Origin of the sequence: Dactylosporangium sp. CA-139066 (assembly GCF_050936175.1) — a bacterium.
In the GTDB taxonomy this organism is placed as follows: domain Bacteria; phylum Actinomycetota; class Actinomycetes; order Mycobacteriales; family Micromonosporaceae; genus Dactylosporangium.
This window is the reverse complement of record NZ_JBNJNH010000001.1, coordinates 1072526-1185129: the sequence shown is the minus strand read 5'-3', so window position 1 is coordinate 1185129 and position 112604 is coordinate 1072526. Positions and strand designations below refer to the sequence as shown.

The following is a 112604-nucleotide window of genomic DNA, read 5'->3' as shown; positions in this document are numbered from 1 at the left end:
TCGCCCGGGCGGACGAGCCCCGCCCCGCTCCCACCCTGGAGGTTGCGGACATGGACGTCCCGTTCCAGCACGTGCTGCGCGGCTACGACGCCGTCGCGGTCCAGGCGCTCTTCGCGCAGGTCGAGTCCGCGCTGGCCGGTGGCGACCCGGCCGACCGCGCGGCGGCGCTGGCGGCGGTCGGCGCGACCCGCTTCACCGTCGTCCTGCGCGGCTACGACCGCAACCAGGTCGACCACTACCTCCGGCAGGCGACCCGCGAGCTCGGCGGCTAGCCCGGGCGCGGTCCGGCCTCGAGGGTGCCGCCGAACAGCGCGGCCCGTTCGCGCATGCCGATGAGGCCCTGGCCGGCCCCGTCGATCGGCGCGGGGGTCCGGCCGCCCTCGTCGACGACGCTGAGGTGCAGGCCGTCGGCGCCGTGGCGCACGCCGACGGTGACCGCGGTCGGCCCGGCGTGCTTGAGGACGTTCGTCAGGGCCTCCTGCACGATCCGGTACGCCGACAGGTCCGCCGCCGTCGGCAGCGGCGCCCCCTCGCCCTCGCGCCGCAGGGTCACCGCCAGCCCGGCCTCGCGCATCTGGGCCAGCAGCTCCTCGAGCCGCTCCAGCCCGGCCGGCGGGTCCGCGGCGCCCTCGCCGCGCAGCAGCCCGAGCGTGCGGCGCAGCTCCCCGACGGCGTCGCGCCCGGACGACTCGATGCTGCGCAGCAGGTCCCCGTCGACCGGCAGCCCGGCGTCCAGCCGGCGGCGCACCACGCCGGCCTGGATGACCATGACGGTGACGCTGTGCGCGACCATGTCGTGCAGCTCGCGGGCGATGCGCACGCGCTCCTCCATCACCGCCTCGCGGGCGCGCTGCTCGCGGATCGCCGCCCGGGCGCCGGCGGCGTCGGCGTTGCGCCGCTGCTGTACCGCGACCGCCACCCCCAGCCCCCAGGGCGCCAGCGGGAAGAAAAACGCCCCCATCGGGTCGGCCGGGTCGACGCCCCAGTACGTCAGCCCGATCCCCAGCACGAGCGCGAGCCCGGTCCGGCGCCACTGCAGGTACCGCCGCCCGATCGTGTAGAGACGATGGGAGAACCCGATGCGGTTCCTGCTGATATTGGCGTCGCTGGCCCTGCTGGCGGCGACGGCTGTGGACCCGGCCCTGGGCGACGCGCAGGGCTACGGCGTGTACCGCGCCCACCCCGAGGCCCTGCAGTGGCACGCGGTGCTGCTGCACTCGGCGTGGGCCCTGTTCGTGCCCGGCCTGCTGGCGCTGCTGTCCCCGATCCGCGCCCGCGGCGCCGTGCTGGCCCGCGTCGCGTGGTTCGCGGTCGTGATCGGCCTGACGACGTTCTCCGCGCTGATGGCCGCGGACCTGTGGGTCCTGGCCCTGGAGCAGCAGCTGCCGGACGACGCGGTCCGCCGCGCGGACGAGGCGTTCCAGTCGCTGGCATGGGCGCAGTGGGGCTGGCAGGTCCCCGGCCTGGCCGGCTGGGCGCTGGCGCTGGTCCTGACCCCGATCGCCGCGGCCCGCGCGCGGGTCATCGACTGGTGGACGGCGGGCGCGGCGCTGCTCGGCACGGCGCTGTACTTCCTGTTCGCGATCTCCGCGCTGCCGCTGTCCCTGCTCGGCCCGGCGGTGATGCTGGCCGCCTACACGGCGGCCGCATTCCGGATGTCCCGCCCCGGCGACGGCCCGGACGTCTTCGGCCGTTTCGTGGACCGCTGCGGCCGCGCGGGCCTGGTCGCCGCCCCGCTGCTGTTCGCCGCGGGCCTGGCCACGGTCCCCGGCTTCTCCCCCGGCCTGGACGGCTCGCTGTCGCACCCGGCCCAGGCCCAGGCGAGCGCCCTGCTGCTGCACCTTTCCTGGATCGCCTTCATTCCGGCGGTACTGCACCTGACCCGCACGCCTTCGCGGTGGCCCCGCATCATCGGCGCGGTGACGGCACTGGCCCTGATCAACTTCTCGGCCCTGATGGTCGGCGGCTACACGACGATCGCGGCGGCCACGGCCCTGGACCGCCCGACGGCCGAGCGGGTGGACGCCGCCCTGGGCGACTACGCCCCGTTCACGCTGGGCTGGGTTCTGCCGGGCATGGCCCTGACGTTCCTGGGCCTGATCGCAACGGCGGTCGCCGCGGCCGTGACCCGCCGGGCCCGCTGGTGGACCCAGGTGCTCACGGCGGCCGCGGTGGCCGCCTTTCTGATCCTCGGCGTGGGCCCGCTGAGCCTGCTGAGCCCGGCGCTGTTCCTGGCGGCTCTGGCCCCCCTGGCCCGCACCGCGCGCCCGGCACCGCCGCCGGACGCCGTCCCGAGCAAGCCCGCGGTGGCGGCCGAGCAGCACTGAACGAAACCGGCGCCCCCGCCGGAAGCGGGGGCGCCACGGTGCGAGAACGCGAAGATCAGGCCTCTACCAGGGCCATGACCTCGTCGGAGACGTCGAAGTTGGCGTACACGTTCTGGACGTCGTCGCAGTCCTCCAGGGCGTCGATCACCTTGAAGACCTTGCGGGCGCCCTCCTCGTCCAGGGGGACCGTCACGCTCGGGACGAAGGAGGACTCGGCCGACTCGTAGTCGATGCCGGCGTCCTGCAGGGCGGTGCGGACCGGGATCAGGTCGGAGGCCTCGCAGATGATCTCGAAGGCCTCGCCCAGGTCGTTGACCTCCTCGGCGCCGGCGTCCAGGACGGCCAGCAGGAGGTCGTCCTCGGTCAGCTCGCCGGCCTTCGGGACGATGATGACGCCCTTGCGGGTGAACATGTACGACACGCTGCCGGCGTCGGCCAGGCTGCCGCCGTTGCGCGTGAGGGCCACGCGGACCTCGGTCGAGGCGCGGTTGCGGTTGTCCGTCAGGCACTCGATGAGGATGGCGACGCCGTTGGGGCCGTAGCCCTCGTACATCGCCGTCTGCCAGTCGGCGCCGCCGCCGATGAGGCCCGAGCCGCGCTTGACCGCGTTGTTGATGTTGTCGTTCGGAACCGAGTTCTTCTTGGCCTTCTGGATGGCGTCGAAGAGCGTGGGGTTGCCGGCCGGGTCGCCGCCGCCCGTGCGGGCGGCCACCTCGACGTTCTTGATCAGGCGGGCAAAGAGCTTCCCACGCTTGGCGTCGATGACCGCCTTCTTGTGCTTGGTGGTCGCCCATTTTGAGTGCCCCGACATGCCTAACCCTCCGTCGTCTTACCCGCCTCGCGCGCCATCTCCACGAAGTACCGATGGACGCGCAGGTCGCCGGTGAGCTCGGGGTGGAAGGATGTCGCAAGCAGGTGCTGCTGCCGAACCGCGACAATCCTACCGGCGGCGGGACCGTCTTTCACACGGCCCAGTACCTCGACCGTGTCCTCGACGCTCTCGACCCAGGGCGCCCGGATGAAGACGGCCTGGAACGAACCCCCGTCAATGCCCGAAATGTCCACCGAGCCCTCGAACGAGTCGACCTGCCGGCCGAACGCGTTGCGGCGGACGGTCATGTCGATCCCGCCGAAGGGGACCTGGTCGGCCCGGCCGTCGAGGATCGAGGAGGCCAGCATGATCATGCCGGCGCACGAGCCGTAGACCGGCATCCCGGCGGCGATCCGCTTGCGAACGGGCTCCAGCAGGCCGAACTCCACCGCGAGCTTGCTCATCGTGGTGGACTCCCCGCCGGGGATGATCAGCGCGTCGACCGAGTCGAGCTCGTCGGCCCGGCGCACGGGGCGGCCGACCGCGTCGAGCTCGGCCACCGCGTGCAGGTGTTCGCGGGTATCGCCCTGCAGGGCGAGCACGCCGATGATCACAACCGGGTCCACTGGTGAATGGCTCCTCCGCTGCGCTCCGGACCATTCACGATGGTCACCAGCCCCGCTCGGCGAGACGGTGCGGCTGCGGGATCTCGTCGACGTTGATGCCGACCATGGCCTCGCCCAGGCCGCGGGAGACCTTGGCGATCACGTCCGGGTCGTCGTAGAAGGTGGTGGCCTTGACGATCGCCGCGGCGCGCTGCTGCGGGTTGCCGGACTTGAAGATGCCCGAGCCGACGAAGACGCCCTCGGCGCCGAGCTGCATCATCATGGCCGCGTCGGCCGGGGTGGCGATGCCGCCGGCGGTGAACAGCACGACGGGCAGCCGGCCGGCCTCGGCGACCTCCTTGACCAGCTCGTACGGCGCCTGCAGCTCCTTGGCCGCGACGAACAGCTCGTCCTCGGGCAGCGAGGTGAGCCGGCGGATCTCGGCGCGGATCTTGCGCATGTGGGTGGTCGCGTTGGAGACGTCGCCGGTGCCGGCCTCGCCCTTGGAGCGGATCATGGCCGCGCCCTCGTTGATGCGCCGCAGCGCCTCGCCGAGGTTGGTCGCGCCGCACACGAACGGCACCGTGAACGCCCACTTGTCGATGTGGTTGGCGAAGTCGGCCGGGGTCAGCACCTCGGACTCGTCGACGTAGTCGACGCCGAGGGCCTGCAGCACCTGGGCCTCGACGAAGTGCCCGATGCGGGCCTTCGCCATGACCGGGATGGACACGGCGCCGATGATGCCGTCGATCATGTCCGGGTCGCTCATGCGGGACACGCCGCCCTGGGCGCGGATGTCGGCGGGGACCCGCTCGAGCGCCATGACGGCGACGGCGCCGGCGTCCTCCGCGATCTTGGCCTGCTCGGGGGTGACGACGTCCATGATGACGCCGCCCTTGAGCATCTCGGCCATGCCGCGCTTGACGCGGGCCGTGCCGGTGACCGGCGAACTGGGTGCGGACACGACGGTGCACTCCTAACGGGGAAAAGCTGGATTCACCCTGAAGTTTACGCCCGCGCCCTCACCCGGCCCGACGGCCAATGGCAACCCCGCGGCCCACGAATCAGGACAGCGACGGATCGTCCACGTCGAAATAGGCAGGAACCGGGTGTTTCCGGGCGAGACGGAAGAGCCGGATGAGCGGCCGGCGGCGAACGGCCAGGGCGTCGCGTACCACGTCGTTGTGCACCTGCCGGGCCAGCGCCACCCGGCGGCTCGTCTGGATGAGCGCCTCCGTGACGTCGGACGGGGGGTTGCCCAGGTCCGAGCGCAGGTGCCGGGTGAGGTCGTTCTCGGCCACCTCGCGGTCGTCGGGCTGGGCGTCCAGGGCGATCTTGGCCGCGTACATGAGCGTGGGCAACTGGGCGGCCTCGGCGAGCGCCACCGCGGCCGCGGCCCGGCGCACCAGGTGGGCGTCGAGCGTGGCGTAGGCCGCCGCCGCCCGCGCGTGCAGCCGGTCGACCCGGGCCGCCAGCCACGTCAGGTAGGTGGCCACCGCGACCACCAGGGCCACCACGGCGATCACCCACCACATGCGGCGCAGCCTACGGGACGGACTCCTGCACGGTGGCTCCGGCAACCTCGATCGCGGTGGAGTACACCTCCAGGACCCGCTCGGCGACGACCGGCCAGTCGTAGGCGGCCACCACCTCGGCGCCCCGGGCGGCGAGGGCCGCGCGGCGGGCCGGGTCGTCCAGCAGCGCGGCCGCGGTGCGGGCCAGGGCGTCGGCGTCGCCGACGGGGAACAGCGCGCCGGCCTCGCCGCCGTCCAGGACGCGCCGGAACGCGTCGAGCTCGCTGGCCACCACCGGCGTGCCGGCCGCCATCGCCTCGGTGAGGATCATGCCGAACGACTCGCCGCCCGTGTTGGGCGCGACGTAGAGGTCGACGCTGCGCAGCATCCGCGCCTTGTCCTCCTCGGAGACCTTGCCGAGGAAGACGGCCCGCTCGCGCACAACATCCGACATTTCGGAAATGTCAGAAATGTCACCTGGGCCGGCCACCAGCAGGCGCAGGCCCGGGCGGTCGGCGGCCAGCGTCTCGAAGGCCGACAGGAGGTACCGGAAACCCTTCCTCGGCTCCGTGAAGCGGCCGATGAAGCCGAGCGCCCCGCCCGGACCGGGCCAGCCGGGCAGGGGCACGGCGTCGCGGTACTTCGACGCCTGCACCCCGTTGGGAATCTCCCACGCGCTGCCGCCCAGGTGCTCGACCTGGACCTTGCGCGCCAGCTCGCTGACCGCGATCCGCCCGGTGATCTTCTCCAGCACCAGCTGCAGGACGCCCTGGGCGGCGGCGAGCGCGCGCGAGCGGGTCATGGCGGTGTGGAAGGTGGCCACGACCGGGCCGCGGGCGGAGAGCACGGCGAGCATCGACAGGCTCGGGATGAGCGGCTCGTGCACGTGCAGCACGTCGAAGCGGCCGGCGGCCAGCCAGCGCCGCACCCGGGTGGCCGAGATGAGCCCGAACGACACGCGGGCGACGGAGCCGTTGTAGGGCACCGGCACGGTGCGGCCGGCCGGCACGACGTACGGCAGCGTCATGCCCTCCTCGTCGCCGGGCGCGAGGACGCTGACGTGGTGACCGAGCGCGATGAGGGTCTCGGCGAGGTCGCGGACGTGGTTCTGCACCCCGCCGGGCACGTCGAAGGAGTACGGGCAGACGATCCCGATGCGCAACGCGACCCTCCCCTAGGCCACTGTGCTGACGGCCGGCTCGTCGAGCCAGAACCGCTGGAGCATGTGCCAATCCTCCGGATGCCGCGCAATTCCCTCGGCAAACACATCAGCAACGCGTTGGGTGACGATCCGGACACGGGCGTCGAGAGCGCCCTCGTCCGGGCCCGGCATCTCGACCGGGCCGTAGAGGTGCCCGGCCGCCGCGTCCGCATCGAACCACATGTCGACCACGTACAGCGGGGCGCCGGTGCGCAGCGCGAGCAGCGCCGGGCCGGCCGGCATGCGGGTGCGGCCGCCGAAGAACTCGACGTCGACCCCGCGCGGGGTGAGGTCGCGGTCGGCCAGCAGCGGGACCACCGCCCCCGCCCGCACGCGCTCCTCGAGCACGTCGAACGTGGGGCGCTCGCCGCCGGACAGCGGGAGGATCTCCATGCCGAGGGAGCGGCGGAAGGCCAGGAACTTGAGGTACACACTCTCGGGCTTGAGCCGCTCGGCGACGGTGGTGATCGGCCAGCCGTTGGCGGCGACCCACGCCCCGGCGGCGTCCCAGTTGCCGGCGTGGGGCAGCGCGACGACCGAGCCGATGCCGGCGGCGTGGTTCTGCCCGAGCAGTTCGCCGCGCTCGAGCCGGAAGCTGGCCAGGATCTGTTCCCTGGAGCGGCCCGGCAGCCGGAACGCCTCGAGGTAGTAGCGGGCGTAGGAGCGCAGGGCCCGGCCCACCAGCGCCTCGAACTGCGCCTCCGGCATCTCCTCGCCGACGACCCGGCGCAGGTTGCGGGCCAGGGTGGCGGTGCCCTTCCCCGCTTTTCCGCGGCGGTACGCCCGGTGCCCGCTCGCCGCCGCGGCGGCGAACAGGGGCCAGGTGACGCCCCGGGGCAGCTTCGGCAGCAGACTGAACGCCGCGCTGTAGCCGATCTCGACCGGGTTCACCGGGCGTCGACCCGCTCGGGCGCGTTGGCCTGGCGGTAGACGGTGGCGATGCGCTGGCCGATCGTCACGATCGACAGGGCGGCCAGCAGCCACATCACGACTTCCAGGCCGTAGGGGACGCCGAACTTCCACAGCAGCCCGCCGATGCCGATGCCGATGAGCCGCTCGGCGCGCTCGATGATGCCGACGTTGCAGGTGAAGCCCAGCCCCTCGGCGCGCGCCTTGACGTAGGACACCACCTGCCCCGTGAGCAGGCACAGCAGCGCGGCCGCGACGACCCGGGGCTGGTGCTGCGTGGCGTAGTAGAAGGCGACCGAGCCGAAGATGGCGCCGTCGGCGATGCGGTCCATGGAGGAGTCCAGCAGCGCGCCGAACTTGTTGGTGATGCCGCGCCGCCGGGCCATCGCGCCGTCGATCATGTCCGTGAAGCAGCTCAGGGTGATGATGACGAGCGCGGCGAACAGGTAGCCCCGCGTGGCGAAGCCGAGGGCGCCGACGAGCACGCCGACGGTGCCGGCGACCGTGACCGCGTTGGGCGTGACCCCGGCGCGCAGCAGCGCCGCGGCCACAGGGTCCAGCACGCGGGCCAGTCCGGCCTTGCTGACTACGCTAAGGATCTTCGCCATGGCGCTCTCACGATAACGGCGGCGGACCTTGCCGGATACCGGCACGTGGGACTGCTCACGGTGCTTGAGTAAACCTGAGTTCGGTGGGAGCGTCCGCGGGCTTGTGTCGGTGATGTTTCGGGTGTGGGATCGGTGAACAGGTCGTGACTGTGAGACTGCTCACAGGTAGCGCAAGACTTTCGGGAGGCGCGTGATGGCGCAGAAGGTCCAGGAGAAGGGTGTCACCGGCACCGCGCCGGTGGTTGATGACCCCGGCAGGGTACGCAACGTGGTCGTCGTCGGCCACTCCGGCTCGGGCAAGACGACGCTGGTCGAGGCGCTGTTGGCGGCGACCGGCACGATCTCGCGGGCCGGGTCGGTGACCGAGGGCACCACGGTGACCGACCACGACCCGGCGGCGCAGAAACAGCAGCGGTCGGTGACGCTGTCGTGCGCCCCGCTGCTGCACGACAACGTCAAGGTCAACCTGCTCGACACGCCCGGCTACGCCGACTTCGTCGGCGAGCTGCGGGCCGGCCTGCGGGCCGCCGACGCGGCGCTGTTCGTCGTGTCCGCCGTGGACGGCATGGACGCGGCCACCGGCGCGCTGTGGGAGGAGTGCGCGCACGTCGGGATGCCGCGGGCGGTCGCGATCACCCGCCTGGACCACCAGCGCGCCGACTTCGACGAGACCCTCCAGACCTGCCAGGAGGTCTTCGGCGACAACGTCCTGCCGCTGTACCTGCCGATGCTGGGCGACGACGGCGCCAGCGTCGAGGGGCTCATCGGCCTGATCACCCAGCGGATCTTCGACTACTCCGCCGGCTCCCCGCCCGCGGTGCGCGACCCCGACCCGGAGCACCTGCCGGCGATCGAGGAGGCGCGCAACACCCTGATCGAGGGGATCATCGCCGAGAGCGAGGACGAGACGCTCATGGAGCGCTACCTCGGCGGCGAGGCGATCGAGACCCAGGTGATCATCGACGACCTCGAGAAGGCCGTCGCCCGGGCCACGTTCTACCCGGTGGTGCCGGTCTGCGCCGAGACCCGCGTCGGGCTCGACGCGCTGCTCGAGGTGCTCGTCAGCGGCTTCCCGTCGCCGCTGGAGCACGTGGTGCCGCCGGTGACCGACGTCGAGGGCGAGCCGCACGCGCCGCTGGCCTGCGACCCCCAGGGCCCGCTGGTCGCCGAGGTCGTCAAGACCACGATCGACCCGTACGTCGGGCGCGTCTCCCTGGTCCGCGTCTTCTCTGGGACGCTGCGCCCGGAGCAGCCGGTGCACATCTCGGGGCACGGCATGGCCGAGCGCGGCCACCCCGACCACGACGCCGACGAGCGCTTCGCCCACCTGTTCTCCCCGCTGGGCAACAACCTGCGCGAGGTGCCGCACGCCGTGGCCGGCGACCTCGTCGCGGTGACGAAGTCGGGCACCGCCGAGACCGGGGACACGATCTCCGGCAAGGAGGAGCCGCTGCTCATGGCGCCCTGGGAGATGCCCGAGCCGCTGCTGCCGATCGCCATCGTGGCCCGCACCCGCTCCGACGAGGACGCCCTGGCCAAGAACCTGGGCCGGCTCGTCGCCGGCGACCCGACGCTGCGGCTGGAGCGCAACGCCGAGACGCACCAGCTGGTGCTGTGGTGCATGGGCGAGGCGCACGCCGACGTCGTGCTGGACCGGTTGCGGGCCGGCGGCGTGGAGATCGACACCGAGCCGGTGAAGGTCGCGCTGCGCGAGACGTTCGCCTCGGCGAGCCAGGGCCACGGCCGGCACGTGAAGCAGTCGGGCGGCCACGGGCAGTACGCCGTGTGCGACATCCGGGTCGAGCCGCTGCCCCGCGGCACCGGGTTCGAGTTCGTCGACAAGATCGTCGGCGGCGTGGTGCCGCACAACTACATCCCCTCGGTCGAGAAGGGCGTGCGCACCCAGATGGAGCGCGGCATCGTCGCCGGCTACCCGGTCGTCGACGTGCGGGTGACGCTCTTCGACGGCAAGGCGCACTCGGTCGACTCCTCCGACGCGGCGTTCCAGACCGCCGGCGCCCTCGCCCTGCGCGAGGCGGCCGAGCAGGGCCAGACGACGCTGCTGGAGCCGATCGACGAGGTGACCATCCGGGTGCCCGACGAGTTCGTCGGCGCGGTCATGAGCGACCTGTCCGGCCGCCGCGGCCGGGTGCTGGGCAACGAGCCCGATCCCGAGGGCCGCGAGCGCACGCTGGTGCGCGCCGAGGTGCCGGCGACCGAGCTCGTGCGCTACGCCGTCGAGCTGCGCGCGATGACCTCGGGCGCCGGCACGTTCAGCCGGGCCTTCGTCCGGCACGACCCGATGCCCTCCCACCTGGCCGAGACGGTCAAGAAAGAGCACGCGGCGGCCCGATAGCCGTTGCACACCGCAAAAGCAATTGCCGCAACGGTGATCCCGGCCCGCCGGGATCACCGCTAGGGTGATCCCGTGATCTTCGGGCGGTCGAAGCGCAACGCCGGGGACGGCAACGCGATCGTGGACTTCTGGGCCTGGTGGCCCACGGTCCGCCCCGCCGTGGAGGCGGCCATCACGTCCGGGGACTGGGGCCGGCTCTCGGACCAGTTCAACCGGCGGGTCTCGGCGATACACCCCGACCTGCAGTGGGAGTTCGCCGCCGGGAGCACCGCCCGGCACTGCCTGGTCGTCTCGCCCGGCGGGATGGCGGAGCTTCGCCCCGTCGCCGCCCGCTGGGGCGCCCTGGCCCCCGAGCCGGACGCCACGTGGGAGTACCACATCTCCCGGCAGGCCGATCCCGGCATGCTGCACAGCACGATCGGGCTCGGCGAGGGCGTGCAGCTGGACCTGCGCCAGCTGCGGGTCGCGTTCAAGCGGGACCCCGAGGCGCCCGAGATCGACGTGTTCGTCTTTCACCCCGCGTTCCACATGTTCGGCGAGAGCGTCCGCCGCCAGGTCACGTACCTGAGCCTGGACTGGCTGCTCGGCGAGGACGGCGTCGAGGAGTGGATCGGCGGCATCGCCTGGGAGACCGAGGAGCCGGCCGGGTCGACCGACCCGGAGGAGCTCATCGCGGCCGTCGACGAGCTGCGCGAGGAGTACCGCACCCCGCAGTGGGTCCTGCTCAGCGCCGACCTGCCCGACGGCCGCCCGGTCATCGCCACCGTCCAGCGGCCGCTGCGCCCGGTGCGCTGGCCGCGCTTCGACACGCACGTCGCGATCACGCTGCCGTACGTGCACGCCAACGCCGTCGGGCTGCCGGAGGCCGAGAGCCTCGGGGCCCTGCGGGAGTTCGAGGACACCGCCCTGGCCACCGCGCTCGGCGACGACGGCGTGCTGGTCGCCCACGAGACCAGCGGCGGCACGCGGACCCTGCACTACTACGTCGACGCCGACTCGCCGGCCGCCGACGACCTCGCCGAGGCCGCCGGCTGGTGGAAGGACGGCCGCGCTCGCGTGGAGCGGCACTTCGACCCGACGTTCGAACGGATCGGCCGCTTCCGGTAGCCAGTGGCTATGGTGGATGCGTGGCCGAGATCGTGCGGGACGACGAGGTACTGCGACTGCTCGACGAGCTGACCACGATGACCGGGCGGCGGGACCCGTATCCGCGCTACGCCCGGCTGCGGGAGATCTCCCCGATCGTGCGGGCCGCCGACGACGCCCTGGTGGTGACCGGCTACGCCGACTGCCAGACCGTGGTGCGCGACGGCCGGCTCGCCCACATGCCGCCGGACATGCTGGCCTTCCTCGGGTTCCCCGACTGGCGCGAGCATCCGGCGCTGCGCCTGATGTACACCAGCATGCTCGTGCTCAACCCGCCCGACCACACCCGCCTGCGCCGCCTGGTCAGCTCCGCGTTCACGGCCCGCCGCGTGCAGGGCCTGCGCCCGGCCGTCGAGCGCATGGTCGACGGCCTGCTCGACGACCTGGCCGCGACCGCGGGCGGGACGGCCGACTTCGTGGCCGCGTTCGCGTTCCCGCTGCCGGTGGCCGTCATCGGCGAGCTGCTCGGCGTCCCCGCCGCGGACCGCGCCCAGTTCCAGACCCTGGTGCGCGACTGGACCCAGATCCTGGAGCGGATCACCCCGGAGGTGCTCGAGCGGGCCGACCCGGCCGCCGCCGCGATCCGCGACTACCTGGCCGGCCTGCTGCAGGAGCGGCGCCAGGACCCGGCCGACGACCTGCTCACCGCGCTGACCCAGGCCCAGGCGGCCGATGACCGGCTCACCGACGAGGAGGTGCTCAGCAACGCCTCGCTGCTGTTCGCCGCCGGGTTCGAGACGACCACCAACCTGCTGGCCAACGGGCTCGCCGCCCTGCTGGCCCACCCCGGGCAGCTCGCGCTCGTGCCGCAGGCGCCGGAGGCGGCGGTCGAGGAGCTGCTGCGCTTCGACAGCCCCGTCCAGCTCAGCGCCCGGGTGGTGACCGAGCCGGTCGAGGTCGGCGGGGTCACCGTCGAGGCCGGGGAGCGGATCGTGGCGTACCTCGGCGCCGGCAACCGCGACCCCGAGCGCTTCGCCGACCCGGACGAGCTGCGCCTGACCCGCGACGACAACGGCCCGCTGTCCTTCGGCGGCGGCATCCACTACTGCCTCGGCGCCCCGCTGGCCCGGCTCGAGGCGCAGGTGGCGCTGGCGGCCCTGGCGCGCCGCTTCCCCGGCATCGAGCTCGCCGGCGAGCCGCAGCGCCGCGACAGCCTCTCGCTCAAGGGCTTCACCGCGATGCCGGTCAGCGTCGGGTGAGCCACGCCTCGAGGGTCTCGTCGTCGAGGCCGTCGCCGTCCACGAGCACGAAGCCCCTGGTGGGCCGGCCGCCCATCTCGAAGGGGCGCACGCCCGGGCGGGCCGTCTCGGCGGCCGGGTCCGCCACCCGGACGAGCAGGTCCGGGCCGTAGACGCCGGCGACGATCGAGCCGTCGCGCAGGAACACCAGGCCGCCGAACATCCGCTTGGTCTCGGTGCCGGACAGGCGCGCGGCGATCCGCCCGGCCAGCCCCTCGTCGTACGCCATGCGCCAAATCTAGATAAGGTCCCTGCCGTGATCAGGCAGCGGCTCGCCAGGTGGCTGACGGAGGCGTTCGCGCCGGCCGTGCTCGTGTCCGTGCTGCTGGTGCTGCTCGGCGTGCACAGCGAGCCCGGCCTGGCCCGGGGCCTGGCGATGGGGGCGCTCGCCGCGCTGTTCGAGAGCGTCCTGCCGTACCTCTACATCCTGCGCGGCGTGCGGACCGGCCGGATCACCGATCACCACATCGGCGACCGGCGGCAGCGGCTCGTCCCGCTGATGGTCGGGCTCGGCTCGGTCGCCGCCGGCATCGTGGTGCTGCTGCTCGCCCACGCCCACCGGGAGCTGATGGCCGCGGTGGTGGCCGGCGGCGTCGGGCTCGTCGTGGCGGCGGCCGTCAACCACTGGTGGAAGATGTCGGTGCACGCCGCCGTCGCCGCGGGATCGGTGATCATTCTTTCCCTGGTGTACGGCCCGGTGCTGCTCGCCGCGCTCCCGGTGGTCGCCGCCGTCGGCTGGTCGCGGGTGGAGCTGAAGGACCACACCTGGCCGCAGGTCGTGGTCGGCACCGTGGTCGGCGCGCTCGTCGCGGGCGGGGTGTTCGCGGCGTTGCGCTGAGTGGGTCGATAGCATCGCAGGTGTCAGCGACCCAGCGAAGCTTGGAGCAGCCCGTGTCCGCAGTGCGCTCGAATACCGAAGCCCCACCGCGCATCGTGGTCACGGCGGGCACGACGGCGGCGGCCGCCGTCGCCGCCGCGGGGCTGCCGGCCAATGGGCCGAAGGCGATCGTGGTGGTCCGCGAGGCTGACGGCCGGCTGCGCGACCTCGACTGGACCCCGGAGGCCGACACCGAGGTCGAGGCCGTCGACCTGTCCAGCCCCGACGGGCTCAACGTGCTGCGCCACTCGACCGCGCACGTGCTCGCCCAGGCCGTCCAGGACCTCTTCCCCGAGGCGAAGCTGGGCATCGGCCCGCCGATCGAGAACGGCTTCTACTACGACTTCGGCGTCGGCAAGCCGTTCCACCCCGACGACCTCGACAAGCTCGAGAAGCGCATGCAGGAGATCATCAAGTCGGGCCAGCGGTTCCGCCGCCGGCGCTTCGACTCGGTGGAGCAGGCCAAGGTGGAGCTGGCCGACGAGCCGTTCAAGCTCGAGCTCGTCGACGTCAAGTCCGACAGTGGCGAGAAATTGGACACCTCGGAGGTCATGGAGGTCGGCGGCGGCGAGCTGACGATCTACGACAACCTCGACGCCCAGACCGACAAGGTCTGCTGGTCCGATCTGTGCCGCGGCCCGCACCTGCCGACCACGCGGCTCATCCAGGCGTTCAAGCTGACCCGGACCGCGGCCGCCTACTGGCGCGGCTCCGAGAAGAACCCCCAGCTGCAGCGGGTCTACGGGACGGCCTGGCCGACGCGGGATGCGCTCAAGGAGTACCAGCGACTGCTTGAGGAGGCCGCGCGCCGCGACCACCGCAAGCTCGGCGTCGACCTGGACCTCTTCAGCTTCCCCGACGAGCTCGGCTCGGGCCTGCCGGTGTTCCACCCGAAGGGCGGCATCATCCGCCGGGAGATGGAGAACTACTCCCGCCGCCGCCACGAGGAGGCCGGCTACGCCTTCGTGAACACCCCGCACATCACGAAGGGCAACCTGTACGAGGTCTCGGGCCACCTGGACTGGTACGCCGACGGCATGTTCCCGCCCATGGAGGTCGAGGGCGCGAACTACTACCTCAAGCCGATGAACTGCCCGATGCACGACCTGATCTTCCGCTCGCGCGGGCGCTCCTACCGCGAGCTGCCGCTGCGGATGTTCGAGTTCGGCACCGTGTACCGCTACGAGAAGTCGGGCGTGATCCACGGCCTCACGCGGGTGCGCGGCATGACGCAGGACGACGCGCACATCTTCTGCACCCCGGAGCAGGTCGAGTCCGAGCTCGCCTCGCTGCTGCAGTTCGTGCTCGACCTGCTCAAGGACTACGGCCTGACCGACTTCTACCTCGAGCTGTCCACGAAGAACCCGGACAAGTACGTCGGCTCCGACGACGTCTGGGACGTCGCCACCGAGACGCTGCGCCGGGTCGCCACCGAGTCCGGCCTCGAGCTCGTGCCCGACCCGGGCGGCGCCGCGTTCTACGGCCCGAAGATCTCGGTGCAGGCGAAGGACGCGATCGGCCGGACCTGGCAGATGTCGACGATCCAGCTGGACTTCAACCTGCCGGAGCGCTTCGAGCTGGAGTACCAGGCGGCCGACGGCTCCCGCCAGCGCCCCGTCATGATCCACCGGGCGCTGTTCGGCTCGATCGAGCGCTTCTTCGGCGTGCTCACCGAGCACTACGCCGGCGCCTTCCCGGCCTGGCTCGCCCCGGTGCAGGTCGTCGGCATCCCGATCCGCGCCGACCACGCCGACTACCTGGACTCCTTCGCCGAGCAGCTGCGCGCCCAGGGCATCCGGGTCGAGGTCGACCACTCCGACGAGCGCATGCAGAAGAAGATCCGCAACGCGCAGCAGCAGAAGATCCCGTTCATGGTCATCGCCGGCGACGACGACGTGACCGCCGGGACGGTCTCCTTCCGCTACCGCGACGGCTCGCAGCGCAACGGCGTCCCGATCGTCGAGGCCCTCGCGCACGTGGTGGCGGTCGTCCAGTCGCGCGTCAACGAGGGCCCGTCGGCCGCCGTTGCCGAGGGGTCGCCCGAGTGACGAGCCCCGGGGAGCCGGACGACCTGGACCGGCTGTGGACGCCGCACCGGATGGCGTACATCAAGGGTGAGAACCGGGCCGAGGACCACGACCAGCCGGCCGGGTGCCCGTTCTGCCGGGCGCCCGGTGTGCCGGCGGAGGAGAGCCTGGTGGTGGCCCGCGGTTCGGTGGTCTACGCGATCCTGAACCTGTACCCGTACAACCCCGGCCACCTCATGGTCGTCCCCTATCGCCACATCGCCGACTACACCGACCTGACCCTGGCGGAGACGGCGGAGGTGGCGTCGTTCACGCAGACGGCGATGCGGGCCGTGCGGAAGGTGAGCGGGGCGCACGGGTTCAACCTCGGGATGAACCAGGGCTCCGTCGCGGGGGCCGGGATCGCGGCGCACCTACATCAGCACATCGTGCCGCGGTGGGGCGGGGACACCAACTTCATGCCGGTGGTGGGGCGGACGAAGGTGTTGCCGCAGCTGCTGGCCGACACTCGTCAGCTCCTGGCCGAGGTCTGGCCGACGGTCTGATCGGGGGCGGGCCGGGCTCGGTTCGGCGCCGCTTCCGCTCGTCTCGTCCATCGCGTGCCCAAGTGGCTGGTCGGCGGCGCGCGCCGTGCCCACGCTGCTCGCGGATCGGGGTCGCTGCGCTCTAACGTCGCACCGGCCGGGCACTCGCGTCGCGCCGGTCGGGTCGCGCTTCGCCCCGTCCGTCCTCGCGCGTGGCGCCCACTTTTCGCCAATTTCGGCATATTTGCGCATCGGCGCGATGCCGGGGCGACGGCGGAACGGGATCGCCGGCACGACCCGGCCGGTCCGCGCCGGCCGGGTCGTGTTGCGCTCAGCGCTTCCAGAAGGCGACGCGGGACGGCTTCGGGCTGGTGGCGGCGGCGCGGTCGAGGGCCTCCAGGACGTACTGCCAGAGTTCGACGAACGGGCGTGCGGACATTGACCGCGGGGTCAGCGCCTCGGTCAGCTCGTGCAGCGCCGGCACGCCCAGGGCGGCCAGGCGCGAACCGAGGTCCTCCAGCAGCTCCCGCCGCTCGTACTCGGGGCGCGACTCGGCCGCGCGCAGCCGGGCCGCCTCCTGGGCCGCGAGCTCCCGCACGTCGACGGCCTCCTTCTCCGGCCGCTCGGCCGCCACGCTCGCCGGCGCCGCGAACGGGCGCGACGAGCCCCGGCCGGCGCGCTTGCGCTGGACGGCGCCGCCGACCGGGAACGGGCGGGCGGCGGGCGCGGGAACCGACATCGGCGGGGGCGCCGGCGGCGCGCCGGGGGCCGGCATCGCCATCGGCGGGGCCGCGGCCGGGGCCGGCGGCGGGAAGACTCCGCCGCCGAGCGTGGTCGGCATGCCGTACGAGGCGGCGACCGGACGCAGGAACGACGGCACCGCCTTCGGCAGCTCCCAGCCGTCGGGCGTCTCGACCGGCTGCGTGACCTTCCGCGGCTCGCCGCCGTCGGTCACCACGCGGGTGTCGACCGCGACGAACGCCGTGAAGCGGCACAGCACGCCGAAGCGCAGCGACGTGCCGGTGATGCGGGTCTCGAGCGGGGTGCTGCCGGCGGCGTACCGGTCCTCGAGGTCGCGCAGCAGCGCCCGCGCCCACACGGCGGTCAGCGCGGTCGAGTCGTGGCGCTGCGCCGGTACGGTAGCCGTCCACGCGCGGCCGTCGCGGGTCGTGCCGGAGACGGTGAGGGCGCCGGCGACCGGGCCGCGGTACCGCCCGGTGACCACGAACGGCACGCCCGGGAACACGTCCGGCAGCCGCGCCGGGGTGCGGGTGTCGTCGAGCAGGTCAAGGCCCTCGGCGGCGATGGTCACGCCGCTGACGACGGGCGCGCCGATGCGCCGGTGGATGTGGTCCATCGCCTCGTCGAGGCGGTCCTCGCTCTCGACGAGCTCGCACCGGCCGCCGCCGGCGATCGCGAGGCGGCCGAGGAAGCCGGCGTTGACGGACCGGTCGATGCCGACAGTGTGCACGCGCACGCCGCGCAGGCCGGTCGACACGGTACGCAGGATCTGGTCCTCGTTGCCGACCTGCCCGTCGGTCACGAGCACCAGCACGCGGTCGCGCCCGGCGTCCTCGCCGAGCACACGCAGCCCGTCGAGCAGCGGCTGCAGCAGCTCGGTGCCGCCGCGCGCGTCCACCCGCGCGAGGTGTTCGACGGCGCGATAGCGGTTCCGGTCGGTACCGCTGGAAAGCCCCGATCCCAGCGACTCCGGCGTCTCGACCCGGTCGTCGAACGACAGCACGGCGAACCGGTCCTGCGCCCCCAGCGTGTCGACGATCCGGGCCGCGGCCCGCCGCGCGGCGACCATCTTCCAGCCGCCCATGCTGCCGGAGCGGTCCAGCAGCAGTACCACATCCTTGGGCCGCGGCGGCGCGTCGGCCTCCGGCGGGAGGACCGTCAGCCGGTACGTGCCCTCGTCGCCCTCCTCGTCGGGCGCGAGCGCCAGGCTCTGGTTGCCCGGCCCGTAGGCGAGCCGCAGGACGAAGTCGCGGTTGGCGCGGTCCCCCGGGTGTACCGAAACATGGTTTGCGGTTTGGGAAACGGCGTGCAGGCTGGACCGCACGTCGCCGAGGGGCAGCCCGGCCGCGTCGATGTCGACGTCGATCGACAGGCGCAGCGGGTTGGGGAAGCCGGGCAGCAGCACCGGCGGGCTGATCCGCGAGGCGTCCGGGACGGCGTCGGTGTCCGGCGCGAACCCGTCGCCGACACTGTCACCAGGGAGGCTGCTTCCCGGGATGTACCGCGGGGCGACGACGAGCGGGAAGCGGTACGTCGCCTCGCCGTCCTCGAAGGCGAGCGGCCCCACCAGTGAAAGCCGCACGCTGACGCGCTCCCCGGGCAGGATGTTGCCGACCCGCATGGTGAACACGTCGGGCCGCTCCTCCTCGGCGATGGAGGCCCGCTGCCCGGCGGCGATCGCGGTGTCGTAGGCCTCGCGGGCCGCGCCGCGCTCCTGCAGCTCCGCCTCCACGACCCGCCCGTCGGCCGTCATCGCCATGCGCACCACGGCCGCGCGGTCGGGCAGCGGGAAGATGTAGGTTGCTTCGAGCGGCTCGCGGTGGACGTTGACGAACTCCTGCGTCAGGTCCGTGCGGGCGACCAGCCCGGTGATCGAGGCCCGCACCTCGAGCCGGTCGAGCGGCAGGTTCCCGCGCTCGGTACGCAACGCCCCGAGCCCGGCGTCGCCATCGGCCACGGCCACCCGCCGCGCCTCGTCCTCGGTCATCGTCGCGAGTCTCATACGGCGCTCCCTCTCCTCTTCGTCCTGCTAGCCCCGGCGTTCGTGGAGTCCTTGATCTCGTCTTGCAACCGCGCCTTGTCTCGCCTCTTCCGCCCGCCCCCGTCGCGTTCTTTCTGCCCTTCGTCTTCGGCCCTGGTCCCTATTCCGACCTGTTCTTTGGGCTCGTTTTCTTTGGGCTCGTTCTCGTCATCGGCCCCGGTCTCGTTCTCGGTCTTGTTGTCGAACCCGGTCTTGTTGTCGGGCCGGCTCACATCGTCCGTTGCCGTGACAAGCCCACGACTGGCGAGCAGCCCCATCAGTTCGCGGGTCGTTTCCCGAATGCGCGCAACATCGTCGCCCGTCGGCGTCGTCGGCAGCAGGAGCACGACTCCCCCACCGAGCGGCACCCCCGTGATCAGCGCATCTCGAGCTTCCTGCCCGGCGCTTTGATCTCCGTGATTGCGCCGATCTCGCACGGCTTCGCCATGCCCCTCGGCCTCGTCCCGCCCTTTGCCCTGATCCCGGCGTTCGTCTTCGTCTTGGCCGCGCTCGTCCCGGCTCGGCTCGTCCCGGCTCCGCTCGTCCTGGCTCCGCTCGTCCTGGCTCCGCTCGTCCTGGCTCGGCTCGTGCGCTACGGCCGGCATGAACTCACTCGGCGGCATGGCCCAGAACCGCCGCGGCGGCGGACTATCGGGATGCATGATCGCCGAGAGCCGCTCGGCAGGCGTAGGGTCCACCCGAAACGCCACACCTGGCGGCAGCTTCGCGATCCGCAACAGCACGTCATCGGGCGCATTGGCCAGCTCGGCCTGGATCTCGGCAATCTTGAACCCCTGCGCCTGCCGCCGCTTGATCGCGACCAACTGCAGGTAGTGCCGAGGCCCGTAGATGCGGGCCCGCCCGCGCGCACGCGGCCGGTCGAGGAGCCCTATGCTTGTGTACCATCGGACGGCTCGCACATCGGGCAGATCCTGCACCCGCCCGTTCGGCGCGCCCTCGTACCCGGTGCCATCGAGCACGGCGGCGACCATGCCGATCAACTCCTCGAGCGTCCATTCGGTAGCGGCCATGACTCCGATCCTGACACTGTCACCATGACACTGTCAACGTTCAGAACCTGACAGTGTCATGATGACAGTGTCACGACGGCGGCGCCCCCGGGCCTCGGCCACCACTCGCTGGCCGCCAAGCCGACACCACCGCGGTTCGCCCGAACGGAAGCACGTCTCATGACGGGCGACATCTGCAGCGCTTGACAGCCCGCGGCAGCGCTTCGTCCGGCCCAGCGCACCTGGCATTGGTCCTAAGCCACAGGCGACATGCCTCCTGAGCTGCGGCGGCATGCGTCCAGGACCGCAAGCAGCATGCATCCAGAGCAGGAGACAGACGGGCGTTCGGAGCACAGGCGTGCGTTCAGAGCGGGAGACGGGCGTGCGTTTCGAGCCGGAGCCGGCATGCGTGCAGATTCGGCATCAACGACTGACCCGTGGCGCCCGCCAATACGCGCCGACGGCCCGAGAGCTGCACCCAGCGCTCTCCGTCGTCGACACTGTCACGTAACACTGATATATGACAGCGTTATATGACACAGTCATGGTGACAGCGTCGAGAACAAGGACGGCGGCGAATCCGACCCACGCGAAGGGCGCTTGGCGGAGATGGTTCGAGAGCGAACGCTGCTGGTGCGGGGGAACCCACGCATGCGCGGCGGCGTTCGTGACACTGTCAGCGTGGCAGTGTTCAGACCCGTGGCAGTGTCAGGGGGCCACGGGCAGGGTGATGGAGGACGGGGCGAGGATCTCCTGGCGTACCGGGCGGAGTTCCAGCTCGTGGCCGAATGGGGCGCCCGTGCCCGGGTTGCGAGAGAACCTCGGGTGGGCGCCGCCGCTGATCTGGACGCGGATTCGGTGGCCGGGCGGGAAGCGGTGGGCCGTAGGCCAGAGTTCCACGCGGACCGGGATCGACGGGTCGTGGTTCTCGTCGGCGCGCGCCAGGCCGTCGCAGACGTTCCAGGAGCGGCCCTGCTCGTCCACCTCGCACAGGCGGACGAAGACGTCGAAGTACGGCGACGGGGTGCCGTTTCGGGACGGGGTTGTCGCGCGGACGTAGATGTCGGCGTGGACCGGGCCGACCACGTCCAGCGGCTCGGTCAGCGGTGCCGAGGTGAACGTCAGGACGTCCGGGCGGGACTCCAGGGGGCGGTTGTCGCGGCGGCCGGCGATCTTGCCGACCAGGCGGGGGCCGCCTACGGCCGGGGTTGGGTCCTTCGGGTTGTAGACGAAGGAGTCCAAAGGCAAAGGTTCGTTCGCCGAGGGCTCTGACTGGGTCAGGTGGTTGGAAGGGTGGAGGTACCACTGCTGGGGGTGGCTCTTGGTCGGCGGCCAGTCGGGGAGCTCCAGCCAGCCGTTGGCGCCGCCGACGTGGACTCGGACCGGGTGGTCGCGGATGGTCTCCGGGCCGCCCGTGTGGGCGCGGAACCAGGCCACGGCCTCGGCGGCCGACTGCTGGAACAGGCCGGCGCTGCCGTGGTTCCAGGGGCCGATCGTCAGGTACGGCTGCTGGCCCGCGGCCCGTAACGCCATGTAGTCGGCCAGTTGCCACGGGAGAAAAATGTCGTACCAGCCGCCTATCATCAGGACCGGAGCGGTGACCTTCGGCAGGCGGTGGGTGTGGCCGCGCTGGGTCCAGTACGGGGACGTGGGGTCGGCCTCGGCTAGCCAGCGCTGGAAGAACTCGATTTCGTTGCCGACCGTGACACGGTCGGCCTCGGCCATCGGGACTCTGGCCAGGCCGCGCTGCAGGCGGGGTTGGCCGCGCAACAACTCCACGGCGTTGTTCAGGCGTGGGCCGCGCTGGGCCTCGAGCAGGGCGGACCACGTCAGGACGCTGTCCAGGGAGAAGGCGCCTCCGGCGTAGGTGGGTGGGCCGAAGTCGGAGGCGGTGACGATGGTGGCCATGGCCTTGAGCTCGTCGCCGGCCTCGGCGGCCAGGGCCCACTGGACGAAGCCGACGTAGCTGGGGCCGTAGGTGAGGAGGCGCCCGTCGTACCAGGGTTGACAGCGAAGCCAGTCGAGGGTGTCGAGGCCGTCCTCGCGTTCCTGGAGGAGGGGCTCGAAGGTGCCGCCGGAGTCGCCGGTGCCGCGGCAGGACTGCATGAGGACGTTGAAACCGCGCTGGGCCACCGCGCGGCAGAGGACGCTTGCGGGGGCGCCCCGGCCGTACGGGGTGCGGACCAGCACGGTGGGGAGGTCGGCGTCCAGAGCGGGGGCGTAGTGGTCGGCGCGGAGGATGGCGCCGTCGCGCATCCGGACCGGAATGGTGCGCGTCACCCTGACCCGGGCGGTGAGCGCGGGGGGCAGCTTGAGCAGGCGGCCGACCGGATCTAGCCTCATGCGTTCCGAGCCTAGCGCCCGGGGTTCGGAGGCGATCGGCGCCGGAGATCACGCGCGCGCAACGACGACCGCGCTGCAGAAGCGGCGGCACCGCACCTCGCGGAGGGCGGGATCGCACCACAACCGCCACCGCACCGCAGGCGACACGGCACGGGTGGCACCGCACCGCAGGCGACACCGCACGGGCGATACGGCCCGGGTGGCACCGCACCGCAGGCGACACGGCACGGGTGGCACCGCACCGCAGGCGACACGGCACGGGCGGCACCACACCGCAGGCGACACGGCACGGGCGGCACCACACCGCAGGCGACACGGCACGGGCGGCACCACACCGCAGGCGACACGGCACGGGCGGCACCACACCGCAGGCGACACGGCACGGGCGGCACCACACCGCAGGCGACACGGCACGGGCGGCACCACACCGCAGGCGACACGGCACGGGCGGCACCACACCGCAGGCGACACGGCACGGGCGGCACCACACCGCAGGCGACACGGCACGGGCGGCACCACACCGCAGACACCACACCGAGGCGGCATGCACGGGAGTGACGCCGACCGCCCTCACGGTGAAGACGGGCGCACGAAAGGCGCGACGCACGAGAAGGGCGGCGCGCGAGGATGAGCTCGTCCGGGAGAGACCGCCGGCGGCGGCTGAAGTCGACGGGCGGCAGTGTCAAGACAGGCCGAGTACGTCCGCCGATAGGAGGGAACGGGCCGCGGCGACCGTCTGGGCCTCCGACTCCAGGTCGCGGCGGGTCTCGGCGGACAGCGGCAGCCAAGGCGTGACCGTGAGTTCCAGGCGCTTGCGGGCCACCCGGGCGCGCCAGGTGCCGGCGATCTCGCCGTCCAGCAGTACCACGCCCGGGTTGCCCAGGATGCGCCAGACCTCTTTCGACTGGGACTTGTCCGGGACGAGGACCGCGCGGTCCCGAGCCTGCAGGAACGGGTCGGACGGTGGCAGCAGGCGCACGCCGCGGATCGGCCGGGCCGACCGTAACGCGTCGAGGTCGTCGGCGGGAAGCCACGCCCGGCGGCCGTCCACCGAGACCTCCGCCAGGTCGGACGGCCAGGCGGGCTTCAGCGAGCCGGCCGTGGTGCCCAGGTACTTGGCCACGTCGCCGATGGTGGCCGGGCCGAGGAGGTGGAGGTAGGTGCGGACGAGTCGTGACGTACCGGACGAGGATGACGGGATCGGCGGTCTCGGGGTGGCGGGGATCAGGACGGTCTTCGCGGCGTCCTCGTCCAGCGCCACGCCGCCGGCCAGGGCCGCCTGCTGGAACAGGCCGCCGGAGATGTGGCGGGCGGCGCAGGGGCGGCAGTCGTACGTCAGCTCGGGCGGGACCCGGTCGCTCACCGCGCGGCTGACCTCGCCCTTCGCCGTCGGGGCCCGCACGACCGACTGCAGGGCGGCGGCAGTGACGCGGAACGCCTCGATGCCGAGGGCGCCGGCGGCCGGCGTGAGCTGGCCGGTGGCGAAGCGGGCGGCGGCGTCGGCGTCGTCGAGCGGCCACAGGGCGGCGGCCAGCGCGGGCAGGTCGGCCGGGCGGTGCAGGTGCGGGGCGCCGCGGGTGGTCCAGGCCAGGGCCAGCGCGCCGCCGAGCGGGTCGGTGCAGCGGGCCGCGAGGGCCTGGCGCGCGGTGCCGGCGGGGACGTTGGGTACGCCGAGGTCGAGGACGGCGAGCGGGTCGGGGGCGCCGTCCAGGCGCTCACGCAGGCCGTTGGCGATGGTTCGGTACGCCAGGACCTGGCCCCGGCCGACCTGCGGCGCGCTGCTCATCCCGACATTCTTGCCGGAGGCGGTGCGGCGGGTGCACTATCCGAGCATGGCCGAGGAGCCCTTCACCGACACGGAGCTCGCGTTCCTGCGTCACGCCCGGTTCGGTGAGCTGCCGGAGCGGGTCCGGCCGGAGGACCGGGTGGAGCTGGCCGAGACCGATCCGCCGCGGGCGCCGGACGACCTCGGGATCGATCCGGATCAGCAGCGGGCGATCAACGCCGGGCACTAGATCGCGTGGCGGGAGCCGTCGGGGTCGGGCATCTGGGTCATGTCGGGCGGGGTTGTCGCGGCCTCCGGCGGGGTCTCGCCGGGGGGTGCCCACTCGGATGCGCGCTCGGCCTCCAGGGCCTCGTCGGTCTCGCCGTCGGTGGCTCGGCCGGCGGCGCCGGAGCCGATGGTGGAGTGCCTGGCGACGTACTCGTCGGATTCGGTTGCCATGCGGATCGGCTACCCGGGGGCGCAGCGGACAAACCCGCACACGCTGTCCGACCGGCGGGGCGCGCGGCCTGGCTGAATCGAACCCTGTGACCGCGGTTGAGCAATTCGCCTATGGCTGGATCACGCCGGCGCTGGCGTTCGCCCTGTCCCTGCTCGGGTGCCTGCTGGGCACGTTCCTGACCAGCCGGTCGCGGGCGTCCACCGGCGGCAGCCGGGCCCGCTGGCTGACAGTGTCCGCGCTGGGCATCGGCGGGGCCGGCACGTGGGTGGCGCACTTCATGGCGATGCTGGGCGTCGACGTGCCGCGGACCGTGGTGCGGTACGACATTCTCACGACCGCCCTCGGGTTCGGCATCGCCGTCGTCGTCTACTGCCTTGGGCTGTACATCGTGGGCTTCGGGCGGCCGAGCACCTGGAAGATCCTCCCGGCGGGGGTGCTGACCGGGATCGGGGTGACCGCGGTGTACGCCACGGGGCCGCTGTCGATGCGGGCGGCGGGCACGATCGCGTACGACTCCCGGACGCTGCTGGCGGCGGCCTGTGCGGCGATCATCGGCTCGGCGGTGACGCTGTGGTGCGCGTGCGTGGTGCGCGGCAACGCGGCGATGCTGTGCGCGTCGGTGATCATGGCGGTCGCGGTGTGCTGTACGCACTACACGGTGATGGCGGCGGTCCGGGTCGAGCCGGCCGCGGGGGTCGCGATCGCCGCGCCGGTGCCGGGGGTGTCGCTGTTCGCGATGCTCACGCCGGTCTGTGTGCTCGCCTGCGTGCTGCTGTCGGTGCTCGCGTACAGCACCGTCGGCTTCTCGGTGCGCCAGGACACCGCGGACGAGGAGGCGCTGCTGCGCCGGGCCCGCGACATGTACTCCGTCGCCACCCTCGCCCGGGCCGCCGAGCACCGCCGGGTGCAGAAGGAGAAGGACAAGGAACGGGACCGTGGCGTGGCCACGGTCCCGTCCAGGTCCTAGCGCGTTACTTGAGTGCGGCGGCCGGGTCCGCGGCCACCTGGGCGAGCTTCTCCGGCGTGACCGAGCCGATGAGCACCCGGCCGTCGTCGGTGAACAGGACGCTCACCAGCTTGCTGTTGAACGTGCGCCCGCCGTTGCCGGCCGGCAGCTGACCGATCGCGTCCTGCGCCTTCTTCGCCTCGTCCGAGTTGGCGCCGGAGCCGGCACCCGAGTTGCGGATGACGAAGACCGACGTCCACCCGGTACCGATGACGGCCGTCTTGGGCTTGTCGGCGGCGTTGCCGTCGTGCTGCTGCGCCTTGCCCTGCTGCTCCTGGGCGAGCTTCGCCGGGTCCCCCTCGGTGACCTTGGTCCCCGCCGGCGGGTTGAACGTGAACTCGGCGTCGTCCGGGCGGGCGAAGCTCACCGAGGTGAAGCCGACCTCGAACGCCGCGTTCGACGTGCCGCGGGGCAGGACCTGCACCCGCAGCGGCACCTTCTCCTGCGCGTCGATCGCCAGGCGGACCTCACCGACCAGCGAGGACGTGTCGCGCGGGCGCAGCACGAGCTCGTAGGCGTTGCGGCCGGCGATCTTCGCCGAGTTGCCCGTCGTGACCTGCGTGGTCGGGTCGATCGCCTTCAGCGCCAGGTCGGCGGCCTCCTGCGGCGACTTCGGCAGGTCGGACGGGGACGGGTTGACGCCGGGGTGCTCAGCACCGGCGTCGCCCTTGAAGTGCTGGGCCTCCTTCGCCTGGCTGTCCCAGAGCCAGGTGTCGGTGCCGTTGTGGATGACGTCGCTCTGGCCCTGCGTGCCGAGCAGCGAGACGCGGGCCTTGTCGGGGCCCGAGTACCACACGCGCAGGGTGTGCTTGCCGGACACCAGCGACGTGAGCTTGGCGCTCTGGTCGCCGGTCAGCAGCGGGATCGCCGGCAGGCCGAGATCGGCGTGCTCGACCACCGTGCCGGACAGCCCGTCGAGACGGGCGGTCTGCAGATCGACCAGCAGCTGTGCGGCGGTGCGCGGCGGCAGGTCGGGTTCGGCGGCGACGGCGAGGGTCTTCGCTGCCACGCCAGCACCGACCACAGCGACCGCAGCTGCCGCGGGCACCGCCCACCGAAGGACGGGTCGTGACGTGAAGTTGGACATTGGGTACACCTCCTGCCGACCATGTTGCTCGGGGCCTGCTGTGACATCGCTGAGACTGCCTGTGCCGCGGCACAGCCCAGCGTGCCACGCTGTACGGCGTGCGGCTGCTGGTGGTTGAGGACGAGATGCGGATGGCGAACGCGCTGCAGCGCGGGTTGCAGGCCGAGGGGTTCGCGGTCGACGTGGCCGGCGACGGCCCGAACGGCCTGGAGATGGCCCGCCACGGCGGCTACGACGCCGTGATCCTGGACATCATGCTGCCCGGATTGTCCGGGTACCGCGTGGTGCAGACGCTGCGCGCCGAGAAGAACTGGGTGCCGGTGCTCATGCTCTCGGCCAAGGACGGCGAGTACGACCAGGCCGACGGGCTCGACTGCGGCGCCGACGACTACCTGACCAAGCCGTTCTCGTACGTCGTGCTGGTCGCCCGGCTGCGCGCCCTGCTGCGCCGCGGCGCGCCGGAGCGGCCCAGCGTGCTCACGGTCGGCGAGCTGACCCTGGACCCGGCCCGCCGGCGGGTCACCAGCGCCGGCGACGAGATCGTGCTGACCGCCCGGGAATATGCGCTGCTGGAGTACCTCATGCGGCGCCCCGGCCAGGTGGTGTCCAAGACCGAGCTGCTCGACCACGTGTGGGACGCCAGCGTCGACACCGCGCCCAACGCCGTCGAGGTCTACGTCGGCTACCTGCGCCGCAAGCTGGGCCGCGACCTGCTCGAGACCGTCCGCGGCGCCGGATACCGGCTGCGCACATGAAGTGGTGGGCGTCACTCTCGCTGCGCGGCCGCCTCGTCCTGCTCGGCACCAGCGGCCTCATCGTCGGCCTCACCATCGCCGGCGTGGCCATGGCGACCGCGATGACGTACAGCTTCCGCGGCGCCCTCGACCGCGCCGCCGACAGCACCGTGACGGAGATCTCGTCGCTGCTCGCCGAGGGCAGCCTGCCCGAGCCGCTGCCGGCGCCCTCCAACCAGATCGTGCAGATCCTGGACGCCAAGCAGCGAAGCGTCATCGCCGGCGACCAGGGTGCCGATCTGCTGGTACCCCTCCTGCGCGGCGACGAGGTCGACCGTGCCCTGCGCGGTGAACGCATCGAGGTCCCCGGCGACCGGGCCCTGCAGCCCGACACCCTGCGGGTCACCGCCCACCAGGTCCCCGACGGCCGGATCATCCTGGTCGGCATGCCGCTCGGCGACTACCACCGCAGCCTGGCGCTGCTCAACAACGCGCTGTGGGTGACGTACCCCGCGCTGGTCCTCGTCCTGGTCGTGATCGCCTGGCGGGTCGTCGGCGCGGCCCTGTCCCCCGTCGACCGCCTGCGCAGCGGCGCCGAGCGCATCACGGGCGCCGCGACCGACGAGCGCCTGCCGGTCCCGCCGTCCAGCGACGAGATCCAGCGCCTCGCGATCACGCTCAACCACATGCTCGACCGCCTGGCCGTCTCCCGCGCCCGCCAGCGCACCTTCATCGCCGACGCCGCCCACGAGCTGCGCAGCCCTCTGGCCTCGATCCGCATCCAGATCGAGGTCGCCCAGAAGCTCGGCGACTGGGCCGCGGTCTCCGACGACGTCATCGCCGACCTGGACCGCCTGACCCGCCTCGTCGACGACCTCCTCCTGCTGGCCCGCGCCGACGCCTCCGACCCGCGCCGCGCGGCCCTGGAGCCCGTGGAGCTGCGCACGCTGCTGTCGTCGGTCGCCAAGCGGTACGACACCGTCACCGTCGCCCCCGGCGAGCCCCTGTGGACGGAGGGCGACCCGGACGCCCTGCTGCGCGTCGTGCTCAACCTCGTCGACAACGGCGTCCGCCACGCCCGCACGAAGGTGGTCGTGGCGGCCGTCCCCGAGGGCCAGTCGGAGGTCCTGCTGACGGTGACCGACGACGGCGAGGGCATCCCCGCCCCGCTGCGCGAGCGCGTCTTCGACCGCTTCGCCCGCCTGGACGACGGCCGCGCCCGCGACGCCGGCGGCAGCGGCCTGGGCCTGGCGATCGTCCGCGAACTGGTACGCCGCCACGGCGGCACCGCCCGCCTGACCGACGCCCGCCCGGGCGTGCGCGCCGAGATCCGCCTCCCCCGCCTCCCCGACAGCACCATGTGACGCCCACACGCGGACCCGGCGGCACCGCCCGCCTGACCGACGCCCGCCCCGGGCATGCGCGCCGAGATCCGCCTCCCTGACAGCACCATGTGACGCCCCCCACGCCTGGACCACCGAATGACGACCCGCGCGGACCCGGCGGCGGCAGACGGTCTGCAAGGCATAACGGTGGGCAGCGGCGGACCTGGACCACGCTTATTCGTTGCAGCGGGCGCGCCAGCGCCCGCCACTATCGGCCGAGCGTCGTTTGTCAGCCCCTCGTCCAAGTGAATCTGCGGTTGTGGCCACGACGGCGCTGGCATCCCGGCGGTGCGCTGCGGTGCTCACCGCAGCGCACCGCCGCCGGGTTGCTTCAGGCCGTTGTGTCAAGACCGCTGGTGCACTCGGACGGGGGGCTGGCAGACGACGCTCGGCCGATGGTTTGCGGGCGCTGGCGCGCCCGCTGTAACGGATAAGCGTGGTCCGGGTTCGGGGTGCTTGCGGTTATGCCTTACAGACCGTCTGCCGCCGGCGGGTCCGCGCGGGTCATCATTCGGTGGTCCAGGGCGTGGGTGCGCTATTTGAAAATGATGCTGGCGTTCGGGGCGGTGAGGGGCGGGAGGGGTTTGGGAGAATGTATGCATGGGGTCGAGTAGCCGGGGGCATTTCAGCCCCCGGCTCTCACAGAACCGTACGTAACGATCTCTCGTTATACGGCTCTTGTTGCCCTGGTCACCAGACCGCGGGAACGGTGTTCACCCAAGCCCAGTGGGCGAAGAACCGGGGCCTTGTGGTGACGGCTCGGGTCCAGGCTTCCTGTGCTCTCTTTCGTTCGCGCAGCCGTTTGTGCTTCTTGCGGAGCCAGCGCATCACGTAGGCGTTGATACGCGTCAGGAGGGGATACAGCGCTGAACGGTAGAAGGCGCCGTAGTACTGCATCCAGCCTCGCACCTTGGGGTTGACCCATGCTGCGAGGTCCGTTTCGGAGATCTGGGTGTGCCGATGCAGCCGCCAGGACCGCACCTGACGACTGATCCTCTTCAAGGCGTCGCTGCTGATCGCCGGGTTGAACCCGGTGAACCGCTTGCCGGTCTTGGGCCGTACTTCCCGACCTCGGAACGTGTACCCGAGGAACGTGAACGCGGTGTGCTCGTAGGAGCCGCGCCGGTTGCTGTCCTTGCAGTACACGATCCTGGTCTTGTCCGGATGCAGTTCCAAGCCGACCTCACGCATCCGTTCCTGCAGCGCCGCCAGCACATGCCGTGCCTGAGCCTGGCTGACGCAGTGCACTACCGCGTCGTCCACATAGCGTTCGAAGGTGACGCCGGGGAACTGCCGGGCCATCCAGATGTCGAACGCATAGTGCAGGACCATATTCGCCAGCACAGGTGAGACCGCGGACCCCTGTGGAGTTCCCCGGTCTCTGGCTTGCAACGACCCGTCGGGTAGTGCCAGCGGTGCATGCAACCACCGTTTGACATACAGCACCACCCACGGCAGGTCGGTGTTCGCCTCGACAGCCTTGACAACCAGGTCCCACGGCACGCTGTCGAAGAACTTGCGGATGTCCAGATCGATCACCCAGTCCGTCTTCCAGCACCGTGTCCGGCAGGTAGCCACGGCGTCGAGTGCGGAGCGCCCTGGCCGATAGCCATAGGAATCCGGGTGGAAGACCCGTTCGACCTTCCGCTCCAACTCCATAGCCACAACCGTCTACGCGACGCGATCCGACACGGCCGGCACGCCAAGGATTCTCGTGCCGCCCCCATGCGCCTTTTCGATCTCCACCGCACGCACCGGTGGTGGGAAGTACGACCCCGAGGACATCCGATTCCAGATCTTGTACAGGTTGTTCTTCAGATCCGCCTCGAACTGCTCGATCGTCTGTCCGTCCACACCGGGCGCGCCCTTGTTCGCCTTGACCTTCTCCCACGCCTCCCAGACTGCCCGCTTCGAAATCTGAAACGGCTTGTCTGCTGCTTTCAGCTCGCCCACGCGACTCCTTCCGGAGAACATCCGGTTGATCGGACAGACCAGCCACGGACAACCCGGCCCCTTCGCTCCAGCCCCATTACAGGGCCCTCACCACTACTACGGGCCGGTCCGCCAGCGCACCCGGCATCGGTACTCGATCCCTTACGGTGTCGCCGCTTGGGACACTCCCTCTCCCCTGCCCGCACGAGCACGGCGTATCCGGGCACGCCTTCTCCTGTTCCACACGGAAGCCGCAGACCAGGCTCACGTCGTCTCCATGCCGGACACCGCCTGGCCAGAAAGCGGCACACCCGCCAGGCTCATCCCGGGATCAGCTGCACACCCCGGTTTCGATGTCGTCTGTAATTGTTTCGACACGTCAGCAACGATTCACTTACGTTCGTCTTCCTGATCCCTACCTGACACCTCTCGGGCGCCTTTTCCTCATCGCTCACCACGACGGTCTTCAGCCAACGCAGCATGAGGTGGTTTGAAGCCTCCCGCCGCCGGGCGACTCCGAAGGGCCAACAACCTTCATCTTCCGTGCAGCACCGCTTCCAAAGCTCGACCTACCGAACCTCCTCCACGTTCAGGACACACGCAGCTGCAGTTGTTTTCGAAGAGCGAAGTGGCTGCCATGCGGGATCGGACCAGGGCGCGGAATTATTCTCCCAGGAATGAGCAGTTCCGCCGGGAGCATGCGCGGCATCGGGATTGGGGGCTTGTGCGGCGGCATGCGGAGAAGCTGCGCCGCCTGAGGGCCCACACGGCGGCGGTGACTGCGCCTGACGGGCAGCGGCCAGGCTCGATGGCGGAGCCGGTGCAGGGCCCGATCCCACCCGCGCCTACCGCGGTTCCCGAGCAGGTGACGCCTCCAGCGCGGGCTGCGACCTCCGAGCAGCTGACGCCTCCCACGCAGGCTGCGACCTCCGAGCAGCTGACGCCTCCCACGCAGGCTGCGACCTCCGAGCAGCTGACGCCTCCCACGCAGGCTGCGACCTCCGAGCAGCTGACGCCTCCCACGCAGGCTGCGACCTCCGAGCAGCTGACGCCTCCCACGCAGGCTGCGACCTCCGAGCAGCTGACGCCTCCCACGCAGGCTGCGACCTCCGAGCAGCTGACGCCTCCCACGCAGGCTGCGACCTCCGAGCAGCTGACGCCTCCCACGCAGGCTGCGACCTCCGAGCAGCTGACGCCTCCCACGCAGGCTGCGACCTCCGAGCAGCTGACGCCTCCCACGCAGGCTGCGACCTCCGAGCAGCTGACGCCTCCCACGCAGGCTGCGACCTCCGAGCAGCTGACGCCTCCCACGCAGGCTGCGACCTCCGAGCAGCTGACGCCTCCCACGCAGGCTGCGACCTCCGAGCAGCTGACGCCTCCCACGCAGGCTGCGACCTCCGAGCAGCTGACGCCTCCCACGCAGGCTGCGACCTCCGAGCAGCTGACGCCTCCCACGCAGGCTGCGACCTCCGAGCAGCTGACGCCTCCCACGCAGGCTGCGACCTCCGAGCAGCTGATGCCTCCCGCGCAGGCTGCGGCTTCTGAGCAGATTGCGGTTGCTGGAGAGTCGGACAGTTTGCGGTCGGCACCGGCTCGTGGGTGCCGTTCACGGTGCCGTTCTGCACGTCGATCACGAGCAGCGCGGTGTTGGGGCGGTCGGGCAGGGTCGTCATGGCGCCTCCTGAGCTGGTCGCCGGATGGATGTCAGGGCTCGTCGGCGGGGCGGCAGGGAACAACTATTGTCCGCCGCTCCGTCGCGACGGGTCAGGTTTCGATCAGGGGGCGGTACTCGGCCTCGGTCAGTCCGAAGGTCCAGGCCACGCCCGCGCGGGCCGACGTGGTGTCCGGCGGGACGCGCAGCCAGTAGACGCGGCTGGTGCCGTCGGGCTCCGGGGTGCTGTTGACGACCTCGACCATGGTCAGCGGCTCGTCGTCGTTGAAGTGCAGGCGCCACAGGATGCCGCACTCGTCCTGCGAGACCTTGCGGGCGCCGGCCTCGCGCAGGTAGCGCTCGTAGCCGAAGTGCTCCAGCATCACGCGGCGCAGCTCCGCGTTGCGCTCGGCGGCGATCTCCTGGTGCGTGAGATGGGCCAGGCGGTGGACGAGGTCGGACGGGATCGGCATGCCGCGCCAGGCGTGCAGCGCATAGCCGTCGCTGAAGTGCAGGGCGGGGGCGTCGGCGGCGTGCAGGCGCCCGATGTTGTCGCGGTGCAGCGCGTCGGGGCGGTCGGTGAGGATCGCGACGTTGGCATAGGGCCACCACCAGGAGGCGGAGCGGGCCACACCGGCCAGGCCGGCGAGGGGCTGCACCGCGTGCAGCACGGCGTCGGCGGCCCCGGCCGCGGTCGCCGCCCAGGCGACGCCGACCGGCCCGGCGGTGAAGTCGGGGCCGGGCGCCGGCTGTGCCGCGGCAGGGGCGGCCGCGGGCTGCGGGAAGGCGGCGTCGAACGCCGCGAGCCAGCCGGCGTCGTGCTGGCCGCCGACGGCGTCGAGCAGCACCGCCCGGGCATGGACGGGCAGCTCGCCGCGCAGGTGGTTGCGCAGGGGCGTGGCGATGCGGTCGTTGACCAGCCGCCACACCTCGGCGCCGCAGGCCGACCACAGGGCGGCCCAGCCGTCGGGGCCGAGCAGGTCGTGCGCCTCGGACCGGGCCGCGGCCCACGGGGCCGTGCGCACGGCGTTGCGCATCGACGGGCCGGCGCTGCCGATCACCGGCGGGCAGCCCTGCGCCCGCAGGTCGGCGGCGACCGCCTCGTCGGCCGGGTCGGGGGCGGCGCCGGGCAGGTCGCGGCGGCCGGTGAGCAGGGCGGCCGCCCGGGCGCCGGCCAGCGGCGAGGCGAACCACACGATGTGGCGCGGCTCGGGCAGGCCGGCCGAGCGGTAGGCCAGGCGGACCGCCTCGCGGGCGGCCGCCCGGTCGGCGGGGGCGGTGGACAGGCCGGCGGCGAGCCACTTCGCGGAGACGGCGCCGAGGGCGGCGGCCCGCGACTCGGCGGCGGCGGGGGTCGCCATCAGTCGGCCACGTAACGGAAGGCGCCGGGCACGTATTCGCGCTGGCGGATGATCCGGTAGGACCCGGCGGGCACGGTGATCGTGCCGTGCTCCTCGTGGACGACCCGCGCCCGTGTGACGATTTTCACGAAGAGGCGGTCGATGTCGTCGCGGTCGGCGAGCAGGACCGCGTCCGGCCCGACGATCACGTGGGCGTGGCCGGTGGCCTCGCCGCGGGCCAGGACCATGCGGCCGGCCCGGTCGCGGGGCGCCGGGACCGCGGTCGCGGGCACCTCCGACGTTGACACGGGCACCAACAGAACGTCTCCTTGCCGATACACGATCGTCACTCCCCTCGACGGCCCGGCATGAGTGAGCGTGGAAAGAACGCCCCGGTCATCCCGGATGAGCAGCACGATAGACGGGGGGTACGACATTTTTTCGGCCCCGCGCGCCTGGACGTGGCGGCCTGGTGGACAATGGTTGACGAGCAACAGGAGGGGAGTATTCCCCAGCGGCGGTCGTCGTCAGCACGGTGCCCACGTTCGGCGTGGGGCTCACACCCGGCGCCGTCGGTCACCCGGCGTCAGTGGGTGACGGAAGAGACCTCCGGTGTCAACTACACAGTCCGCGCGTCCCGGTGGGTCGGCGCGGCCTGTGGTGTGTCTACCGGAGGTTTCTGCACGTGGACGTTGCCGGCTGGATCTGGACAGCGACTCTCGTCGGTCTGGGCGCCATCCTCCTGTTCGATCTCGCCATCGTGGCCCGCCGCCCCCACGAGCCCTCCATCAGGGAGTCGACGATCTGGGTCGCGGTGTACGTCGGCCTCGCCCTCCTGTTCGGCCTGCTCGTGCTGGCCATGTGGGGCGGGAAGTACGCCGGGGAGTTCTACGCGGGCTGGCTGACCGAGTACAGCCTGTCGGTCGACAACCTGTTCGTCTTCGTGATCATCCTGTCGCGGTTCAAGGTGCCCCGGCAGTACCAGCAGAAGATCCTGCTGATCGGCATCGTGCTCGCGCTGATCATGCGCGGCGGGTTCATCGCGCTCGGCTCGGCCGCGCTCAGCCGGTTCTCGTGGGTCTTCTACATCTTCGCGGCGTTCCTGATCTACACCGCGATCAAGCTCGCGATGCAGGGCGAGAGCGACGAAGCCGACTTCAAGGAGAACCCGCTCATCCGCTGGTCGCGGCGCGTGCTGCCGATGACCCCGCAGTACCAGGAGTCGCGGCTCACCGCGCGTGACGAGCGCGGGCGCCTGCACATGACGCCGATGATCGTGGTGCTCATCGCGATCGGCACGACGGACCTCATCTTCGCGCTCGACTCGATCCCGGCGATCTTCGGCCTGACCGCCGAGCCGTACCTCGTGTTCACCGCGAACGTGTTCGCGCTGATGGGGCTGCGCCAGCTGTATTTCCTGATCGGGGGCCTGCTGGACCGGCTGGTGTACCTCTCGATCGGCCTCAGCGTCGTGCTCGGCTTCATCGGCGTGAAGCTGTTCCTGGAGGCTCTGGCGGACAACAGCCTGCCGTTCGTCAACGGCGGCAAGCACGTCTCGTGGGCCCCGCACATCGGCATCGAGCTGTCACTGGCCGTCATCATCGGCACCCTCGCCATCACGACCGTCGCCTCGCTGGTCAAGTCGCGGCACGACGCGCGTGCAGTGAGCGTACAACCGGACAAATCTCACAACGCGTCCTAATGCCTCGTGGGGACTCGCGCTGAGCGTCATTTGGCGCGAACATGAGGTACCCATGGCGGGGCGGTGATGCATCTTGCACGAAATGACACAGCGGGACCGACTGTCGGCCCCGGCCGTGCTGTGCCCGTTCGCGCCGCGGATCTCCCCGCACGCCGACGCGGTCCAGCGCTGGTCGCTGCAGTGGGCGATCCGGCACGGGCTGCTCGACCGCCCGGGCGCGCGCCAGGCGTTCGCCCGGGCCAAGTTCGCCAACCTGATGGCCCGGGCCCACCCGGACGCCGGCGAGACCGAGCTGCGCCTGGCCACGGCCTGGCTGATCAGCATCTTCGTGCTCGACGACCTGCTCGAGCGCTCGCTCGTGCGAGACCCCGAGCCGGCCCGCGCCGCCGTCGCCGAGGTGGTGCGCCTGCTGCGCGACCAGCAGCCGGCGCCGGTCCTGGTCACGGCGCTGGGCCGGCCGCTCGCGGGGGCGCTGGGCGAGGTCTGGCGGCGCACCGAGCCGCGCGTGGGGCCCGCGTGGCGGGAGCGGTTCGTCGGGCACGTCGCGGACTATTTGGCCGGCACGCTGTGGGAGGCCGGCAACCGGGCCGCGGACCGGCCGCCGCTGCTGCAGGAGTACCGCCGGATGCGCCACCAGAGCGCGGCCACCGACATGTTCTTCGACCTCATCGAGCCGATGCACGGCGTCGAGCTGCCGGTCGCGCTGCTGCGGGACCCGGACTTCGCCACCCTGCGGCGCACCGCCGGCACCGTCATCGGGATCTTCAACGACCTGATCTCGTGGCCGAAGGAGGCCGCGGTCGGCGACCACCACAACATCGTCTTCGCGCTGCAGCGCGAGCACCGGCTGTCGCTGGAGGAGGCGGTCGCGGCGGCCGTCGACGAGCACGACACGCACGTGATCGCCTTCCAGGTGGCCCGGGACCGGCTCGAGACGCGCCACTGGGACGACCGGCCGGCGATCATCGGGATCACCGACCTGGTGCACTGGGTCCGCGGAAACCTGGACTGGTCGCTCGAGTCCGGGCGCTACTCGCCCGAGGCCCTGCCGGAGCAACGACGCCGATCCGATTGATGTGGTACTTCCTGTGCTCGGCCAGGCACGGGAAGTACCACATCCGGCTCTGAAACGATCAGGCGTGCGCCCGCTTGCGCGCGACGCGCTCCCGGTCCTTCTGGTCCAGCATGACCTTTCGGATCCGAATGGCCTGCGGCGTGATCTCCACGCACTCGTCCTCCCGGCAGAACTCGAGGGCCTGCTCCAGGGACAGCTTGCGGGGCGGGATCAGCTTCTCCGTCTCGTCCGCGGCCGACGAGCGCATGTTCGTGAGCTTCTTCTCCTTGGTGATGTTGACGTCCATGTCGTCGGCGCGCGAGTTCTCGCCGACGATCATGCCCTCGTACACCTCGGTGGTGGGCTCGACGAACATCGAGCCGCGCTCCTGCAGGTTCATCATCGCGAACGGCGTCGCCACGCCCGAGCGGTCGGCGACGAGGGAGCCGGTCGCGCGGGTGCGCAGCTCCCCGTACCAGGGCTCGTAGGACTCGAAGACGTGGTGCAGGATGCCGGTGCCGCGGGTGTCGGTGAGGAACTCGGTGCGGAAGCCGATCAGGCCGCGGGCCGGGACCAGCCACTCCATGCGGATCCAGCCGGTGCCGTGGTTGACCATCTGCTCCATGCGGCCCTTGCGGGTGGCCAGCAGCTGCGTGATCGCGCCGAGGTACTCCTCCGGGGCGTCGATCGTGAGCCGCTCGGTCGGCTCGTAGATCTTGCCGTTGATCTCGCGGGTCACGACCTGCGGCTTACCGACGGTCAGCTCATAGCCCTCGCGGCGCATCTGCTCGACGAGGATCGCCAGGGCCAGCTCGCCACGGCCCTGCACCTCCCACGCGTCGGGGCGCTCGGTGGGCAGCACCCGCAGCGACACGTTGCCGACCAGCTCGCGCTCGAGGCGGTCCTTGACCAGCCGGGCGGTGACCTTGGCGCCCTTGACCTTGCCGGCCAGCGGCGAGGTGTTGGTGCCGATCGTCATCGAGATCGCCGGCTCGTCGACGGTGATGCGCGGCAGCGCGATCGGGTTGTCGGCGTCGGCGAGCGTGTCGCCGATCATGATCTCGGCGATGCCCGCGACGGCGATGATGTCGCCCGGCCCGGCCTGCTCGGCGGGCTTGCGCTCCAGCGCCTCGGTCATGAGCAGCTCGGAGATGCGGACGCTGGCCTGCGTGCCGTCCTCGCGGCACCACGCGACCGTCTGGCCCTTGCGGATCGTGCCCTGCCGGACCCGGCACAGCGCCAGGCGGCCGAGGAACGGGGAGGCGTCGAGGTTGGTGACGTGCGCCTGCAGGGGGGCGTCCTCGTCGTACGCCGGGGCGGGGATCGTGTCGAGCAGCGTCTGGAACAGCGGCTGGAGGCTGTCGCTGTCCTCCGGCACCGTGCCGTCCTTCGGCTGCGACAGGGAGGCGATGCCGTCGCGGGCGCAGGCGTAGACGATCGGGAAGTCGATCTGCTCCTCGTCGGCGTCGAGGTCGAGGAACAGCTCATACGTCTCGTCGACGACCTCCTTGATCCGCGCGTCGGGCCGGTCCACCTTGTTGATCACCAGGATGATCGGCAGCCGCGCCTTGAGCGCCTTGCGCAGCACGAACCGGGTCTGCGGCAGCGGCCCCTCACTGGCGTCGACCAGCAGCACCACCCCGTCGACCATGGTCAGGCCGCGCTCGACCTCGCCACCGAAGTCGGCGTGCCCGGGCGTGTCGATGATGTTGATCGTCACCGGGTCGCCGCCGTCGCCCGGGACATACCGGACGGCGGTGTTCTTCGCGAGAATGGTGATGCCCTTCTCGCGCTCGAGGTCCATGGAGTCCATGACCCGGTCGGTGAGCTCGGCACGGGCGTGGAACGCGCCGGCCTGCCGCAACATCGCGTCGACGAGGGTGGTCTTGCCGTGGTCGACGTGGGCGATGATGGCCACGTTGCGGAGGTCTGAGCGGGTCTGCATGCACCCATTGTTCCAGGCACCTCCGGACGGCAGCGCCCCGCTACGGGCGATGTGACCTGAGGCGCCGTGTCATCGATTTCCGGGCTTACGGGCGTCTCTTCATACAGCTAGCCTGTCCGGTACGGGGGTATCGATGAACGACGACTTCTATGAGGACGACGACACCGCAGAGCAGGAGCGACCGTCGCACAAGCGGCGCACCGGCACGATCTTCCTGTTCGCCGGCCTGGCCGTGGTCCTCGTCGGCTGCGGCGTGATCGTCAACCTGGCCCGCGGCGTCGACCGCGACGCCGCCGGGGCCGAGGCGACACGCTCCGCCCGGCCGTCCTCGCCGGCGCCGCTCGCGCTCGCCGAGACCACCACCTCGGCGCCGCCGCCCACCTCGGCGCCGCCGCCTCCTCCGATCGTCGAGGAGACCGTCGAGCCGCCGCCGGTCGAGCACACGACCAAGCCCGGCTGCGAGCCGAGCCGGGGCCCGAAGCAGCTCGACCACGCGACCGTGCGGAAGTACCTCGACACGGCCGCCGGCACCGCGTTCTGGGGCACCGCGACCAAGCCGGCGTACGCCGACATCCGGGTGCCGAAGCGCCTGCTGTACGCCATCGCCGAGCAGGAGAGCGGCTGGCAGTCCAGCATCAAGGCGTGCGACGGCGGCATCGGCATCATGCAGATCATGCCGACAACGCAGACGTTCGTGAACGGCCGCTTCGACAAGAAGTACGACTGCAACAAGCCGTCGGACAACGTGATGCTGGGCGGCAACTACCTGGCGTGGCTGATCGCGTACTACGGCGACCAGATCGCGGTGCAGCACAAGAAGACGACGGCGAACTACAGCACGAGCAACAACCTTGAGCTGCTGCGGCCGGTCATCTCCGCCTACAACTGGGGCACGGACGGCGTCACGGCCAACATGGGGACGTTCCCCAACCAGCAGTACGTCGACAACGTGCTCGAGCTCATGAACGGCAGCCACGCCGGCCTGTACTGAGGCTGAGGCTACCTTCCGACAAGTCGGGCGCTGGCGCGCCACGACTTGTCGGATTTATCCGTCGCTGGGCGATAAGTGGTGATTCTCAGTTGGCCTCGGGGAACGTCGACGGCCCCACGTCCGTGTAGCGGCCGGACTCCGGGTCCCACTCGAACTGCCGCCCCTCGGACCCCGCGCTGACGATCTTGCCGAACGCCGGGTACCGCTCCACGAGCCACTCCAGGTCGGGCATGAGCAGCTCCCCCGCGTCGGCGAGCTGCTCATCCGTCTCGTCCCCGACGAGCAGGTTCCACCCGCTGGCCCGGCGCCCGTCGGCCGCGGCCGGCAGCGTGGCGTCCTCGGGGTCGTGGTACACGTATCCGGGGGTCAGCGACTCGTCCTCCACCAGCCGGCGCGAGGCGAACGCGATCAAGTAACCCATGTCGACAAGTATGGCGCCGCCGGATCGGCGGTGGCGCCGAGGAGGCCCGCAATGACCGCCGCCGACGACCACCGCGCCACCGCCGCCCGCTTCGGCGAGCTCGTGGCCGGCACGACCGACTGGGAGGCGCCGGCGCCGTGCGAGGGCTGGACCGCCCGCGACGTGGTCCGTCACCTGGTCGAGTGGCTGCCGTCGTTCCTCAGGTCCGGCGCCGGGATCGAGCTGCCGCCCGGCCCGTCGGTCGACGACGACCCGGCCGGCGCCTGGCGGGCCCACGCCGCCGGCGTCCAGGCCGTCCTCGACGACCCGGCGAGCGCCGCGATCATGTTCTCCAACCCGCACACGGGCGACATGCCGGTGCCCGACGCGATCGCCACCTTCTACACCTCGGACATCTTCCTCCACACGTGGGACCTGGCCCGGGCCACCGGCCAGGACGAGCGCCTCGACCCGCAGCGCTGCGCGGCGATGCTGGCGGGCATGGCCGGCGCCGAGGGCGCGATGCGCAGCAGCGGCCAGTTCGGCCCGGCCGTCGAGGTGCCCGCCGACGCCGACCCGCAGACCCGCCTGCTGGCGTTCATCGGCCGCCGCCCCTGAAGCCGGCCGCCGGGATGCGCTCCAGCACACCGCCGGCGAACACGTCGTACAGCGGCAGCGTCCGCAGGTGCACGTATCCGATGTGACAGTCGCACGCCGCCTTCGGGCAGGGCCGGGGACCGCGCCGGGCCGCCCACGAGCCGTCGTAGAGGTTGCCCATCGGCTCGGCCACGAAGTGGCAGCGGCGCACCGTGCCGTCGCCGGACACCGAGACGACCTCGTCGCCGGTGCGGCAGTCCCGGCCCAGCGACGCGTGCGGGCGCACGCTGTAGCCGAACAGCGGGTCGATCGCCGTCCACTGCGCCTCCTCGGCTTCCGTGTACGTGTGCCCGTCGGCCGCGTTCACCCACAGGTACACGTCCGGGTGAAGCCGCCGCCGCAGCTCGACCGCGGCGCCGAGGTGCTCGGGCAGCCCGACGATCCCGGCCGAGTGCCGCACGCCGTGCCCGCGCAGCGTCTCGCACGCCGCCAGGAAGCGCTCGAGGGTCGTCTGCCCCGGGTGGTACGTGCACCAGAGCGCCAGCCGCGCCGGATCCGCATCGGCGACCCAGCCGAGCCGCGCCGACAGGTTGGTCTGGATCGCCGCCCGCTCGACGTGCGCCAGGTGCGACAGCTCGACCAGCGCCTCGCGATACCAGGACCGGGTCAGCCCCTCTCCCCACGGCGTGAACAGCACCTCGACCGGCTCGGCGGCGCCGCGCACCCAGCCGACGAACCGCTCCAGCGCCGCCCGGTCGGCCCGCAGCAGCTCCGGCGGGTCGTGGCGCTTGGCGAACGGGCAGTACGGGCAGTCGTAGTTGCAGCTGGCCAGCGGCCCGCGATACAGGATCCTCATCGCGTCACGTGCCCCGCCATCGCGGCCCGGACGCCGGCCGAGACGAGCCAGGGCCCGATCGCGTCGGAGTGCGCCAGCCCCTCGGCGGTGAGCCGGTGCCCGTCCACGTATCCGGCGTCCCGCAGCCGGTCCAGGGACGGGAAGTCCTCGTCGACGGCGTCGCCGAACCGCGCCGCGTATCGCCCGGGGTCGAGGCCCTCCGCCCGCAGCAGCGACTTGAGCAGCCAGCGGCGGCGCTGCTCGGCGCCGTCGAGCGCGAACCCGACTTCGGCAGCGTCGAAGTCCTCCTCCGGCCGGGCCAGGTAGTCGGCGAGGATGCCGCGCACCGGGCGCACCCCGACGGCGTAGTCGAACGAGTAGTGCAGGTCCGTGGTGTAGGAGCGGGCGCCGCAGCCGAGCCCGACCATGCCGTCGTCCTGGCAGCAGTACTCCGGCCCGCCCCCGGCCCCCGTCCCCCGCCGGCGGAACTGCCGCATCGACAGCTGCTCGTACCCCTCCCCCGCCAGCCGATCGGCCGCGTGCCGGTAGAGCGCGAGCCGCTGCGCGTCCCACGCCGGGTCGGGCCCGTCGCCGGCCCGCCGCCCGAGCCCGGTCATCGGCCGGACGTAGAGCGGGTAGAGGTACAACTCCTCGGGACACCACGTCAGCGCAGCGGTGAGGGACGCGTCCCAGGTCTCGCGGGTCTGCCCGGGGATGCCGTAGATGAGGTCGATGTTCAGCTCGGCGCCGCCGGCCGAGGCGCGGATCGCGGCGAGCGCCCGGTCGACCTCGGCGCGCCGCTGCGGCCGCCCCGCGGCGTGCGCCTCGTCGTCGAGGAAGCTCTGCACGCCGATGCTGATCCGGCTGGCGCCCCGCTCGGCCAGCACCGCCAGCCGGTCGGGGGTCGCGGTGGCCGGCGAGGTCTCCACCGACATCGGCACCGCCGTGAGCTGGGCCCCGGTGGCGTCCTCGAGCAGGTCGAACAGCTCGGTCAGCTCGCCCGCGCTCAGGTACGTCGGGGTGCCGCCCCCGATCGCCGCCCGCGCGTACCGGGCGCCGGGCAGCGCCGCCGCGACCCGGCGGGCCTGCCGCCGCAGCTGCGCCAGGTAGGCCGCGACCTGCCCGGCGGGCGGGTTGGCTCGGGTGAACAGGTTGCAGAAGCCGCACCGCATCTCGCAGTAGGGGATGTGCGCGTAGAGGAACAGCGCGCCGGTGTCCTCCCCGGCCCACACGTCGGCGAGCGGCGGCCTGGGGTCGAGCGGCCGGTAGGCGGTCTTGTGCGGATACGCGTACAGGTAGCCCTGATACGGCGAGCCGAGGTTCACCATGCGCCAGCCTCCAGCGTGAACTCCGCATACGGCACCGTCCACACGACCTCGTGGGCGAAGCGGTGCCCGATGTGCCCGTCCTCGCCGTAGGCGGTGCCGTGGTCGCTGCACAGGATGACCCGGCACGGCCGCCCGCGCGACGTGACCAGGCGCAGCAGCGTCGGCAGGTGCCGGTCGACGTACTCCAGCGCCGCCCCGTGCGACTCGACCGAGTCCTCGGCCGCACCCGCGAGGTAGTGCCGGTTGGGCTGGTGCATCGCGGCCACGTTGACGAACGTGAACAGCGGCCCGCTCGCCGGCAGGACCGCGGCGAGCCGCTCCAGCTGGGCCTCGAAGCACGCCGGGTTGGTGACCCCGAACTCGCGCACCCAGTGCGCCTCGTCGAACAGCCCCGGCAGGACGCTGCCCTGCGCGGAGGTCATCGCGAAGAAACCGACGCCGCCGAGGCAGACGGTGTGGTAGCCGGCCGCGCGCAGCCCGGTGACGACGTCGGGCGCGTCGAACACCCACGTGTCGGCGCCGACGGTCGTGCTGCCCGGGAACCGCGCCGCGAACGGCCGATCGTGCGGCCCCGGCCCGGCCGGCGTCGGCAGGAAGCCGCCGAAGAACGCGTGGTGCGCGGCGTAGGTGAACGACGCCGGCGTGTGCCGCCGCTCCCACGCCCCGCCGGGCAGCACCCGGGCCAGGTTGGGCGTGCGCCCGGCGGCGAGCCGGCCGGCGGCGACGTCGTAGCGCAGCGTGTCGAGCGTGACGAACAGCAGGTCGTGGCTGCCGAGCAGGGATCTCACAGCGCCGCCACCTCCGCCGCATAGGTGTCGCGCCCGTCGACCAGCAGCCCGGGCAGCAGGTCGCCGAACGCGTTGACCTCGGCCACGGTCGCGCGGTCGTAGCCGGGCGACAGCATGAGGTCGACGCCGGCGTGCAGACTGCCCGGGAAGCAGGCCGCGGCCCGCTCGCAGACCGCCATCGCGGCCGCCCACCGCTGCGGGCCCACGGCGGCGCGGATGGCGGGCAGGTCGCCGCGGGCGTTGCCCAGGTGCAGGTTGGTCAGCGGTGTGCGGCTGGTCCGGGCCACCACGTGGCTGGCCCGCCCGGCGATGACCACGACCCGCAGGTCGAACACCCGCCCGTCGTGGGCCGCCTTCGGCATCCAGCGCTCGACGTGCAGCCCGTCGGCGCCGAGCCGGTCGACGATCGCCGCCACCGACCGCTCGTCGGTGTAGTGGTGCACCCGCAGCTCGTTGAACAGCCGGCCGCCGTCCAGCGCGGCCGACGTGTAGGCGCTGACCCGGTCCTTGTGCAGGGCGAGCGCGACCACGCCGGAGGCGGAGCTGCCGTGGGCCGGCTTGACGAACACCCGCGGCCAGCCGGCCGCGCGGACCTCGGCGTAGTCGCGGGCGGCGAACCCGTCGGGCACCGGCACGCCGCGCTCGCGCAGCAGGGCGTGGCAGCGGCGCTTGTCGAACATGACCGCGAGGTCGTCGACCGGGTTGAGCAGGCGCCCGCTCGTCGCCCGCTCGACCCGCCGCGCGGCCGTGAGCAGCCCCTCGTACCAGGCGGCGAGGCCGACGATCTCGCCGTGCTCGGCGGGCCGCTCGGCGCCGCGCAGCAGCCGGTCGACCTCGGCGTCCTCGCCCGGTGACTCGAGCCGCACGGTCGAGCCCGGCGCGATGTCGAAGTCGCCGGCGCAGACGTCGCGCCAGTCGACGAACGCCGGCTCGCCGAGCCCGCCGGCCACCGCGGCCGCCCGGAACAGCTCCACCCGCCGGTGGCCGCGGATCCCGACCACCGTCACCGATGTCGTCGCGGCCCGACTCGGCGGCGCCGCCGTCGCGGTGCTCATTCGGTCACCGACACGTATCTGAAGCCGTCCTCGTCGATGTCCTGCTCGTCGGAGGTGTCGACGTGGACCCCGGGCAGTTCATCGGCGAAGCGGCCGGCCACCTCGGCGGACATGAAGTGGTGCGACAGGTCGAGCCGGCGCAGGTGGGTCAGCGGCTGGCCCAGCAGCAGCGAGGCGGCGCCGGCGTCGGACAGCGCGCCCATCGACAGATCCAGCTCCTCGAGGCGGGCGACGACCGGCGCGGCGGCGAGCGCCTCGGCGACCTCGTCGGCGATCTCGGCGTTACGCAGGGCGAGGCGGCGCAGCGCCGGCAGGTCGGCGCCGCCGAAAATCGGGGCCAGGTCCTCGATCGTGGCGTCGCCCCCGTACTCCCGGATGCCCAGCCACAGCTCCAGCTCCCGCAGCGCCGGGAACGACGAGTCGCCGAGCCCGCGGACGAACTCGCCGGGCAGGCCCCCGGCCTCGACCGCCAGCTCCTGCAGCCGCCGGTGGCGCACCGGGGACAGCCGCAGCCCCTGCGAGCCGCGGATGCGCAGGATCTCCAGCCGCGGGAACGCGCCCAGCAGCGGCGCGATGTCGCCGTGGTTGATCCAGGAGATCTCGCACTCCTCGTAGGTCATCTCGCCGACGAACAGCGCCCGCAGGCTGGGCAGCCGGTCGCGGGCCGCGACGAGCAGGTGCAGCGGCGGCGCGCTCTCGTAGGCCTCGCCCCACTGGCCGATGACGAGCGCCTCGACCGACGCGCCGCCGACGCTGCCGATGAGGTCGTCGAGCTCGCGGGCGAAGCGGTCCTCGGGCGCGTCGTAGCCGACGGAGATGCGCCAGGCCACGCCGCGGCCGCGCTCGCCGCGCCGGAACTGCCGGACCCGCAGGCCCGCGAACGTGTCGATGTTGGAACCGATCGCCATGGCGCGGACGTTAGCAGTCCCCACCGACAATTCGTCCGGCATCGATGGATGCATCGGCCGGGAGCAGCGGCGACGCCAGATCCCAGCCCCGCGCGAGCAGCTCGTCGCAGGCCCGCACGGCGCGGGCGAGGCGGTCGCGGTACGGCCCGGTCAGCTCGATCCACGGCACCCCGCAGGCGGCGAGCTCGGCCCGGAACCGGCCCGTCATCCACGCCCGCAGGTGCTCGCCGTCGCGCATGCCGTCGTCCTCGAACGGGACGCCTTCGTGGCTCGTCAGCAGGTACAGCGCGGGTCGTCGCGCCGCGTCACGGACCGCCTGCGAGGCGCTGCCGAGATAGCGCTCCTCCCAGATGGCCGTGGCAAAACTGTCGGTGTCGCAGAGCAGAATGGGACCGCCGGAGCGGGCGGCGGCGTCCTCGGCGGCGTTCTGTTCCCGCGCGACGGTCACGAAGTCCGCGCGCGTCCACACGAGGTCCGCCACCCCCTCGCCCGGTGCCAGATCGGCCATCTTCAGGGAGGTCAGCGTGCGTCCGTATTCCTCGACCCAGGTCGTACCGCCGAATGCGCCGCGGCGCAGGCGAAGATGCGCGGCCAGGGCGCGGGCCAGCGTCGTCGTGCCCGTCGACTCCGCGCCGACGACCACGACCCGCCGGGTGAACCAGGCTCGCACCGGCGGGGCCAGATACGCCCAGTTCGCCACCGGGTCGGCGCGCACCGCGGTGCCGGAGACCGGCATGACGCCGCGGTCCGGGTCGACCGGCACGTGGCGGGCGCCGAAGCGGCGGGCCAGCTCCTCGCCGTATGCCTCGGAGGAGAACACCAGGTCGACGTCGCGCTCGCCGGCCGCGGCCCGGAAGAGCGCGCAGTGGCCCTCCCACGCCTCGGCGGAGCCGTAGTCGATCGGCAGATCGTCGTAGACGCCGACGAACCGCACGTGCGGGGACGCGGCGTGGACCTCGCGCAGCCACGCGAGGCGGTCGGCCAGCGGGATCGACTCCACTGTGGACGGCGCGACGACCACGGTCACCTCGTCGCAGGCCCGCGCGGCCGTGTCGATGAGGCGATGGTGCCCGGCGTGCGGCGGGTAGAACTTGCCGACGATCAGGCCGTGGACCACTGCGCCCGCCACGCTCGCAGGCCGGCCCCGCACAGGCCCAGGAAGACCAGGTAGAGCAGCGCGGTCAGCCACAGGTCCTTGTAGCCGTAGAGGGGGACGTAGACGACATCGACGGCGATCCACAGCCACCAGCTCTCCACGAGCCGGCGGGTCTGGCCGTAGGTGGCCAGCAGCGAGACCGCGGTCGTGGCGGCATCGGGCCAGGGGACGGTCGACTCGGTGAAGCGGTCGAGGTACCACCACAGCACCACGGTGAGCAGGACCCCGGCGGCGGCGAGCCACCACCACTCGGCCCGGGTCGTCGCGCGCACCTGCTGCGGCACCGCGCCCGAGCTCCACCGCCACCAGCCGTAGGCGCCCAGCACGACGTAGACGACCTGGAGCCAGGCGTCGCCGTAGAGGCCCGCGTGCCAGAAGGCGACCATGAGCAGCAGGACGTTGGCGATGCCCAGCGGCCAGTTCGCGATGTGCTGGCGCACGACCAGATAGACGGTGACCAGGCCGCTGGCGAAGCCGAGCAGCTCGGCCCAGGTCGTCGGCGCCCCGAAGGCGTGAAAGGCGGGCGAGGTCAGCCAGTCAAGCACGGTCTACCCTTGTCCAATGGTTCTGGAAGTCGCATTGATCGACGTGCTCGAAGGCCGCGAGGACGAGTTCGCCGCCGCCTACCGTAAGGCTCACGAGATCCTCGCTACCACCCCGGGACTGCGCTCGGTGCGCATGACCCGGGGCGTCGAGAGCGCGTCGCGGTTCGTGCTGCTCGTCGAGTGGGACTCGGTCGACGCGCACCTGGACAACTTCCGCGCCACCGACCGGTTCACACAGTGGCGCGCGCTCATCGGGCCGTACTTCGACGGCGCGCCCCGCGTGGAGCACTTCACCGACGTCGAGCCCTAGGTCACTCGCCCGGCTTCTTGTAGACGATGTAGTCCAGGTTCGCGGTGTAGAGCGCGCCGTTGACGACCTCGCCCGCGCGGGTCATGAACCAGGCGTACCGCTGCTCGCTGGTGCGCACGCAGACCTTCGAGCCCGGCACCAGGCCGGCCAGGAGCACCTGGCCGGTCCACTGCTCCGCCGGGATCGCCGAGCAGGCGGCCAGCGACGGCGTGTCGCCGCCGAGCAGCACCGCGAACTTGGCCCCGTTGGCCGCCGAGATGCCCAGTGCACTGGCGGTCGCGTCGGCGCCGGCCGTCTGCTTCATGCCGCTGTCGAAGTCGTACGCGTCGTCGGGCTTCCCGGCCAGCACGGCCAGCTGCGCGGTGCCGGTGCGCAGGATCGTGGTGCTCGGCGGCGCGGCCGGCGCCGTCGCCTCGGCGCTGCCCGAGGCCAGGGCCGAGGCCGAGGCGGAACCGCCGGCCACCGCCGCGCCGGCCGGTGCGCTCGCGCCCGCACCGGCGCCTCCGCTCCCGCCCGCGCTCGGATCACCCACCGCGACGGCCGGTTCCCCGGTCGTCGGCTCCGGTGCCGTCGTCGTGGCCGCCTTCGCGTCCGTGTCGTCCTTGGTCGAACCGGCGTTGGTTCGCGTCGCCAGCACCCCACCGACGGCCGCGATGACCAACACGATCAGACCCACCACGAGGACGGCGACGCGGCCCTTGCGCGAGGCCGGAGGCACCGCCTGCAGGTCCTCGTCGGGCGGCTGGGCCGGCGGTGGTGGCGGTTGCGGGGAACCCGCCGGCGCGTCCTGCGGCCCGGCGGGCTGGCGCGGCACGATCGCATACGCCGACGTGGGCCAGCCCGAGCCGCCGTCGAGCGGCGAGTCGGACATCCAGCCGCGCCGGCTCCTGGGCCGCGGTGGCGACCCGTTGACCTGGTCGTGACTGTGCTCCGTCGGCGGATCCTGCCGTGGGGGGTGTCCCGGCTCCATGCAGCGCGTCCTTCTGGTCCTGGCAGATGTGCACTTGCCCGGCAGAGTATCGCTGAACGCCCGCGACTTGCGCCACGGCGGAAAGGGTCGGTCTGCAGCCAGTCAGCGTGCCAGCATGAGCGCTACGGCCGAGGCGCCGCTGGCCGTGTACCAGCCGCTCACGGCCAGCATGCCCAGCACCGCGAGCGCCACGAGCAGCGCCGTCGCGTCGCCGGCCGGGCCCCCTGCCACGCGCCGGCGGCGGTGCCGCGCACGGCGGCGACCGCCCGCTGCCATACCGCTACCCTGCGGCGTGACGCCTGCCCAATCGCGGCGGGCCAGGCCCGGCCGGCCCAGGCTGTGTCGCCCCACTGTCATGATCGCCCCCCGGGATCTTGCTCTGAGTCGGAAGGTATCTTGACAAACCGCCTGGTCCGTGCCGACCACGCCGGAGCACCCCGGGCGCCGGGCGGGATTCACCTTCCGGTGTGATGTGGTCATGAAGATGGTGGGCCTGACCGGCGGCATCGGCGCAGGCAAGAGCGCGGTCGCCGCGCGGCTGGCGGCCCTCGGCGCCGTGGTCATCGACGCCGACCGGCTGGCGCGCGAGGTCGTCGAGCCCGGCACGGAGGGCCTCGGCCGCATCGTCGAGGCCTTCGGCCCTTCGGTGCTCGCGGCCGACGGGTCGCTGGACCGCTCGGCGCTGGCCCGGATCGTCTTCACCGACGACGACGCGCGCCGGCGCCTGGAGGAGATCACACATCCGCTGGTCCGGGCGCGGACGGCCGAGCTGGTGGCGGCGGCGCCGGCGGACGCGGTCGTGGTCAACGACGTTCCGCTCATCGTCGAGAAGGGCATGGCCGGCCTCTATGAGCTGGTCGTCATCGTCTTCGCCTCCCTCGAGACGCGCCTGTCGCGCCTGACGCAGATCCGCGGCATGTCGCGCGAGGAGGCCCTCGCCCGGATCGGCAAGCAGGCGACGGACGAGCAGCGCCGGGCGGTGGCGGACATCGCGATCGAAAACGACGGAACTCCGGAGGATCTGGACGTCGCTGTGGCGCGAGCCTGGCAACGCATCAAGTCCTCGTGACGGATTTTTCGGCGGCGGTACCGCATGTGTGCCCACACCGGTTCATCGTTTCCCGGCCCGTGCCGGTTCAGGGCGCTCGCGGCGGCCGGTCGCGCGCTCCGCGCGATCCCTCCTCGGTGCGCTCGCCGGCCGTGACGGGCCGGGGCAGCAACCGGGCGCCGGGAGGGCCCGCGTGATGGGCGGGCCGGCTCTCCGGTCGGCCGCCGCGAGCGGCCTACGACGTCTACCGTAGACCGGTGATGTTGCCCACACAATCGTCAGCCTGAATACGAGCGGCCACCCAGGGCTAGGACCGCGAAAGTTGTCATACCCCCCGCGTACGGTTGGTGGCATGGCGCTCGACATCCCACGCTTGGACCGCCGTTTTGAGGTGGTCAGCGAGTACAAGCCGTCCGGCGACCAGCCCACGGCGATCGACGCGCTCGCGAAGCGGGTGCGGGCCGGCGACCGGCACACCGTGCTGCTGGGCGCGACCGGCACCGGCAAGAGTGCGACCACGGCCTGGCTGGTGGAGCGGCTGCAACGCCCGACGCTGGTGCTCGCGCACAACAAGACCCTGGCCGCGCAGCTGGCCAAGGAGTTCCGCGACCTCATGCCGCACAACGCGGTCGAATACTTCGTCAGTTACTACGACTACTACCAGCCCGAGGCCTACATCCCGCAGACCGACACCTACATCGAGAAGGACTCGTCGGTCAACGAGGAGGTCGAGCGGCTGCGGCACTCGGCGACGATGAGCCTGCTGACGCGCCGCGACGTCATCGTGGTCGCGACCGTGTCGGCGATCTACGGCCTGGGCACGCCCGAGGAGTATCTGGACCGCGCGGCGAAGGTCACCGTCGGCGAGGAGGTCGACCGCGACAAGCTGCTGCGACGGCTGGTCGACATTCAGTACACGCGCAACGACCTGGCCTTCAACCGCGGGACGTTCCGGGTGCGCGGCGACACGATGGAGATCATCCCCGCCTACGAGGAACTCGCGATCCGCATCGAGTTCTTCGGCGACGAGATCGAGCGCCTCTCCTACCTGCACCCGCTCACCGGCGACGAGATCCGCCAGACCGATTCGCTGCTGATCTTCCCGGCGACGCACTACGCGGCCGGCCCGGAGCGCATGGAGCGGGCGATCGCCGCCATCGAGGTCGAGCTGGAGGAGCGCCTGGCCGAGCTCGACCGCGAGGGCAAGCTGCTCGAGGCCCAGCGCCTGCGGATGCGCACCACCTACGACATCGAGATGATGCGCCAGGTCGGCTTCTGCAACGGCATCGAGAACTACTCGCGCCACATCGACGGCCGGGAGGCCGGCAGCCCGCCGCACTGCCTGCTCGACTACTTCCCGGACGACTTCCTGACCGTCATCGACGAGTCGCATGCCACCGTCCCGCAGATCGGCGGCATGTATGAGGGCGATGCGTCGCGCAAGCGCACCCTCGTCGAGCACGGCTTCCGGCTGCCGAGCGCCCAGGACAACCGGCCGCTGCGCTTCGACGAGTTCGAGGAGCGCGTCGGCCAGACCGTCTACCTGTCGGCGACCCCCGGCCCGTGGGAGCTGGGCAAGACGCACGGCGAGTTCGTCGAGCAGGTGATCCGCCCGACCGGCCTGATCGACCCCGAGGTCGTGCTCAAGCCGACCAAGGGCCAGATCGACGACCTCATGCACGAGATCCAGCTGCGCACCGAGCGCGACGAGCGGGTCCTGGTCACCACGCTCACGAAGAAGATGGCCGAGGACCTCACCGACTACCTGCTCGAGCACGGCATCCGCGTGCGCTACCTGCACTCGGAGGTCGACACGCTGCGCCGCGTCGAGCTGCTGCGCGAGCTGCGCCGGGGCGAGTTCGACGTCCTCGTCGGCATCAACCTGCTCCGCGAGGGCCTGGACCTGCCCGAGGTGAGCCTGGTGGCGATCCTGGACGCCGACAAGGAGGGCTTCCTGCGCTCCGGCACGAGCCTGATCCAGACGATCGGCCGCGCCGCCCGTAACGTCTCCGGCCAGGTCCACATGTATGCGGACAAGATGACCCCGTCGATGGCCCAGGCGATCGACGAGACCAACCGGCGGCGCGAGAAGCAGAAGGCCTACAACAAGGCCAACGGCATCGACCCCCAGCCGCTGCGCAAGAAGCTCGGCGACATCCTCGACGACATCTACCGCGAGGCCGAGGACACGGCCGGCGCCGTGAGCGGCCACGGCCCCGGCGGCGCCGTGGTGATCGGCGGCGGCCGCCAGATGAGCCGCGGCAAGTCCCCGGAGAACATCCGCGCCCGCCAGAAGGGCGGCGGCACGAAGGGCGCCGCGGCTTCCGCGGGCGGCGCCACCCCGGCCCGCGCGGGCATGGCCCGTGCGGAGCTCGCCACGCTGATCCAGGACCTGAACGAGCAGATGCTGGGCGCCGCCCGGGAGCTGCAGTTCGAGCTGGCCGCCCGCATCCGCGACGAGGTCGCCGAGCTGAAGAAGGAGCTGCGCGCCATGGACGTGGCCGGCGTGAAGTAGCCCCGCGGCGCGTAGGTTCGTCGCCGCGCCGTGGATGATTCGCCGCCGCGCGGTGGTTGGCCGCCGGGCCGCGGGTGGCTCGCCGCCGCGCCGCGGGTGGCTCGCCGCCGCGCCGCGGGTGGCTCGCCGCCGCGCCGCGGGTGGCTCGCCGCCGCGCCGCGGGTGGCTCGCCGCCGCGCCGCGGGTGGCTCGCCGCCGCGCCGCGGGTGGCTCGCCGCCGCGCCGCGGGTGGCTCGCCGCCGCGCCGCGGGTGGCTCGCCGCCGCGCCGCGGGTGGCTCGCCGCCGCGCCGCGGGTGGCTCGCCGCCGCGCCGCGGGTGGCTCGCCGCCGCGCGGTGGTTGGCCGGCGTGAAGTAGCCCCGCGCGGCGCGTAGGTTCGTCGCCGCGCCGTGGATGATTCGCCGCCGCGCGGTGGTTGGCCGCCGCGCCGCGGGTGGCTCGCCGCCGCGCGGTGGTTGGCCGCCGCGCTGCGGGTGGTTAGCCGCCGCCGTGCGGTGGTTGGTCGCCGCGGGCGGGTTCGTGCCGTCGCGGGGTGGTTCGTCGCCGCGCGGTAGTTCGCGGCCGTAGCTGGGTGGTTCGTCGGAGGCGCGAAGAAGCCCCGGTCCCTCTGCGGGGCCGGGGCTTCTTCTTTATGTCGTGCGAGCCGTCAGGCGGTGACGCCTGGGTCAGCTCTTGCCGCCCGCGAGCTTCTCGCGGAGGGCGGCCAGGGCCTCGTCCGTGGCCAGGGTGCCGGCCGGCTCCTCCGGGGCGCGAGCCGCGGTCGGGGTCGACGAGCTGACGGAGCCGCTCGCCGGGGCGGCCGCGGCCGGCTCGGCGGTGGCGTCGGCCTGGCGGGCGGTCTGCACCTGCTTGGTGTGGGCCTCCCAGCGCTGGCGAGCCTCGGCGTACTGCTGCTCCCACGCCTCGCGCTGCTTCTCGAAGCCGGGCATCCACTCGGCGGTCTCCGGGTCGAAGCCCTCCGGGTAGATGTAGTTGCCCTGCTCGTCGTAGGTGGCCGACATGCCGTAGAGGGTCGGGTCGAAGTGCTCCTCGCCCTCGACGAAGCCCTCGTTGGCCTGCTTGAGCGACAGCGAGATCCGGCGGCGCTCGAGGTCGATGTCGATGACCTTGACCATGACATCGGAGCCGACCTGGACGACCTGCTCGGGGATCTCCACGTGACGCTCGGCCAGCTCGGAGATGTGCACCAGGCCCTCGATGCCGTCGTCGACGCGGACGAAGGCGCCGAACGGAACGAGCTTGGTGACCTTACCCGGCACGATCTGCTGGATCGCGTGGGTCCGGGCGAACTGACGCCACGGGTCCTCCTGGGTCGCCTTCAGCGACAGGGAGACGCGCTCACGGTCCAGATCGACGTCGAGGACCTCGACCTCCACCTCCTGGCCGACCTCAACCACCTCGGACGGGTGATCGATGTGCTTCCAGGACAGCTCGGAGACGTGGACCAGGCCGTCGACACCACCGAGGTCGACGAACGCACCGAAGTTGACGATCGAGGACACGACGCCCTTGCGGACCTGGCCCTTCTGGAGCTTGTGCAGGAACTCGGTCCGGACCTCGGACTGGGTCTGCTCCAGGTAGGCGCGGCGGGACAGAACCACGTTGTTGCGGTTCTTGTCGAGCTCGATGATCTTCGCCTCGAGCTCACGGCCCACGTACGGCTGCAGGTCGCGCACGCGGCGCATCTCGACGAGCGACGCCGGCAGGAAGCCCCGCAGGCCGATGTCGAGGATGAGACCACCCTTGACGACCTCGATGACCGAGCCGCGGACGACGCCGTCGTCCTCCTTGATCTTCTCGATCGTGCCCCACGCGCGCTCGTACTGCGCACGCTTCTTCGAGAGGATCAGGCGGCCTTCCTTGTCCTCCTTCTGCAGGACCAGGGCCTCGATGTGGTCACCGACCGACACGACCTCAGCAGGGTCGACATCATGCTTGATCGACAGCTCGCGCGAGGGGATGACGCCCTCGGTCTTGTAGCCGATGTCGAGCAGGACCTCGTCCCGATCGACCTTGACGACGGTGCCTTCGACGATGTCGCCGTCATTGAAGTACTTGATGGTCTCGTCGATCGCGGCGAGGAACGCCTCCTCGGATCCGAGGTCGTCGACGGTGACCTTGTTGCTGCTGGCGCTCGAGGTGGCCTCGATGCTGCTCGTCATGTGGGCTGTTGCTCCGGTCGGTGGATATGCCTGGTGAACCTGCGCGCTCCCGCGGACCCGTCGTCGGGCACAACCCGCCTGTCGCAGTGCAGGATCAGTGCATTGGAAGCTCAGGATGTGTTCGGCGACCGTGAGCCTGCTCCATGCCGAGGCGCACAAACCCACGAGTGCACCGATCAGCCTACCCTGCGCAATACCACATGGTCCAACCCTCCCCCAGACCCGATCTGCCGACTTTGCCAGGGCCTACCGTTGCTCTCCATGGAATCGTCACCTGACGCAGGCGTCACACGACGCGCGGTAAGCCCCACCGAGAGCCGCCGGGCCAGCCGCCGCTGGTGGGACCACGACGCCGACGCCTACCAGGCCGAACACGGTTCCTTCCTGGGCGACGTCGACTTCGTGTGGTGCCCGGAGGGCCTGCGCGAGGCCGATGCGCAGCTGCTCGGCGAGGTCGCGGGCCGGCGCGTACTGGAGATCGGCTGCGGCGCCGCATCCTGCTCACGGTGGCTGCACAAACAGGGCGCCGAGGTCGTGGCGGCCGATTTGTCCGCCGGCATGCTTCGCCATGCGCAGGCCGGAGCCACCCGTTCGGGTGTCGAGGTACCACTGCTGCAGGCCGACGCGAGCGCACTGCCGTTCGCCGAGGGCGTATTCGACATCGCCTGCACGGCGTTCGGGGCCATACCCTTCGTAGCCGACTCGTCACGCGTGATGCGCGAGATCCACCGCGTGCTGCGCCCCGGCGGCCGCTGGGCGTTCTCGATCACCCACCCGATGCGCTGGGTGTTCCTCGACGACCCGGGCGAGGGCGGCCTGGTCGCGGTCCACTCCTACTTCGACCGCCGCGCGTACGTCGAAGAGGACGAACGCCACATCCCCACCTACGTCGAGCAGCACCGTACCCTCGGCGACCGCATCCGCGAGCTGATCGGCGCCGGATTCGTCCTGAACGACCTCATCGAGCCCGAATGGCCCGAAGACCACAAAGAGACCTGGGGCCAGTGGAGCCCCCTGCGCGGCCGCATTTTCCCCGGCACGGCGATATTCGTCGCCACCAAACCCGAATAGAAGATGAAATTTCCGATTTGTACGCACAAATCGGAAGCCGGCCCGGCCCGCCCGCCCGACGACAACCTCCCCCGAAACATCACCCCGGCCGTCGAGGCGACCGAATGGCCGGACAGCCGGTGGAGCGTTGCAAGAGGGCACGACACGCCGAAACCACGTACGGCTGCGCTGAGCGCGCCCGGAGCCGGCCTCGCGCTGGGCTTCGTGCAGCGACGCCCGCATAGACGGCGGCACTGTGCGCGGGCGGTGCCGGCAACGGGCAGGGCACGACCGGACACGGGGCACCACCGGAGCAGCGCAAGTCCCCCGCAGAACGACCAGCGGCGCGAGGACCGACCCGGGAGGCGGCACGGCAGGCACGGCGCGAGGAGCACAAGCCGCGACCGCGACGAGGGGCTTGCGGCACGAGCCGCCGCCGGGCCCGAGGAGCCGGTGCAGCGCGAACCGCCGCCGGGCCCGAGGAGCCGGTGCGGCACGAACCGCCAACGGGCGCGAGGAGCCGGTGCGACACGCGGCCAGGGCGGTGGGCGGCCTCGGCTGTGCGCGGAGCGCCGTCACGCGGCCAGTGCCGACACAGGGCACGGCACCGCCCGCGCATGCGCCAGCGGGGCGGGGACTCCAGGCGGAGAGCCCGGCCCCGCCTGGCTGGCGCGGACGTCGTCGGTGGGTGGGGGCGGCTAGTGGTCGGCGGCGTTCCAGTCGGTGCCGATGCCGACCGAGACGCCGAGGGGGACGTCGAGCGGGTAGGCGTTGCCCATTTCGGTGCGGACCAGGGTTTCGACGGTTTCGCGTTCGCCCTCGGCTACCTCGAAGACGAGTTCGTCGTGGACCTGGAGGAGCATGCGGCTGCGAAGGGACGCGGCGCGGAGGGCGGCGTCGACGCGGAGCATGGCTACCTTGATGATGTCGGCGGCCGAGCCCTGGATGGGGGCGTTGAGGGCCATGCGCTCGGCCATTTCGCGGCGCTGGCGGTTGTCGCTGTTGAGGTCGGGGAGGTAGCGGCGGCGGCCCAGGACGGTCTCGGTGTAGCCGTCGCGGCGGGCCTGGGCGACGATCTGGCGCAGGTAGTCGCGGACGCCGCCGAACGTGGCGAAGTACTCCTCCATGAGGACCGTGGCCTCGGCTGGGGTGATGCCGAGCTGGGTGCCCAGGCCGTAGGAGGAGAGGCCGTAGGCGAGGCCGTAGTTCATGGCCTTGATCTTGCGGCGCTGGTCGGGGACGACCTCGTTGACGGGGACCGCGAAGACCGAGGAGGCGGTGGCGGCGTGGAAGTCGAAGCCTGAGTTGAACGCCTCGATCAGGGCCTCGTCCTTCGACAGGTGGGCCATGATGCGCATCTCGATCTGGCTGTAGTCGGCGGTCAGCAGGGTCTCGAAGCCCTCGCCGACGACGAAGGCGCGGCGGATGCGCCGGCCCTCCTCGGTGCGGATCGGGATGTTCTGCAGGTTGGGGTCGGTGCTGGACAGGCGGCCGGTCGCGGCGACGGTCTGGAAGTAGGTCGTGTGGATGCGGCCGTCGTCGCTGATCGACTTGAGCAGGCCGTCGACGGTCGTCTTGAGCTTGGCGACGTCGCGGTGGCGCAGGAGGTGCTCGAGCAGCGGGTGGCCGGTCTGGGCGAACAGGCCCTGCAGGGCGTCGGCGTCGGTCGTGTAGCCGGTCTTGATCCGCTTGGTCTTCGGCAGCGCGAGCTCGTTGAACAGGATCTCCTGCAGCTGCTTGGGCGAGCCGAGGTTGAACTCCCGGCCGATCACCGAGTAGGCGCTCTGCGCGGCGGCCTTCACGCCCGCGGCGAATTGGGCCTCGAGCTCGCTCAGATACTCCGTGTCGGCGGCGATGCCGGACCGCTCCATCTCGGCCAGGACGGTGACCAGCGGCAGCTCGACTTCGGCGAGCAGGCGGGCCGAGGAGTCGCCGTCGCGGCGCAGCTCCTCGCCGAGCGCCTCGGCGAGGTCGAGGGTGGCCCGGGCGCGCAGCATGAGGTTTTCCTCGGCCTCGGCCGTGTTGCCGCCGAGGCCCTCGAGGGTCAGCTGGCCGGACTCGGGGGCGTCGACGCGCAGCTCGCGCTTGAGGTAGCGCAGGGCGAGGTCGTTGAGGTCGTAGGAGCGCTGGTCGGGGCGCGCGAGATAGGCCTCCAGGGCGGTGTCGCTCGCCACGCCGTCGAGGTCCCAGCCGCGGGCCAGGAAGGCCAGCCGGGCCGGCTTGACGTCGTGCAGGACCTTCGGGCGGTCGGCGGCGGCGAGCCAGGCGCCGACCGCGGCGTCGTCGGCCGCGTCGAGCTCGGCGGGGTCGAACCACGCGGCCGGCCCGTCGGCGACGGCGACCGCGATGCCGGACAGCTCGCCGGTGCCGCGGCCGAACTTCCCGGCGACGGCGACGCCGACCCGGGTGCCGGCCGGGGCGTGCTCGCCGAGCCAGGCGCCGACGCCGCCGTGCAGCACCTCGCCGGCGAGGTCGAAGCCGGACTCGGCCTCGGGCTCGACGGCGTCGAGGTACTGATACAGCCGATCCCGCAGCACCCGGAACTCGAGCGAGTCGAACACCTGGTGCACGGCCTCGCGGTCCCACCCGCGCCAGCGCAGGTCCAGCGGGCCGACCGACAGCTCGAGGTCGTCCACCAGCTGGTTGATCTCGTAGTTGCGCATGACCTCGGCGAGGTGGGCGCGCACGTTCTCGCCGGCCTTGCCTTTGATCTCGTCGACCCGGGCGATGATCCCGTCGAGTCCGCCGAACTGCACGATCCACTTCGCGGCGGTCTTGTCGCCGACCCCGGGCACGCCGGGCAGGTTGTCGCTGTCCTCGCCGACGAGGGCGGCCTTGTCGCGATACAGCGACGGCGGAATGCCGTAGCGCTCCTCGACCCGGGCCGGGGTCATGCGGTCCATCTCGGTGACGCCGCGCTTGAGATACAGGACGGTGACGGTGTCGCTGACCAGCTGGAACGAGTCGCGGTCGCCGGTGATGATCGATGTCGGCATGCCCTGCTCGGCGGCCTGGCGGGCCAGCGTCGCGATCACGTCGTCGGCCTCGTAGCCCGGCTTCTCCACGAACGGGATGCGCAGGGCGTTGAGCACCTCCTTGATCAGGTCCACCTGGCCGGAGAACTCGGGGCGGCTCGCGGCGCGGTTGGCCTTGTACTCCGCATACTTCTCCAGCCGGAACGTCTGCCGCGAGACGTCGAAGGCCACGGCGATGTGCGTCGGCTGCTCGTCGCGCAGCATGTTGATCAGCATCGACGTGAAGCCGAAGACGGCGTTGGTCACCTGCCCCGTCTGCGTGGAGAAGTTCTCCGCGGGCAGGGCGAAGAACGCCCGGTAGGCGAGCGAGTGCCCGTCGAGCAGCAGCAGCTTGGAGTCAGAACCCGTCACGCTTAGCGAGCCTAGTCGGGGGGTACGACACTTTCCCTCGCGGCCCGGATGCCCGTTTCGCCCCTGATGTCCGGATCAGGTCTCGGAAATATCCCCGGACAATGCGAACACAGTTGCGGTTGCGAACAGGAAGATTACGACTGCGCAACTTCCTAGGGCGTGTTGGGCCGAAGGCCTAGTGCCGCGCGGTGAGTGTCATTAGGTTGTGCCTTCATCAGCGTCTTGGCATCTAGGCGCAACCACGCCTACCGCGCTGTTAAAAAGGAGACAGGTGATGATCCGCCCCAATCTCGGATGGCGCTCCGTCGCTGTGCTGAGCGCTGCCTGCTTGGTGCTTGGCGCTTGCGGCGACAACAAGTCCGACAGCCCCACCACGGGTGCGACCACCGGCGCGGCGGCGGCCGGTGACGGCGTGCTCAAGATCGGCACGATCCTGCCGCAGACCGGCTCGCTGGCCTTCCTCGGCCCCCCGGAGTTCGCCGGCGTCGACCTCGCCATCAAGGAGATCAACGAAGCCGGCGGCGTGAACGGCAAGCCCGTGCAGATCCAGCACATGGACTCGGGCGACACCTCCACGGACATCGCCACCCAGTCGGTCAACAAGCTCCTCACGGACAAGACCGACGTCATCATCGGCGCGGCCTCGTCGTCCGTCTCGCTGTCGGTCATCGACAAGATCACCGGTGCGGGCGTCGTCCAGATCTCCCCGGCGAACACCTCGACGGCGTTCACCACGTACAACGACCACGGCCTGTACTTCCGCACCGCGCCGCCGGACACCCTGCAGGGCCGCGTGCTCGGTGACCTGATCGTCCAGGACGGCAACCAGACGACCGGCATGCTGGTCCTCAACGACTCCTACGGCGTGGGCCTGGCCCAGAACGCCAAGGCGGAGATCGAGAGCGGCGGCGGCAAGGTCGTCGAGTCGGTCACCTACGACCCGAAGGCCGCGGACTTCTCGGCCGACGTGGCGAAGATCAAGGCGGCCAACCCGGACGCGATCGCGATCATCGGCTTCGACGAGACCAAGAAGATCGTCCCGAAGCTGGTCGAGGCGGGCCTCAAGACCAAGAAGTGGTACTTCGTCGACGGCAACATCGCCGACTACTCGAAGGACTTCCCGGCCGGCACGCTGAACGGCTACAAGGGCACCCAGCCGGGCGCCGAGGCCAAGGGCGACTTCAAGCAGAAGCTCCTCGGGGTCAACAAGGACCTGAAGGACTTCAACTACGCCGCCGAGTCCTACGACGCGACCGTGCTGGCCGCGCTGGCCGCGACCGAGGCCGGCAGCGACAACCCGGCGGAGATCGCCAAGCACCTCATCACCGTCTCCAAGGGCGGCGAGAAGTGCACGACCTACAAGGCGTGCGTCGACCTGATCAAGGCCAAGAAGGACATCGACTACGACGGTGTCAGCGGCCCGATCTCGTTCAACGACGCTGGCGACCCGGCCGAGGCCACCATCGGTGTCTACACCTACGGCCCCGACAACAAGCTGCTCCCGGACGTCAAGTACCAGAGCGGCAAGATCTGAGCCTGACGGCCACAAAGGCCCCCGTCGCGCGAGCGGCGGGGGCCTTTCCCGTTTCCGGAAGCGCCCCCCGGAAACGCCCAAAAAGCGACAAACCAAGATGGTCATGGCTCGGGTCCGCGCAACGCACGACCGTTCCTCCCGCGAGGAATCCCGACGTCCGCGGCGCCAGAGCACGGCGGCCTACGGCCGCCGGGCGCCCTGCGGGATGGTCATGGCTCGGGTCCGCGCAGCAACGCACGACCGTTCCTCCCGCAAGGAATCCCGACGTCCGCGGCGCCAAGAGCACGGCGGCCTACGGCCGCCGGGCGCCTGCGGGCCGGCGGGAAACCACGTCACGACCGGCAATATTCAGTCGGCGACAACAATTGTTCCGCATCCGGAACGCGGCCCCGGCCAAGCTCGGCATTGTTACAACAACGCGCAAGATCGGGGCTGTAAAAAGGCCGTGAATTCACCGGTGCGAGGGTAAAGAAAAATCCCGCGCCGCCCGTGGTGGGCGACGCGGGATTGAGCCCGCAAAAACGTTGGTTCAGGCCCGGGCGAGCGTCCCGAGGTACAACTCGATCACCCGCGGGTCGTTGATGAGTCCCTCGCCCGAGGCCGTGTAGGCGTTGCGGCCCTGGTCGAGCACGTAGCCGCGGTCGCAGATCTGCAGGCACCGGCGGGCGTTCTGCTCGACCATCACGACCGTCACGCCGGTCGAGTTGATCTGCTTGGTCCGGAAGAACACCTCGTCCTGCAGCGCCGGCGACAGGCCCGCGGAGGGCTCGTCCAGCAGCAGCACGGTGGGCTCCATCATCAGGGCCCGGGCCATCGCCACCATCTGCCGCTCGCCGCCCGACATGAGGCCGGCCCGCTGCTTGCGCCGCTCGGCCAGGGTCGGGAACAGCTGGGTGACGAAGTCGAAGCGCTCCTTGAACCGCTTGGGCCGCAGGAACGTGCCCATCTGCAGGTTCTCCTCGATGGTCAGCGCGGCGAAGACGTTGTTCGTCTGCGGCACGAAGCCGATGCCCCGCTCGACCAGCGCGTGCGCCTTGAGGTTGGTGATGTTCTCCCCGCGCAGCGTGACCGCGCCGGAGCGGATGTTCACCAGCCCGAACATGGCCTTGAGCAGCGTGGACTTGCCGGCGCCGTTGGGGCCGATGATGCCGACGAGCTCGCCGTCGTGCACGTACAGGTCGGCCCCGTTGAGGATGTTGACGCCCGGCAGGTAGCCGGCGACGACGTCGTCGGCCCGCAGTACCGCACCATCGGCCTTGCTCAGGTGCTCGGTGCGGTCGACCACGGCATTGCCCCGCGCGGGGGCCTCCTCGCCCTCTTCCTCGGGCAGATCGACGATGTCGGTCACGACCGGTCCTTTCCGTCGGCGGCGGACTCGGCCGAGTCCGCCGCCGCCTCCTGCTCGAGCTCGTCGACGGCCGGGATGAGCGCCACCTCGCCGCCCTCGGCCAGGTCGCCGGCGTCGATCTCCTCGCCGCCGACGGTCTTGACCGCGCCGTCGTGGTGGGCGCCCAGGTACGCGTCGATGACCCGCGGGTCGGCCATGACCTTCTCCGGGGTGCCCTCGGCGATCACGCCGCCCTGGCCCATGACGATGATCCAGTCGCTGATGTCGTGGACCATGTCCATGTCGTGCTCGACGAAGAGCACGGTCATGCCGTCCTCGCGCAGCTGCTTGACGTGGCCGAGCAGCGACTGCGTCAGGGCCGGGTTCACGCCGGCCATCGGCTCGTCGAGCATGACCATCTCCGGCTGCACCATGAGGGCGCGGGCCATCTCCAGCAGCTTGCGCTGGCCGCCGGAGAGGCTGCCGGCGAAGTCGTCGCGCTTGGCGATGAGCTTGAACCGGGTGAGCAGATCCTCCGCGCGGGCGGTGATCTCGGCCTCCTGCTGCTTCCACACGCCGGGCACGAGCGCGCGCCAGAAGCCCTCGCCCTTCTGCCCGGTCGCGCCGAGGCGCATGTTGTCGATGACCTTGAGCTTCGACAGCGCCTTGGTCAGCTGGAAGGTGCGCACCATGCCGGCGCGGGCGACCTTGTGGGCGGCCACGCCGGACAGCGACTTGCCGTTGAAGGTCCAGCTGCCCTCGTCCGGCGCGTCGAACCCGGTGAGCAGGTTGAAGAACGTCGTCTTGCCGGCCCCGTTGGGCCCGATGAGCGCGGTGATCGAGCCGCGCTGCACCTCGACGTGCTTGACGTCGACGGCGGTGAGGCCGCCGAAGCGGCGCACCACGTTGTCGGCGACGAGGATCGGGTCCGGCTTGGGCACGCCCGGCTCGCACGGCAGGTCGGCGAGCGCCGCCACGGCCCGTTCGCGGGCCGTGGCCGCCTTGCCGGCGACGGCGGAGTTCTCAGCGGACATCGAGCATGACCTCCCTCTTGTCGCCGAAGATGCCCTGCGGGCGGTAGATCAGCATGAGCATCAGGCCGATGCCGACGATGATGTAGCGGACCGAGCCGGCCTGGGTGGTGGTGATCAGCCAGGACGGGACGTCCTTGTTGTTGATCGCCTCGGAGATGACCGAGTCGATGAAGACGATCAGCACCCAGAAGATCGCCGAGCCGACGACCGGGCCGAAGACGCGGGCCGCGCCGCCGAGGATGACGATGGTGTACGCGAAGAACGTGAACTCCGTGCCGTAGGTGTCCGGCTGCACCGCCGCCCGGTCCAGGGCGAAGACGAAGCCGCCGAGGCAGCCGATGACGCCGCCGATGACCAGCGACTGCATCTTGTAGGAGAAGACGTTCTTGCCGAGGCTGCGCACGGCGTCCTCGTCCTCGCGGATGGCCTTGAGCACGCGGCCCCACGGGCTGGACATGAGCAGCCACACGAACAGGCAGCTCAGCGCGACCAGCACCCAGCCGACGACCAGCACCCACGTCTCGCGGTCGGTGAAGCTGACGAGACCGAAGATGTCGATGCCGCCGCTGCCCTTGAACGGGTTGAGGTCGTAGAAGTCCTGCGAGAAGCCCTGCAGGCCGTCGGACGCGCCCGTCCACTTGTGCAGGCCGGTGGCCCGGTAGATGAGCCGGATGATCTCGGCCGCGGCGATCGTCACGATGGCCAGATAGTCGGCGCGCAGCCGCAGCGTCGGTATGCCGAGCAGCAGCGCGAGGATCATCGACGCGCCGATGCCGACGGCGACGCCGACCCACAGGGGCATGTCGAACGTGGCGACGGTCATCGCGATGCCGTAGGCGCCCACGCCCACGAAGGCCGACTGGCCGAAGTTGAGCAGGCCAGTGTAGCCGAAGTGGACATTGAGGCCGATGGCCGCGAGCGCGTATGCAATGGTGGTGGACCCGATGATCGCTTCCAGCGAGACGCTGAAGATGCTGTGCCAGTTCATCGCGTCCCCCTCAGCCGATCCGCGTCCGGCGGCCCAGGATGCCCTGCGGCCGGAAGAGCAGGATCACGATCAGCGCCCCGAGCGCGCCGATGGTCTTCAACTCGGTCGGAATCCACAGCGTGGAGAACTGGATGAACAGGCCGATCACCAGGCTGCCGATGAGCGCGCCCCACGCGGTGCCGAAGCCGCCGAGCGTGACCGCCGCGAAGACCAGCAGCAGGATCTGGAAGCCCATCTGGTAGCCGACGTTCTGGTAGATGCCCAGGATCACGCCGGCCAGCGCGGCCAGGCCGCCGCCGAGCGTCCAGACGAGCCGGATGATGCGGTCGACGTTGATGCCGGAGGCCGCCGCGAGCGCCGGGTTGTCGGCGACGGCGCGGGTGGCCTTGCCCAGCCGGGTGCCGAGCAGCGCCCAGGACACCGCGACCAGCACCACGATCGCGATCGCGTCGCAGACGAGGTTCTTCGGCGCAATGAGGAACGGCCCGAACGACTGGCCGGGCTGCGCGTTGAACTCGGCGTAGGCGCGCGACTCGCCGCCGAAGAAGTACAGGAAGATGTACCGCACGGCGAGCGACAGACCGATCGAGATGATCATCATCGTGACCAGGTTGGTGCGGCGTTTGCGCAGCCAGCCCCAGAAGAGTCTGTCCTGGAAGTAGCCGACGATGGCGCCGATGGCGACCGCGATGATGCCGGAGACGATGAGCGGCAGCCCGATGGTCACGTTGAACAGGAAGGCCATCAGCGCGCCGAAGGTGACGAGCTCACCGTGGGCGAAGTTCGTCAGGCCCGTGGTGCCGAAGATCAGCGAGATGCCGAGCGCGGCGAGGGCGATGATCAGCGAGAAGTGCAGGCCCGAGTACAGCAGGTCGGCATAGCGGTCCCAGCTCGACGGCGCCTTGGGCGCCCCGGGCTGGTTCTGCCCGGGCTGGTTGGCCGCCGTCCCGCTCGACAGCGGGAACAGCACGTTTCTGGCCTGGCCGTCGGCCACGGGCGGGGAGAGGCTGGGTCGGCCGTTGCTCACCGTCACGCCCGACGGAAGCGTCGACTGGTCGAGGTCCACCCGATACGTTCCGGAACCGGGGACCGGGATACTCCATTTGCCCTGGGCGTCGGAGGTTGCTTCGCCGACGGGCGTGCCGTCCTGTTTGAACGCTTTGATCTTGACCCCGGCGACCGGCGCGTCGCCGTTCTTCAACGTTCCCTGCAGTGACTCTCCGTCGGCCCAGGCGCTTGTGGCGCTCACGCCGAAGGAGAGCATCACGCAGGCCAGGAAGGCCGTGAGCATGATCACGGCTCTACGCAATGGTGCTCCTCGAATCAACGGTGATGGCTGGGCCATTGCTGTGGGGGCAGCCCTGTCCCGACCCTCGGGACTGCGGGATCATAGCCCGCCCCGCAACACAATTGCGGGCCGTTACCAAGCCGTTATTCGATGCTGAGCAAAGTGCCGCGACACACGCCGTGCGCAGGTAAAAGGTCAGGACTCGGCGGTTACGTTGGTGTTTCCGCCCGCCGTTTCGGCGATGATCCGGTCGGCCACTTCCCGCATCGTCATGCGGTGGTCCATGGCGGTCCGCTGGATCCATTTGAAGGCCTGCGGCTCGTTCATGCCGTACGTCGCCATGAGCTGCCCCTTGGCCCGCTCGACGACCTTGCGGGTCTCCAGCCGGTCGGTCAGCGTGGCCACCTCGGACTCCAGCTGCGACAACTCCGCGTAACGGGAGACGGCGATCTCCACCGCCGGCACGAGGTCGCTCTTCTGGAACGGCTTGACGAGATACGCCATCGCCCCGGCCGCCCGCGCCCGCTCGACCAGGTCGCGCTGGCTGAACGCGGTCAGGATGACGACCGGCGCGATCCGCCCGCCGGCGATCTTCTCCGCCGCCGCGAGCCCGTCCATGATCGGCATCTTGATGTCCAGGATCACCAGGTCGGGCTTGAGCTCCTCGGCAAGGCGCACGGCCGTCTCGCCGTCGCCGGCCTCACCGACGACGTCGTAGCCCTCCTCGACGAGCATCTCCCGGAGGTCAAGACGGATGAGCGCCTCGTCTTCCGCGATGAGCACCCGACGGCTCTGCACCTCGGCCACTGGCCTCTCCCGATCCGATCCGACACGTCCGACGGCGGTTACCGTCGCGATCAGAGTAGTGGGTACCCTGGTGCGGCGTAGACGTCCCGGTATCCCAATCGGCAGAGGAACGGAGCTCAAACCTCCGACAGTGTGGGTTCGAATCCCACCCGGGGCACGCGCTCGGGTGAACCCTGTCCGCGGAATGCGCGGACCGGGTCGCTTGTCATGTTTTCTCCGGGGGCCGAGCCCCCGGAAACCCCACGGTCCGGTGGTCGCGGCCGTGCGGACGGCGCCGGGCCTGTGTGACGGAGGACACTTCCTTTGTGCGCGTTAGCGCGCGGCTCCTCGTCGAGCTTTGTGCGCGTTAGCGCGCGGCTACTCGTCGAGGCGGACGGGGGCTGTGCCCTCGGTCAGGAGGTCGAGGGCGGCGCCGGTCACGACCTTGGCGGGCTGGCGGTCGCGGGCGGCGATCGCGGCGAGCCTGGCGGCGGGGAGGCGGTCCGGTTCTTTGGCGGCGGCGAAGACGACGTTGCCGAAGCGGCGGCCGCGGAGGAGTTCCGGGCGGACGATCAGGCAGACGTCGGCGAAGGCGGTGCGCAGCGTCGCGGCCTGGGCCCGGGAGAAGGCCAGCGGGGCCAGGTCGGCGACGTTGAGGGCGTAGACGCCGGACGGGGCCAGCAGGCGGGCCACCGAGGCGGCGAACGTGACGTCGGAGACGCTCTCGGGCATCTGGGCGGCGTCGTAGACGTCGCCGATGATCAGGTCGTAGGCGGCGGGCTCCAGGCCGGCGACCGTCTCGCGGGCGTCGCCGAAGACGATGTCGATCCCCGCGTCCTCCGGCAGCGGCAGCACGCGCTGGACGAAGGCGGCCAGGCGGCGGTCGCGCTCCACGACGACCTGCTTCGAGCCGGGGCGGGTGGCGGCGATGTAGCGGGGCAACGTGAACGCGCCGCCGCCCAGGTGCAGCACGCGCAGCGGCGCGCCCTCGGCGGCCACGGTGTCGATGACGGAGCCGATGCGGCGCGTGTACTCGAAGTACAGGTACGTGGGGTCGCGCGTGTCGACGTACGACTGCTGCACCTCCTCCACCAGGAGGGTCCAGCCGCCCTTGCGGCGCGGGTCGCGCACGAGCCGGGCCGCGCCGAAGTCCCCGTTCTCCGCGATCCCGTCGATGATCTCCCGCCAGCTACCCATCGGGGCACAACCTACCCCGAACCGGTGAAACCCTCAGATGCAGGTCGTCGGGGCCGAAGCGAGGGACATGGAGGGCCGCACCACCATCATCCGCACGGTCGAGGACGTCCTCGACGCCCGCGCGGTCACCACCGTCTTCCAGCCCATCGTCCGGCTGGACTCGTGGAACCACCGGCGACAGGAGGTCGTCGGCTACGAGGCGCTGACCCGCGGCCCGGCCGGCACCCCGTGGGAGGAGCCGCTGCGGCTGTTCGAGGCGGCGGCGCAGCGCGGCCGCCTCGCCGAGCTCGACTGGGTGTGCCGGGCCGCGGCGTACCGGGCGGCGATCGACGCCGGGCTGCCGGCCGGCCTCACCCTGTTCGTCAACGCCGAGCCGGCCGCACTGGGCGTGCCCTGCCCGCCGGATCTCGCCCCGACGATCCTCGACGCCCAGCTGCGGCTGCGGGTCGTCACCGAGATGACCGAGCGGGCGATCGGCCACGACCCGGCGGCGCTGCTCACCGCGGCCGAGGCGTGCCGCGGCTCCGGCTGGGGCGTCGCCCTCGACGACGTCGGCGCCGAGCCCGCGTCGCTGTCGGTGATGCCGTTCGTGCACCCGGACGTCGTGAAGCTCGACCGGCACCTGACGCAGGACGCCCAGGGCGCCTACGCGGCCCGGGTCGTCAACGCCGTCGTCGCCTACGCCGAGCGCTCCGGCGGCGCGGTGCTCGCCGAGGGCGTCGAGACGCCGGCGCACCTGGCCGCGGCCCTGGGCATGGGCGCCACCCTGGGGCAGGGCTGGCTCTTCGGGCGGCCCGGCCCGCTGCCGCCGGACGTGGCCGGGCGGCGTTGCCCGCTCGGCGTGCCGTTCGTCGCGCCGCCGTCGTCGCCGGGCGGGCGCACCCCGTACGAGATCGTGGCCGCGCGCCGGCCGACCGCCGAGGCGACGAAGCGGATGCTGCTGCCGCTGAGCCGCTACCTGGAGGCGAAGGCGCAGGACCCGGCGGAGCCGCCGATGCTGCTCGCGTCGTTCCAGGAGGGCCGGTACCTCACGCCGGCGACCGCGCGCCGCTACGCCGCCATCGCCGAGACCGCCGCCCTGGTCGCCGTCCTCGGCACCGAGCTGCCCAGCGCGCCCGTGCCGGGCGTGCGGGGCACCGCGCTGGCCGGCGACGACCCGCTGCGCGGCGAGTGGAACGTCATCGTCGTCGGGCCGCACTTCGCCGGCGCGCTCGTGGCCCGCGACCTCGCCGACACCGGGCCGGACGCCGAGCGGCGCTTCACCTACGCGCTGACGTACGACCGAGATCTCGTTCTGGACGCGGCCCGTGCCATGTTGCACTGGATTGTGCCAACATAGGCGCCCATGAGGCGCATGCTGCTGGTGGCGCTGCTCGTGCTCGTCTCGCTCGGCGGTGCGGCGCTCGCCGGGCACGGCCCCTCGCCGCGCGGCGCCGAGGGTGCCTCCGCCGCGGACGCGGTGCCCGCCCAGGACCGCATCGCGATGCGGGTCGAGGTGACCCAGGGCCGGGTCGACGAGGTCCGGCACTCCGTGCAGGTCTCCATGCACAACGACGGGCCGTCGAAGCTCGTGGTGTCCCGGGTCGAGCTGCAGGCGCCGTCGTTCAAGGGCGCCGAGACGGTGACGCCCAACGCCTGGCTGCCGCCGGGCGGGCTGCAGGTCGACGTGCCGCTGCTGTACGGCACCGGCATCTGCACCGGCGACGAGCTCACGCCGAAGGCGCAGGCGTCGTTCGTGGCGCTGACCGTGCAGACCGAGGACGGCCGGGTGCAGCAGGTGCGGCTGCCGCTGCAGTACCCCAACCCGATGCTCGACAAGCTGCTGGGCATCGACTGCCAGCAGGCGTACCTCGACCGGCAGGCGACGTTCACCTTCGGCCCGTGGACGCACCTGCCCAGCGGCTGGGTCACCGGCACGGTCGTGGTGCACCGCACCGGCTTCCAGGGCACGATCACGCTGCAGGAGTTCGTCGGCAGCATCCTGCTGGAGGTCGTGCCGACGCCGGATCGCGAGCGGACCCCGAAGCCGTACGCGGTGCTCAAGCCCGGCCAGGACGAGGTGTCGATCCCGATCATCGTCGACGGCGAGCGCTGCACGCCGCACTCCCTCGGCGAGATCAAGAAGCCGTACGTGTTCCCGGCCTGGGTCAGCCTCGACGGCGGCCCGCTGCTGTACACCGAGCTGAAGATCACCGATAAGGAGATCGCCGCGTTCAAGCCGGTCGTCGACGCGTGCGCCGCCGGGCACACCCAGATGTAGGGCGATTCTTTAAGGCAGCTTTAGCCCAGTTGCGAGCGCGCAAACCCGGGTGCCATGCTCCCAGCCATGTCCGAGGCCGGTCGGCGGGCCCGCGCCGCTCTCCCCGCGGTCGCCCTGCTGGTCCTGGCCACCGGGGTGATGCTCGCGCTGTCCACGCTGCTCGGGTTCGCGCCGGCGCCGGCCGCCTGGCGCATCGCGCTCACCCTCGTCGTGGCGCTGCTGCTGGCCTGGGCCGCCGCCGAGCAGGTGCGGGCCGCCCTCACGGACTGGCGGGGCGCGGCCGCCGCCGAGACCGGCATCCACCGCCGCCGCGCCCGCCGCCCGGGCGAGCCGACCGGCGAGTTCACGGGCGAGTTCACCGGCGAGGCACGACGACCGGAGCGGCCGAAACCCCGGCGCCCGTCGTGGGTGCGGCTGGCCGTGACGGTCGCGGCCGCCCTGGCCCTGGCCGCCCTCCTGTGGGTACCGCAGGTGCCGCTCAGCGGCGCCGCCCGCGCCGCGGCGATGTTCCTCTTCGGCTACGCCGCCTACGCGCTGCCGGTGCTGCCGCTGCTGCTGGCCTGGCCGCTCCCCCGCCTGCCGCGGGAGCCGTGGCCGTGGCAGCTGCTCGTCGTGCCGGTCGCCGACCGGCGGCTGTGGAACGGCGGCGAGCTGCGCCACCTCGGCACGGCGACGCTGGCGTTCCTGCGCGAGCGGGTGCTGACCCGGGCCACCGGCGTCGTCGTGGCGGCGCTGGGCCTGCTGCACCTGGTGCGCGGCAATCCCGACGTGCTCGACGGCGGCGCCGCCCGGGCCGGCGGGCTGCTCGGCTTCCTCGTCGCCGCGCCGCTGCGGCTGCTGCTGTCCGACGGCGGGGCGATCGCCCTGCTCGGCGGGGTCCTCGCCGCGGCCGCCGCGATGATCGCCGCCGCGGTCGGGCGGGCGTGGGGCACCGTCACGGGGTACGCCACCCTGGCCGTCGCCGTCGCGGTGCCGCTCGGCGCCGTCGGGGCCGGGCACTGGCTCGGCTTCGAGTACTACCTGCGCACCGAGGACGGGCACGTCGTCGTCGTGGCCGGGCTCTCGCCCACGCACCGCCAGGCCGTCCACGACACCAGGCTGACCGTCGCCGGGATGTCGCCGTCGCTGGTCCAGCTCTTCGCCGACGGGCTGCCGGTCGCCGACAACGCCGACGGCGACCGCATCGCGAAGGCCCTCGCCTCGCCCGCGACCTCGGCCGCCGACAGCTTCGCGGCCGGCGAGTTCGACCTCAAGACCGGCGAGTGCTTCGACTGGATCGGCGGGTCGTCGCAGCTGCGGTACGTGGCCCCGTGCAACGCCGCCCACGTCGGCGAGGTCACGTTCGTCGGGCACCTGCCGTTCACCGTCGACCCCGGCACCAAGGCGGTCGCGGCGGCGTCGCGGGCCATGTGCGAGCAGTCCTACGGCGACTATCTCGGCGTACCGTTCGGGCAGTCCTTCCTGCCCCTCGAGGCGCCGCTGCTGCCGCCCGGCCTCGACAAGGAGTGGAAGGCCCGGCCGGTCATCGCGTGCTGGCTCGGCTCGGTCGGGCCGTGGCCGCTCAAGGGGACCCGGACCGTGGCCGCGCTGCAGCAGAAGGCGGGCTGGGCGGCGGCCGGCGGCTGCAAGATCGAGGTGCCGGACGCGCTGCGGGTCACCGCCGAGCAGCCCAACGTGCGCTGCCTCGCCCCCGGGCCGGAGCAGCGCCTCAGCGTGCCGGGCGGCGGGTTCGCGATCGACCTGGAGTTCGCGGCGATCGGCAAGGGCGCGGGCGGGGCCCGCATCGGCGCCGGGTGCTTCGACGGGGCGAACCTCGGCAACGGGTACAGCTTCGAGGTCACCGCCGACGGGATCATCGAGATCTACAAGCACGCCGGCGACCAGCACCCGCGGGTGGCCGCCTCGGCGAAACCGAAGAACGCCGGGCCGCCCACGACGGCCTCGACGCCGCTGCAAGTCACGTGCAAGCCGACGGCCGACGGCGGGATCGAGCTCACGGCGTTCTCCACGGGCAACCGCAAGGCGACGTTCGTGGACAAGGACCACCCGTTCACGTCGCTGAGCCCGCGCCTGGTGCTGTCCAACGCCGGCACCGGCGGCGTGGTGATGACCACCATGATCTTCAGCGCGACGCGAGTCTAAAGCGAGCGTTCGTTTTATTATCGGGGCATGCCCCGCGTCTCCGATGCCCATCTTGCCGCCCGCCGCGAGCAGATCGTGGAGGCGGCGACGCGCTGCTTCGCCCGCAACGGCTTCCACCAGACCTCCATGCAGGACGTCATCCGCGAGGCCGGGCTGTCCGTCGGCGCCTTCTACCGGTACTTCTCCAGCAAGGACCAGCTGATCCGGGCCATCGCCGAGGAGAAGGTCGGCGTGATCATCGCCACCCTCGACCAGCTCATGCGGGTCGAGCCGGCGCCGCCGCTGCACACCGTGTTCGCCGAACTGCTCGCCCAGGTCGACCACAACCTCGGCGTCGACGGCCCGATCCGCATCGCCGTGCAGGTCTGGGGCGAGGCGGCCCACGACCCGACGTTCGCCGAGCTGATCGGCGGCATCTACGGCCGCATCCGCGATGCCGCCGTGGCGCTGGCCGCCCGCGCGCGCGACGCCGGCCAGCTCGCGCCCGGCGCCGACCCGGCGGCCGTCGGCGCGGTCCTGGTCGGGCTCATCCAGGGGTACGTCATCCAGCGCGTCCTGACCGGGCGCGTCGACCGCGATGTCTACCTCGCCGGTATCGCGGCATTGACCGGCGGTTATGGTGCCCGGGACGCCCACGAGGCGTCCTGACCACCACGGAGGCTCAATCCAATGACCAACCTCTCCCGGCGCGGGGTCCTCGCCGCGGCCGCCGCGGCCGCCGCCGCCCCGTTCGTGACCGGTGGACCGGCGCAGGCCGCGGGCGAACGCCCCGGCCAGCCGACGACCTGGGACCTGACCCTGCTCGGCACCTCCGACACCCACGGCAACGTCTACAACTGGGACTACTACCGCGACGCGGAGTACGACGACGGCGCCCACAACGACGTCGGCCTGGCCAAGGTCGCCACCCTGGTCAACCAGATCCGGGCCGAGCGGCGGGGCAAGGCGACGCTGGTCCTCGACGCCGGCGACACGATCCAGGGCACGCCGCTGGCCACGTACTACGCCAAGCAGGAGCCGATCACCGCCACCCGCGAGCGGCACCCGATGGCCCGCGCCATGAACGTGATCCGCTACGACGCGGTGACGCTGGGCAACCACGAGTTCAACTACGGGCTGCCGCTGCTGGACCTGTGGATCCGCCAGCTCGGCTTCCCGGCCCTCGCCGCCAACGCGGTGAACGCCAAGAACGGGCGGCCGGCCTTCACGCCGTACATCATCAAGAAGGTCGACCTCGGCCGCGACGCGCCCCAGCTGCGGGTCGGCATCCTCGGCCTGACCAACCCGGGCGTCGCGATCTGGGACCGCGGCAACGTCGAGGGCAAGCTGCGCTTCGAGGACATGATCGCCACCGCGGCGAAGTACGTGCCCGAGATGCGCCGCCGCGGCGCCGACATCGTGCTGATCTCCGCGCACGGCGGCGACAGCGGCACCTCCAGCTACGGCCCCGAGCTGCCCAACGAGAACCCGTCGGCGCTCATCGCGGCCCAGGTCCCCGGCATCGACGCCATCCTGTTCGGCCACGCGCACAACGACATCCCGCAGCGGTTCGTGACCAACGCCGCCACGGGCGAGCAGGTGCTGCTCTCCGAGCCCTCCAAGTGGGGCCAGCGGGTCACCCGCATGGACTTCACGCTGACCCGCGAGCGCGGCAGCTGGCGGATCACCACGAAGTCGGCCACCAACATCAACACCAACGCCTTCGAGGCCGACCCGGTCGTGCTCGCCGCCGTGCGCGAGCAGCACAACAAGACCGTCGCCTACGTCAACCAGGTGGTGGCCAACTCCACGCAGGAGCTCTCGGCGGCCGAGTCGCGCTACAAGGACACGCCGATCCTGGACTACATCAACAAGGTGCAGACGGACACGGTCACGGCGGCGCTGGCCGGTGGGCAGTACGCGTCCCTGCCGGTGCTGTCGATCGCGGCGCCGTTCTCCCGCACCGCGCTGTTCCCGGCCGGCCAGGTCAAGATCAAGGACGTCGCCGGGCTGTACATCTACGACAACACCCTCGAGGCCGTCGTGCTCAGCGGCGCGGAGGTGCGCGCGTACCTGGAGTACTCGGCGAAGTACTTCGTCACGCTCGCCCCGGGCGCGCCCGTCGACCCGGCGACGATCAGCGACCCGTCGGTGCCGGACTACAACTACGACACGCTGTCCGGCGTGGAGTACGACATCGACATCAGCAAGCCGGTCGGCCAGCGCATCACCAGGCTGGTGCACCCCGGCACCACCACCCCGGTCGGCGACGCCGAGCAGTTCGTGGTGGCGGTCAACAACTACCGGCGCTCCGGCGGCGGCAACTTCCCCGGGATCGTCAAGACGCAGGTGTACAACGCCCAGCAGGAGATCCGGCAGCTGCTGATCGACTGGGCGCAGGCCAAGGGCGTCATCGACCCGGCCGACTTCTTCGCCCCGAACTGGCGCCTCGTGCGCAACGGCACGCCGGTGTTCTGAACGCGGGCATGACAATCCGGTGCGCCTTAGGGTGTTCCCATGCAGGAACGGATTCTGGGGCGCACCGGCACCCCCGTGAGCGTGGTCGGGCTCGGCGCATGGCAGCTCGGCGCGGACTGGGGCCGGGTCGACGAGGACGAGGCCCTCGCGACGCTCATCGCCGCGCACGAGGCCGGCGTGACCTTCATCGACACCGCCGACGTCTACGGCGACGGGCGCAGCGAGCGCATCGTCGGGCAGTTCGCCCGCTCCCTGCCCGCGGGCCGGCGGGTCACGGTCGCCACCAAGATGGGCCGGCGCGTGCCGCAGACCCCGGAGGCGTACCGCCGCGACAACTTCCTGGCCTGGAACGACCGCTCCCGCGAGAACCTCGGCGTCGACACCCTCGACCTGGTGCAGCTGCACTGCCCGCCGACCGAGGTGTACCGCACGGACGAGGTCTTCGACACCCTCGACGAGATGGTCGCCGAGGGCCGCATGCGCGCCTACGGCGTGAGCGTCGAGACCACCGAGGAGGCGCTGCTCGCCATCGCCCGCCCCAACGTCGCCAGCGTCCAGATCATCTTCAACATGCTGCGCCTCAAGCCGCTCGACGAGGTCTTCCCCGCCGCCGAGAAGGCCGGCGTCGGCATCGTCGCCCGGGTGCCCCTGGCCAGCGGCCTGCTGTCCGGCCGTTACGACGAGCAGACGACCTTCGGGGCCGATGACCACCGGACGTACAACCGCCATGGGGAGGCGTTCGACCAGGGCGAGACGTTCTCCGGCGTCGACTACGACACCGGCCTCGCCGCCGTGCGCCGCCTGGCCGCGCTCAAGCCCGAGGACGCGACGATGGCGCAGTTCGCGCTGCGCTGGATCATCGACCACCCGGCGGTGTCGGTCGTCATCCCCGGCGCCCGCAACGGCGAGCAGGCCCGCGCCAACGCCGACGCGGCCGCGCTGCCGTCGCTCACGCCCGAGGCCCACGCCGGCGTGCAGGACGTCTACGACGAGCTCGTCCGCTCCTCGGTGCACCCGCGGTGGTAGACGTCGGCGACACGATCGGCGTCGAGGAGGAGTTCCACGTCGTCAACCTCGACAGCGGCGAGCTGGAGGCGGCCGCGCGGCGGGTGCTGCGCGGCGCCGACGCCGAGCCGGAGCTGCACCGCTCGATGGTCGAGACGGCCAGCGCCGTGCAGACCGACCTCACCGCATTGCGCGCCGACCTGGTCGAGAAGCGCCGCTCCCTGGTCCAGGCGTCCGAGCGGCTCGGCCTGGCGATCGTGGCCGCCGGCAGCGTCCCGGGTTCGGGCAGCAGCCCGAGCCGGGTGTACCCCAACGAGCGCTACAAGCGCATGGCCCAGGAGTACCGCCAGCTCGTCGACGAGCAGCAGGTCGCCGCCTGCCAGGTCCAGGTCGGCGTGCCCGACAAGGACCTGGCGGTGCGCATCACCCGCCGCATCCGCGAGTGGCTGCCGACGCTGCTGGCGCTGAGCGTCTCGTCGCCGTACTTCGCCGGCCACGACACGGGCTACGCCTCCTACCGCACCGTCGTCACGTCGCGCTGGCCAACCGTCGGGCCGCCGCCGGATTTGAGGTCGGCGGCGGAGTACGACCGCGTCGTGGACACGCTCGTCCAGAGCGGGGTCATCAGCGATGCCGGGATGGTGTACTTCGACGCCCGCCCGTCCGCGCGGTACCCGACGGTCGAGGTCCGCGTCGCCGACTCCTGCCCCGACGTCGACGACGTCGTGCTGCTCGCCGCCCTGGCCCGCGCGCTCGTGACCGTCGCCGCCGAGGAGGACGCCGCCGGCCGCCCCCTGCCCGAGACCCCGCAGGTGCTGCTGCGCGCCGCCACCTGGCGCGCGGCCCGCTCCGGCCTCGGCGGCCACCTGGTCGACCCGTCCACCCGCTCCGCCGTCCCCGCCGGCGTGCGCATCGACGCGCTGCTCGAGCACGCCCGCCCGGCGCTCGAGGCCCGCGGCGAGTGGGACACGGCCGTGGACCTCATGGCCGCGCTGCGCTCCCGCGGCACGTCCGCCACCCGCCAGCGCCGGGCCGCCTCGCACCGGGAGACGGTCCTGGCCCTGGCCGAGGAGACCGCCCGGAGTTGACTACGCTCGGGTCATGACGGTGCACCGGGGCCTGCTGGTCGACTACGGCGGCGTGCTCACCACCGACGTATTTGCCTCATTCGATGCGTTCTGCGCCGCTTCGTCGCTTCCGCCCGGCACGGTCCGCGAGCTGTTCCGCGCCGACCCCACGGCCCGCTCGCTGCTGGCCGCCCTGGAGGACGGCACCCTGGACGTCGCCGGGTTCGAGTCGCGTTTCGCCGCGCTCCTGGGCGTGGACCCCGATCGCCTGATCGACCGCCTGATGGCCACGGCGGCCGACGACCAGGCGATGCTCGCGTTCGTCCGTCTCGCCCGCTCGCAAGGCGTGCGCACCGGGCTCATCTCGAACTCGTGGGGCATGGAGCGGTACGACCGCGGGCTCTTGAACGATCTTTTCGACGGCGTCGTGATCTCGGGCGAGGTGGGCCTGCGCAAGCCCGCACCCGAGATGTACACCCTGGGCGCGTCCGCGATCGGCCTGCCCCCTTCCGAGTGCGTCTACGTCGACGACCTGCCCGGCAACCTGAAGCCGGCACGGGCGCTCGGCATGACCACGCTGCGCCACGTGTCGGCGGCGGAGACCATCGACGCGCTGCGCCCCCTGCTCGGACTGTCCACATGAGACGCCGCTTGCTGCTCGGCCTTCTGGCGGCGCCCCTGCTCGCATCGTGCGAGTCCGACGGCGCCGAGGCCACCGGCACGCTGCGCATCGCGACGGGCAGCCCCGGCGCGGTCTACTACCGGTACGGCACCGCGATCGCCGACCTCGCCCAGCGCTACCTGCCCAACGTTCACGCGAGCGTCCTGTCCACGGCGGCGTCCCAGATCAACGTCGACTACCTGCTGAACGGCACCGCGGACGTGGCCTTCACCCAGGCCGACATCGCCGCCGAGAACGAGACGCGCCACCCCGGCCAGCTGGCCGCCCTGGCCCGCCTGTACGACGACTACATCCACGTCGTGGTCGCCGCCCGGGGCCCGATCGCGTCGCTCGCCGACCTGACCGGCCACCGGATCTCGGTCGGCGCCCTGGGTTCGGGCACGGCCATCACCGCCGACCGCGTCCTGTCCGTCAACAACGTGACCGTGAACCGCGCCCAGCTGGGCCTGGACGACTCGGTGGCCGCGCTGCGCGCCAGCTCGATCGACGGCTTCTTCTTCTCGGGCGGCCTGCCGGTGGCGGCGATCGCCGAGCTGGCCAAGGCCATGCCGATCCGCCTGCTGAACCTGGCCGACTCGGTCCAGAGCCTGCGCCGCACGTTCGGCGACTACTACGCCGAGCGCGTCGTGCCCGCCTCGACGTACTCGGGCATCACGGCCACGGTCGTCATCGGCATCGCCAACTACCTGGCGGTGCGGCTGTCGATGAGCGACCCGCTGGCGTACGGCGTCACCCGCCTGCTCTTCGAGGGCCGCGACGACCTGGCGAAGGCCCATCAGGCCGCGGCCCGCCTGAACATCCGCTCGGCGATCTCGACTCCCCCGTTGCCACTGCACCCCGGGGCGATCCGCTATTACCGTGCGCAGAAGGCGTAGTGACGCGGTGCATTTTCGGGGATGTGAATTTTTCTCACGGTGATAGGCTTGGACATGAAAGCGGATGGGCCGATCGCCTGGCTCGCATCCGTTTTCCGGAGTCGCCTGATGTCGCCGTTGCCGTTGCGTGCCCCTGACTTTGCGCCGTGCCCTCGCGCGCGCCCGCACTTCTTAGTCCGCTGACGAGACTGCTCGCGACGGTCTCGGGATCGCTCTCTTGCCTCGCAGCCGTGCTTGGGCGGCCGCGTCGCGGGGTCCGTGCCCGACGCGCGCCGAGCAGGATCGCACAGTCGACGGATGAGTGCGTCGAACGTGGGTGGGCGTCTTGAGCGTGGGTGGGGGGCCGCCCCTCTACCGCCGTTGGCTTTCGCGACGGAGCCTGGCACGACCCGGCATGGGCCGCCTCCAGGTCCGCGCCCCGGCCCGGTGGTGTCGGGCGAACGCGCCGACGGCCGGCCGCAGTGACCGGGATGTGGTCAGAGCGCGAAGCGGCCGCGGCGGGGCGGCCGGCCTAGCGGCGTGGTCGCTGTGATCAGAGCGCGAAGCGGCCCCGGCGCCACCGCCAGTGGCGGCCGGACTGCAGGTGGTCGACGGCCGCGCGCTGGAGCGCGGTGCGGCGCGGCAGCTGATCCAGCGGCGTGGTCAAGGAGCGGAACACGAACCGCCGCACCTCGACGTCGGCGTCCAGGCCTTCCGGCTCCTCGTAGGGCTCCAGCTCGAACATCCGCTGAAACCGGATGATGTTGGAGTCCTCGGGCAGGTACTCCTGCAGCTGCGGGTCGAGCAGCCACGAGCCGCAGGCGAACGCCGTGTAGTGCTCGTCGGGGAAGTGGCGCGGGAAGAACGCGCGGGCCTCGTCCAGCGACGCCGCGATCGCCGATGGGGTCAACGGGCCCGACTCGGGGATGTGCAGGTCGATGGCGGCGCCGCCGCGCTGGTGCTGCAGCCGGCCCAGCTCGTAGAGGCCGCCGCGCGCGTGCAGTGTCAGCCAGCTCTGCATGACCGGCCAGCCCTCGCGGTCCATCCGGCGGTCGATCGCGAGGTTGCGGCCCAGGTCGGCGAGGGTCACCCAGGACACGGCGTCGGGGATGCCATGGTCGCGGTGGTAGCCCAGGACGACGTCGACCAGGGCCAGGTACGCGTACACGTACAGATGCCGCCAGGCGGGGCCCCGGTCGCGCGGCAGCTCCGGGCCGGGCGGCAGCCAGGCGTGGCCCCCGAGATCGGCGCGGACCAGGGCGATCGAGCGGTCGAGCAGCCAGCGCAGCTCCGGCGTCCACAGTGGAGAGTCGGCGTCGGGCCAGCCCGCCATGATCTCGGCGGCGTCGTCCGGCCGGACCGCGAGCCGGTCGAGGATCGCGGGCGCGTCGGCCTTGGCGGGCAGCGGAGCCGACGGCCGGTCGCCGGCGAGCTCGTGCACGCGCTCGACTTCCTCGACGGGTACCCCGAGCCGCGCGGCGATGTCGTGCAGATCCACGCGGGCGACTCTAAACGAAACGCCGCCGCTCAGGGGGCCGCGGGGAACCAGACGCGCGCGTGCAGGCCCGTCGGCTCGTTCGGCAGCAGGTCGAAGCGGCCGCCCGAGGCGTCCACCAGCACCGCGACGATCGGCAGGCCCAGGCCGCTGCCGTCGACGTTCTGGGCGTCGGCGGCGCGCCAGAAACGCTCCGTGGCCAGGTCGCGCTGCTCCTCCGTCAGGCCGGGGCCGGTGTCCAGCACGTGCAGCGCGATGCCGTTGCCGTCGGCGGAGGGGCGGACGGTGACCGTGGTGCCGGGGCCCGAAAACTTCACGGCGTTGTCGATCAGGGCGTCCAGCGCCTGGTCCACGGCGTTGCGGACCGCGCGGGCGCGCAGCGCCCGGGGTGGGCGCACGTACCGCAGCGTTATGTCCTTTTTCGCGGCCACCGGCTGCCAGGCCAGCACGCGGGCCCAGGCCGTCTCGCCCGCGTCGACGTCGACCAGGTCGAAGCGGCCGCGTTCGGCGCGGGCCAGGGCCAGGAGGCTGTCGAGGACCTCGCCGAGGCGTTCCGCCTCCTCCAGGGCCAGGCGATGGCCCTCGACCGCGTCGGGCTCGGTGAGGTCGGCGCCGAGGTCCTCGACCCGCAGGCGCAGCGCCGTCAGCGGGTTGCGCAGCTGGTGGCTGGCGTGGGACACGAAGGCGCGCTGGCGCTCCAGGGAGTCGGCGACCGTCGCGGCCATCTCGTTGAAGGCGGTGCCGAGGCGGCGCAGCTCCGGCGGGCCGTCGGCCGCCGGAACGCGGGCGGCGTAGTCGCCGGCGCCGAGCTCGTGGGCGGCGGCGTCCAGCTCCGCGACCGGGCGCAGCGTCCAGCGGGCCAGCGACCAGGCGGCGACGATGCCGGCGAAGAGCACCACCAGGCCGCCGCCGGCCAGGATGCTCCAGGCCGTACCGACGCCGTTGGCGTTGCGGCGCGTCGGGGAGACGGTGACGACGGCGCCGATGACCTCGCCGCCGCGGCCGACGGGGACCGCGACGACCAGCGGGGCAGTGCGCCACGGATAGATGGTGCCGTCGTCGCTGGCCTCGCGGCCCTCCAGGGCCCGGTGGGCCTGGCGCAGCACGTCCTCGTCGGTCAGGCGGATGTCGCCGCGCGAGCGGACGACCTCCTGGGCGTCCTGGTCCACGACGATGGCGCCGACGCCGTACACGTCGTCGTAGCGCGTCAGCTCGGCCTCGAGCTCCACCGTGTCGGAGGCGCGCAGGGCGGGCTCGGCGAGGGTGGCGAAGCGCGTGGCGTCGGCGAGGCGGTCGGCCACCAGGCGCTGGGTGTCGCGGCCGGCGATGCTCAGGGCCAGCGGTACCTCGAGCGCCGCCAGCACCAGCAGCAGCAGGACCAGGTAGACGGCGCCGAGACGGACCCTCATGGCGCCAGGCGGTACCCGACGCCGCGCACGGTCTGCACCAGCCCGGCGACGTCGAGCTTCGCGCGCAGCGAGCCGACGTGCACGTCGAGGGTGTGCCGGCCGACGAAGCTCGTCTGCCAGACCGCCAGGATGAGCCGGTCGTAGGAGACGACGACGCCCGGCGTGCGGGCGAGGACCGCCAGGATCTCGAACTCCTTGCGGGTCAGCGACACCTCGCGGCCGCCGGCGACGACCCGCCGGGAGGCGACGTCGACGGTGACCGGGCCGGCGGTGAGGACCTCGCTCGGCGCCGGGGCCGAGCGCGCGGCGCGGCGCAGCACGGCCTCGATGCGCGCGTTGAGCTCGGCCATCGAGTAGGGCTTGACGACGTAGTCGTCGGCGCCGGTCTGCAGGCCGAGCACGCGGTCGCGCTCCTCGGCGCGCGCGGTGACCGCGATGATGGCCACCGACTCGTCCTTGCGCCGCAGCGTGCGGCAGACCTCGATGCCGTCGCCGTCGGGGAGGTTGAGGTCGAGCAGGACCAGGTCGAACGGCTCGCCGGCGAACGTGTCGAGCGCGCCCTGGGCGGTCGGGCAGTGCACGGTCTCGTGCCCGCGCCGGCGCAGAGCCGTGGCCAGGGCGGCCGCGACCCGCGCGTCGTCTTCCACCAGCATCACCCGCATCGTGCGCCCATGGTACGGGAGGCCGTCCTTCAAGAGTTCCTCAAGGATCGGCGGCGGACGTTCCCGCAACGGGACTCGTGTTGTCACGGTAAGCGGGTGGACATCGTGTCGAGCGGCGAACGTTACCGTGCCTCGACCGTCGCCGCGTTCGAGGCGGCCGTGCTGGTGCGATGTACTGGGGTGTGTGGTGGAGGAGGCCGTGCCCGGGCGCTGGGGGGCTCCCGGGCACGTTCGCCGTACGAGTTCAACCGCGGCGTCGCGGCCGAGCGGCTCGCTGAGCTGCTGCGGACCGCCGGGCACGACGCGAGCGTGCACCGGTACACCGCCGGCACCCGCCACCGTTACGAGATCTTCCGCGTCCTGGCCGACGATGAGGCGGCCGCCTTCCTCGACCGGGCGTGGGCACAGGGCTACGGCGAGCTGTGCGGCGCCCCCGCCGAGCCCCGCTCCACGCGCCAGCTGCGCCACTCCCGCCAGCTGGCGGAGGCGGCCTGGCGCGGCGTGCTGATGGTCTCCGGCCCGGCCCGCTCCGGCTCGCCGGGGCTGCGGGTGCCGGACCTCGACATCGCGACCGTGCTCATGCGGGCCGGGCGCATGATGCGGCTGCCGGTGCGCATGAGCACCCGGCCGGGCGGCCAGCTACTCCTGGTGATGCCCGCCAGCGTCGCCGCCTGACAGCCGTTCGAAGCGCCGCTCCAGGCCGTCGACCAGCGAGTCGAGACCGAGCTCGAACGCGCCGTCGTCGATGCGGGCGTGGCGCTCGGCGAGGCGGTGCGCGTCGCGCAGGTGAGGGTAGTCGGCGGCGTACAGCGACGGGTCGTCGACGAAGCCCAGCGCGAAGGAGCCCAGGGCGGAGCCGAGGACGAAGTACCGCATCGCCGCCCCGATCCGCGTCGCCTGCGCCGGCGGCCACCCGGCGTCGACGAGCGCGCCGTAGACGGCGTCGGCCAGCCGCAGCGAGGCGGGGCGGCGGGCGGGGCCGCGGGACAGGAACGGCACGACGTTGGGGTGGGCGCGAAACGCCGCCCGGTAGGCGCGGCCCCACGCGCGCAGCGCCTGCGGCCAGGGGTCCCGGCCGAGCATCGACAGGTCGACGCCGGACACGATGGCGTCGCCGATCGCGTCGATGATCTCTTCCTTCGTGCCGAAGTGGTTGTACAGCGACGGGGCCTGCACGCCCAGCTCCCGCGCCAGCCGCCGGGTCGACAGCGCGTCGAGCCCCTCGGCGTCGACGATCGCGGTGGCGACCTCCACGATGCGTTCGCGGCTCAACAGTGGCGTTCGGGGACGGACCATGCGTACGATCCTAGAAACTAACAACGTTAGTTAAGGACCCGGTATGGACTTGACCCTCAGCGACGAGCAACAGGCCGTGCGCCGCATGGCCGCCGAGTTCACGGATCGCGAGATCATGCCGCACGCGGCCGCCTGGGACCGGGCCGAGCAGGTCGACCTGTCGATCGTCAGGAAGCTCGCCGGCCTGGGCGTCTTCGGCATCACGATCCCGGAGTCGTACGGCGGCAGCGGCGGGGACCACCTGACGTACTGCCTCGTCCTGGAGGAGCTCGGCCGCGGCGACTCGTCGGTGCGCGGCATCGTGTCGGTCTCCCTGGGCCTGGTCGCCAAGACCATCCTCGGCTTCGGTACCGAGGAGCAGCGGACCGAGTGGCTGCCGCGCCTGTGCTCGGGCGCCGATCTCGCCTGCTTCGCGCTGACCGAGCCCGACACCGGCTCCGACGCCGGTTCGCTGTCCACGCGCGCCACCCCGGCCGAGGGCGGCTGGCGCATCGACGGCGCCAAGATGTTCATCACCAACGGGACCTGGGCGTCCGTCGCGCTGGTGTTCGCGCGGACCGGCGGGCCCGGGCCCAAGGGCGTTTCGGCGTTTCTGGTACCCCTACCGTCCGACGGCGTGCAGGTGACCGAGATCCACGGCAAGCTCGGCCTGCGCGGGCAGGCCACGGCGATGCTGAGCTTCGACGACGTGTTCGTCCCGGCCGCCGCCCTCGTCGGCGCGGAGGGCCAGGGCTTCAAGATTGCCATGGCGGCCCTGGCCAAGGGGCGCATGTCCCTGGCCGCGGGCTGCGTCGGCATCATCCAGGGCTGCCTGGACGCGGCGACCGGCTACGCCACCCAGCGCGAGCAGTTCGGCCGCAAGATCGCCTCGTTCCAGCTCGTGCAGCAGCTCATCGCCGACATCGCGGTGGAGGCCGACGCGGCCCGGCTGCTGACCTGGCGGGTCGCCGACCTGATCGACCGCGGGCAGCCCTTCGCCACCGAGTCCTCCACGGCGAAGCTGTTCGCCAGCGAGGCCGCGGTCCGCGCCGCCAACGCCGCCTTGCAGGTCTTCGGCGGCTACGGGTACATCGACGAGTACCCCGTGGGCAAATACCTGCGCGATGCACGGGTAACTACCGTGTACGAGGGCACCAGCCAGATCCAGAAACTCATCATCGGCCGCGCTCTCACTGGCGTGAGCGCGTTCGCGTAGGGGGCCAGTTTCCGTGATCGACGTCATCAATCCCGCCACCGAACAGGTCATCGGCTCCGTCGCCCCCGGCGACGTCGACGCCGCCGTCGCCGCCGCCCGCGCCGCCCAGCCCGCCTGGGCCGCACTGTCGCGGGCCGAGCGGGCCGCGCACCTGCGTGCGCTGCTCGAGGCGATGAGCGCGGCCGCGCCGCAGCTCGCCGAGCTCATCAGCGCCGAGATGGGCACGCCGCTGCCGGTGGCCCGCATCGTCCAGGTCGGGCTGCCGCTGACCACCGTCAGGTCGATGATCGACCTGCTCCAGGTACCGGAGAAGCCCGACTCCATCGGCAACTCCGAGATCTACCGCGAGCCGGCCGGCGTCGTCGGGGCGATCACGCCGTGGAACTATCCGCTGCACCAGACCATGGCCAAGGTCGCGCCCGCGCTCGCCGCCGGCAACACCGTCGTGCACAAGCCCAGCGAGGTGGCGCCGCTGTCCGCGGTGCGCCTGGCCGAGCTCGTGCGCGAGGCCGGCATTCCCGACGGGGTGTACAACGTCGTGCACGGCTATGGCGACCCGACCGGCGCGCGGCTGGCCGGGCACCCGGGCATCGACCTGGTGTCGTTCACCGGCTCCACCGGCGCCGGCCGGCGCGTCGCCGCGCTCGCCGCGGAGAACCTCACCCGGGTCGCGCTCGAGCTCGGCGGCAAGTCGGCCAACGTGATCCTGCCCGACGCCGACCTGGCCGCCGCGGTGAAGGTGGGCGTCGGCAACTGCTACCTCAACTCCGGCCAGACGTGCACGGCGTGGACGCGGATGCTGGTGCACGAGTCCCGCCACGACGAGGCGGTGCAGCTCGCGGCCGCGGCGGCGGCGAAGTACAGGGTGGGCGACCCCGCCGACCCGGCCACCCGCCTGGGCCCGCTCGCCTCGGCCGCGCAGCGCGACCGGGTGCTCGCCTACATCGAGCGGGGGCTGGCCGACGGGGCGACGATGGCGTACGGCGGGGGCGAGGTGCCGTCGGTGGGCTACTACGTCGCCCCGGTCGTCTTCGCCGGCGTCGACCCGGGCTCGGTCATCGCCCAGGAGGAGATCTTCGGGCCGGTGCTGTCCATCATCCGGTACCGCGACGAGGACGAGGCCGTGCGCATCGCGAACTCGACGCCGTACGGGCTGGCGGGCGCGGTCTGGTCGGCGGACCGGGAGCACGCCGTGGCGGTCGCCCGGCGGCTGCGCACCGGCCAGGTCGACATCAACGGCGGCGCGTTCAACCCGGCCGCCCCGTTCGGCGGCGTCGGGCACTCCGGCTACGGCCGGGAGCTCGGGACGTACGGCTACGAGGAGTTCACGACGGTGAAGGCGATCCAGCTGTGACGCTCGCGGCGGTCATGCGTGCCCTCGACGGCCCGGCGGCGGTCGAGGAGATCGAGCTCAACCCGACCGGCCCGGGCCAGGTCCGGGTCCGCCTCGCCGCGGCCGGCGTCTGCCACTCGGACCTGTCGCTGGCCAACGGCACCCTGCGCCAGCCGCTGCCGGCGGTGCTCGGCCACGAGGGCGCCGGCGTCGTCGTCGAGGCCGGGGCCGGCGTCACGGATGTCGCGCCCGGCGACCACGTGGTGCTGAACTGGTCCCCGCCGTGCCGGGCGTGCTGGTTCTGCGAGCACGGCGAGCCGTACCTGTGCCAGCACGCCGACGACGCCCGCGCGGTCCCCTTCGCCACCGTGGGCGGCGAGCCCGTCTACGCCGGCCTCGGCACCGGCGCGTTCGCCGCCGAGACGGTCGTCGGCGCCAACGCCTGCATCCCGATGCCGGCCGACATCCCGCTGGAGCAGGCGGCCCTGCTCGGCTGCGCGGTGCTCACCGGCGTCGGCGCGGTCACCAACGCGGCCAAGGTGCGGGCCGGCCAGACGGTGGCGGTGATCGGCCTCGGCGGCGTCGGCCTCGCGGCGATCCAGGGCGCCCGCATCGCCGGCGCGTCCGCGATCATCGCGATCGACCCGGCCCCGGCCAAGGAGCACCTCGCCCTCTCCCTGGGCGCCACGCACTTCCTGGCCCCGCACGCCGGCCTGTCGAAGGAGATCCGCGCGCTGACCGGCGGCCTCGGCGCCGACCACGCCATCGAGTGCGTCGGGCGCGGCGAGACGATCCGCGCGGCCTGGTCGGCGACCCGCCGCGGCGGCACCGCGACGGTCGTCGGCCTCGGCTCGGCGCAGGACCCGGTCACGTTCAACGCGCTCGAGGTCGCCTACTTCGCCCGCACGATCGTCGGCTGCATGTACGGCAGCACCGACCCCGCCGTCGACGTCCCCGCGCTGCTGGAGCACTACCGGGCCGGCCGGCTCGACCTCGCCGGGCTGGTCACCGACCAGGTCGGCCTGGACGGGGTCGGCGAGGCGTTCAGCCGGATGCGCTCCGGTCAGGGAGCGCGGACGCTGATCCGGTTCTGACGGCCGTCTCCAGGATGATCGCGGCCACGGCGGCGGGGTTGTCGCTCATCGGGACGTGGCCGCAGCCGTCCAGGGTCAGGTGGCGGGCCCCGGGGAGTACCTCCCGGGCCCGCATCGCCTGGATGGGCTGCAGGATGCGGTCCCGCCCGGCCCAGGCGACCGTGACCGGCACCGCCGGGGCGCCGGCGAACGCGTAGGTGGCGCCGTGGCGGGCGACCGCCGCGAAGCCCTTGCCGCCGCGCAGCGCGAGCGTGTCGTCGAGCGCGCGCTCGGCGCTCAGGACCGACGGGTCGGTGACGAGCGCGCCGAACGAGAAGCGCTTGCCGAACTCGGTGCGGTAGAAGACTTTGAGGACGGCCGCCGGCGTGTACGCCCCGAAGCGCATGCTGCGCAGGATCCGCAGCGCCCGGCGCACCTGCGCGGGCGTGGCGAACCCGGCCGGGGACAGCGCAGTGGCGGAGCGCGCGAGCCCGGCCGCGGCGAGCTCGAGGGCGATCGCGCCGCCGAGGCTGTTGCCGGCCACGTGCGGCCGGTCGAGCCCGAGCTCGGCGAAGAACTCCCCGAGCGCCGCGACCGCGGTCGGCATCCCGAGATTGACCGCCGGCGCGGGCGAGCGCCCGAACCCGGGCAGATCCAGCGCGATGACGTCGTGGCGCGCGGCGAGCCGTTCGATGACGGGCTCCCAGGCCCGCCAGTGGTGCCCGATCCCGTGGATGAGCACCAGCGGCTCACCACCGCCGTTCCCGGCGCGTACATAGTGGACGGTCGTCATGCGGTCACCTCGTAGGCGGCAGAATCTCCCCGAACCCGGCCCCGACGATCGCGATCCTGTATGCACTGACACGCCCTGGTACTCGTCGGTACCGGGAGGTTACCACCGGGTAGCGTCACCTGAAAGCCCACTCTTCGCGCCCAACCGCGTCACCGGCGCACATGGCGAGGGCTCGCCCAATGCTGAGCGAGCCCTTCGGATGTTTGTTTGTGTGCCCTCACATACCGAGCAGGCGGTCCAGGTAGTCGCGGTAGCCCCGTACGGCCGCACGGAGGCGTTCGGTGTCGTCGCCGCCCTGGTCCTGCCACGCCGCCAGCTCGCGGCGCTGCGCCTGCAGGGCGTTGGTGATCGTGTCGACCGCCTCACCCACGAGCTCGTCCGCCTCGCCGGCGACCGCGCGCGGGTCGTCGATGAAGCGGAGCTGGAGCGCCCGCCACCGTTCGCGCAGGCCGTCGACCGCGCCGTCGGCCCAGACCGCGCCGACCGCCGCCACATCGACGGAGCCCGGCCGCGACTCGGCGGACTCAACTTCGGCCGGCTGGCCGTCCACAGCCCGCTCGTCGTCCGCGCGCCGCTCATCGTCCTCGGCCCGATCGCCGGCCCCGGCTGCCACCGCGGCTCCGGCCCCGGCCGCGGCCGCCGCCGCTGCGTCGTCCCGTGCCGCATCGTGGACGTCGTCCGCGGGCTCGTCTCGAGTCTCGTCCTGGACGCCGTCCAAGGCGCGGGTCTCGTCCGCGTGGTCGAGGTCGTCCTCCCGGTCGACGTCCACCGAGCCGGCGCGCAGCTGGGTGGCGTGCTCCGCGGCCCAGGCCCGGTCCGCCTCGTCGCCATCCACGCGGTGCCCGGACTGCCATGAAGCGTCCTCGGCGGCCTCGGCCTCCGCGGCGGCCTCCTCCTCCCGCTCGTCCTCGGCCCCCCGCCCCGCACCGAACGGGCCCGCCGCCGTAGCGGAGGCGTCGTCGGTGCCGAAGTCGGTGTCCGAGCGGTTGGACGCCGTCCCCTCGGTCGTCACCATGCCCTGGTCGTAGACACCGTCCGCATCCGTGTCGTGAGCGCCGGCCGTGTTCGTGTCGTGGGCGCGGTCCGCGTCCTCGTACACGGCGTCCGTGTCGCGGGCGTCCTCGATGAAGTCGTCGTCCAGGTCGCGGGCGTCGGCCGCGTACGGGTCGTCGGCGCGGGCGTCCTCCTCCTCGGCCGAGCGCCCGTCCTCCGCGCGCTCGTCGGCCAGGGCGTCGTCGCGGTCGACGACCTCGGCGTCGTTGTGGGCGGGAGCGTCGGAGGAGCCCGACGCGTACGTCGCGGCGGGGTAGGCCTGCTCGGCCTCCCCGTCCCGGGGATCCTCGTGGTTCGGGGCGTGCGCGGTGCCGACCACCACATCGTCGTCGTGGTCGGCGGAGCGCGGGCCGGGCACGGTGCCGTTGTCGTCGTCGTACGGGCGGCGGTGCTGCTCCTGCTGCGTCATGGCAAGGTCCTTCCCCGGCCCTACGACCGGCGGCTGGTGTCGTGGGGCAGGTCGGACTCGGCGCGCGGAGCGGGAATGTCGGCGTCGTCCTCGTCGCGGCGCAGCGAGGCGTCCTGACGCGGGCCTGCGTGCGGGGCGGCGTCCTCGTCGACGGCCGCCGAGCGCGGCGCGGGAACATCCGTGGCCGAACGCCCGGAGGCGACGTCAGCACCGGAGGGAGCCGGATCAGTGCCGAGCAGCTCGGCGAAGAGCGTGCGGTAGTGCACGACGGCCTGGCGCAGCTGCTCCGTGGTGGCCTCGCCGCGCTCCGAGAGCTGCGAGATCTCGTGGGCGTCGCGGTAGTGGCCCAGCGTGCGGGCGTGCTCGACCGACAGGTGGGCGAGGTGCTCCTCGTAGTCGCCGGTCGGGTAGCCGCGATCGGTGATCACCGCGGTCACGAGGGCGTCGGCGTCGCGAACGGCGCCGGCCGGGTCGTCCAGGAAGCGGGCCTGGATCTCTTCCCACTCGCTGGCGTATCGGGCCCGCGCCTCCGGGTCGAGGTCGCGAAGCTCGAGCTCGGCGTGGCGCCGTTCGCGTTCGCGCAGTTCGCGCTCGGCGGCGAGGCGGCTGTCCCCCTCGGCAACGGCCCGGTCGTACTCGGGGCCGAACCGGCTCTGCAGGGCCCGCCGCCGACTGACGAACCAGATGCCGTAGCCGAGCGCGGCGATCACGATCAAAACGATGATCGTGATCGTAATTTGGGTGGCTGTCATGGCGGTCCTCCTTCACAGGAGGTATTCCGCGAGACGTCACCCCTCAAACGAGCGTGAATTTCTCATGAGCCTACGAGGTGGTTGAGGAAGTCGCGGTACCCGTGCACCGCCGCCCGCAGCTGCTCGGTGTCGTCGCGGCCCGAGACGCGCCAGGAGCTGAGCTGGTCCTTGCGCGCGTTCAGCGACGCGGTCACCCCGGCGAGGGCGTCGTCGACCAGGCGCTCCGCCTCGCCGGCGGCGGTCTGCGGGTCGTCGACGAAGCGCAGCTGCAGCTCCTGCCAGCGGTTGCGCACTTCGTACGCGTGGGCCTCCGTCGTCAGCGGCGCCGTGGGCATGTAGCCGGTACCCCCGCCGCCGCCGTACGACATGCCCATGCCGCCACCGCCGTACGGCACGGACGACATCGGGGCGCCCTGCGGTACCGCCGCGGTGGCCGGCATCGGGGGGCGGGGCGCGGCCGGGGCGGTCGCCATCGGGACGGCGGTCGGAGCCGCGGTGGGGACGGCCGCGGGCTGCGCGGCCGGCGCGGCCGGGGGGGCCGGCGGGGCCGAGCCGACCGTCTCGGCCTCCTCATCCTCGTCCTTGCCGCCGCGCAGCAGAATCCAGCCGCCGACGGCCAGCGCGACTACCACCAGGCCGATCGTGATCGTCGTCGAGTTCATGAAGCCCTCCTAGCAGGATGCGAGGCTTACAGCCCGAGGATCCGGTCGAGGAACTCGCGGTAGTCGCGCAGGGAGGCGCGGAGGTTCTCGGTGTCCAGGCCCCGGGCGGCGCGCTGCTGGTGCAGCTGCCCCCGGCGCTGGTCCAGCGAGGCGGTCAGTGACGCGACCGCCTCCTGCACAAGCCGCTCGGCCTCCCCCGCCACCAGGTGCGGGTCGTCGATGAAGCGCAGCTGCAGCTCCTGCCACCGGCCGCGGATGCGCTGCCGGTCGGACTCGTTCCACAGCCCGGCCAGCAGGGCGGCCGTCGAGCCGCCGGCCGACCGGTACGCCGCCCCGTTCACCGACGCCGCGCCGCTGCTCGGAGCGGTCGACCCGCTGCTCGGGGCCGGCGCGCCGACGCCCGGCGTCGCCACCCCGCTGTCCGGGGACGGCGCGGGGGCCGAGGCCGAGACGGCACCGCCGTCAAGATCCGTGGCGGCCGGGGCATCATCGTCGACCTGGGGCGCCATCTCGTCGCCTTCAGGTTGCATGCGCGCGTTCCTCTCCATCGGGAAACCACGCGATACCCCGGGCCAACCGGGAAAAAGCCACTCGCAGGGGTGACCTGCAGCCGCCGGCGAAGCCGCCGGCCGGGACACGAAACCGCCAGGCGGCGGCAAGAGCACAAGACCGCGACGAAAGACCACGGCCTAGAGCTGCAAGCGGTACCCCATCCCGGGCTCCGTGAGCAGATGACGAGGGCGAGCCGGGTCGGGCTCCAGCTTGTGGCGCAGCTGGTTGACGTACTGCCGAAGGTAGTGGGTCTGCTTGAGGTACGTCGGACCCCACACCTCCTGCAGGAGCTGCCGCTGCCCGACCAGCTTGCCCGGATTGCGCGCCAGCGCCTCCAGCAGCTGCCACTCGGTGCGGGTGAGGTGTACGCCGCCGCTGACCGTGTGCGCCGCGAAGTCCACGTCGTGCGCGCCGATGCGCACCGTGCCCAGCTCGTCGGCCGGGCCCAGCCGGCGGGTGACCGCGCGGACGCGGGCGAGCAGCTCGTCGATGCTGAACGGCTTGGTCACGTAGTCGTCGGCGCCGGCGTCGAGGGCCTCGACCTTGTCCCGGGAGTCGGCCCGGCCGGACAGGACCAGGATCGGCACCGGGCTCCAGGCGCGCAGCCGGCGGATGACGTCGACGCCGTCGAGGTCGGGCAGCCCCAGGTCGAGCACCACCAGATCGGGCCGGCACTCGGCCGCCAGCTGCAGCGCCTCCTCCCCGCCGGCAGCCACCACGACGTCGTACTGCCTGGCCAGAAGGTTGATCCGCAGCGTGCGGACCAGCTGCGGCTCGTCGTCGACAACGAGAATGCGATTCACATTGAGCGCCTTGCAACGCCACCCGGCGTGACGGCGGACACGCTTGAGGGCTTTCGCAAGCGGACCGCAAGTGCCCGCCAAGTCCTTGGCGGCAGAGTGCTCAGCATGACGAACTCCTGCAAGTTCTGGGCCGGCCCGACATACACCGCGACCGCCACGACCGCCGCCTCAGGCGCGCACTTGGACAAGGGCAAAAGCGCCGCTGGTGCGCCATGAGGCGGGCAGGGTCCGCTGCGCGCCCGCGGACAGTCCGACGACCACGTCCGACTTCACCGTCCGCAGCGCGGCGACCGGGCCCGGAAAGTAGCCGGTGACCGCCTCGAACGAGGTCGTCGCCGGCCAGCTCCGATCCCCCACCAGGCGGCGGTAGTTGAGGTCCCCCTTGAGGATGGTCAGCTCCGCCGCCGCGAACCGCTCCGCCAGCCCCTCCGGCGCGTCGTGGAAGGTCAGCGGCGCGCAGTAGAAGTCCTCGGTGTACAGCCGCAGCGTCCCGGCCCGAAGCGCCGCCTCCAGCCGCCCGCCGACCGCGCTGCCGGACGGAAAGCGCCGCAGCTCGGCGAGCACGTCGGCGGTCAGGGCGTCGGAGACGAAGTACGGCGCCGGCTTGACGTGCAGTTCCACCCGCGACGCCCGCCCGGTGCGCAGCAGGAAGTCGATGAGCACCAGGTCGGGCAGCAGCTCCCGCCCGGCGTTGTCGGCGACGAGCACCACCGCGCCCCCGCGCGTCAGCTCCCACAGCCGCTTGCTGTCGTCGACGATCAGCTCGTCGACCCGCTGCAAGTCCCCCGCGACCAGCCGGAACCCGAGGTCGGCCGCGTTGCCCCACAGCGCCGCCGCGACCAGCCCGGCCGCCTGCTCGTCCTCGGGCCGTTCCTGCAGCGCGTCGAGCTCCGCCAGCTCGTCCGCCCCCGGTATGCCGGCCTCCTTCTGCGGCCCGAACGGGTCGACGCCCTGCCACGCACCCGGCTCGTAGTAGCCGACCGCCTCCAGCAGCCGCCGGTAGAAGAAGTTCTCGGCGAAGAGGAACGGCACGTCGTACCACGAACGCCCGATCATCCCCGAACCCCACTCGGCCCAGGCCGCCGCGTCGTGCGCGCCGCCGGCCAGGGGCGCTATGACGTCCTCTTGCAACAGCCTTTCAAGCCGCGGCGGTACCTCGGGAGGGTACGGAAACGCCGACAGCACCCGCTCGACGATCGCCGGATGCCGGTCACGCAGTACCGAATGGGGAAAGGAACCCGGATCGCTGCTGCGGATGACGGGTGGCTCGACGGGCATGGGGGCAGTATCGCCCGTAAACTCAAGTCATGTCGGACGAGTTGGTCTACGCACTTCTCGGGATCGGCGCCCTGGTGCTGATCGGCCTGCTCGTGCTCGCCGTCGTCCTGGCCGTGCGGGTCTGGAAGACCGGCAAGTACCTGCAGGCGATGGGCGTCGGCGGCCGCTGGGTCTTCTGGGGCGCCATCATCTACACGATCTGCCCCATCGACCTGCTCCCCGACCCGATCTACCTCGACGACGTGGGCGTCCTCGGCGGCGCCCTCATCTACCTGAGCCGCCTGGCCGTCAAGGCGCGCCAGAACCGCCAGCCCGGCCAGGCGCCGCTGCCGCCGCAGCTGCGCCGCCGCCCGCCGCAGCGCACCCGCTGACGCCGCCGACCGGCGATCCCCGTCGACTGGTGAGCCGGAGCACGCGGGCGCTGGCACGATGGTGAGGTGTTGACGATCGACATCACCGGCCCGCCGACGGAGCGGGTGACCTTCGCCGCGTCGCCGCCGGCTGAACCGGCGCCGACGCTGCGCGTGCTCGCCGACGCGGCCCGGGCGGACGCGTCGCCCGGCAGCGGGTCGCCACGGCCCGGCCGGGCGACCGCCGCGCTGGGCGCCGACCGGCTCGCGGCGGCGCCGCGATGACCACCCTCGACGCGCACGCCGTCGTGCCCGTGCCGGCCGAGGTGCACCCGGAGCCGGGCGTGAGCTTCCAGCTGCGGCCCGACGCCGCCATCCGCTCCGACTCGGCCTCCGCCGGCGCCTACCTGGCCGAGCGTCTGCGCCCGCCGACCGGCTACCCACTGCCGCTCGTCGACGCGCCGCCGGCCCACGGCATCGAGCTGCTGCGGGCGGGTGCGGGCGTCCACCCGGAGGAGTACAGCCTGTGGGTGGACGCCGAGCGCGTCACCATCCGCAGCGGCACCGACGCCGGGCTGTTCTACGGCGTGCAGACCCTGCTGCAGCTGCTGCCGTCCACTGTGGAGGCCGGCACCGTCCAGGCCGGACCGTGGACCGTGCCCGGCGGGCGGATCGTGGATCGGCCGCGGTACGCGTACCGGGGCGCGATGCTCGACGTGTCCCGGCACTTCTTCGGCGTCGAGGTGGTGCGGCGCTTCGTCGATCGGCTCTCGCGGTACAAAATCAATGTCCTGCACCTGCACCTCAGCGACGACCAGGGTTGGCGGCTCGCCGTGGACGCGTGGCCGCGGCTGGCCACCGTGGGCGGCGCGTCGCAGGTCGGCGGCGGGGGCGGCGGGCACTACAGCCGCGAGGAGTACGCCGGCCTGGTCGAGTACGCCGCGGCGCGCCACGTCACGATCGTCCCCGAGATCGACATGCCGGGCCACACCAACGCCGCGCTGAGCGCCTACCCCGAGCTCAACGCCGACGGCATCGCCCCGCCGCCGTACACCGGCGTCGACGTCGGCTTCAGCTCACTCAGCGTGGACAAGGAGGTCACGTACCGCTTCGTCCGGGAGGTCATCGGCGAGGTCGCGGCGCTCACCCCCGGCCCGTACATCCACATCGGCGGCGACGAGGCGCAGAGCACCACCCCCGAGGACTACCGCACATTCATGGACCGCGTCCAGCCCCTTGTCACCGCGGCCGGCAAGACGGTCATCGGCTGGCACCAGATCGGCCCGGCCGCCCGCGAGCCCGGCCGGATCGCGCAGTACTGGGGCAGCAGCGAGAGCCCGGACGACGACCTGCGGGCGGCGCTCGCGCAGGGCGACCGCATCCTGTTGTCGCCGTCCAACCGGGTGTACCTCGACATGAAGTACGACGCCGCCACCCCGATCGGCCTGGACTGGGCCGGCCACATCGACGTGCGCACGGCGTACGACTGGGACCCGGCCGAGATCCTGCCGGCCGGCGCCGACGTCGCGGGCGTCGAAGCTCCACTCTGGACGGAGACGGTCGAGACGCCGGCGGACATCGACCGCCTGACGTACCCGCGACTGCCGGCGGTCGCCGAGCTGGCCTGGTCGCCGCAGCGGTCCCGCTACTGGCCGGACTTCCGCGCCCGCCTGGCCGCCCACGAGCCCCGCTGGGCACACCTGGGCATCGAGTTCCACCCGGAGTACTAAAGCGGCTTCCGCCCGACGATCACGTCCCGCATGATCGCCTGGTCGACGCGGTGCCGGAACGACCCGTAGGGCTCCTCCTCGACCACCTCGAGCCCCGCGTCGGCGAGCAGCCCCGCCGCCAGCTCCCGTTTGGCCACGAACGTGTTCCAGGAGATCCCCATCGCCCCGCCCGGCCGCAGCAGCCGCGCCCACACCGGCGCCGCCTCGGCGAGCAGGTCCTCCGGGCTGCGCACGAGCCCCTTGCCGGCGGTCCGGCTGCCGTGCTGAACGCCGTACGGCAGGTCGGTCACCACAAGGTCGAACGACCCGTCCTTGAAGAACTCGCCGGCCCGCACGGTGTCGACGTTCACCACGTCGAGCAGCTGCGTGCTCTTGGCCTTGTAGTCCTCGCGGTCCGCCGCGAGCTCGATCCGCAGCCGCCGCCCGACCACCTGCCGCTCCCGCCGCACCGGCCCGAGCTCGGCCTTGTGCTTGACCCGCTTGCGCTTGAGCCACGTCTGGATGAACGCCGCGTACGCCTCGAAGTCCTTCTGGTCCCGGTCCACACCCGCGGCGTCGTACCCGTACATCAACGCCTGATTCAGGGTTGTCCCGCGCCCACACAGCGGATCGAGCACCCGGAACCGCCGCCGCAGCATCTCCCCCCCGAACGCGGACGCGAGCAGCGTGACGTTGAGCAGCAGCTTGGTGAACTGCTCATTGGTTTTACCCTGGTACTTCTGGATCGTGATCAAATCATCGTCGAAGCGATCGAGCGCGCTCAGCGCCACCGGCCGCAACATCTCGCCGACGACCTCGAACAGCGCGTAGACGGACGACAGGTTCCCGAGCAGCGCCGCGTCCTCCTCCGAGATGTCGTCCGCCTCGAAGGTGACATACGGGACATTGGCCACCTGCCGCGTGCCGATGCCGGTGAGCTTCCCGCCCAGCAGCCCTCGGTCGAACGCGAGCAGCTCCGCTTGAGTCAACTCGACGGCCGAGTCGGCGTACACCCGATTGCTGGAAGGCAGGATGAGCAGTGCATATAGCGCCATAGGACCCCCACCCTACCGACACGCAGGGTACCGGGATGCGGGTGGCCCCTCGCGTGATGTAGCATTCGTTGTCGCGGGCGATTGGCGCAGCGGGAGCGCGCTTCGTTCACACCGAAGAGGTCACTGGTTCGATCCCAGTATCGCCCACCGCAGGTCAGAGGGCCGCCCCGGCATCCGGGAGCGGCCCTCAAACCGTTCAGGGGGTTTTCCAGGGGGTCTACGGCGCTGCGGCGGCCCCCTTGCCGCCGCTACGCCGTCACCGTCATCGGTCTTTCGGTCGAAGGATGACGCGGTGAACGACCACGCTCACGGCGAGGCAGAACAGTCCTGCTGCCAGAGCTTTCTGCCAGTCGGGGTATCCAGGCAGCCAGTGGCGTTGCGTCAGTACCAGCGCGACGTAGACGACGATTCCAACAACCGAACCGACGGTGCGGGAACGTGACGGGCCGTCAGACTTAACCATGTAGTTCCAATACCTCGCCACCTCTGCGGCTGTCCAGGGGCCGATTAGGGGTTTACGGCGCTGCGGCGGCCCCAGGGGCAAGCCCGAACAGCCCGGCGTGAAAGGCTGTGGGCTGCTAACTACTAGCGCCCAGGTGAGTGGTTGGTTGTGGTGCTAGCGCTAGCAGGGCTGGCCGCTAGCGCTAGCAACCTGGGCGGGGTCAGTCGCCGCGCTGTTTCCGGTCACGCTCCGCGATCGCGGCGAGGAGGTCGGCGTGCTTGATGCCGCGCCGGGTGGTGGCCTTGCCGTCGATGCGGCGGCCGACATCGCCGACCTTCACCGCCCGGTGCGGCTTGAGCGCCGTGGACAGTTGCGCGGGCTCCCAACCGCCGTACACGTCGGGACGCAGCTCGGCCAGCAGCGCGCAAAGCGTCTCGTTCCACGCCGCCTTCTCCCCTGCCGGCCAAATCTGCGCGAGGTCGCCGAGCAGGTCGAACGCCGGTGCGGCGGCGCGGGTCTGCTCGTCGAGGTTGGGCATGGTGCCTGCCGTGACCCGCAGCGCCACCGCCCTGGTGACGATGCGCTCGGCGGCGGTGGTGTCGACGTAGTACGAGCGCACCGGCGAGGGCGGCGGCACTCCTCGTACAGCCACTCGATGAACGCGAAGCACGCCGCCAAGGTCTCGTCGTCGAAGCCGTTGCCGTACTCGGCCATGACCGGCGCGAGCACGGCGAAGTCGCCGACGCCCTTGAGTTCGTAGCCTCGGATCTCGGTCCGCGCGTCCAGCGCGGCGGCGAGGATGAGATCGCGCAGCGCGAACGTCTTGCCGGAGCCAGGCTGGCCGCCGAACAGGTAGTTGCGGAACATCAGGTCGATGTCCACCGGGTCGAGCCGTGGCGTGGTGGCGAACGGGAAGCGGCAGGGTCGGTTCACGCCCTGGTCGTCAGCGGAAGCCGCGGGCGTACCGCGCTGAGTTCGGAGGTGACGGCAGCATGACGGACGCGCGCGTGATGGTCCCGGTTTTGACCCTGATGAACGCCAACGGCAGCGTGGATGAGGGCGCGTGCTCGGCATACGCGGAGCGGGCCGGGGCGACGTGGCTTGACCTGTTCCTCGTCTCGGGCACCATCGGCGGAGGCGAGAGCAGCACGCCCGCCATGCGCCGCCGGGTCCTCGAGGTGTGGGCTGTGCGGGTGCCGAAGGACCGGCTCTTGGCCTGCGTGTGGACCCCCGACGATCTGGCCCATGCTGCCGAATGCGGCGTGCGGCCGATCGTTGTGCTTCGGGACCTGGCCGACGCCGCCGCGATGCAAGCCACGCTCGCCGAGCTGCCCGCCGACGCGTTCGTGTACAGCCACCCCAATTACACGCCGACGACCTTCACCCCGGCCGTTGCCGAGGCCGCGAAGTGTTCCGGTGTGCGGCCAGCGGGGGGCAAGATTTGCAAGGTCAGCCTTGATGACGTGCGGGACTTGCGCGCCGCCACGGGCGGCGACTTCCAGCTCTACGACGGCCGTTGCCGACACGTCGCCGACAGCATCCGGGCTGGTGCAACTGGGGTTGTTGCAGTGCCGCTTTGCGCCTTGTCAGGCGATTTGCCCGATAGATCAAATATCGAAGGCTGCCAACGCGTCATCGACCGCGTTCAGGCTCTCATTGACCGCACCGACGCCGGTGCGGCGCGGATCGCCGAGGAAGGCGAGGTCCGGGCGGGCAGCGTGGTAGGCCATGGCGCTACGGCGGCCACCGTCTGGGCACCCAGGTGCGCCGGCCGCCACGTCCGCGTGGCTCATCGATTTCGTCGACCGTGGCCTGCGCGACTGAACGACATCGCCGCCGCGCACGCAAGTCGATGGATGATGCATCGGGGCCAGGCCCGACTGTGCCCGGCCTGGCCCCGCAGTCACGGCTCAGTTGCGCAGGCTCCACTGCTGGTTCGAGCCGCCCCAGCAGCTGTACAGCTGGATCTTCGTCCCGTTGGTGGTCCCGGCGCCGGCGGCGTCGAGGCACAGCCCCGACTGCACGCCGCTGATGGAGCCGTTCGAGTTCAGGTTCCATTGCTGGTTGGACTGGCCGTTGCAGTCCCAGATGATGACCGCGGTGCCGTTGGTGGTGCCCTTGTTGTTCGCGTCCAGGCACTTGTTGCCGTACACCTGCAGCTGCTTGCTCGACGTGTAGGTGAACCGCTGGTTGGAGCCGCCCCAGCAGTCGTACAGCTGCACCTGCGCGCCGTTGCTCGTGCTCGCGTTCGGCACGTCGATGCACCGGCCGGACGCTGCGCCCACGATCTCCTGGCCGCTACCGCCGCCGGTACCGCCGGTGCTGCCACCGGTGCCCTCGCTGACGGTGATGTTCGAGCTGCCGCTGCTCTGGTAGCCCTCGGTGGCCATGATCTGGTAGTTCATGGTGCCGAGATTGAGGCCCAGGTTCCGCCATGCGTTGAAGTGGTTGGCAACAGTGATGGTGCCGCTGCTGCGGTGCTGCTGCCGGACGCTCCAATACTGGTAGAACGTCGCGGTGCCCTGGATGGAGGGCTGGTTGACGCGCTGAGTGCGGTAGATGTCGTAGGTGCTGCCGTCGGTCGTGACGGAGCCCAGCCGCGTGGCGCCGGAACTCGGGTTGTACGAGCCGAAGTTCTCCACGATGTAGTACTCGATCAGCGGGTTGGTCGTCCAGCCGTACAGCGACAGATACCCGTTGCCGTTCGGACTGAACGAGCCCGAGTAGTTCACGGTGTGGCTCGAGCCGGGGTTCCAGCCCTTGCCGACGACGAAGTTGTTGATGTTCGACCACTGGACGCTGTACTGGCCGCCGGCACCGAGCGTCATGGTGACGTTGCCGCTGTCCTTCCAGTACGAGTAGTAGAAGCCGTTGTTCGTACCGGTCTGGTTCGAGGTGATGGTCGTGTCAGCGTGGGCGATGCCGGTCGCCCCGACGGTCAGGGCCACCGCCGCGGCGAAGGCGCCGCCAATCAGCAACCTGGTCCGGCCGCGGCGGTGACGCTGCGGGTGGGACGGTGTGTCGTTCATCGGGGTGTTTTCCTCCCTCTGAGGGCGGGGTGTTGGCGGTTGCGCAAGGACCTGGCGGCGATGCCTGGCCGGGGAGCCCGCGTCAGTTGCGCAGGCTCCACTGCTGGTTCGAACCGCCCCAGCAGCTGTACAGCTGGATCTTCGTCCCGTTGGTGGTCCCGGCGCCGGCGGCGTCGAGGCACAGCCCCGACTGCACGCCGCTGATGGAGCCGTTCGAGTTCAGGTTCCATTGCTGGTTGGACTGGCCGTTGCAGTCCCAGATGATGACCGCGGTGCCGTTGGTGGTGCCCTTGTTGTTCGCGTCCAGGCACTTGTTGCCGTACACCTGCAGCTGCTTGCTCGACGTGTAGGTGAACCGCTGGTTGGAGCCGCCCCAGCAGTCGTACAGCTGCACCTGCGCGCCGTTGCTCGTGCTCGCGTTCGGCACGTCGATGCACCGGCCGGACGCTGCGCCCACGATCTCCTGGCCGCTACCGCCGCCGGTACCGCCGCTGCCGCTGCCGATGCTGTAGGAGAAGTTGTTCACGGCGAGGCCGGTGCCGTTCACCCAAGGCTCGAAGCCGGCCTGGACGCTCGTGAGGTACCAGGAGTTCTGGGCGTATCCGCGGTTGACCATGTCGCGGTAGAACGAGGCGACGTTGAAGCTAATCGACGAGACCGAACTCTGCCGGACGTACGAGACGACGTTCCATCCGTAGTTGCCGTACCAGACGTCCCAGGTGGCGCCGGCGATGCTGACCGTGCCGACCTGCGATCCGGCGGCATGTACCGAGCCGGTGTGGTTGATCCAGACCATCAGCTCCGCGCCGGTGTTCTGCCCGTCGGTTCGGGCGGTCGGATCGAACCAGATGTCGTACGAGGCGTCGTACACGCTGCCGTTGTTAGGGTACGTCATGCTGACACTCGTCGATATGGTGCCGAACCGGCTGTCGCCGACCGGCAACGGCAGGCCGCTGCCGGAGCTGCAGTTGCCGTAGTGGCATCCGGCGTACACCGAAGGGTAGGCAGCCGGAGCACCGTTCTGCGGCAGGTTGTGGGCGGCCGAGGTGACCGTGAAGCCGGTGTTGGTCACGTTGATGCACTGGGTGGTGGAGTCGCCCCAGACGTTGTTCTGGACGACGTACTTACCGCCCTGAATGTTGGTCGATCCATACTGGCTGCAGATCTGCGTGTCGGCGTGAGCGGGTGAAGCGCTCACACCGACGGCCGTCGCCGCCACCACGGCGGCGGCGGCCAGCAGACCTGTTCTCAGGCTCCGGACAGGCATGGCGGTACCTTTCGGATGGGAGTAGGCGGTCTTGTTATCGCTAACATCGAGACCGCTGGAAATCGTCACTCGCACGGAAGGACGCTGTCAATCAGAGGGGCTCGGCCGCCACGGCACCGGAGGTACGACAGCCGCCCGGGAAGGCCGCTAGCTACGATGGTGCGGCCACCTGTCGTCGCCGGGGCGGCGCCCGGCGAGCATTCCGGACGGGAACGCGTGCCTCGGAAGTTTCGGTAGCACCATGGAAGTTTCACAGTATGGGGATCGGCGCGCGGAATTTGAGGACCGACCCTGCTGTCACTCGGCGGACACCCGCTTGGGCACGGCCATTCGCCACGCATCGACGATCAGGCCATCCAGTTCCTCGCCACTGCGCCGCCCGGCTGCAAATCCCTCACTTCCGACGGCGAGCCCGCGGAGGAAGGCGAGCTCTGGGCGGGTGCAGGCGCCGATCTACGGCATGGCGCCGCGGCGGCCATCGGCCTGGGCACGCAGGTTGACGCCGGCCGCGACCGAGGCGCGGACCAGGTCCGGGCTGCCGTGTGCCACCGCGGTCCGCAGCGGCGTCTCGTTCCAGGCGCCTTCGACCTACGTTCCATACCGGAAGAGCGAGCCGAGCAACAATCAGAATCGGCCTGGCCCGCGATCGACCATGGTCCGGTGCGCGGTCATAGCCGAAGTAGTGCGCACGTCTCCTGTCACGAAGTCGTGCCGAGAGGGGATGTCCAGCTCGGGGACCCGCCCTCCGTCTTTGTCCCGGCGGTAGACGGTGCTCAGCCGCTTCGCTGATGCCGACTCCTAATGCCGCCTTGTCGGCGTGGCGACCGACGGTCATGTAGGGAATGCAGCGCGACGGCCGCCGCGAAGGACGTGAAGGCGCACCACCAGCACGATCACGGCCGTGCGGCCGGGAATGCCGCCCGATCCCGATCACGTGCGTGTAAGCGCCGCAACGCCGGGGCGGAGCCGGCGTGCGGTAGCGGTCGACGGGGAGCGGTCGTGCGCTCGCTGGGCCGTTCAGGGCGGGCGGCAGCTGTGACAGCAGGCGACGGTTCGGCCAGTCTTCCGCGCGGGAGACGGATCCGCGTCGCACGCATGATCACTACGTGGTAGCGATCGAAGAAACAAATTACAACACGAGCAAGCGAAGCCAAACACGCTTCGGCGTTGACCTATGATTGATCCAGTCCTATCGTTGCATCGATCCAACAAGGCGCAACATACCGTGCCAACGCCGGCGGCCCGCCACCCCGGCGCCGGACCTGCGGCCCCGGACCCCACCCCACCCAGGGGCCGAGTTCTCCGGCAAGACCCTCACTCCGGCGTGGCCGGCCCCGGCAGCTGCGACGCGCACCCGCGATCCAGCAGCCGGGCCCATCCCCGCCGTACACCGCCGTCACCGCCCGGACCCACGACACGGGTCGCCACAAACCAGTGGTGTGCGCGTGGCAGACACCCTGGAAGGACGCAGATGACCGCAACAACGAAACGACTCCCCCGGCTCGGCCGGGTGGCCGTGGTACTCGCCGCGGGATTGCTGCTGTTCAGCGGGGCCGCGGTGCTGTTGCGTCCGCCCGCGGCGCAGGCACTGGACAACGGCCCTGGGCGCGTCCCGCCGATGGGTTGGAACAGCTGGAACACGTTCGGCTGCAACATCAACGAGGGACTCATCCGGCAGATGGCCGATGCCATCGTCAGCAGCGGCATGAGCGACCTCGGCTACAAGTACGTCGTGGTCGACGACTGCTGGTTCAACCCCAACCGGGACAGCGCCGGAAATCTGCAAGGCGATCCGACGAGATTCCCCAGCGGCATGAAGGCGCTCGGCGACTACCTGCACAGCAAGAGCCTCAAGTTCGGCATTTACGAGGTGCCGGTCGCGAAGACCTGCGCCCAGACCGGCGGCGCCTACCCCGGTTCGACCGGCAGCCAGGGTCACGAGGCACAGGACGCGCGACAGTTCGCGGCGTGGGGCGTGGACTACCTGAAGTACGACTGGTGCTCGGGCAGCGGCACGATCGACGAGCAGGTGGCCACGTTCGGCAAGATGCGTGACGCGCTCGCCGCCACTGGGCGGCCGATCCTGTACAGCATCAACCCCAACAGCTATCACGCCAAGACCGGCCCGCAGCGCAACTGGGGCGACGTGGCCAACATCTGGCGCACCACCGAGGACATCACCAACGCGTGGGACACCGGGCAGACGAACGGCTACCCGATGGGCATCCAGAACATCGTCAACGTCACCGTGCCGCTGGCCGGATACGCCGGACCGGGTCACTTCAACGATCCCGACATGCTCGAGGTCGGCCGGGGCGGGATGACCGACACCGAGATGCGTTCGCACTTCGCGCTGTGGGCCATGATGGCGGCGCCGCTCATCGCCGGCAACGACATCCGCTCCCAGACCTCGGCGACCGCCACGATCCTCAAGAACACCAACCTCATCGCCATCGATCAGGACACACTCGGCCAGCAGGCCAGCGAGGTCTCCAACGACGGCACCCGCCGGGTGCTCGCCAAGCGGCTGGCCAACGGCGACGTCGCGGTCGCCCTGTTCAACCAGGGCAGCGCCACGAACACGGTGTCGACCACGGCGGCGGCAATTGGCAAGAGCGGCAGCTCCTTCACCTTGAGCGATGCCTGGACCAACGCCACCAGCACCACGACCGGCACGATCAGCGCCAGCGTCCCCGCACACGGCACCGTCGTCTACCGCGTCAGCGGCGGCGGCACCGCCACGCCTCCCCCATCGACCAGACTGGTCAGCGCCGCGTCGGGCCGCTGCCTTGACCTGCCGAACGGCATCACCACCAACGGCACGCAGCCAACCATCTGGGACTGCAACGGCGGCGTCAACCAGCAGTGGACGTACACCAGCGGCAGGCAGCTGCAGGTGCTCGGCAAGTGCCTGGACGCGTACAACAACCAGACCTCGCCCGGCACGAAGGTGGAAATCTGGGACTGCAATGGCCAGGCAAACCAACAGTGGAACATCAACTCCAACGGCACCATCACCGGCGTGCAGTCCGGGCTGTGCCTGGACGTCACCGGCGCCGCCACCGCCAACGGCACGCCGATCGAGCTGTGGACCTGCAACGGCGGCAGCAACCAGACGTGGACCCGCATGTAGGCCGGCACCGCGATGCGCAGCACCGCTTGATTGAGCCCGCCCCTGCCCCACCCGGCCTCGGCCGGGCGGGGCAGGCTGATGGCCGTGCGTGCCGTCGTCGGCCGACCACAAGGCACACGACGCAGTTCCTGCCGCTGATCCGCCTCCGCGTCGGACGCAGTATCGTCGGCGGCCAGATGCTCGGCCGACCCGGCGGCATTGCGACGCAGTACCGCCGCTGGTGGCGCTTCACCGGCGAGCCGCAGGACCTCGGCTTCATGTACCGGCGGGAGTTCGCCGATCCGGACGGTAACCTGTGGCAGGTGTTGCACCTCGACCCGACCGCCGTACCTACGGCCTGAGGGAGGTCGCCCCGTGAGCAACGCAGCAGTGGACGAGTGTCTCCAGACCAAGGTCTCTACCCAGCACCGAGACATCGTCAGCGCGGTTGTCGGGCGGCGTCAGCGGGGGCCGGCGACGCCCGGCTCGGGCCCCCCTCGCCCAGCTCCGGCCAGTTCCAGCGGCACCAGGCGACGTCTTCGAAGTCCGGTCTCATCGCGCTCCCGATCGTCGAGGGCGGGTACACCTCCATCGGAGATGGTGTCCAATGTCGACCTGACTTCACGGGGGTGTCAAAGGAACGGGGAAGCGTGCTCACACCTCGCACCGAGCCTCGCCGGCGGCGCGACGGGGGTCTGACGCCGCCCATAGGGCCGGCTCGATCAGTCAACGCGCAAGGGCCATGCCGACATGATCGACATGGCCCCTGCCGCGGTTCACCTTCCGGCTCCGACGGCAACCCGGCCCCGCCACGATGCGCTGTGGCGGGGCCGGTTCCATCACAACACCGGTTTCATCACGTGACCGGTTCCATCACATGACCGGTTCCATCACATCAACTGCCCGAGGCGCTCAGCGTGGGCGCGGCGTTGGTGCCGGAGTACGTGGCCTGGAAACCGAAGGTCGTCGAACCTCCGGGCGGGATCGTGCCGTTGTAGCCGAGGTTCACGGCGGTGACGGTTCGGCCCGACTGGGTGCTGCCGGCGTTCCACGCGTTGACGATCTGCTGGTTGCCGGCCCACGCCCAGGTGACCCGCCACGAACTGATCGGCGTTGTCCCGCTGTTTCGCACGGTGACCGTTGCCGTGAACCCGGTACCCCAGTCGCTGTCGACATGGTAGCTGGCGGTGACCGAGGCGCCGCCGCGGCTCGGGCTCGCGGACGGCGAGCGCGAGGCCGACGCCGAGACGCTTGCCGACGCGGACGCCGAGGCCGAGGCCGACGCGGACTTCGAGGCGCTCGGCGTGACCGACGGGCTGGTGACGCCGCCGCCAAGGAACAGCTCCGAGTACAGGGCCAGCGCCATGGCGATGTCGGCCTGCGCCCAGAATCGGTGGTACGTGAATGACGGGACGGCGCCGCCGTTGAGGTACGCCTGGACCTTCGCGAAGTCCGGGTCGTTCTTGTAGAAGGACCGGATCGACAGGAAGGTCGCGCCGGGCGCAATGGTGTCGCCGTTGGGCATCTTGCCGGTCCAGCCGGACGGCACGTAGACGGTGTCCTTGAAGCGGCTGTAGTCGGTGCGGGTTTCCGCGATCGCGATGCCCTTGCTGTCGGTGTGCGTCGCCAGGGCGTCCAGCAGGTTCTTGCCCAGCGTCTGTGCGGCGCTGCTACCGGTCGCGGCCGCGTAGTACAGCAGGGCCTTGATGAGCGCGGCGGCTACGCCGACGTCCTGGCCGTAGTCGGCGACGGTGACGTGGAGGCCGGCGTTGCTGCCCGGGCTGGACGCATTCCAGGTGTCGGGCTGGCCGGTCCAGCTCAGCGTCGAGGGGATCTGGAAGCTGCCGCCGGTGCCGACGGTGACCTGGCCGGAGACCCAGGTGATCCACTTGTCCAGGACCGGCTTGACCTTGCTGTCCTTGGTCAAGTAGTAGTACTCGGCCCAGCGCTCCATGCCCCACGCCTGCATGCCGAACCAGTTGTTGCTCGGCGGGTCGTGGTAGACCGGCTCCCAGTCGTAGTACATGCCGTAGAACGTGGGCGTGCCGGCCGGGGGCGCGCCGTACTGACCGTTCCAGCTGTTGGTGGCACCGCCGGCGATCGCGCCCTCGGCCGACTGCAGCCAGCGCAGGAACTCGATCTGGCGAGTGAGGCTGGTCGCCCAGTCCGACTTGCCGGTGGCCGACTTCGGCGCCATCGAACTCACGGTGGACAGTGCCCACGCGGCCACCGGGTTCTGGTACCCGTGATGCGCGGCGCCGTCGCCGATGCGCCAGGCCCAGCCGCCGCCCGGCTCGGCGCCGCCCCACGCGTAGTACCAGCCGAGCAGGTAGTGCTGCGAACTGCGGCCGGTGCCGGCGGGGCAGCCGGAGGGGCTGGTGCAGTTCCCGATCTGCTTGAAGTACTTGTCGAACATGCCGTACCGCAGGTAGTCGCCCATCTTCGCGGCCTTGGCCACCGACGCGGAGACGGCGCCCGCGTTGCCCTGCGCCGACGCCCACCGGTACGCCCAGTACGCCGCCTGGATGGCACGCGCATCGGCGTCCGGCGCGTTGGTGTACTTCCACTGCTTGGCGTAGGACGAGTCCTTGACGAACAGGTCCAGGTAGCCGTTGGTGCCGCCGTACTTCATCAGGTCGGTGCAAGGCTGCGGGATCGTCTCCCACACCGACTCCTGGGCGCCACGCTGGTAGCTGTTGATGTAGCAGGGTCCGGACGCGCCCGGGCCGTTCTCCCCACCGGTGCCGGCCGTGTTGCCGTACCCGTACACGTTGTCCACGTCGAGCAGCCAGTGCATCCCATAGACGTCGGGGGTGCCGTAGGCCGACTGGAGCTCACCCGCGATCGGGTCGGCGCCGACCGGCACGGAGCCGTCCAGCGGGCTGGGGTAGTTGCTGGGGTCCGGCCACTCGGGCGCGTAGGTCGCCGGCTTGCTGGCGTTGTACGAGGCGTTCGAGGGCTGGTCGGTCGCGGTGGGGATGATGTACTTCTCGGCCGCCGCCCACGTCGCGTTGAACGGCGCCCAGTCGCCCGTCACCCTGCCGTACACGGCCTCCAGCCACATCCAGTAGCTGAACGCCTCCGACGTGGTCTCGTGCCCGTGGTCGGGCGCCTCGACCATGAGGGTCTCGACCGAGTGGTACGGCACTCCAGCCGGACTGAAGTAGCCGCTGGCCGAGCTTTTGATCTTGTTGTACTGGTCCAGGAACTTCTGTGCGTAGGCGTCCGGCGCGGCGTTGGTGGCGGCGGTCGCCTCCAACACCTTCGATCCCAGTGCGATCCCGGCGACCGTGCCGCCGACGGCAGCCACGAACTTCCTGCGGGACAGAGGGGACATGCATCCTCCTGCGGCATGGTTGGGGAGCGGTGTTCACTGGGTCTTGAGCAGCGAGACCAATCGGTGAACCCCGATGGAAGCGTTCCCATGCTGGATTTCGGCCGATCGACTGTCAATCGAGGGCCGCACCGCAACACGGCCGGCAGCGCAGTTCCCCTTGAAAATTTCGCGCGCGGTCGATTCGGCCGACGCAACGCGCTCGGCAAAACACCAGGCCGCGCGACGAGCACGCTGCCTTGATCTTGACTGGGGGCGTAAAGGTCGGTGACGTGGGCAGCGTTGACGTTCCAGCTGCGGCACGAGGGAAATGGCGCAGTACCGACGGCCGTTCGCCGAGCCCGGCGAGGGACGACGGCCGACCCTGACGTGGCCCCGCGAGATTCCCATCGAGGGCGATCCCGCCGACGTGACTGCGATCGCGGCCGCCTACGCGGACCGGCTGTCAACGAGCGACGTACCCAAGCTGTTCCTGAGGGCCGGGCCCGGGGCGATCCTCGCCGGCGACTGGCTGCTCGACACCGTCAGCCGGTGGCCGGCGCAGGCCGAGGTGACGGCGGCTACGGCGGCATCGTGCTGACGAGCCCGGACCTGCCCGCCGGTGAAGCGCGGCTGACGACCGCCGCAACGCCTACTGACGCGTTCAGCGCCTCGGCGACGCCCGAGCCGGCATGATCGGCCGCCTCGCCGAATGCCGGTGTGAGGTTTGCAGGTTCGGCGACTTGCCAGGTACCCCGCCGCATACTCTCAGGCTGGGTCTGGGAACGCGCGATATCCGAGCGGTTCCCGGGTTGAGCATCCGCACATCGAGAGCCCGCCTCCCCGGTTCGTTCACGATGATCCGCCCGCCAACTGTCTGAGCAAACCGCCTCGCCGCGGTACGGCGAACCCTCCTCAGCGTGCCTGCCGGTCGATGCCCGGGAGGCGATTCGGCGCGCCCATCAACAAGCACGGCACACCTTCATGATCGGAGAAACGAATGCGTCGCACGACTCGACTGATCGCCAGCGCGCTTGCCCTCGCGGCGGTCGTGGCTGGTGGAGCGGTGGCCAGGAGCGCCGCGGCGGCCTCAGCGTCCAACAAGAACTGGTTCCCCGAACAGGTACATCTCAAGCTCACGCCGTCGACGCCGCAGCTGGCCGGCTGCATGCCGAACGTCCGGGTTGACGTCGACGTCCAGCTGACCACTGACAAGCTGGGATTCGACATCTTCACGGTCAACGCCTTCAACCTGCCGCCGAACACGACGTTCACGGTCTTCCTGCTGCAGCAGGCCGGCCCGCCGTTCGGGGCCGCCGAATACATCGGCGACTTCACATCCGACTGGCGCGGCCGCTCGATCAACACCTTCAAGCTGATCGTCCAGGAGGCCTTCTCGTCCACGCTCGTGAACGGGGTACGGACGCGCGTCGACCTCAACCAGGTCGGTGCCTGGTTCGCCGACCCGAAGGGCGACGACTTCTGCCTCGGCCCCAACAGCCCGGTGACACCGTTCGACGGCGACGGCGAGGCCGGCGTGCAGGCGTTCAACTCGGCCAACACCACGCCGCTGCCGGCACCGTGACGTGTACGGCGCACCGGGGCTCATCGGCGAGCCCCGGTGCGCCAGGAGCATCGTCAGCGCCAGGCCGGCGGCGGCCAGCGGCGTCAGGTTCGGCCTGACCCTGGTCATGGCGGGCAGGATCAGGCCGACACCGCCGAGCAGTTCGCAGACGCCGATGAAGACGATGAGGGGTTGCGGCACCGCGGCGTACCAGGCCACGGCCCGCGGCGCGTCCGCGTACAGGGCCCCGTCGTAGAGCAGCACCTTGCCTGGTTCACGTTGACCTGCGAGTTCATGGCTTTGTCTCCCTGACGAGCGGCTGAGGAGCTCAGCGTCTCGCCCGGCAGTACCGATCCACATCCTTGGTCGCCACGGAGCCGGCCACCGAATCGCAACGGGGTGTACTAGAGATCGAACAGCACTTCGACCTGGGGCGGATCGAGCGCCTTGAGCAGATCGGTGATGGTCCGCCGCCAGGCCGCGACCTCCGAGGCCTCCTCCCAGAACTCGACGAGCCAGGATGACGGCGCTGCAACGCGGTCCAGGGCCTCGATGGCCAGCCGCCTGAGGTAGCCGGGGAACTGCGGCATCGGGGTCGACGGGCCATAGGTCGAGGGGATCGAGGGGCCGCCGGGATACTGCGCGGCGACCAGGGCCGCCGCCGCCACGGCGCGTGGAGCGTCGAAGAGCCCGAGGTCATCGGCCCCGGCGGCACGCTCCAGGGCGTCGCCCACCATCTCGATGCGCGCCTCGGCCGTGGCCTCGTCCAGCTCCCACGCGAAGTCTGCGGCGCTGTCGTTGCCGAACGGGCTGACGTCCCAGAAACCCATTGCCGAACCTCCCCGCAGGCGCGTGATGCGTGGCCATCGTTGCAGACCGGCCGCCCGCGCCGAGACCGACGAGCCGTACGTCAGCCTGCGCGGCACGCACAAGCTCGACACGCGGGAGGATTGACACGCCCATCGACGGGTACATCTGTGATGGGAGGTAAGCGATGAAGTTCGTGGTGAAGAAGACCAGCAACGACCAGTACCGGTTCAACCTCGTGGCCAGCAACGGCCAGGTCGTGGCGACGAGCGAGACGTACAAGCGCAAGGCCTCGGCGATGGACACGATCGCCTCGATCCGCCAGCGCGTCGGCGCCGCGACGATCGACGACCAGACCGAGTAACGACGGTTCCGTAGTGGAAGGGTGCCCGAGAACCGGGCGGCCGCGGGCACATACTGCTCTGCCGTTGAGCTACCGGCCCCGCTCGCGCGGGGGCGGGCAGGACTCGAACCTGCAACCCGTCGATCCCAATTCGAAGTAACCGCGGCCTTCGCAGCGGGCACCCTCCACGTCGTGGGCCTCGGTGTCGATCCGAGCACTCCGCCGTTATGAGCGGCGGCCGAGCAGCCAGCGCTCCGCCCACGTCAGTCCACAGTGGATTGGCATTCGTCTTGCCGCGCGCCCGCACAGGGAATCGAACCCCGATCTCAGGCTCCGGATGCCTGCGCCTTGTCCATTGGGCCATGCGGGCCGGCGTGCTCGCGGCAGGATTCGAACCTGCGGCTTCCGCCGTGTGAAGGCGGCGCTCGTACCAGGCTGAGCTACGCGAGCATTGCGCGGAGGAGGTGGGATTCGAACCCACGGCGCCCGCGAGGGGCGCCCGCCGTTTCCAGCGGCGGTTCCGAAGCCGGCCGGCTCCTCCAGGTGTTCCGTACGCCGTCGGGGATTCGAACCCCGGACGTCGCCGCTTAAGAGGCGGCCGCTCTGACCGGGCTGAGCTAACGGCGTATGTGTCCGAAGGTTTGTGCCCGCACAGGGAATCGAACCCCGATCTCAGGTTCCGTAGACCTGCGCCTTGTCCGTTGGGCCATGCGGGCCTGCCTGCCGCCGATGGTCACGGCGGCAAAGCTCCGAGACAGGGATTCGAACCCCAACCTCCGCGTCCAGAGCGCGGCGTCACTGCCGGTTAGACCATCTCGGAATGCTGTACGCGAGCCGCCGACGGGAGTCGAACCCGTTACCCCTGTTTGGAAGACAGGCATGTTGCCGTGTACACCACGACGGCGAAGTAGCGAGTAGGGGAGTCGAACCCCTGTATCCGCGCTGAGAACGCGGTGGCCTGACCGCTAGCCGAACCCGCCGGAGCGTGCCCCTCCCCCCGAGGGGCACCGTGGACCGCAGGGGAGTCGAACCCCTCTCGCGCTGCCTGCCGAGCAGCGCCGCACAACCGGTGGCGTGCAGCCCGTCGTCGGGAACCGGGGAGTCGAACCCCGCGCTTCCTGGTCCCAGGCCAGGTCCGGTCACCGTGCCGGTCGTTCCCGATCCGCCCGGCCCGAAACAATCGGCCGGGCATTCACGAAATGCCAAATCCACTGTGGAATTCTCAACAAACACATGCGCGCAGGGGCGACAGGACTCGAACCTGCAACCTTCGGTTTTGGAGACCGACACTCAGCCAGTTGAGCTACACCCCTATGAAAAAACCGCCCGGGTCCCTTTCGGGGCGGGCGGCTTCGGGAAGCGATGCTCGCTACCCGCGCCACCGTCCCGACGGGCGCCCCATCTGCTTGGCAACCGCGCGTCGCGCAGCACCGGACACCGGCATCGGCCGGGTCTCGGGGGCGGTCCACGTGGTCATCGCGCTGGCTCCTCGTTTCGGGTGACTGCGTTGTGTACGTCAATAACGATACGTACGCACGCCCGGGAATGGCAACGTATTAAATCGACGCGGCCGCCGCCGGCGCCCGGAGTGCGGGGGCGCCGGCGGCGGGGTTTGCGCAAGAGATCAGCAGGCGCCGTTGTCGGTCCAGACCGCCTGGCTGTTGTTGCCGGGGATGTCGCCCTGCGTCCACCACTTCGCGGTCCACTTGTGACCGCCGTAGGTCACGGACTGGCCGCCGACGTAGGCTGTGCCGGAGTTCCACGGGGACAGGCCGGCGCAGTTGCCGGTGCCGCCCGTCGGGGTCGGCGAAGTGCCGCCGCACGCGCCGTTGTCGGTCCACACGCCCTGGCTGTTGTTGCCGGGGATGTCACCCTGGGTCCACCACTTCGCGGTCCAGGTGTGGCCGCCGTACGAGACCTGCTGACCGCCGTTGTACGCCGTCGCGGCGTTCCACGCGGGGGCCGAGCAGGTGCCGCCGGTCGGGCTGGTCGACGGCGACGGGGAGGTGCTGCGCGACGGGGACGCCGACGCCGACGGGCTGCGCGACTGCGTTGCCGTCGCCGTCGGGCTGGCCGTGGAGCAGCCGGCCGTGGCGCCGTTGGTGGAGTTGACGACCGCGTTGAACAGCGTCGCGGCGGGGTCGAGGGCCTCCAGCGAGTACATCATCGCGCCGCCCAGGCCGTTGCAGTGCTGGTAGTCGGCCTTGGCCTGGATCGACGCGGGCGAGTCGCCGCTCCAGAACGTGGTGCCGTCGTAGAAGTAGGCGCCCTTCGTGGTGGGGTCCAGGAAGGTGTACGACGGGTTGTTGACGAATCCCGTCAGCTCCTTGTAGAACGACACCCCGTTGACGTTGCCCGACATCGCGTGGCCGATCGCGGGGCCGGTCGCCGTCTGGTACAGGCCGTGGTTCGCGCCGGCGGGCACGCCCGTCCAGCCGCGGTAGTAGAACGGGTACCCGAGGGTGAGCTTCGCCGCCGGGAAGCCGCCCGGTATGCCGTAGCTCGAGTCGCCCGTCGTCCACGCCTTGATCGCCGAGTCGATCGTGTACTTGCCGGTGCCCGGCGGGATCGTCGCGCTCGGGTCGTTCGGCGAGTCGTACAGCGGGTCCTGCAGGTTCGTCGGACCCGTCGCCTCCCAGCCGCCATGCATGTCGTACGTCATCACGTTGGCGTAGTCGAGGTAGCTGGCGAGCTTGTTGGTCTCGACGTGCATGATCTTGTCCTGGCCGGCGGGCACCGCTGCGGTCAGGTACTTCTTGCCCGCGCCGAGCGCGTCGAGCTGCGCCCGGAACTCGGCCATCAACAGCGTGTAGTTCTGCATGTCGGCCGCGGCGTAGTGGTTACCGGTGTGCCCCGGCGCGCCCGGGTACTCCCAGTCGATGTCGATGCCGTCGAAGATCCCGGCCCCCGAGCCCGCCCCGCCGTAGCCGTTGCGGGAGGGCAGGTTGCCCTTGATGAACATGTCGATGCAGGAGCTCACGAACTTCTTGCGCGACGCGTCCGTGGCCGCGGCGTCCGAGAAGTACTTCGAGTAGGTCCAGCCGCCGATCGACAGCAGGATCTTCAGGTTCGGGTACTTCACCTTGAGCTTCTTGAGCTGGTTGAAGTTGCCGACGATCGGCTGGTTGTACACGTCCGCGACGCCGTCCACGCTGATGTCGGCGCCGTAGGACTTGCCGTAGTCGGCGAACGAGTCGCCCGCGCCGTCCCCGGCGTTGGGGTTGTTCTCGTCCTGCGAGGCGGCCGAGTCGGCTTCGAAGCAGGTCTTGTTGGTGGGGTCGATGTTCTCGAAGGCGTACACCAGGAAGTCGAGCTTCCCGGCCATGCCACTCGTGTCGAGGTTCTTGGGGTAGAACCCGTTGGCGTAGATGCCCCACTGGGTGAAGTACGCGAACTTCACGCCCCCGCTTGTGGTGGCGGCCTGCGCGGAAACGTTGTTCAGGGCGACGCTGGTCCAAGCGGTGGCGGCCGCGAGGACGGTTGCCGCGATGCCGACGGTGAGTCTTCTGGGTCTGCGCATCTCGCTCCTCCTGTGCCGAGAGCACTCCCTAAACAGTTAACACTCTTAACTGTTTAGGGAGTTTATAGCTATCGATGGAGTCGAGCAAGACCGCCTCCATCTCCATCGATAGATGGAGATGGAGGCCGCGGCACGCGGCGCCTAGCTGGTCGCCGTCCACGTATGTGTCAGGCGTCCAGCCTGCCGCCACCCGCGACGGCCGCGGAAAAACACGAGATAAGGGTGATCACCGGGAGTCGAACCCGGACCTTCAGAGCCACAATCTGACGTGCACAGACCCATACACCATGACCACCGCTCCCCCGGCTGGACTCGAACCAGCAACCTTGCGATTAACAGTCGCCTG

General features: G+C 71.4%; 97 protein-coding genes, 14 tRNA genes and 3 pseudogenes (2 of these 114 running past the window's edge). 44 read left to right on the top strand and 70 right to left on the bottom strand.

Annotated features, from left to right (window positions below):
- Window positions 1–272 carry the final stretch of a DivIVA domain-containing protein gene (locus ACQEVU_RS05650; RefSeq protein ID WP_433321459.1) on the top strand. 418 nt of this gene lie to the left of the window's left edge, so 272 of the gene's 690 nt are visible here — the last part of the coding sequence; its start codon lies off the left edge, out of view; its stop codon occupies window positions 270–272.
- On the opposite strand, the gene ACQEVU_RS05645 is transcribed toward ACQEVU_RS05650, so the two are convergent.
- Window positions 269–1009 carry a sensor histidine kinase gene (locus ACQEVU_RS05645; RefSeq protein WP_433321458.1) on the bottom strand — a complete coding sequence of 247 codons (741 nt, stop codon included), beginning with the start codon at window positions 1007–1009 and terminating at the stop codon, window positions 269–271. The genes ACQEVU_RS05650 and ACQEVU_RS05645 overlap by 4 nt on opposite strands.
- A 70-nt stretch (window positions 1010–1079) precedes the next feature.
- Here ACQEVU_RS05645 and ACQEVU_RS05640 point away from each other — a divergent pair, with 70 nt between their 5' ends.
- A complete protein-coding gene (locus tag ACQEVU_RS05640) occupies window positions 1080–2327 on the top strand; it encodes a hypothetical protein (RefSeq protein WP_433321456.1) in 1248 nt (415 codons plus the stop codon).
- 55 nt (window positions 2328–2382) lie between these two features.
- On the opposite strand, the gene ACQEVU_RS05635 is transcribed toward ACQEVU_RS05640, so the two are convergent.
- The 7 genes from ACQEVU_RS05635 to pgsA form a co-directional block, all read right to left on the bottom strand.
- A complete protein-coding gene (locus tag ACQEVU_RS05635) occupies window positions 2383–3138 on the bottom strand; it encodes a YebC/PmpR family DNA-binding transcriptional regulator (protein ID WP_392810505.1) in 756 nt (251 codons plus the stop codon).
- Between the two features lie 2 nt (window positions 3139–3140).
- Window positions 3141–3764 carry a pyridoxal 5'-phosphate synthase glutaminase subunit PdxT gene (gene pdxT, locus ACQEVU_RS05630; RefSeq protein WP_433321453.1) on the bottom strand — a complete coding sequence of 208 codons (624 nt, stop codon included), beginning with the start codon at window positions 3762–3764 and terminating at the stop codon, window positions 3141–3143.
- A 43-nt stretch (window positions 3765–3807) separates the two neighbouring features.
- Window positions 3808–4707, bottom strand: coding sequence for a pyridoxal 5'-phosphate synthase lyase subunit PdxS (gene pdxS, locus ACQEVU_RS05625; RefSeq protein ID WP_433321451.1), 900 nt, complete (start codon window positions 4705–4707; stop codon window positions 3808–3810).
- Between the two features lie 100 nt (window positions 4708–4807).
- Window positions 4808–5278, bottom strand: coding sequence for a hypothetical protein (locus tag ACQEVU_RS05620; RefSeq protein WP_433321449.1), 471 nt, complete (start codon window positions 5276–5278; stop codon window positions 4808–4810).
- A gap of 10 nt (window positions 5279–5288) precedes the next feature.
- The gene (locus tag ACQEVU_RS05615) at window positions 5289–6419 is read right to left on the bottom strand and encodes a glycosyltransferase family 4 protein (RefSeq protein WP_433321447.1); all 1131 of its coding nucleotides are present in this window, start codon (window positions 6417–6419) and stop codon (window positions 5289–5291) included.
- 12 nt (window positions 6420–6431) lie between these two features.
- Window positions 6432–7349 carry a phosphatidylinositol mannoside acyltransferase gene (locus ACQEVU_RS05610; RefSeq protein WP_433321445.1) on the bottom strand — a complete coding sequence of 306 codons (918 nt, stop codon included), beginning with the start codon at window positions 7347–7349 and terminating at the stop codon, window positions 6432–6434.
- On the bottom strand, window positions 7346–7975 hold the full coding sequence (gene pgsA / locus ACQEVU_RS05605) for a phosphatidylinositol phosphate synthase (RefSeq protein WP_433321443.1): 630 nt from the start codon (window positions 7973–7975) through the stop codon (window positions 7346–7348). Before pgsA ends, ACQEVU_RS05610 begins: the two co-directional genes overlap by 4 nt.
- Window positions 7976–8168: 193 nt before the next feature.
- Here pgsA and ACQEVU_RS05600 point away from each other — a divergent pair, with 193 nt between their 5' ends.
- From ACQEVU_RS05600 to ACQEVU_RS05590, 3 genes are all read left to right on the top strand, one after another.
- Window positions 8169–10331, top strand: coding sequence for an elongation factor G-like protein EF-G2 (locus tag ACQEVU_RS05600; protein ID WP_433321441.1), 2163 nt, complete (start codon window positions 8169–8171; stop codon window positions 10329–10331).
- Between the two features lie 72 nt (window positions 10332–10403).
- Window positions 10404–11438: a DUF695 domain-containing protein gene (locus ACQEVU_RS05595; protein WP_433321440.1), complete on the top strand. Its 1035-nt coding sequence runs from the start codon at window positions 10404–10406 to the stop codon at window positions 11436–11438.
- A 77-nt stretch (window positions 11439–11515) separates the two neighbouring features.
- Window positions 11516–12676, top strand: a complete 1161-nt coding sequence (locus ACQEVU_RS05590; protein WP_433334804.1) for a cytochrome P450 — start codon at window positions 11516–11518, stop codon at window positions 12674–12676.
- Here ACQEVU_RS05590 and ACQEVU_RS05585 read toward each other — a convergent pair.
- Entirely contained in the window at window positions 12663–12944 is a 282-nt protein-coding gene (locus ACQEVU_RS05585) for a TfoX/Sxy family protein (RefSeq protein WP_433321438.1), read from the bottom strand. The genes ACQEVU_RS05590 and ACQEVU_RS05585 overlap by 14 nt on opposite strands.
- A gap of 27 nt (window positions 12945–12971) precedes the next feature.
- Here ACQEVU_RS05585 and ACQEVU_RS05580 point away from each other — a divergent pair, with 27 nt between their 5' ends.
- The 3 genes from ACQEVU_RS05580 to ACQEVU_RS05570 are packed head-to-tail and all read left to right on the top strand — an operon-like array spanning window position 12972 to window position 16164.
- Window positions 12972–13553, top strand: a complete 582-nt coding sequence (locus ACQEVU_RS05580) for a phosphoesterase PA-phosphatase (protein WP_433321437.1) — start codon at window positions 12972–12974, stop codon at window positions 13551–13553.
- A 53-nt stretch (window positions 13554–13606) separates the two neighbouring features.
- The gene (gene thrS, locus ACQEVU_RS05575) at window positions 13607–15640 is read left to right on the top strand and encodes a threonine--tRNA ligase (protein ID WP_433321435.1); all 2034 of its coding nucleotides are present in this window, start codon (window positions 13607–13609) and stop codon (window positions 15638–15640) included.
- A gap of 50 nt (window positions 15641–15690) precedes the next feature.
- Window positions 15691–16164: an HIT family protein gene (locus tag ACQEVU_RS05570; protein WP_433334802.1), complete on the top strand. Its 474-nt coding sequence runs from the start codon at window positions 15691–15693 to the stop codon at window positions 16162–16164.
- A 310-nt stretch (window positions 16165–16474) separates the two neighbouring features.
- Here the strand turns inward: ACQEVU_RS05570 and ACQEVU_RS05565 are convergent, their stop codons facing one another.
- The 4 genes from ACQEVU_RS05565 to ACQEVU_RS05550 all read right to left on the bottom strand — a co-directional run bounded on the left by ACQEVU_RS05565 (window position 16475) and on the right by ACQEVU_RS05550 (window position 24043).
- Complete coding sequence (locus ACQEVU_RS05565) at window positions 16475–18886, bottom strand: VIT domain-containing protein (RefSeq protein WP_433321433.1); 2412 nt, start codon at window positions 18884–18886, stop codon at window positions 16475–16477.
- Complete coding sequence (locus ACQEVU_RS05560) at window positions 18883–19935, bottom strand: MerR family transcriptional regulator (RefSeq protein ID WP_433321431.1); 1053 nt, start codon at window positions 19933–19935, stop codon at window positions 18883–18885. The genes ACQEVU_RS05565 and ACQEVU_RS05560 overlap by 4 nt, the downstream gene beginning before the upstream one ends.
- Window positions 19936–20622: 687 nt before the next feature.
- On the bottom strand, window positions 20623–22257 hold the full coding sequence (locus ACQEVU_RS05555) for a CocE/NonD family hydrolase (RefSeq protein WP_433321429.1): 1635 nt from the start codon (window positions 22255–22257) through the stop codon (window positions 20623–20625).
- 682 nt (window positions 22258–22939) lie between these two features.
- The gene (locus tag ACQEVU_RS05550) at window positions 22940–24043 is read right to left on the bottom strand and encodes a DNA glycosylase AlkZ-like family protein (protein ID WP_433321427.1); all 1104 of its coding nucleotides are present in this window, start codon (window positions 24041–24043) and stop codon (window positions 22940–22942) included.
- A gap of 46 nt (window positions 24044–24089) precedes the next feature.
- Between ACQEVU_RS05550 and ACQEVU_RS05545 the strand changes: the two genes are divergently transcribed.
- Window positions 24090–24272, top strand: a complete 183-nt coding sequence (locus ACQEVU_RS05545) for a hypothetical protein (RefSeq protein ID WP_433321425.1) — start codon at window positions 24090–24092, stop codon at window positions 24270–24272.
- On the opposite strand, the gene ACQEVU_RS05540 is transcribed toward ACQEVU_RS05545, so the two are convergent.
- Window positions 24269–24481, bottom strand: coding sequence for a hypothetical protein (locus ACQEVU_RS05540; protein ID WP_433321423.1), 213 nt, complete (start codon window positions 24479–24481; stop codon window positions 24269–24271). The genes ACQEVU_RS05545 and ACQEVU_RS05540 overlap by 4 nt on opposite strands.
- Before the next feature lie 86 nt (window positions 24482–24567).
- Between ACQEVU_RS05540 and ACQEVU_RS05535 the strand changes: the two genes are divergently transcribed.
- The gene (locus ACQEVU_RS05535; RefSeq protein WP_433321421.1) at window positions 24568–25449 is read left to right on the top strand and encodes an MHYT domain-containing protein; all 882 of its coding nucleotides are present in this window, start codon (window positions 24568–24570) and stop codon (window positions 25447–25449) included.
- A 4-nt stretch (window positions 25450–25453) separates the two neighbouring features.
- Here ACQEVU_RS05535 and ACQEVU_RS05530 read toward each other — a convergent pair whose 3' ends face one another.
- Window positions 25454–26575, bottom strand: coding sequence for a LolA family protein (locus ACQEVU_RS05530; protein WP_433321420.1), 1122 nt, complete (start codon window positions 26573–26575; stop codon window positions 25454–25456).
- A 98-nt stretch (window positions 26576–26673) separates the two neighbouring features.
- Between ACQEVU_RS05530 and ACQEVU_RS05525 the strand changes: the two genes are divergently transcribed.
- Window positions 26674–27330, top strand: coding sequence for a response regulator transcription factor (locus tag ACQEVU_RS05525; protein ID WP_433321418.1), 657 nt, complete (start codon window positions 26674–26676; stop codon window positions 27328–27330).
- The gene (locus ACQEVU_RS05520; protein WP_433321416.1) at window positions 27327–28673 is read left to right on the top strand and encodes a sensor histidine kinase; all 1347 of its coding nucleotides are present in this window, start codon (window positions 27327–27329) and stop codon (window positions 28671–28673) included. Before ACQEVU_RS05525 ends, ACQEVU_RS05520 begins: the two co-directional genes overlap by 4 nt.
- A gap of 711 nt (window positions 28674–29384) precedes the next feature.
- Here ACQEVU_RS05520 and ACQEVU_RS05515 read toward each other — a convergent pair.
- From ACQEVU_RS05515 to ACQEVU_RS05500, 4 genes are all read right to left on the bottom strand, one after another.
- Entirely contained in the window at window positions 29385–30353 is a 969-nt protein-coding gene (locus ACQEVU_RS05515; protein WP_433321414.1) for a reverse transcriptase domain-containing protein, read from the bottom strand.
- A 12-nt stretch (window positions 30354–30365) separates the two neighbouring features.
- On the bottom strand, window positions 30366–30647 hold the full coding sequence (locus ACQEVU_RS05510; protein ID WP_433321412.1) for a hypothetical protein: 282 nt from the start codon (window positions 30645–30647) through the stop codon (window positions 30366–30368).
- A 1743-nt stretch (window positions 30648–32390) separates the two neighbouring features.
- Window positions 32391–33638, bottom strand: coding sequence for a DUF6745 domain-containing protein (locus ACQEVU_RS05505; RefSeq protein WP_433321410.1), 1248 nt, complete (start codon window positions 33636–33638; stop codon window positions 32391–32393).
- Complete coding sequence (locus ACQEVU_RS05500; RefSeq protein ID WP_433321408.1) at window positions 33638–33925, bottom strand: hypothetical protein; 288 nt, start codon at window positions 33923–33925, stop codon at window positions 33638–33640. Before ACQEVU_RS05500 ends, ACQEVU_RS05505 begins: the two co-directional genes overlap by 1 nt.
- Window positions 33926–34302: 377 nt before the next feature.
- Here ACQEVU_RS05500 and ACQEVU_RS05495 point away from each other — a divergent pair, with 377 nt between their 5' ends.
- Together ACQEVU_RS05495 and ACQEVU_RS05490 are read left to right on the top strand one after the other, a co-directional pair.
- Complete coding sequence (locus ACQEVU_RS05495; protein ID WP_433321406.1) at window positions 34303–35319, top strand: TerC family protein; 1017 nt, start codon at window positions 34303–34305, stop codon at window positions 35317–35319.
- An 82-nt stretch (window positions 35320–35401) separates the two neighbouring features.
- Window positions 35402–36394 (top strand): terpene synthase family protein, encoded by a 993-nt coding sequence (locus tag ACQEVU_RS05490; protein WP_433321405.1) that lies wholly within the window; start codon window positions 35402–35404, stop codon window positions 36392–36394.
- A gap of 58 nt (window positions 36395–36452) precedes the next feature.
- Here ACQEVU_RS05490 and typA read toward each other — a convergent pair whose 3' ends face one another.
- A complete protein-coding gene (typA, locus tag ACQEVU_RS05485; protein ID WP_433321403.1) occupies window positions 36453–38318 on the bottom strand; it encodes a translational GTPase TypA in 1866 nt (621 codons plus the stop codon).
- Between the two features lie 133 nt (window positions 38319–38451).
- Here typA and ACQEVU_RS05480 point away from each other — a divergent pair, with 133 nt between their 5' ends.
- The gene (locus ACQEVU_RS05480) at window positions 38452–39309 is read left to right on the top strand and encodes a transglycosylase SLT domain-containing protein (RefSeq protein ID WP_433321401.1); all 858 of its coding nucleotides are present in this window, start codon (window positions 38452–38454) and stop codon (window positions 39307–39309) included.
- A gap of 85 nt (window positions 39310–39394) precedes the next feature.
- Here ACQEVU_RS05480 and ACQEVU_RS05475 read toward each other — a convergent pair whose 3' ends face one another.
- Window positions 39395–39730, bottom strand: a complete 336-nt coding sequence (locus tag ACQEVU_RS05475) for a hypothetical protein (RefSeq protein ID WP_433321400.1) — start codon at window positions 39728–39730, stop codon at window positions 39395–39397.
- 51 nt (window positions 39731–39781) lie between these two features.
- Here ACQEVU_RS05475 and ACQEVU_RS05470 point away from each other — a divergent pair, with 51 nt between their 5' ends.
- A complete protein-coding gene (locus tag ACQEVU_RS05470) occupies window positions 39782–40327 on the top strand; it encodes a TIGR03086 family metal-binding protein (protein WP_433321398.1) in 546 nt (181 codons plus the stop codon).
- Here ACQEVU_RS05470 and ACQEVU_RS05465 read toward each other — a convergent pair.
- From ACQEVU_RS05465 to pnuC, 7 genes are read right to left on the bottom strand one after another with little or no spacing between them, the layout of a single operon-like run.
- Window positions 40308–41162, bottom strand: coding sequence for an STM4011 family radical SAM protein (locus tag ACQEVU_RS05465; RefSeq protein ID WP_433321396.1), 855 nt, complete (start codon window positions 41160–41162; stop codon window positions 40308–40310). The genes ACQEVU_RS05470 and ACQEVU_RS05465 overlap by 20 nt on opposite strands.
- Window positions 41159–42469, bottom strand: coding sequence for an STM4012 family radical SAM protein (locus ACQEVU_RS05460; RefSeq protein WP_433321394.1), 1311 nt, complete (start codon window positions 42467–42469; stop codon window positions 41159–41161). The genes ACQEVU_RS05465 and ACQEVU_RS05460 overlap by 4 nt, the downstream gene beginning before the upstream one ends.
- A complete protein-coding gene (locus ACQEVU_RS05455; protein WP_433321392.1) occupies window positions 42463–43257 on the bottom strand; it encodes an STM4013/SEN3800 family hydrolase in 795 nt (264 codons plus the stop codon). Before ACQEVU_RS05455 ends, ACQEVU_RS05460 begins: the two co-directional genes overlap by 7 nt.
- Window positions 43254–44312 carry an STM4014 family protein gene (locus ACQEVU_RS05450; RefSeq protein ID WP_433321391.1) on the bottom strand — a complete coding sequence of 353 codons (1059 nt, stop codon included), beginning with the start codon at window positions 44310–44312 and terminating at the stop codon, window positions 43254–43256. Before ACQEVU_RS05450 ends, ACQEVU_RS05455 begins: the two co-directional genes overlap by 4 nt.
- Window positions 44309–45220, bottom strand: coding sequence for an STM4015 family protein (locus ACQEVU_RS05445; protein WP_433321388.1), 912 nt, complete (start codon window positions 45218–45220; stop codon window positions 44309–44311). The genes ACQEVU_RS05450 and ACQEVU_RS05445 overlap by 4 nt, the downstream gene beginning before the upstream one ends.
- A gap of 10 nt (window positions 45221–45230) precedes the next feature.
- On the bottom strand, window positions 45231–46349 hold the full coding sequence (locus ACQEVU_RS05440) for an AAA family ATPase (RefSeq protein ID WP_433321385.1): 1119 nt from the start codon (window positions 46347–46349) through the stop codon (window positions 45231–45233).
- Window positions 46322–46921 (bottom strand): nicotinamide riboside transporter PnuC, encoded by a 600-nt coding sequence (gene pnuC / locus ACQEVU_RS05435; RefSeq protein ID WP_433321382.1) that lies wholly within the window; start codon window positions 46919–46921, stop codon window positions 46322–46324. The genes ACQEVU_RS05440 and pnuC overlap by 28 nt, the downstream gene beginning before the upstream one ends.
- Window positions 46922–46937: 16 nt before the next feature.
- Between pnuC and ACQEVU_RS05430 the strand changes: the two genes are divergently transcribed.
- On the top strand, window positions 46938–47231 hold the full coding sequence (locus tag ACQEVU_RS05430; RefSeq protein WP_433321379.1) for an antibiotic biosynthesis monooxygenase family protein: 294 nt from the start codon (window positions 46938–46940) through the stop codon (window positions 47229–47231).
- Window position 47232: 1 nt separating this feature from the next.
- Here ACQEVU_RS05430 and ACQEVU_RS05425 read toward each other — a convergent pair whose 3' ends face one another.
- Together ACQEVU_RS05425 and ACQEVU_RS05420 are read right to left on the bottom strand one after the other, a co-directional pair.
- Window positions 47233–48102, bottom strand: coding sequence for a hypothetical protein (locus ACQEVU_RS05425; protein ID WP_433321376.1), 870 nt, complete (start codon window positions 48100–48102; stop codon window positions 47233–47235).
- Window positions 48103–48303: 201 nt separating this feature from the next.
- On the bottom strand, window positions 48304–48432 hold the full coding sequence (locus ACQEVU_RS05420; protein WP_433321373.1) for a hypothetical protein: 129 nt from the start codon (window positions 48430–48432) through the stop codon (window positions 48304–48306).
- A gap of 247 nt (window positions 48433–48679) precedes the next feature.
- On the opposite strand from ACQEVU_RS05420, the pseudogene coaE reads away from it, so the two are divergent.
- Window positions 48680–49249 (top strand): annotated as a pseudogene (gene coaE / locus ACQEVU_RS05415) (dephospho-CoA kinase); the annotation flags it as partial.
- Between the two features lie 352 nt (window positions 49250–49601).
- Entirely contained in the window at window positions 49602–51764 is a 2163-nt protein-coding gene (gene uvrB, locus ACQEVU_RS05410; RefSeq protein ID WP_433321371.1) for an excinuclease ABC subunit UvrB, read from the top strand.
- A gap of 664 nt (window positions 51765–52428) precedes the next feature.
- Here the strand turns inward: uvrB and rpsA are convergent.
- A complete protein-coding gene (gene rpsA, locus ACQEVU_RS05405) occupies window positions 52429–53925 on the bottom strand; it encodes a 30S ribosomal protein S1 (protein WP_433321368.1) in 1497 nt (498 codons plus the stop codon).
- A gap of 261 nt (window positions 53926–54186) precedes the next feature.
- On the opposite strand from rpsA, the gene ACQEVU_RS05400 reads away from it, so the two are divergent.
- On the top strand, window positions 54187–54996 hold the full coding sequence (locus ACQEVU_RS05400) for a class I SAM-dependent methyltransferase (protein WP_433321366.1): 810 nt from the start codon (window positions 54187–54189) through the stop codon (window positions 54994–54996).
- 677 nt (window positions 54997–55673) lie between these two features.
- Here ACQEVU_RS05400 and polA read toward each other — a convergent pair.
- Window positions 55674–58361: a DNA polymerase I gene (gene polA / locus ACQEVU_RS05395; RefSeq protein ID WP_433321363.1), complete on the bottom strand. Its 2688-nt coding sequence runs from the start codon at window positions 58359–58361 to the stop codon at window positions 55674–55676.
- 274 nt (window positions 58362–58635) lie between these two features.
- On the opposite strand from polA, the gene ACQEVU_RS05390 reads away from it, so the two are divergent.
- Entirely contained in the window at window positions 58636–59895 is a 1260-nt protein-coding gene (locus ACQEVU_RS05390) for an ABC transporter substrate-binding protein (protein ID WP_433321361.1), read from the top strand.
- Between the two features lie 529 nt (window positions 59896–60424).
- On the opposite strand, the gene ACQEVU_RS05385 is transcribed toward ACQEVU_RS05390, so the two are convergent.
- The 5 genes from ACQEVU_RS05385 to ACQEVU_RS05365 all read right to left on the bottom strand — a co-directional run bounded on the left by ACQEVU_RS05385 (window position 60425) and on the right by ACQEVU_RS05365 (window position 65339).
- Entirely contained in the window at window positions 60425–61243 is an 819-nt protein-coding gene (locus tag ACQEVU_RS05385) for an ABC transporter ATP-binding protein (protein ID WP_433321357.1), read from the bottom strand.
- The gene (locus tag ACQEVU_RS05380) at window positions 61240–62256 is read right to left on the bottom strand and encodes an ABC transporter ATP-binding protein (RefSeq protein ID WP_433321354.1); all 1017 of its coding nucleotides are present in this window, start codon (window positions 62254–62256) and stop codon (window positions 61240–61242) included. The genes ACQEVU_RS05385 and ACQEVU_RS05380 overlap by 4 nt, the downstream gene beginning before the upstream one ends.
- The gene (locus ACQEVU_RS05375) at window positions 62246–63244 is read right to left on the bottom strand and encodes a branched-chain amino acid ABC transporter permease (protein ID WP_433321352.1); all 999 of its coding nucleotides are present in this window, start codon (window positions 63242–63244) and stop codon (window positions 62246–62248) included. Before ACQEVU_RS05375 ends, ACQEVU_RS05380 begins: the two co-directional genes overlap by 11 nt.
- Before the next feature lie 10 nt (window positions 63245–63254).
- Entirely contained in the window at window positions 63255–64553 is a 1299-nt protein-coding gene (locus ACQEVU_RS05370) for an ABC transporter permease subunit (RefSeq protein WP_433321349.1), read from the bottom strand.
- 174 nt (window positions 64554–64727) lie between these two features.
- A complete protein-coding gene (locus tag ACQEVU_RS05365; protein WP_433321347.1) occupies window positions 64728–65339 on the bottom strand; it encodes an ANTAR domain-containing response regulator in 612 nt (203 codons plus the stop codon).
- An 83-nt stretch (window positions 65340–65422) separates the two neighbouring features.
- Between ACQEVU_RS05365 and ACQEVU_RS05360 the strand changes: the two genes are divergently transcribed.
- A tRNA-Leu gene (locus ACQEVU_RS05360) sits at window positions 65423–65496 on the top strand.
- Between the two features lie 200 nt (window positions 65497–65696).
- Here the strand turns inward: ACQEVU_RS05360 and ACQEVU_RS05355 are convergent.
- Window positions 65697–66515 (bottom strand): spermidine synthase, encoded by an 819-nt coding sequence (locus ACQEVU_RS05355; protein WP_433321344.1) that lies wholly within the window; start codon window positions 66513–66515, stop codon window positions 65697–65699.
- Window positions 66516–66552: 37 nt separating this feature from the next.
- Between ACQEVU_RS05355 and ACQEVU_RS05350 the strand changes: the two genes are divergently transcribed.
- The 9 genes from ACQEVU_RS05350 (at window position 66553) to ACQEVU_RS05310 (ending at window position 77003) form a co-directional block, all read left to right on the top strand.
- Window positions 66553–67854: a sensor domain-containing phosphodiesterase gene (locus ACQEVU_RS05350; protein ID WP_433321342.1), complete on the top strand. Its 1302-nt coding sequence runs from the start codon at window positions 66553–66555 to the stop codon at window positions 67852–67854.
- 6 nt (window positions 67855–67860) lie between these two features.
- Complete coding sequence (locus ACQEVU_RS05345; protein WP_433321339.1) at window positions 67861–68775, top strand: hypothetical protein; 915 nt, start codon at window positions 67861–67863, stop codon at window positions 68773–68775.
- Window positions 68776–68841: 66 nt separating this feature from the next.
- The gene (locus tag ACQEVU_RS05340; protein ID WP_433321336.1) at window positions 68842–70917 is read left to right on the top strand and encodes a hypothetical protein; all 2076 of its coding nucleotides are present in this window, start codon (window positions 68842–68844) and stop codon (window positions 70915–70917) included.
- 27 nt (window positions 70918–70944) lie between these two features.
- Window positions 70945–71565, top strand: coding sequence for a TetR/AcrR family transcriptional regulator (locus tag ACQEVU_RS05335; RefSeq protein ID WP_433321334.1), 621 nt, complete (start codon window positions 70945–70947; stop codon window positions 71563–71565).
- Window positions 71566–71586: 21 nt separating this feature from the next.
- Window positions 71587–73374 carry a bifunctional metallophosphatase/5'-nucleotidase gene (locus tag ACQEVU_RS05330; RefSeq protein WP_433321331.1) on the top strand — a complete coding sequence of 596 codons (1788 nt, stop codon included), beginning with the start codon at window positions 71587–71589 and terminating at the stop codon, window positions 73372–73374.
- A 39-nt stretch (window positions 73375–73413) separates the two neighbouring features.
- On the top strand, window positions 73414–74400 hold the full coding sequence (locus tag ACQEVU_RS05325; protein ID WP_433321329.1) for an aldo/keto reductase: 987 nt from the start codon (window positions 73414–73416) through the stop codon (window positions 74398–74400).
- Window positions 74394–75467, top strand: a complete 1074-nt coding sequence (locus ACQEVU_RS05320; RefSeq protein ID WP_433321326.1) for a carboxylate-amine ligase — start codon at window positions 74394–74396, stop codon at window positions 75465–75467. Before ACQEVU_RS05325 ends, ACQEVU_RS05320 begins: the two co-directional genes overlap by 7 nt.
- A 13-nt stretch (window positions 75468–75480) precedes the next feature.
- Entirely contained in the window at window positions 75481–76089 is a 609-nt protein-coding gene (locus ACQEVU_RS05315) for an HAD family hydrolase (RefSeq protein ID WP_433321324.1), read from the top strand.
- Entirely contained in the window at window positions 76086–77003 is a 918-nt protein-coding gene (locus ACQEVU_RS05310; RefSeq protein ID WP_433321321.1) for a TAXI family TRAP transporter solute-binding subunit, read from the top strand. The genes ACQEVU_RS05315 and ACQEVU_RS05310 overlap by 4 nt, the downstream gene beginning before the upstream one ends.
- Before the next feature lie 532 nt (window positions 77004–77535).
- Here ACQEVU_RS05310 and ACQEVU_RS05305 read toward each other — a convergent pair.
- From ACQEVU_RS05305 to ACQEVU_RS05295, 3 genes are read right to left on the bottom strand one after another with little or no spacing between them, the layout of a single operon-like run.
- On the bottom strand, window positions 77536–78480 hold the full coding sequence (locus tag ACQEVU_RS05305; protein ID WP_433321318.1) for an acyltransferase domain-containing protein: 945 nt from the start codon (window positions 78478–78480) through the stop codon (window positions 77536–77538).
- 29 nt (window positions 78481–78509) lie between these two features.
- Window positions 78510–79886: an ATP-binding protein gene (locus ACQEVU_RS05300; protein WP_433321315.1), complete on the bottom strand. Its 1377-nt coding sequence runs from the start codon at window positions 79884–79886 to the stop codon at window positions 78510–78512.
- Window positions 79883–80548 (bottom strand): response regulator transcription factor, encoded by a 666-nt coding sequence (locus ACQEVU_RS05295; RefSeq protein WP_433321312.1) that lies wholly within the window; start codon window positions 80546–80548, stop codon window positions 79883–79885. Before ACQEVU_RS05295 ends, ACQEVU_RS05300 begins: the two co-directional genes overlap by 4 nt.
- A gap of 96 nt (window positions 80549–80644) precedes the next feature.
- Here ACQEVU_RS05295 and ACQEVU_RS05290 point away from each other — a divergent pair, with 96 nt between their 5' ends.
- Window positions 80645–81223, top strand: coding sequence for a hypothetical protein (locus ACQEVU_RS05290; protein WP_433321309.1), 579 nt, complete (start codon window positions 80645–80647; stop codon window positions 81221–81223).
- Here ACQEVU_RS05290 and ACQEVU_RS05285 read toward each other — a convergent pair.
- Window positions 81188–81844 (bottom strand): TetR/AcrR family transcriptional regulator, encoded by a 657-nt coding sequence (locus ACQEVU_RS05285; protein WP_433321306.1) that lies wholly within the window; start codon window positions 81842–81844, stop codon window positions 81188–81190. The genes ACQEVU_RS05290 and ACQEVU_RS05285 overlap by 36 nt on opposite strands.
- 43 nt (window positions 81845–81887) lie before the next feature.
- Between ACQEVU_RS05285 and ACQEVU_RS05280 the strand changes: the two genes are divergently transcribed.
- Genes ACQEVU_RS05280 through ACQEVU_RS05270 form a run of 3 tightly spaced genes read left to right on the top strand, consistent with a single transcriptional unit; the run spans window position 81888 to window position 85466 of the window.
- Entirely contained in the window at window positions 81888–83039 is a 1152-nt protein-coding gene (locus tag ACQEVU_RS05280; protein WP_433321303.1) for an acyl-CoA dehydrogenase family protein, read from the top strand.
- A 13-nt stretch (window positions 83040–83052) separates the two neighbouring features.
- Window positions 83053–84393 (top strand): aldehyde dehydrogenase family protein, encoded by a 1341-nt coding sequence (locus ACQEVU_RS05275; RefSeq protein WP_433321300.1) that lies wholly within the window; start codon window positions 83053–83055, stop codon window positions 84391–84393.
- On the top strand, window positions 84390–85466 hold the full coding sequence (locus ACQEVU_RS05270; RefSeq protein ID WP_433321297.1) for a Zn-dependent alcohol dehydrogenase: 1077 nt from the start codon (window positions 84390–84392) through the stop codon (window positions 85464–85466). Before ACQEVU_RS05275 ends, ACQEVU_RS05270 begins: the two co-directional genes overlap by 4 nt.
- On the opposite strand, the gene ACQEVU_RS05265 is transcribed toward ACQEVU_RS05270, so the two are convergent.
- The 7 genes from ACQEVU_RS05265 to ACQEVU_RS05235 form a co-directional block, all read right to left on the bottom strand.
- Window positions 85417–86238, bottom strand: a complete 822-nt coding sequence (locus tag ACQEVU_RS05265) for an alpha/beta fold hydrolase (RefSeq protein ID WP_433321294.1) — start codon at window positions 86236–86238, stop codon at window positions 85417–85419. The two genes, ACQEVU_RS05270 and ACQEVU_RS05265, sit on opposite strands and share 50 nt — an antisense overlap.
- Window positions 86239–86455: 217 nt before the next feature.
- Complete coding sequence (locus ACQEVU_RS05260; RefSeq protein WP_433321292.1) at window positions 86456–87700, bottom strand: hypothetical protein; 1245 nt, start codon at window positions 87698–87700, stop codon at window positions 86456–86458.
- A 20-nt stretch (window positions 87701–87720) separates the two neighbouring features.
- Complete coding sequence (locus ACQEVU_RS05255; RefSeq protein WP_433321290.1) at window positions 87721–88452, bottom strand: hypothetical protein; 732 nt, start codon at window positions 88450–88452, stop codon at window positions 87721–87723.
- A 62-nt stretch (window positions 88453–88514) separates the two neighbouring features.
- Window positions 88515–89114 carry a hypothetical protein gene (locus tag ACQEVU_RS05250; RefSeq protein WP_433321287.1) on the bottom strand — a complete coding sequence of 200 codons (600 nt, stop codon included), beginning with the start codon at window positions 89112–89114 and terminating at the stop codon, window positions 88515–88517.
- A 26-nt stretch (window positions 89115–89140) separates the two neighbouring features.
- Entirely contained in the window at window positions 89141–89644 is a 504-nt protein-coding gene (locus tag ACQEVU_RS05245) for a hypothetical protein (RefSeq protein WP_433321285.1), read from the bottom strand.
- Window positions 89645–89803: 159 nt separating this feature from the next.
- Complete coding sequence (locus ACQEVU_RS05240) at window positions 89804–90469, bottom strand: response regulator (protein WP_433321282.1); 666 nt, start codon at window positions 90467–90469, stop codon at window positions 89804–89806.
- A gap of 168 nt (window positions 90470–90637) precedes the next feature.
- Window positions 90638–91747 (bottom strand): damage-control phosphatase ARMT1 family protein, encoded by a 1110-nt coding sequence (locus ACQEVU_RS05235; protein WP_433321279.1) that lies wholly within the window; start codon window positions 91745–91747, stop codon window positions 90638–90640.
- A gap of 29 nt (window positions 91748–91776) precedes the next feature.
- Between ACQEVU_RS05235 and ACQEVU_RS05230 the strand changes: the two genes are divergently transcribed.
- The 3 genes from ACQEVU_RS05230 to ACQEVU_RS05220 all read left to right on the top strand — a co-directional run bounded on the left by ACQEVU_RS05230 (window position 91777) and on the right by ACQEVU_RS05220 (window position 93827).
- The gene (locus tag ACQEVU_RS05230; protein WP_433321276.1) at window positions 91777–92118 is read left to right on the top strand and encodes a DUF1232 domain-containing protein; all 342 of its coding nucleotides are present in this window, start codon (window positions 91777–91779) and stop codon (window positions 92116–92118) included.
- 66 nt (window positions 92119–92184) lie between these two features.
- Window positions 92185–92382 (top strand): hypothetical protein, encoded by a 198-nt coding sequence (locus ACQEVU_RS05225; protein ID WP_433321273.1) that lies wholly within the window; start codon window positions 92185–92187, stop codon window positions 92380–92382.
- Window positions 92379–93827 (top strand): beta-N-acetylhexosaminidase, encoded by a 1449-nt coding sequence (locus ACQEVU_RS05220; RefSeq protein WP_433321271.1) that lies wholly within the window; start codon window positions 92379–92381, stop codon window positions 93825–93827. The genes ACQEVU_RS05225 and ACQEVU_RS05220 overlap by 4 nt, the downstream gene beginning before the upstream one ends.
- Here the strand turns inward: ACQEVU_RS05220 and ACQEVU_RS05215 are convergent.
- Window positions 93824–94861, bottom strand: a complete 1038-nt coding sequence (locus tag ACQEVU_RS05215; RefSeq protein ID WP_433321268.1) for a TRM11 family SAM-dependent methyltransferase — start codon at window positions 94859–94861, stop codon at window positions 93824–93826. The two genes, ACQEVU_RS05220 and ACQEVU_RS05215, sit on opposite strands and share 4 nt — an antisense overlap.
- 75 nt (window positions 94862–94936) lie before the next feature.
- Between ACQEVU_RS05215 and ACQEVU_RS05210 the strand changes: the two genes are divergently transcribed.
- Window positions 94937–95008: transfer RNA gene (locus ACQEVU_RS05210), tRNA-Val, on the top strand.
- Between the two features lie 515 nt (window positions 95009–95523).
- Here the strand turns inward: ACQEVU_RS05210 and ACQEVU_RS05205 are convergent.
- The 4 genes and pseudogenes from ACQEVU_RS05205 to ACQEVU_RS05190 all read right to left on the bottom strand — a co-directional run.
- Window positions 95524–96218 (bottom strand): annotated as a pseudogene (locus ACQEVU_RS05205) (cell division protein FtsK); the annotation flags it as partial.
- 692 nt (window positions 96219–96910) lie between these two features.
- Complete coding sequence (locus ACQEVU_RS05200; protein ID WP_433321266.1) at window positions 96911–97033, bottom strand: hypothetical protein; 123 nt, start codon at window positions 97031–97033, stop codon at window positions 96911–96913.
- A 180-nt stretch (window positions 97034–97213) separates the two neighbouring features.
- Window positions 97214–98332, bottom strand: coding sequence for a glycoside hydrolase family 11 protein (locus ACQEVU_RS05195; protein WP_433321263.1), 1119 nt, complete (start codon window positions 98330–98332; stop codon window positions 97214–97216).
- An 82-nt stretch (window positions 98333–98414) separates the two neighbouring features.
- Window positions 98415–99599 carry a GH12 family glycosyl hydrolase domain-containing protein gene (locus tag ACQEVU_RS05190; protein WP_433321260.1) on the bottom strand — a complete coding sequence of 395 codons (1185 nt, stop codon included), beginning with the start codon at window positions 99597–99599 and terminating at the stop codon, window positions 98415–98417.
- A gap of 1471 nt (window positions 99600–101070) precedes the next feature.
- On the opposite strand from ACQEVU_RS05190, the gene ACQEVU_RS05185 reads away from it, so the two are divergent.
- Together ACQEVU_RS05185 and ACQEVU_RS05180 are read left to right on the top strand one after the other, a co-directional pair.
- Window positions 101071–102732 carry a glycoside hydrolase family 27 protein gene (locus ACQEVU_RS05185; RefSeq protein ID WP_433321257.1) on the top strand — a complete coding sequence of 554 codons (1662 nt, stop codon included), beginning with the start codon at window positions 101071–101073 and terminating at the stop codon, window positions 102730–102732.
- A gap of 176 nt (window positions 102733–102908) precedes the next feature.
- Window positions 102909–103073: a hypothetical protein gene (locus ACQEVU_RS05180; protein ID WP_433321255.1), complete on the top strand. Its 165-nt coding sequence runs from the start codon at window positions 102909–102911 to the stop codon at window positions 103071–103073.
- A 533-nt stretch (window positions 103074–103606) separates the two neighbouring features.
- On the opposite strand, the gene ACQEVU_RS05175 is transcribed toward ACQEVU_RS05180, so the two are convergent.
- The gene (locus tag ACQEVU_RS05175; RefSeq protein WP_433321252.1) at window positions 103607–106048 is read right to left on the bottom strand and encodes a glycoside hydrolase family 48 protein; all 2442 of its coding nucleotides are present in this window, start codon (window positions 106046–106048) and stop codon (window positions 103607–103609) included.
- A 307-nt stretch (window positions 106049–106355) separates the two neighbouring features.
- Between ACQEVU_RS05175 and ACQEVU_RS05170 the strand changes: the two genes are divergently transcribed.
- Together ACQEVU_RS05170 and ACQEVU_RS05165 are read left to right on the top strand one after the other, a co-directional pair.
- Window positions 106356–106625: a hypothetical protein gene (locus ACQEVU_RS05170; RefSeq protein WP_433321249.1), complete on the top strand. Its 270-nt coding sequence runs from the start codon at window positions 106356–106358 to the stop codon at window positions 106623–106625.
- 399 nt (window positions 106626–107024) lie between these two features.
- Window positions 107025–107609: a hypothetical protein gene (locus ACQEVU_RS05165; RefSeq protein WP_433335358.1), complete on the top strand. Its 585-nt coding sequence runs from the start codon at window positions 107025–107027 to the stop codon at window positions 107607–107609.
- A 51-nt stretch (window positions 107610–107660) separates the two neighbouring features.
- On the opposite strand, the pseudogene ACQEVU_RS05160 reads toward ACQEVU_RS05165, so the two are convergent.
- Both ACQEVU_RS05160 and ACQEVU_RS05155 read right to left on the bottom strand, forming a co-directional pair.
- Window positions 107661–107948 (bottom strand): annotated as a pseudogene (locus ACQEVU_RS05160) (DoxX family protein); the annotation flags it as partial.
- Between the two features lie 44 nt (window positions 107949–107992).
- Window positions 107993–108418 (bottom strand): DUF4259 domain-containing protein, encoded by a 426-nt coding sequence (locus ACQEVU_RS05155; RefSeq protein ID WP_433321247.1) that lies wholly within the window; start codon window positions 108416–108418, stop codon window positions 107993–107995.
- Between the two features lie 164 nt (window positions 108419–108582).
- Between ACQEVU_RS05155 and ACQEVU_RS05150 the strand changes: the two genes are divergently transcribed.
- Window positions 108583–108759, top strand: a complete 177-nt coding sequence (locus ACQEVU_RS05150) for a YegP family protein (protein WP_433321244.1) — start codon at window positions 108583–108585, stop codon at window positions 108757–108759.
- Between the two features lie 87 nt (window positions 108760–108846).
- Here the strand turns inward: ACQEVU_RS05150 and ACQEVU_RS05145 are convergent.
- The 13 genes from ACQEVU_RS05145 to ACQEVU_RS05085 form a co-directional block, all read right to left on the bottom strand.
- Window positions 108847–108924, bottom strand: a tRNA-Ser gene (locus tag ACQEVU_RS05145).
- 112 nt (window positions 108925–109036) lie between these two features.
- Window positions 109037–109108 (bottom strand) — tRNA-Arg (locus tag ACQEVU_RS05140).
- Between the two features lie 5 nt (window positions 109109–109113).
- Window positions 109114–109188: transfer RNA gene (locus ACQEVU_RS05135), tRNA-Val, on the bottom strand.
- 6 nt (window positions 109189–109194) lie between these two features.
- Window positions 109195–109279 (bottom strand) — tRNA-OTHER (locus tag ACQEVU_RS05130).
- A 10-nt stretch (window positions 109280–109289) separates the two neighbouring features.
- Window positions 109290–109365, bottom strand: a tRNA-Lys gene (locus ACQEVU_RS05125).
- Window positions 109366–109382: 17 nt separating this feature from the next.
- Window positions 109383–109454 (bottom strand) — tRNA-Arg (locus ACQEVU_RS05120).
- A 31-nt stretch (window positions 109455–109485) separates the two neighbouring features.
- Window positions 109486–109558: transfer RNA gene (locus ACQEVU_RS05115), tRNA-Gln, on the bottom strand.
- 12 nt (window positions 109559–109570) lie between these two features.
- Window positions 109571–109642 (bottom strand) — tRNA-Gly (locus ACQEVU_RS05110).
- Between the two features lie 4 nt (window positions 109643–109646).
- Window positions 109647–109718 (bottom strand) — tRNA-Glu (locus tag ACQEVU_RS05105).
- A 107-nt stretch (window positions 109719–109825) separates the two neighbouring features.
- Window positions 109826–109898, bottom strand: a tRNA-Pro gene (locus tag ACQEVU_RS05100).
- Window positions 109899–109978: 80 nt separating this feature from the next.
- A tRNA-Trp gene (locus ACQEVU_RS05095) sits at window positions 109979–110051 on the bottom strand.
- A 311-nt stretch (window positions 110052–110362) separates the two neighbouring features.
- Complete coding sequence (locus ACQEVU_RS05090) at window positions 110363–112258, bottom strand: glycosyl hydrolase family 18 protein (RefSeq protein ID WP_433321241.1); 1896 nt, start codon at window positions 112256–112258, stop codon at window positions 110363–110365.
- Between the two features lie 297 nt (window positions 112259–112555).
- Window positions 112556–112604, bottom strand: a tRNA-Asn gene (locus tag ACQEVU_RS05085) (it continues 25 nt past the right edge of the window).

Excerpts from the sequence above, each read along its gene's own strand:
- ACQEVU_RS05285 (WP_433321306.1), bottom strand. The coding sequence starts at position 81,844 with ATGGTCCGTCCCCGAACGCCACTGTTGAGCCGCGAACGCATCGTGGAG.
- ACQEVU_RS05220 (WP_433321271.1), top strand. The coding sequence starts at position 92,379 with ATGACCACCCTCGACGCGCACGCCGTCGTGCCCGTGCCGGCCGAGGTG.
- ACQEVU_RS05555 (WP_433321429.1), bottom strand. The coding sequence starts at position 22,257 with ATGAGGCTAGATCCGGTCGGCCGCCTGCTCAAGCTGCCCCCCGCGCTC.
- ACQEVU_RS05180 (WP_433321255.1), top strand. The coding sequence starts at position 102,909 with ATGCTCGGCCGACCCGGCGGCATTGCGACGCAGTACCGCCGCTGGTGG.
- ACQEVU_RS05425 (WP_433321376.1), bottom strand. The coding sequence starts at position 48,102 with ATGTCCGACTCGCCGCTCGACGGCGGCTCGGGCTGGCCCACGTCGGCG.
- ACQEVU_RS05195 (WP_433321263.1), bottom strand. The coding sequence starts at position 98,332 with ATGAACGACACACCGTCCCACCCGCAGCGTCACCGCCGCGGCCGGACC.
- ACQEVU_RS05345 (WP_433321339.1), top strand. The coding sequence starts at position 67,861 with ATGAGGCGCATGCTGCTGGTGGCGCTGCTCGTGCTCGTCTCGCTCGGC.
- ACQEVU_RS05250 (WP_433321287.1), bottom strand. The coding sequence starts at position 89,114 with ATGAACTCGACGACGATCACGATCGGCCTGGTGGTAGTCGCGCTGGCC.
- ACQEVU_RS05190 (WP_433321260.1), bottom strand. The coding sequence starts at position 99,599 with ATGCCTGTCCGGAGCCTGAGAACAGGTCTGCTGGCCGCCGCCGCCGTG.
- ACQEVU_RS05400 (WP_433321366.1), top strand. The coding sequence starts at position 54,187 with ATGGAATCGTCACCTGACGCAGGCGTCACACGACGCGCGGTAAGCCCC.
- ACQEVU_RS05340 (WP_433321336.1), top strand. The coding sequence starts at position 68,842 with ATGTCCGAGGCCGGTCGGCGGGCCCGCGCCGCTCTCCCCGCGGTCGCC.
- ACQEVU_RS05640 (WP_433321456.1), top strand. The coding sequence starts at position 1,080 with ATGCGGTTCCTGCTGATATTGGCGTCGCTGGCCCTGCTGGCGGCGACG.
- ACQEVU_RS05170 (WP_433321249.1), top strand. The coding sequence starts at position 106,356 with ATGGCGCAGTACCGACGGCCGTTCGCCGAGCCCGGCGAGGGACGACGG.
- ACQEVU_RS05600 (WP_433321441.1), top strand. The coding sequence starts at position 8,169 with ATGGCGCAGAAGGTCCAGGAGAAGGGTGTCACCGGCACCGCGCCGGTG.
- ACQEVU_RS05265 (WP_433321294.1), bottom strand. The coding sequence starts at position 86,238 with ATGACGACCGTCCACTATGTACGCGCCGGGAACGGCGGTGGTGAGCCG.
- ACQEVU_RS05330 (WP_433321331.1), top strand. The coding sequence starts at position 71,587 with ATGACCAACCTCTCCCGGCGCGGGGTCCTCGCCGCGGCCGCCGCGGCC.
- ACQEVU_RS05215 (WP_433321268.1), bottom strand. The coding sequence starts at position 94,861 with ATGGCGCTATATGCACTGCTCATCCTGCCTTCCAGCAATCGGGTGTAC.
- ACQEVU_RS05350 (WP_433321342.1), top strand. The coding sequence starts at position 66,553 with ATGCAGGTCGTCGGGGCCGAAGCGAGGGACATGGAGGGCCGCACCACC.
- ACQEVU_RS05165 (WP_433335358.1), top strand. The coding sequence starts at position 107,025 with ATGCGTCGCACGACTCGACTGATCGCCAGCGCGCTTGCCCTCGCGGCG.
- ACQEVU_RS05550 (WP_433321427.1), bottom strand. The coding sequence starts at position 24,043 with ATGAGCAGCGCGCCGCAGGTCGGCCGGGGCCAGGTCCTGGCGTACCGA.
- rpsA (WP_433321368.1), bottom strand. The coding sequence starts at position 53,925 with ATGACGAGCAGCATCGAGGCCACCTCGAGCGCCAGCAGCAACAAGGTC.
- ACQEVU_RS05590 (WP_433334804.1), top strand. The coding sequence starts at position 11,516 with ATGACCGGGCGGCGGGACCCGTATCCGCGCTACGCCCGGCTGCGGGAG.
- ACQEVU_RS05380 (WP_433321354.1), bottom strand. The coding sequence starts at position 62,256 with ATGTCCGCTGAGAACTCCGCCGTCGCCGGCAAGGCGGCCACGGCCCGC.
- ACQEVU_RS05530 (WP_433321420.1), bottom strand. The coding sequence starts at position 26,575 with ATGTCCAACTTCACGTCACGACCCGTCCTTCGGTGGGCGGTGCCCGCG.
- ACQEVU_RS05560 (WP_433321431.1), bottom strand. The coding sequence starts at position 19,935 with ATGGCCGCTACCGAATGGACGCTCGAGGAGTTGATCGGCATGGTCGCC.
- ACQEVU_RS05355 (WP_433321344.1), bottom strand. The coding sequence starts at position 66,515 with ATGGGTAGCTGGCGGGAGATCATCGACGGGATCGCGGAGAACGGGGAC.
- ACQEVU_RS05310 (WP_433321321.1), top strand. The coding sequence starts at position 76,086 with ATGAGACGCCGCTTGCTGCTCGGCCTTCTGGCGGCGCCCCTGCTCGCA.
- ACQEVU_RS05445 (WP_433321388.1), bottom strand. The coding sequence starts at position 45,220 with ATGGCGATCGGTTCCAACATCGACACGTTCGCGGGCCTGCGGGTCCGG.
- ACQEVU_RS05520 (WP_433321416.1), top strand. The coding sequence starts at position 27,327 with ATGAAGTGGTGGGCGTCACTCTCGCTGCGCGGCCGCCTCGTCCTGCTC.
- ACQEVU_RS05175 (WP_433321252.1), bottom strand. The coding sequence starts at position 106,048 with ATGTCCCCTCTGTCCCGCAGGAAGTTCGTGGCTGCCGTCGGCGGCACG.
- ACQEVU_RS05430 (WP_433321379.1), top strand. The coding sequence starts at position 46,938 with ATGGTTCTGGAAGTCGCATTGATCGACGTGCTCGAAGGCCGCGAGGAC.
- ACQEVU_RS05255 (WP_433321290.1), bottom strand. The coding sequence starts at position 88,452 with ATGACAGCCACCCAAATTACGATCACGATCATCGTTTTGATCGTGATC.
- ACQEVU_RS05155 (WP_433321247.1), bottom strand. The coding sequence starts at position 108,418 with ATGGGTTTCTGGGACGTCAGCCCGTTCGGCAACGACAGCGCCGCAGAC.
- ACQEVU_RS05620 (WP_433321449.1), bottom strand. The coding sequence starts at position 5,278 with ATGTGGTGGGTGATCGCCGTGGTGGCCCTGGTGGTCGCGGTGGCCACC.
- ACQEVU_RS05460 (WP_433321394.1), bottom strand. The coding sequence starts at position 42,469 with ATGGTGAACCTCGGCTCGCCGTATCAGGGCTACCTGTACGCGTATCCG.
- ACQEVU_RS05470 (WP_433321398.1), top strand. The coding sequence starts at position 39,782 with ATGACCGCCGCCGACGACCACCGCGCCACCGCCGCCCGCTTCGGCGAG.
- ACQEVU_RS05545 (WP_433321425.1), top strand. The coding sequence starts at position 24,090 with ATGGCCGAGGAGCCCTTCACCGACACGGAGCTCGCGTTCCTGCGTCAC.
- ACQEVU_RS05505 (WP_433321410.1), bottom strand. The coding sequence starts at position 33,638 with ATGGCGACCCCCGCCGCCGCCGAGTCGCGGGCCGCCGCCCTCGGCGCC.
- ACQEVU_RS05390 (WP_433321361.1), top strand. The coding sequence starts at position 58,636 with ATGATCCGCCCCAATCTCGGATGGCGCTCCGTCGCTGTGCTGAGCGCT.
- ACQEVU_RS05565 (WP_433321433.1), bottom strand. The coding sequence starts at position 18,886 with ATGAGACTCGCGACGATGACCGAGGACGAGGCGCGGCGGGTGGCCGTG.
- ACQEVU_RS05200 (WP_433321266.1), bottom strand. The coding sequence starts at position 97,033 with ATGGCCTACCACGCTGCCCGCCCGGACCTCGCCTTCCTCGGCGATCCG.
- ACQEVU_RS05335 (WP_433321334.1), top strand. The coding sequence starts at position 70,945 with ATGCCCCGCGTCTCCGATGCCCATCTTGCCGCCCGCCGCGAGCAGATC.
- ACQEVU_RS05480 (WP_433321401.1), top strand. The coding sequence starts at position 38,452 with ATGAACGACGACTTCTATGAGGACGACGACACCGCAGAGCAGGAGCGA.
- ACQEVU_RS05260 (WP_433321292.1), bottom strand. The coding sequence starts at position 87,700 with ATGACGCAGCAGGAGCAGCACCGCCGCCCGTACGACGACGACAACGGC.
- ACQEVU_RS05280 (WP_433321303.1), top strand. The coding sequence starts at position 81,888 with ATGGACTTGACCCTCAGCGACGAGCAACAGGCCGTGCGCCGCATGGCC.
- ACQEVU_RS05235 (WP_433321279.1), bottom strand. The coding sequence starts at position 91,747 with ATGCCCGTCGAGCCACCCGTCATCCGCAGCAGCGATCCGGGTTCCTTT.
- ACQEVU_RS05230 (WP_433321276.1), top strand. The coding sequence starts at position 91,777 with ATGTCGGACGAGTTGGTCTACGCACTTCTCGGGATCGGCGCCCTGGTG.
- ACQEVU_RS05185 (WP_433321257.1), top strand. The coding sequence starts at position 101,071 with ATGACCGCAACAACGAAACGACTCCCCCGGCTCGGCCGGGTGGCCGTG.
- ACQEVU_RS05295 (WP_433321312.1), bottom strand. The coding sequence starts at position 80,548 with ATGCGGGTGATGCTGGTGGAAGACGACGCGCGGGTCGCGGCCGCCCTG.
- ACQEVU_RS05540 (WP_433321423.1), bottom strand. The coding sequence starts at position 24,481 with ATGGCAACCGAATCCGACGAGTACGTCGCCAGGCACTCCACCATCGGC.
- typA (WP_433321403.1), bottom strand. The coding sequence starts at position 38,318 with ATGCAGACCCGCTCAGACCTCCGCAACGTGGCCATCATCGCCCACGTC.
- ACQEVU_RS05245 (WP_433321285.1), bottom strand. The coding sequence starts at position 89,644 with ATGCAACCTGAAGGCGACGAGATGGCGCCCCAGGTCGACGATGATGCC.
- ACQEVU_RS05515 (WP_433321414.1), bottom strand. The coding sequence starts at position 30,353 with ATGGAGTTGGAGCGGAAGGTCGAACGGGTCTTCCACCCGGATTCCTAT.
- ACQEVU_RS05450 (WP_433321391.1), bottom strand. The coding sequence starts at position 44,312 with ATGAGCACCGCGACGGCGGCGCCGCCGAGTCGGGCCGCGACGACATCG.
- ACQEVU_RS05585 (WP_433321438.1), bottom strand. The coding sequence starts at position 12,944 with ATGGCGTACGACGAGGGGCTGGCCGGGCGGATCGCCGCGCGCCTGTCC.
- ACQEVU_RS05300 (WP_433321315.1), bottom strand. The coding sequence starts at position 79,886 with ATGAGGGTCCGTCTCGGCGCCGTCTACCTGGTCCTGCTGCTGCTGGTG.
- ACQEVU_RS05150 (WP_433321244.1), top strand. The coding sequence starts at position 108,583 with ATGAAGTTCGTGGTGAAGAAGACCAGCAACGACCAGTACCGGTTCAAC.
- ACQEVU_RS05490 (WP_433321405.1), top strand. The coding sequence starts at position 35,402 with ATGACACAGCGGGACCGACTGTCGGCCCCGGCCGTGCTGTGCCCGTTC.
- uvrB (WP_433321371.1), top strand. The coding sequence starts at position 49,602 with ATGGCGCTCGACATCCCACGCTTGGACCGCCGTTTTGAGGTGGTCAGC.
- ACQEVU_RS05315 (WP_433321324.1), top strand. The coding sequence starts at position 75,481 with ATGACGGTGCACCGGGGCCTGCTGGTCGACTACGGCGGCGTGCTCACC.
- ACQEVU_RS05570 (WP_433334802.1), top strand. The coding sequence starts at position 15,691 with ATGGCGTACATCAAGGGTGAGAACCGGGCCGAGGACCACGACCAGCCG.
- ACQEVU_RS05465 (WP_433321396.1), bottom strand. The coding sequence starts at position 41,162 with ATGAGGATCCTGTATCGCGGGCCGCTGGCCAGCTGCAACTACGACTGC.
- ACQEVU_RS05475 (WP_433321400.1), bottom strand. The coding sequence starts at position 39,730 with ATGGGTTACTTGATCGCGTTCGCCTCGCGCCGGCTGGTGGAGGACGAG.
- ACQEVU_RS05325 (WP_433321329.1), top strand. The coding sequence starts at position 73,414 with ATGCAGGAACGGATTCTGGGGCGCACCGGCACCCCCGTGAGCGTGGTC.
- pgsA (WP_433321443.1), bottom strand. The coding sequence starts at position 7,975 with ATGGCGAAGATCCTTAGCGTAGTCAGCAAGGCCGGACTGGCCCGCGTG.
- ACQEVU_RS05090 (WP_433321241.1), bottom strand. The coding sequence starts at position 112,258 with ATGCGCAGACCCAGAAGACTCACCGTCGGCATCGCGGCAACCGTCCTC.
- ACQEVU_RS05375 (WP_433321352.1), bottom strand. The coding sequence starts at position 63,244 with ATGAACTGGCACAGCATCTTCAGCGTCTCGCTGGAAGCGATCATCGGG.
- ACQEVU_RS05635 (WP_392810505.1), bottom strand. The coding sequence starts at position 3,138 with ATGTCGGGGCACTCAAAATGGGCGACCACCAAGCACAAGAAGGCGGTC.